Genomic DNA, 113,904 nt, shown 5'->3' with positions numbered 1-113,904 from the left:
ATGCGGTCACAACCGCGCACCACCGAATAGCTGTAGTGGTAGTAACCACCACCATTGGCACACGAACCCATCGACAGGACCCAGCGCGGCTCGGACATCTGGTCGTACACCTTGCGCAGTGCGGGGGCCATCTTGTTGCACAGTGTGCCTGCCACGATCATCAGGTCGGACTGACGAGGGCTGGCACGGAACACTTCCGCACCAAAACGACCGATGTCATACCGGGCCGCCGCAGCGTGCATCATCTCCACAGCACAGCAAGCCAGACCAAACGTCATCGGCCACAGAGAACCGGTCTTGGCCCAGTTCACCACGGAGTCGTAACTCGTGGTGATGAAGCCTTCCTTCATCACGCCTTCAATCATTGCATTGTCCTTGCTGAAGTCCGCTCATTCCCAATCCAGGGCACCCTTTTTCCATTCGTAGGCAAAACCCACGACCAGAATGGCCAGGAAAATCACGACCGCCACAAAACCGGCCACACCCACCTCGTGCAGCGTGACCGCCCACGGGAAAAGGAATGCGATTTCCAGGTCGAACAGAATGAAGAGAATGGCCACGAGGTAGTAGCGCACATCGAATTTCATGCGCGCATCCTCGAAGGCTTCAAAGCCACATTCGTAGGGGGAGTTCTTTGCGGCATCCGGGCGGTTGGGGCCCAGTATGTAGCCGAGTACAAGGGGGACAACGCCTACGGCGATGCCGACCAAGATGAACAAAAGGACGGGGAGGTACTGATCGAGGTTCATCTTGAGGATGTGCTCACCGCTGTGGCCTTGCCCGTCAGGACCCAAGCCGGGTCATGCAGGCAGGCCTTTGTTTTGGTGCCGTCGGCGAGACTCGAACTCGCACAGCTTTCGCCACTACCCCCTCAAGATAGCGTGTCTACCAATTTCACCACGACGGCTGATTTTTGCATCTGGATGGCATGAGGAACCTTGCGGCTTTGGCTTTCCAGACAATCCAGAATTCTACTCCGGAAAAACCCTGCTTCGGCCCTGCGGGCCGAAATTCAGTTCAATTATTTGGTCGGGATCTGCGCGGCGCCCGAAGCGGGAGCGGCAGGCGCTGCAGGCACCTCAGAAGCAGGTGCGCCGGCAGGCACGGCAGCGGCTGGCGTTTCCAGAACGCTGCCCGAACTGGCGGGACGAGCGTTGCCAAAGTAGGCCAACGCGAGCGTAGAAACAAAGAACACTGCAGCCAGCACGGCCGTGGTACGAGACAGGAAGTTGGCGCTGCCGCTGGCGCCAAAGAGGCTGCCCGAACTGCCGCTACCGAAAGCCGCCCCCATGTCGGCTCCCTTGCCATGCTGAATCAAGATCAGGCCGATCATGGCCAGGGCCGCCAACATCTGCACCGCCAAAATCACATTCACGATCACGTTCATTCTCTGTTCACTCCTGATTGAATTGTTTGACTCGCAACCGCCTCAACGGGCGGCCGCAATGATTTGTAGAAAGTCGGGCGCCTTCAGCGAAGCCCCACCGACCAGGCCACCGTCGATATCGGGCTGCACCAGTAACTGGGCTGCATTGGCCGCATTCATGCTGCCGCCGTACAGCAACCGGATGCGGTCCGCATGCTCGCTCGCAGCTGCCAGCTGGGTGCGCAGCACGGCATGCACGGCTTGCGCCTGCTCCGGCGACGCAGTGCGACCCGTGCCAATGGCCCACACAGGCTCATAAGCCACCACGATCTCGCTGATGCAATGACCGTTGAGGTGAATTACCGCTGCGAGTTGCCGCTTGACCACCGCCTCGGTCAGTCCCGCTTCACGCTCCTGCAGTGTTTCCCCCACACAGACCACCGGCGTCACACCGGCCGCCAGCGCGCGCTGGGCCTTCTCCGCCACGATCGCGTCCGTTTCACCATGGTACTGGCGGCGCTCAGAGTGCCCCACCAGCGCATAGCGCACACCAAAATCCTTCAGCATGGCCACCGATACCTCACCAGTGTAGGCACCCGCCTCGTGCGAAGACACATCCTGTGCTGCCACCGCAATGGCAGTACCAGCCGTCAACGCCTGCACCTGCGCCAGATAGGGCGCTGGCACTGCGACGGCCACATCACAAGCCACATCTGCAGCACCCGCAATCAAGGCCTTCAACAAAGCTTCGTTGGCAGCGAGGCTGCCATTCATCTTCCAGTTGCCTGCGATGAGTTTTTTCTTGTTGTTCATGATTACCACGTCAAAACAATCTTGCCAACGTGCTGGTTGGACTCCATCAGCGCATGGGCTTGTGCCGCATCCGCAGCAGCAAATGTGCTGTGGATGACCGGACGCACCTTGCCCGCTGCCAGCAAGGGCCAGACATGCTCACGCAGCGCCCGTGCAATCGCACCCTTGAAAGCCACGGGACGCGGACGCAGTGTGGACCCTGTGATGGTGAGCCGCTTGCGCAGCACCAACCCGGCATTGAAACCACTCTGCACACCCCCTTGCACGGCGATGACGACGATCCGGCCGTCCTCGGCCAGGCATTCGACCTCGCGGGCGACATAGTCACCTGCCACCATATCGAGCACCACATCAACACCACGCGCCTCGGTGATTCGTTTCGCCTCGGCCACAAAGTCCTGAGACTTGTAGTTGACGGCGTGGTGCGCGCCCAGCGCCAGGCAAGCTGCACACTTGTCATCGCTCCCAGCGGTGGCAATCACGGTAGCACCGAAGGCACGTGCCAGCTGAATAGCCGTCACGCCAATGCCACTCGTACCGCCTTGCACCAGGAAGGTTTCACCGGCTTGCAAACGCGCACGGTCAAAGACATTACTCCACACCGTGAAGAACGTCTCCGGAAGTGATGCAGCCTCTACGTCACTGAAGCCGGCAGGCACCGGCAGGCATTGCACCACCGGCGCCACACACCACTGGGCATAACCACCACCCGCCACCAAGGCGCAAACACGGTCACCCACACGAATGCCCGCCTCTGCCATCGCCAAAGCATCGCCCGACTCAACCACCCCCGCGACCTCCAGCCCCGGAAGATCCGAGGTGCCAGGGGGCGGCGCATAGTGGCCCATTCGCTGCAATACGTCAGGGCGGTTGATGCCACTGGCCGCCACGCGGATCAGCAACTCACCCGCACCCGCTACAGGAGCGGGGCGCTCACCCAGACGCAGCACCTCAGGCCCACCAAACGATGTGATCTCAACAGCATGCATAACGGGGTTTACCGAAGATGGATTCAGATGATTTAGGCCGCTAGCGCATGATTTATATGCACCAGCAGCTACCAAATCAATAGCAGATCAACAATTTAGCCGTTCACCTGAACAGACGCGCCATCTGCAGGCAGGGCCTGCTGCTGTTGCTGCTCTGCGGGATGACGGCCGCCATCACGACCGTGATCACGGCGGGGTTCGCGATCGCCACGTTCTGCAGGCGCTGGACGGTCGCTGCCACCGGCGGGACGATCTGCCAACACCTTCATGGACAGCTTGATGCGGCCCTTTTCGTCGGTTTCCATGACCTTGACCTTCACGATCTGGCCTTCAGTCAGGTAGTCGGACACTTTTTCGACGCGCTCATGAGCGATCTGGCTGATGTGCAGCAGACCATCCTTGCCAGGCAGCAGATTGATCAGCGCGCCAAAGTCGAGGATCTTGGTCACAGGGCCTTCGTAGATCTTGCCGATCTCGACTTCTGCCGTGATCTGCTCGATGCGCTTCTTGGCTTCGTCGGCCTTGGCAGCGTCTGTAGCGGCGATGGTGATGGTGCCGTCTTCCTCGATGTTGATCTGGCAGCCAGTTTCTTCGGTCAGCGCACGGATCACAGCGCCGCCCTTGCCGATCACGTCACGGATCTTCTCGGGGTTGATCTTCATGGTGTACAGCTTGGGCGCGAAGTTCGACACTTCGGTCTTGGCTTCACCCATGGCCTCCTGCATCTTGCCCAGGATGTGCATGCGCGCCTCCTTGGCCTGGGCCAGTGCCACTTGCATGATTTCCTTGGTGATGCCCTGGATCTTGATGTCCATCTGCAGGGCCGTGATACCGCCCGTGGTACCCGCCACCTTGAAGTCCATGTCACCCAGGTGATCTTCATCGCCCAGGATGTCGGTCAGCACGGCGAAACGGTTGGCGTCCTTGATCAGCCCCATCGCAATACCGGCCACGTGGGCCTTCATGGGCACGCCGGCATCCATCAGCGACAGGCAGCCGCCGCAGACCGAAGCCATCGACGAGGAACCGTTGGACTCAGTGATTTCCGACACCACACGCATGGTGTAGGGGAATTCTTCCTTGGTCGGCAGCACAGCGACCAGCGCGCGCTTGGCCAGACGGCCGTGGCCGATTTCGCGGCGCTTGGTCGAGCCCATGCGGCCCACTTCGCCGGTGGCGAAGGGAGGCATGTTGTAGTGCATCATGAAGCGGTCTTCGTACTCGCCAGCCAGCGCATCGATGCGCTGTGCATCACGCTCGGTGCCCAGCGTGGTAACAACCAGCGCCTGGGTTTCGCCACGCGTGAACAGGGCCGAGCCGTGGGCACGGGGCAGCACGCTGTTGCGGATCTCGATGGGGCGGACGGTGCGCGTATCGCGGCCGTCGATGCGGGGCTCGCCAGCCAGGATCTGGCTGCGCACGATGCCCGCTTCGATGTCGAACAGCATGCCTTCAACCTTGACGGCGTCGAACTCAACACCATCGACCTTCAACGCTGCCATCACGGCTGCATAGGCTTCGCGGCAGGCCTGCGTGCGGGCTTGCTTGTTGCGGATCTGGTAGGCAGCGCGCAGCTTGTCGTCGGCCAGTGCCACCACCTTGGCGATCAGGGCTTCGTCCTTGGCAGGCGCTTCCCATTGCCACACGGGCTTGCCCGCGTCGCGCACCAGTTCGTGAATGGCGTTGATGGCCACATTGCCTTGCTCGTGACCGAACACCACGGCACCCAGCATGATTTCTTCAGACAGCTGCTGGGCTTCGGATTCGACCATCAGCACTGCGGCTTCGGTACCCGCCACCACCAGATCCATCTGCGAGTTCTTGCGCGCAGTCTGTCCAGGGTTGAGCACGTACTCGCCGTTGATATAACCCACGCGTGCTGCACCAATGGGGCCGTTGAACGGAATGCCAGAGATGGCCAGGGCAGCACTGGTAGCGATCAACGCAGCGATGTCGGCATCCACTTCAGGGTTCAGCGACACCGTGTGGATCACCACGTGCACTTCGTTGAAGAAACCTTCGGGGAACAGCGGACGGATCGGGCGGTCGATCAGGCGGCTGGTCAGGGTTTCGTGCTCGCTGGGCTTGGCTTCGCGCTTGAAGAAGCTGCCAGGGATCTTGCCGGCCGCGTACGTCTTCTCGATGTAGTCCACCGTCAGGGGAAAGAAGTCCTGGCCGGGCTTGGCGGACTTGGAGGCGACCACAGTGGCCAGCACCACGGTGTCGTCAATATTCACCAGCACGGCGCCAGAGGCCTGGCGGGCGATTTCGCCGGTTTCCATGATGACGGTCTTGTCACCCCATTGGAAGGTCTTGGTGACTTTGTTGAAAATGCTCATGTTCAGCTCCTGTTTTAATAGCTGGTAGTGCCCTACCAGATTGTCTTGGAGAGCAATTCAGAACACGATGCCATTCCAGGGAAGTTCTGCGCCAGGCAGTAACAACAACTTCATTGGAATGACACAGCTTCGCTCTGTTTTGCGGCTCCGAAGTAAAAAACGCCTGAGCTAGCGGACTAACCCAGGCGTTTTGGCATGCAATGAAGATTACTTGCGCAGACCCAACTTGGCGATCAGCGCGGTGTAACGGTCAGCGTCCTTGGCCTTCAGGTAGTCCAGCAGCTTACGACGGCGGCTCACCATGCGCAGCAGGCCACGGCGACCATGGTGGTCCTTGGCGTGCGTCTTGAAGTGGGGAGTCAGTTCGTTGATGCGAGCGGTCAGCAGGGCCACTTGCACTTCTGGGCTACCAGTGTCATTGGCAGCACGGGCGTTCGCCTTGACGACTTCGGCCTTGATGGAGGATGCGATCATGTTTTTCCTTGAATGTGGCCTGCCGCAGGCGGAAGACCATGGTTTTTACTTGCGCCAGCAGCTGGAACGGCCGCAGGCGTGCGTTTTGCACCATGCAAAACTCGCGGATTATAACCCGAGGCCCCCAATTCGCCTCTGACCGGCCTATCGGCACATTGCCAGTCCGATATCGCCGGACCAGAACACGGGGGCTTGCTGCCGCCCTTCGCCGCCGGTGTAGCGTAGAGGATACGCCGCAGCACAGGCCTCATCGGCGTGAGCCCGCCTCGACGCATTGCAGCCCAAGCCCACCTTAAGATCACTCGGCGCCCCGGCATCCCAACATTCACTCCCCCGGACCACTCAACATGCCATTCCCCCCGGCCCTCCACCCCTCGACCAACGTGGCACTGCGCAAGGTTATCGCTCCCCTGCTTTTGTGGATGCTGGCCCTTGGCCTCGGGCTGCATACCGGGGCAAGCCACGCCACCACCAAAAATGCGACCCAAAGCGGCCATAGCGAAGTGAGCAAGAAAAAGAAATCCACCAAGGTGAAACAGGAGCGAAGCTCATCCGAGGAGAGCCGCTCGGAACGCGACCGCCGGCTGTATCGGGAGTGCAAGGGGCGCGCCAATGCGGGCGCCTGCCTCGGATACACCCACAAACCGTGACCCCACACACCACGCTGCCAAGCCTCAAGTCATCCGCATCCCTCAGAGACACCCCAGGGCGTGGCGCCGGCGGTGCGAAAAGGCCGTGGCTTGTTCAGGCGTTGGCCGCCGTGATGCCCCAGCGCGCGAGCGCAGCGTCGTCACTCACCCGGGCATCCACCCAGCGAGCGCCCTGGGGGGTTTGTTCCTTTTTCCAGAAAGGCGCCTGGGTCTTGAGGTAGTCCATCAAAAACTCGCAGGCCTGAAAACTCTGACCCCGGTGCGCGCTGGTCACCGCCACCAGCACGATCTGGTCCAGGGGCTGCAGCAGACCTACGCGGTGAATCACGCGGGCGCCAAAAATATCGAAGCGCCGAAAGGCCTCTTCCACCATGGCCTCGATGGATTTTTCGGTCATGCCGGGGTAGTGCTCCAACTCCATGGAGGACACCTGATCCCCCTCGTTGCGATCACGGACGGTGCCCACGAAGCTGCAGACAGCGCCCACACCCTTGTTCTCACGACGCAAGGTAGCGATTTCGGTGGACAGGTCAAAGTCCTCGGTCTGAATAGAAACGCGGGGCAAGGTCATGACAAAAGGCTCTCAGCAGGGAGTGTGGAGTTCAGACAGAAAGTCGCTTCAGGGCGAACGATGCAGCCGTGGCGCAGCCAGCAGGGCACGTTCTTCCTCCACCACCTTGTTCAACTGCGCCAGTGCGGGCGATGGGGGCAACTGCGCCAGCAATGCCTGCAGCCGCGTGACGTCGCCCACGGTCGGTGCCACCTTGATCTGAGCAATGGCAGCGGGCAGGTTGCCGCCCCGAACCAACGCCAGCACCTTGGCGGGCCATTCACTTTTATTGCGTGCCATAGATTGGTAATAACGTTTGTCTGTACGATTCGCCCGCACTGTACCCGCATGCGATCCGGTACGTGATCTTCCAAGCCCTTTCCACCCATGGCCACACAAACGATTCAGACCGATGTCTACAAGCTCTACCCATCCCCGCGCAATACGGTCCGCGATGTGTTCGAGCACCAGGTCTTCGTGCCCCACCCCTACGCCATCATTGACTTGGATGTGATGGAGCTGGCGGGCAAAACGACGCTGTTTGGCGCCTGCCGCCTGTCGGACATGAAAATGGGCCAAGTGGTGACTTTCGAGCTGGCCTCCGATCAAGCCAAGTTCGAACGGCTGTTCACCCCCGACTAAACCACCCCATGGATGACGACAACCAGATCCACGTGCCACCCTCCTTCATGGCGGTTTACACCGACACCCGAGGGCGCCTGACGGAAAAGGCGAACGGCGTGCGCGCCCGCTACGAACTGTGCGAAGACCTGGCAGGCCATCTGGTGGAGCACGCGCAGACGCTGTACCACGTGCAGGCGCCTTCCGAGACCGAGATCCTGCAGCGCATCCACGCGGGGCTGTGCACGGCCGAATCCGGCGTGGCGGTGGCCGAAGCGACATGGATCGTCACCCGGCTGGCCGAGTTGCTGGTGTGGCAATGCCCCGTGCTGGTTCCGCCGCAGCCTGAATCTGCAGCCGACGCGGCCCAGCCACCGCAGGCAGGCTGACCAACCTTGGGACACGGTGGGCACTTGGCTATACTGCGGCCCATGTCCACGCACACCCCCTTTGCCATGACCGCCGCACTTGCGGTGGCGTTGCAGTGCGTGGGCAAAACCAAAAAACCAGAGCTCATCTGACCGGAGCTGTGGTTCCGTCCGGATGAGCGACGGAACCACCTGGTAGAGAAATTTCCTTTTCTCGTTTCACTCCCCGGCATTCCGCGCGCGCCCCCTCCGGACGGTTCTTCCCCTGGTCGAACCCTGAAAGGATGCTTCGCATGTCTGCCACCGATACCGCTACCTCCCACCAGCCGCTGTTCAGCGGGCTCTGGATCGCCTTGGTCACACCGTTCAAGGACGGCGCCGTGGACCATCCGGCCCTTGCCGCCCTCACCACCCGGCTGCGTGCCGACGGCGTTGCGGGCTTCGTTGCCTGCGGCTCGACCGGTGAGGCCGCGGCCCTCGACAAGGCCGAGCAACTGCAGGTGCTGGAGACCGTGCTCAGCGCCGCCAAGGGTTTGCCCGTGGTGATGGGCGTGTCGGGCTACCACCAGGGCCAGGTGCTGGAGCAGGTGCAGGCCCTTGCACACTACCCGGTGGCAGGCCTGCTGGTGTCCGCCCCGCACTACATCCGCCCCTCGCAGGAGGGCCTGTTGCACTGGTTCCGCACTCTGGCCGACGCCAGCGCGGTGCCCCTGCTGATCTACGACATCCCGTACCGCACAGGCGCCACGCTCACCACCGAAACGCTGCTGGCGCTGGCGGCGCATCCGCGCATAGAGGCCATCAAGGACTGTGGCGGCAACACGGCCAAGACGCAGGCCCTGATCGCCGATGGCCGGCTGCAGGTGCTGACGGGCGAAGACGCGCAGATCTTCCATACGCTGGCCCTCGGCGGCGCAGGCGCCATCTCTGCCTGTGCACACTGGCAGACGCCGCTTTTTGTGGAGTTGATGGCATTGCTGCGTCAGGGTGACCTGCCCGCAGCCCGCCATTTGTGGCAGGCTTTGCAACCCTGGGTGGAAGCGTGTTTTGCAGAGCCCAACCCTGCCCCGCTCAAGGCCATGCTGGCGCATGCAGGGTGGATGCACAGTGAACTGCGCGCGCCGATGATGCCAGCCTCAAAGGCGCTGCAAGATCGTTTGAAGGCGCTTTGAGGTGACGTGCTGGCGCGCGCGGGAGCGCCCTGGCTAGCCGCCCGTCACCGGGGGGAAGAAAGCCACCTCGGCCCCATCGGCCAGGGTGGCGGACTCGTCGCTCAAGGTCTGGTTGAGTGCCATGCGCACGGCCCGGCCCCGCGCCAGGCTGCTGGCGTGGGCACCACCGCGTGCGATGAGCTCGTCGCGCAAGGCACCCAGCGTGGTGGCAGCGGTTTCGACCGCCTCGCTGCCGTGCCCAATGGCCTCACGGATCGAGGCGAAGTAACGCACAGAGACCTTCATCCCAGCAACTCCGAAAACGCGATAAACCGCACCATATCGCCTGGCGCAATCGTCTGGCCCGCCGGGTTGTCCACCACGCCATCACCCCAGGCGGCCGAAGTGAGCACACCCGAACTCTGGTTGTTGAACAGGTCCAGTCCGCCCGCCGCGTTGTGCCGCACGCGCAGAAATTCGCGGCGTTTATCGGCTTTGGGCCAGGTGAAATCGGCACGCACCGCCACGGTCTGAGGAGTCACGTCCTGCACGCCCTGCAGCCGCAGCACAAAGGGCCGCACCAGCAACGCAAAGGTCAGAAAGCTCGACACCGGGTTGCCGGGCAGGCCCATGAAGTGGGCAGCACCGCCTTCACGCGGGATCTGGCCATAGGCAAACGGCTTGCCGGGCTTCATCGCGATCTGCCACAGGTCCAGCGTGCCCAGAGTCTCCACAGCAGGCTTGATGTGGTCTTCCTCACCCACGCTCACGCCCCCGCTGGTCAGGATCAGGTCGTGCGCGCTGCTGGCCTGGCGCAGGGCGTCGATGGTGGCCTCGCGCCGGTCGGGCACGATGCCCAAGTCGGTCACCTCGCAGCCCAGGCGTAGCAGCATCGCACGCAGGAAAAATCGGTTGCTGTTGTAGATGGCACCGGGTCGCATCTGCTCGGGCGGGACTTCGCCGGGCATGACCAGTTCATCGCCCGTGGAAAACAGCGCCACGCGCGGGCGCCGCGCGACCTGCAGCTGGTGCTGACCGATGCTGGCCGCCAGGCCCAGTTCGGCCGGAGTGAGACGCGTGCCAGCCGACAGCACCACCGCACCCCGGGTGATGTCTTCGCCCGCGCTGCGGATCCACTGCCCGGCTTGCGGAACGGCGTTGATACGCACCGAGCCCAGGCCATCGGCCGCCGCAAGGGCTTCACAGTCTTCCTGCATCAGGATGGCATCGGCACCTGCAGGCACTGGCGCACCGGTGAAGATGCGCGCTGCCGTGCCGGGCTGCAGTGCGTCGCCCGCACTGCCCGCAGGAATGCGCTGGGACACCGGCAACACCACCCCTGCCGCCGCCACATCAGAGCAGCGCACGGCGTAACCATCCATCGAACTGTTGTCCTGGGGAGGCACTTGCAAAGCCGACACACAGCTTTGCGCCAGCACGCGGCCGTCGGCGTCAAAGGCGGTGACAGTGTCGGTGCCTGGCAGCGGCCGGGCGCGCGCCAGCAGGTCCGACAGCGCCTCGTCCAGCGGCTTGAGGGGCTTCATTGCGGGGCGCATGGCAGCGGCCCTCCATACAGTTCCCAGTTGTACTCAAAGCGGTGTTCGTACTGGATGAGCCAGTCCACCACCTGATCGGGCGCGTTCAGGTCCAGCAAGGGCAATTGTGTGGAGACCGGCAGGCTCTCGGGGGCATCAGTGGCCACAGCCACCACAAAGTCGTCTTCGGGGTAACGCACGGGCTTGGCCACTTGCCCTGGCTCGGGGGCTCGCCAGACTTCGATCTTGAGCAGGTCGCTGTCCTTGAAACCCTCCACCAGCACCCAGTCCACGCCCTGGTACAGCTCCGCCAGCAGGTGGTGCACGCTGAGGGTGGCGGGCTGCTCGAACTCGCGCACCAGCATCAGGCGCTTGTCCGATGCCGCAACCACCTCGAAAGCCCCCGCCTCGCGGTGGCGGTAGGTGTCCTTGCCCGGGTGGTCCACATCAAAACTGTGATGGGCATGCTTGACCACCGACACTCGCAGGCCCCGCAGCCGCAGCGCGGGGATCAACTGCTCGACCAGCGTGGTCTTGCCACTGCCGGAAAACCCGGCAAAACCGACAACCTTCATCCACTGCTCCTTGATTAGCTATGTTATTTATAGCTTTAAGTGCATACCAGACTAGCGCCCGGGGCAATATTGACCACAAAAGAGCCTGTCCTGGCCCGCCCGGCATCTGCCGGCCGCTCACGCGGACAGGCAGGTACCGACCGTTCACCCCAACGCTGCAGGGGAGCAATGGCGTTCGATGTAGGCCTTGACCAAGTCCACGTCGGCGGGCATCACCTGTACACGCTTGGGCAGGTCTTCGATGCCTGCAAACTTGGCAGGCCGCTCGGGCGCATGGCCCAGCGCTTCGACGATGGTTTCGGCAAACTTGATGGGCAGCGCCGTTTCCAGCACGATCATCGGTACGTTGGGGTCTTGGTGATGCTCCAGGGCCACCTTCACCCCGTCGGCGGTGTGGGTGTCAATGGTCACGCCATGGCGCTGATAGTTGTCGCGGATGGTGGCCAGGCGGTCGGCGTGGGTGCTCTTGCCACTTTCAAAACCGTATTTGGTGGCGGCATCGGCAAACAGCGGCTCTGCGCTCAAGTCAAAGCGGCCGTAGGTTTGCAATGCAGCGCCGAACAAGGCCTTGGTACGTTGGCCGTTGCGGCCCAGCAGGTCGAAAATGAAACGCTCGAAGTTGCTGGCTTTGCTGATATCCATCGAAGGGCTGGACGTCTCGTGCGTGTCGGCACTGCTGCGCACGCGGTACACGCCGGTGCGGAAGAACTCGTCGAGCACGTCGTTTTCATTGGTGGCCACCACCAGCTTGGCAATGGGCAGGCCCATCATGCGCGCCACATGGCCCGCACACACGTTGCCAAAGTTGCCCGATGGCACCGTGAAACTCACCTTCTGGTTGTTGGTCTCGGTGGCCTGGATGTAGCCCGCAAAGTAGTACACCACCTGTGCCAGCAGGCGCGCCCAATTGATGGAGTTGACGGTGCCGATCTTGTACTTGTGCTTGAAGGCATGGTCATTGGAGACGGCCTTGACGATGTCCTGGCAGTCGTCGAACACACCTTCGATGGCGATGTTGTGGATGTTCTCGTCCTGCAGGCTGAACATCTGCGCCTGCTGGAAGGCGCTCATGCGGCCGTGCGGGCTGGTCATGAAGACACGCACGCCCTCTTTGCCGCGCATCGCGTATTCGGCGGCGCTGCCGGTGTCGCCACTGGTCGCGCCCAGGATGTTGAGCTGCTCGCCGCGGCGTTTGAGCTCGTACTCGAACAGGTTGCCCAGCAGCTGCATGGCCATGTCCTTGAAGGCCAGCGTAGGACCGTTGGACAGGGCTTCGAGCCACAGACTGTTTTCGAGGTGGCGCAGGGGCACGATCTCGCCCGTGCCAAACACTTCGGCGGTGTAGGTCTTGGCGCAAATGGCCTTCAAATCGGCGGCAGGAATGTCGTCGATGTAGAGCGACAGGATCTGGAACGCCAGCTCGGCGTAGCCTTGCTCGTGGTAGACCTTGCGCAGGCGCGTGAGCATGGCGTCATCCACCTGCGGGTAATGCTCGGGCAGGTACAGGCCACCATCGGGCGCCAGGCCTTCGAGCAGGATGTCGCAGAACTGTTTGCGGTCTGCATGGCCGCGGGTGCTGAGGTACTTCATGAAGGATTCCCGTCGGTATCGGTGAAGGTGGTGAACTGGCTAAAAGCTGATGCCGTACACACGGATGTCAATGTAGAGACGCGAGGCGATCAGCAGGAAGAACCCGCCGATCAGGATGAGCCAGTGCAGTGCCCGGTCCTGGCGGTTGTCGGTGCGCTCCAGCAGCACAAAGTACAGCCACGCGGCCAGAAAGCTGCCCGCCCCGTTGAGCAGGGCCTGCGTGCGCGACATGGCCCCGAACAGGGCCAATGCGACCAGCAGGCCGAACCAGAACGCCAGATGCCAGCGCGGCAGATCGACATGCGCCATCTTGAGCAGCGCCGACAGCGTGAGGGCGGCAACCAGAGTGGGCATGGCGAGGCAGCATCATGGTGTGGCGTGGCCCATCATCAGTTGAGTTCTTCCTTACGAATGCGCGTGATGGGTGCCAGCACGGTCGGCAGCGCCTGCATTTGCGCAATGACGGCATCCATCGTGCCTTCGCGGGTGTCGTGGGTCAGGATGATCAGGTCGGTCTGCGTCGATCCCTCGCCGCCCACTTCGTCAGCCTCGCGCTGCAGCACGGCATCGATGCTCACGCCCGCCTCGGCCAGCAGGCCGGTGACCTTGGCCAGCACGCCAGCCTGGTCGGCGACGCGCAAGCGCAGGTAGTAGCTGGTGACCACTTCGCTCATCGGCAGCACGGGCAGCTGGTCCATGGCGCCCTGCAGCGTGTTGGCCTGGAAGGCCAGGTGCGGCACGCGGTGTTCAGGGTCGGCCGTGTGCAGGCGGGCGATGTCTACCAGGTCGGCGATCACTGCACTGGCGGTGGGCTCACTGCCTGCGCCCTTGCCGTAGTACAGCGTGGTGCCCACGGCATCGCCCTGCACCACCACGGCGTTCATCGCGCCTTCGACATTGGCGATCAGGCGCTTGGAGGGTACGAGGCTCGGGTGCACGCGCAGCTCGATGCCCTTTTCGGCGCGCTTGGTGATGCCCAGCAGCTTGATGCGGTAGCCCAGTTGTTCTGCGTATTTGATGTCGGCGGCGGAGAGCTTGGTGATGCCTTCCACATAAGCCTTGTCGAACTGCACCGGGATGCCGAAAGCGATGGCGCTCATCAATGTCGCCTTGTGCGCGGCATCCACGCCTTCAATGTCGAAGGTGGGGTCGGCCTCGGCGTAACCCAGGCGTTGCGCTTCTTTGAGCACCACGTCGAAGTCCAGGCCCTTGCTGCGCATCTCGGACAGGATGAAGTTGGTGGTGCCGTTGATGATGCCGGCGATCCACTGGATGCGGTTGGCCGTGAGGCCTTCGCGCAGCGCCTTGATGATGGGAATGCCACCAGCCACGGCGGCCTCGAAGGCCACCATCACACCCTTGGCCGATGCGGCCGCAAAAATCTCGGTGCCATGCACGGCCAGCAGCGCCTTGTTGGCGGTGACCACATGCTTGCCTGCAGCAATGGCTTCGAGCACCAGTGCACGTGCGATGCCGTAGCCGCCGATCAACTCGATCACGATATCGATGTCGGGGTTGGCGATGATGGCACGGGCGTCGTTGACGACCTGGATGCCGTCACCCACCACAGCCTTGGCGCGCGCTACGTCCAGGTCCGCCACCATGGTGATCTCGATGCCACGGCCAGCACGGCGGCTGATCTCGTCCTGGTTGCGCTGCAACACGTTGAACACGCCGCTGCCGACGGTGCCGATGCCCAGAAGGCCTACTTGGATGGGTTTCATAGCAATGGGAAGAGAAAGAAAAACAATGATTCGGGAGGGATGTAGAGGGCGCGGTGTCGACCAGCAGATCCCTCAACGCGTGACATAGGTCGGCAACTGCCAGGCGCCACCCGCAAAGCCACGGCACATGCCGTCGCCAGACTCGCCGCGCAGCACAAAACCCTGGCCGTCGAACTGCCACTCACGCACCCACCAGCAGTCGCCAATGCCCCGGCCCTTCATCGCCGAATGCACCGTGCCCGAGGCCGGATCGAAATCGCCGTCCACGTCCTGCAAGGGCTCTGGCTTGTAGGGCGGGCGGTCGTTGGCCACCCACAGCAAGCTGCTGAAGTTGTAAGCGCCCATGCCACAGGGCACGGACAGCAGCACCTTGCGCTCCGTGAGCCGGTAGACCTGCACATTTGCGGGGTTGAACGCATCGTCGCCGTTGCACTGGCCTTCGGTACTGGCGCGGCCCAGCGCAGCCACCAGCGGCTTGGCCAGTGCGGCATCCCCCTTGCGCGCAGGCATCGGGGTCACAGCCTTGATCAAGGGAGCAGACAAAGGGGGCAGCACGGAAGCCTCTGGCTTCGTGCCCTTGCGCACCAGGGCGCCCGGTGTGCCCACCCGGCCCTGGGCCTCGTCCATCTTGAGCAGAACTGCGGTGGCACCTGCCAGCGACAGCACCCAACGGTCCTTGCCAGCAGCCACCGTGGCTTCTTCATTCTTGAGCAACTCCTGCAGCAGGCGGGGCACCTGGGCCGCAGGCACGCTGGGGGTGTCGCCCTTGAGCCCCGGCAACGAGAGTGCACCCACCTTGAGGTGCAGCGACGCTGGAGAGGCCTTCTCGGTGGACACCTGCAGGTCCACCAGCACCGGCGTGTCAGGTCCCGCCTCGCGGGTCAGGCGCATGGAGACCGGCTCCGACTCGCCACTCTCCGACTGGTAACCCACGGCCCTGCAAGTGCGGGTGTTGTCGCACTGCAAGGCCCAGTCCTTGTGCTGGAAGCTCACAGGCTCTTTGCCCTTGTCGGCAGCCTGCATAGCAGCGCCGTGCAAGCCCGCCGCCACCAGCACACAGGCGGCAACATGCCGGGCCAGGTCAAGAACGGAGGGGCTGTGCATGAAGCGTATCGCCTTGTTGTCTGGGCAACGCGACGGATCAGGCTGCGACGGCCGCCGCAGCGGTCTGCTTGCGCTTTCGGTATTGCTCCAGGAAGCGCGCCACGCGGCCAATGGCATCGCGCAGGTCGTCTTCATGGGGCAGGAACACGATGCGGAAATGGTCCGGAGCAGGCCAGTTGAAACCCGTGCCCTGCACCAGCATGACCTTCGTCTCCTGCAGCAACTCCAGGAAGAACTGCTGGTCGTCCTCGATGGGATACACCGCCGGGTCTAGGCGCGGGAACATGTACAGCGCGGCCTGAGGTTTCACACAGGTCACGCCCGGGATGGCCGTGATCAGTTCATAGGCCAGATCACGCTGCTTGCGCAGGCGGCCGCCCTCACAGACCAGTTCGTTGATGCTCTGGTAACCACCCAGCGCCGTCTGCACGGCCCACTGGCCAGGAACGTTGGCACAAAGTCGCATGTTCGAGAGCATGTTCAGGCCCTCGATGTAGTCCTTGGCGGGCTTCTTGTCGCCCGAGACCACCAGCCAGCCAGCACGGTAACCGCAAGACCGGTAGCTTTTGGACAGCGAGTTGAAGGTGAGCGTAAGCACATCCTCGCTCAGCGAGCCGATGGCCGTGTGCTTGGCGCCGTCGTACAACACCTTGTCGTACACCTCGTCCGCAAAGATCACCAGGCCGTGTTCGCGGGCGATGGCCACGATGCCCTTGAGCAACTCGACCGAGTACAGCGCACCCGTGGGGTTGTTGGGATTGATGACCACGATGCCTTTGGTACGCGGCGTGATCTTGGCGCGGATGTCCTCCAGGTCGGGCATCCAGCCATTGGCCTCATCGCACAGGTAGTGCACCGGCGTGCCGCCCGACAGGCTGGCCGCAGCGGTCCACAGCGGGTAATCCGGCGATGGCAGCAACAACTCATCGCCCGTGTCCAGCAACGCATTGGTGGCCATAACGATCAGTTCGCTGGCGCCGTTGCCCAGGTAGATGTCATCCAGCGCCACGCCCTTGATGCCCTGCTTCTGGGTCTCATGCATCACGGCCTTGCGGGCGGCGAAGATGCCTTTGCTGTCCGAGTAGCCCGCCGAGTTGGGCAGGTTGCGGATCATGTCCTGCTGGATTTCTTCGGGGGCATCAAAGCCAAACACCGCCAGATTGCCGATGTTGAGCTTGATGATCTTGTGCCCATCCTCCTCCATTTGCTTGGACGCGTCCATGATCGGGCCCCGGATGTCGTAGCAAACATTGGCGAGCTTGGCGGATTTTTGGACGGTTTTCATGCGCTGACAGTAGTGCGGTGGGGTCAGGACGCCGCCGGAGCAGGCGCCCTCAGGCGAAACCTATAATTTGACCACAGAACCGTTGCCATCCCCTGGCGCCGGGCGCCGCTGCCACACCCCGCAGCACCTGAGGCCCACCACTTCCTGCCATGAAATTCCAGCCCGACCGCTCCAACGCTCAGACCATCAGCGGCTACGGCCCCGGCTGGATCGGCATCGACGCCGACAAGATCACCCACAGCGTCATCATCGGCTCTGGAGGCCTGCGCCAGCCCTGGCCCTGCTCCCGCTTTGAGGATCTGACCCCGGAGCATTTCGCCCAGTTGGCCGGGCTGGAAACCGAACTGGTCATTTTTGGCAGCGGGCTGCGCAATCGTTTTCCCCCGCCCGCATGGCTGGCTCCCCTGATAGCGCGGCGACTCGGGCTGGAGACCATGGACACCCAGGCAGCATGCCGCACCTACAACATCCTGGCGAGCGAAGGACGCAACGTGGTCGCAGCCCTGATTCTGGAAGTCTGAACGCGCGCTCACGGCCTGCCTCAAAGTCTGGCGCACCGGCAATGCCACTTATGCACGGCCGTGCCAAAGTGCTCGCCGCCCCACGCAGGACACACTGTCTTACATTTGGCCGGGAACCGATTTCAGGGTAAAATCACCGGTTGCGGTCAGGGGCACCACCAAGAGCAATAACACACCCACTCCCCCGGCTTACCAACGACTACATCCTGAGAGATTGAAGTGATATGGCGATCGTTGTCAACAAACCCCTCCCTGAATTTGAAGCCAACGCAACCGGTGGTATCAAGGTCTCCAACACCTCCCACCTTGGCCAAATTCTGGTTCTCTACTTCTATCCCAAGGACAACACGCCGGGCTGCACCACGGAGGCCATGCAGTTTCGCGACAAGTACAAGGATTTCGTGAAAGCTGGCGCAGCCGTGTTCGGTGTCTCGCGCGACAACATGAAGTCGCACGACGACTTCAAGGAAAAGCTGGAACTGCCGTTCGAGCTGATTGCCGACACCGAAGAAAAGATGTGCCACATGTTCGGCGTGGTCAAGAACAAGATCATGTACGGCAAGAAGGTCAAGGGCATCGAGCGCAGCACCTTCCTGATTGGCCCTGACGGCCTGCTGGTGCAGGAATGGCGCGGCCTCAAAGTGCCCGGCCATGTGGACGAAGTCCTCAAGACCGTCAAATCCCTCAAGGCCCTGAAGAAGGCCGCCTGAGCCCAGCACGGATTGCACAGGGTTCGATTGCGCCATTTCAGTCCATCGGCGGTCATTGGAGCATCCACGCGACACACCGGCCGTTTTGCCTCGGCAAGACACATGGAGTGGGCATAATGGATCAATGCCCCTGGTTACTGCACCGCTAGCACCCACCCAAAAAGCCGCCTTGGCCTCCAGGCGGCTTTTTGCTTTCTGACCCATCCGTTACCCCTTTACCGACCGAGGCCCTGCCACCATGCCCCTGCCCCCCGCCCCCAGCCGGCGCGCTGCACTCCTCGCGCCAGAAGCCTTTGAAGTCACGGCCCGCCCCCGCGTTGCCACCACCTCAGCCAACGAAGCCGTTGCCATGCCTCAGCGCGCCGCTGCAGCCCCAGCCCGCGCGGGACGCAAGGCAGACAGTGTGGCCTCGTCGCTGGCAGCGCCTGACACCGCTCCACTGCTACAGATCGAGACCCGAGCCCGTGCAACCGCCCCCTCTGCCGCTCCCGTGGCCCGCAGCACTGGCACGCGCAAGGCGCGCGGTACCGCCACTCCTCCTGCCGTCACCGCCAGCCCCGCGCCAGCCACCGCAACCACCACACGCAGCCGCAAGTCCGCATCGCACGGCCCGACCAAGCTCTTCGTGCTGGACACCAATGTGCTCCTGCATGACCCGACCAGCCTGTTCCGCTTTGAAGAGCACGACATCTTCCTGCCGATGATCGTGCTGGAAGAATTGGACGGCCACAAGAAGGGCATGACCGAAGTCGCGCGCAACGGCCGCCAAGCCAGCCGCACCCTGGATGCGCTGGCGGCCGCCCAGGGCGCCGACATGGCCAAGGGCCTCAAGCTCGACTCCACCGGCCAGCGCGCCGCAGGTGGCCACCTGTTCTTCCAGACCGTACCGCTGGATTACAGCCTGCCCACCAGCTTGCCCCCGGGCAAGGCCGACAACCAGATCCTGGGCGTGGTCGAAGCCCTGCGCAAGCTGCACGCCCCGCGCGAGGTGGTGCTGGTATCCAAGGACATCAACATGCGCGTCAAGGCGCGCGCCCTGGGCCTGAACGCCGAGGACTACCAGAACGACAAGACGCTGGAAGATGGCGACCTGCTGTACGCCGGTGTGCTGGCCCTGCCCCCCGACTTCTGGGCCAAGAGCGGCAAGAACGTAGAAAGCTGGCAGAGCGGCGCCCACACCTACTACCGCATCGGCGGGCCCATCGTGCCGCAGCTGATGATCAACCAGTTTGTGTACTTCGAGGCCCCCGGCGAGCCCAGCCTGTTTGCGCGCGTGAGCGAGATCCGTGAAAAGACTGCGGTGCTGCAGACGCTCAAGGACTATGGCTCCACCAAGAATGCTGTGTGGGGCGTGACCACGCGCAACCGCGAGCAGAACTACGCCATGAATCTGCTCATGGACCCCGAGATCGACTTCGTGACCCTGACCGGCACTGCAGGCACCGGCAAGACCCTGCTGGCCCTGGCCGCGGGCCTCACTCAGGTGTTGGACGACCGCCGCTACACCGAGATCATCATGACCCGCGCCACCGTGAGCGTGGGTGAGGACATCGGCTTCCTGCCCGGCACCGAAGAAGAGAAGATGGGCCCCTGGATGGGCGCGCTGGACGACAACCTGGAATTTTTGGCCAAGGGCGATGGCGGCAATGCGGGCGAATGGGGCCGCGCGGCCACCAACGAGCTGATCCGCAGCCGCATCAAGATCAAGAGCATGAACTTCATGCGAGGGCGCACCTTCCTGAACAAGTACGTGATCATCGACGAGGCGCAGAACCTGACGCCCAAGCAGATGAAGACACTGATCACCCGCGCAGGCCCCGGCACCAAGATCATCTGCATGGGCAACCTGGCGCAGATCGATACACCGTACCTGACCGAAGGCTCCTCTGGCCTGACGTATGCGGTGGACCGCTTCAAGGGCTGGCCACACAGCGGGCACATCACCCTGGCTCGGGGCGAACGCTCACGCCTGGCGGACTTCGCCAGCGAGGTGCTCTGAGTTGGCGGCAGGCTGGGTTGCAGCACTGAAGCTGGTGCCCTGGGGCGACGTCATCGAGGCGACACCCCAGATCCTGCAGGCGGCCAAGAAGCTGCTGGGCACCACCCAAAAAGGGAATGCCGAAGCGGCGACGGCTGCACTCGATGGCGCCGTTGGCGAGCCCGCCATTCCGGTGGCCTTGCAGCTTCAGCATCTGCGTGACCGCGTGGCGCAATTGGAGCGGGAGCAGCAAGAGTCCGCCATGCTGATCCAGTCCCTGGCCGAACAGCATGCCCAGGTGGTGCAGGCGGTGGAAGTGCTGCGCCGACGCCAACAATGGCTCACCGTGGCGGTGAGCATGCTGGCAGTGGCATGCACAGGTTTGCTGGTGTGGGTACTAACTCAATAGTGCAATAGCGATACCGCGCATGCCGGGAGCCTGGAACCACGGGCACTGTACGGCATGGCGCCAGAACTTGTTCGCTATAAATTCAATAGCTGCCAGCGCATATAAAACCGGCGCTAGCAGCTATTTTTATTAGAAATCGTCGCCTGAACCCATCGCCAGGTTCTCAAAGCGCGTCTGGTTCTTCTGGAAGAACAGCTTCACGGTTCCGGTGGGGCCGTTCCGCTGTTTGCCGATGATGACCTCGGCCACGTTGGGCTCCTTGGAGTCTTTGTTGTAGTAGTCGTCGCGGTAGATGAACATGATGATGTCCGCGTCCTGCTCGATGGCGCCCGATTCGCGTAGGTCGGACATCATGGGGCGCTTGTCGGTACGCTGCTCCACCGAGCGGTTGAGCTGAGACAGCGCGATCACCGGGCATTGCAGCTCCTTGGCCAGCATCTTGAGGCCCCGGGAAATTTCGCCCAGCTCCGTCGCCCGGTTGTCCGAGCCCGACGAACCCGAGCCGCTCATGAGCTGCAAGTAGTCCACCACGATCAGACCCAGCTTGCCGCACTGGCGCGCCAGACGGCGAGCGTTGGCACGCAGCTCGCTGGGCGTGAGGCCCGGGGTTTCGTCAATGTGCAGCGACACCGTGCGCAGCTTTTCGATGGCTTCGGTCAGGCGTGGCCATTCATCGTCGGTGAGCTTGCCGGTGCGCAGGTTGCCCTGGTTCACCCGGCCGATCGAGCCCACGATACGCACCGCCAATTGAGCAGCGCCCATTTCCATCGAGAAGATAGCGACCGGCAAGCCCTCGTTGAGCGCCACGTGCTCAGCAATGTTCACCGCGAACGAGGTTTTGCCCATGGACGGGCGGGCTGCCAGCACCACCATGTCGCCCGCCTGCAAGCCACTGGTCATGCGGTCCAGGTCGGCAAAGCCGGTGGGGACGCCCGTGACGTCCACAGGGTTGTCAGCCATCTCCTGCACGCGGTCGAGCAGGTCAATCACCAGCGTGTCGAGCGACTGGAAGCCCTGCTTGGTGCGCGAACCCTCTTCGCCAATGGCAAAGATCTTGGCCTCGGCTTCGTCCAGGATGCGTTCCACCGTTTTGCCTTGGGGGTTGAACGCGTTGGTCGAAATTTCGTCGCTGGCCGTGACCAGCTTGCGCAGGATGGCGCGTTCACGGACGATTTCGGCATAGCGCCGAATATTGCTGGCACTGGGTACGTATTGCGCCAGATTGTTCAGATAGGCCAGCCCGCCCATCTCCTGCGCCTTGCCCTGGTTCTGGAGGTGCTCGAACACCGTGATCACGTCGGCTGGCTTGCTGGCATTGATCAGCGCGCCAATGGCCGTGTAGATCATCTGGTGCTCGTGGCGATAGAAATGGCTTTCTACCAGCAGGTCGCCCACTCGGTCCCAGGCGTTGTTGTCCAGCAGCAGACCACCCAGCACACTGGACTCCGCCTCGATGGAGTGCGGTGGCACACGCAACTGGGCAATTTCACGGTCCGGCACGGGCGTGAATCCATCATCAAGGGGTGGGAAAACGGCAGACATGGAATCCTTGGAGCTAACCCGGCATGCTATCGCCCACGCGGCGTGTCGTCATGGCACAAGTCTGTGGATAAGGCGGGGGTAACCCGTGGGCAACCGTGTACAAACTACGGTCACACAAAGACAAAAGCCGCCCAAGGGCGGCTTTTTTGAGAGGTCCAGACGGACGATCAGGCGGTTTCGCCGTAGACCGACACGTTGACTTCCACGACCACGTCGGTATGCAGAGCCACGCTCACAGCGCTGTCGCTCACGACCTTGATCGGGCCGTTGGGCAGGCGGATTTGCGACTTGGCAACCTTGTAGCCTTGCTTGTTCAGCTCTTCAGCGATGTCGTGGTTGGTCACGGAACCAAACAGACGGCCGTCCACGCCAGCCTTTTGCGTCAGCTTGACGGTGGTGCCAGCCAGCTTTTCGCCTTGGGCTTGGGCTTCTGCCAGCTTGGCAGCAGCGGCCTTTTCGAGTTCAGCGCGCTTGGCTTCGAACTCTGCCTTGGCAGCTTCGGTGGCGCGACGTGCGCGGCCAGCGGGAATCAGAAAGTTGCGGGCGTAGCCGTCTTTGACCTTGACGATTTCACCGAGGTTGCCGAGGTTCACAACCTTGTCGAGCAGGATGATTTGCATGGGTTGTGCTCCTTAGATCTTGTGCTGGTCGCTGTAAGGCACCAGGGCCAGGAAGCGTGCGCGCTTGATGGCAGTGTTCAGCTGACGCTGGAAGATGGCGCGCGTGCCGGTCAGGCGTGCGGGGATGATCTTGCCGTTTTCGGCGATGAAATCGCGCAGCGTATCGACATCCTTGTAGTCGATTTCTTCAACACCGGTCACCGTGAAGCGGCAAAAGCGCTTGCGCTTGAACAGCAGGGACTGGGTGTTGCGCTTTGGGCGCTTGTCTTTGTTGAACTTCTTGAACGTGGCCATTGCGGACCCCTTGAAAATTAATTTTGTTGAATATCCTGGATGTGCAGCACTGCAGTCTTGCCATTGCGCGGTGTGGCCAGAAATCCATGAAAAGTCCAGAGACTTCCGATGTTTTGCCTTGCCAGTCGCTCAGCCATCGCTCCAAAGGCGGTGGCTTTCATGACGGCCTTGACTTCGCGGGGATGGCCTGCTTCAGTTTGCTGGGACTCGTGTTCGAGGCGCAGCGTGAGGGCAGGCAGTCCGGCGGGCGTGTATCGCAGGGGCTCAGCCTCTGCGATACAGGCGGTCAAGACGACGCGGTTCTCCACTCCAAAGAGAGAAGAGGATCAGCGCTCGCCGGCCGCTGCGTATTCAGCTTGGCTGGCCTTGCGGGCTTCTTCGCGCTCGACGGTCTTCATCATGGAGGAAGGACCGGTTTCAGCCTTCTTCTTTTGCACGGTCAGGTGGCGCAGCACGGCGTCGTTGAACTTGAAGGCGTGCTCCAGTTCAGCCATCACAGCCTGGTCGGCTTCGATATTCACGCACAGGTAGTGGGCCTTGGCCAGCTTGTTGATCAGGTACGCCAGTTGACGACGGCCCCAGTCTTCCACGCGGTGCACCTTGCCACCGCCAGCGGTGATCATGCCCTTGTAGCGCTCCAGCATGGCTGGAACTTGTTCGCTTTGATCCGGATGGATCAACAAAATGATTTCGTAATGACGCATGCAGACTCCTTTTGGGTGAGACCACCCACCGCGTCTAGAAGTGGTGTGGCAAGGGAAAGCCTGCGATTATAACCCGACCGCTTGCGCTTGTACACTCAGCACACCCGCTACAGCATCGTCCACACCCCATTTGTCCAGCCATGGAAGCTGCGGCCCTTGCAAAAACGGCGGTTGGGCCGACATGCCTTACAACCACTTGCGCCAACCCAGTGCCGTCATAACGACAAATCCCTGGCGCAGACCTTGATATTTCCCGGCAAGCCCCCAGATGCCGCGCGTACTGCTTTTTTACCTCTTCAAATCCTGACATGTCAGACCACAGCCAAACCAACCCCTCCCCAAGCGCCCCCGCCCCCGAAGAAGTCGAAGCCGCCATGGCCGCCCACGCCTCCGATGAGCTGGCACGCCTGCAGGGCGAGCTGGCCGAGCTGAAGGCCAAAAGTGCCGATCTGGCGGACCAGTTCCTGCGCGCCAAGGCCGAGGCGGAGAACGCGCGCCGCCGCGCTGAAGAGGAAGTGTCCAAGGCACGCAAGTTCGGCATCGAGAGTTTTGCCGAGAGCCTGCTGCCCGTGGCTGACAGCCTGGACGCGGCCCTGGCCATCAAGGAGGCCACGCCCCAGCAGCTGCGCGAAGGCGCCGACGCCACCTTGCGCCAGTTGACGTCTGCGCTGGAGCGCAACAAGGTGGTGGCCATCAACCCCGCCGCAGGCGCCAAGTTCGACCCCCACCAGCACCAGGCCATCAGCGTGGTGCCCGCGGAGCAAGAAGCCAATACGGTGGTGGCTGTGCTGCAAAAGGGCTACGTGATCGCGGAGCGCGTGTTGCGCCCGGCCTTGGTCACCGTGACCGCGCCCAAGTAAGCCTCAAAAAAATCGACCTGGAAGACTTGAAGCAAACCAAGTTATCCACAAGTTACTAGCCATCCAAACCATTCAAGCATTCGGAGAAAAATCATGGGAAGAATCATCGGCATTGACCTGGGCACCACCAACAGCTGCGTTTCCATCATGGAGGGCAACACGACCCGCGTGATTGAAAACAGCGAAGGTGCACGCACCACGCCCTCCATCGTGGCCTACCAGGAAGACGGCGAGATCCTCGTCGGCGCCTCGGCCAAGCGCCAGGCCGTGACCAACCCCAAGAACACCCTGTATGCCGTCAAACGCCTGATCGGCCGCAAGTTCACCGAAAAGGAAGTGCAAAAGGACATCGACCTGATGCCTTACAAGATCGTGGCTGCCGACAACGGCGACGCCTGGATCGAAGTGCGTGGCAACAAGCTGTCGGCCCAGCAGGTGTCCGCAGACATCCTGCGCAAGATGAAGAAAACGGCTGAAGACTACCTGGGCGAGCCCGTGACGGAAGCCGTCATCACCGTGCCCGCGTACTTCAACGACGCCCAGCGCCAGGCCACCAAGGACGCTGGCCGCATCGCTGGCCTTGATGTCAAGCGCATCATCAACGAGCCCACCGCTGCAGCCTTGGCCTTTGGCCTCGACAAGCAGGAAAAGGGCGACCGCAAGATTGCCGTGTATGACCTGGGTGGCGGCACGTTCGACGTGTCCATCATCGAAATCGCCGACGTGGATGGCGAAAAGCAGTTCGAAGTGCTGTCGACCAATGGTGACACCTTCCTGGGCGGCGAGGACTTCGACCAACGCATCATCGACTTCATCATCGGCGAGTTCAAGAAGGAACAAGGCGTGGACCTGTCCAAGGACGTCCTGGCCCTGCAACGCCTGAAGGAAGCCGCCGAAAAGGCCAAGATCGAGTTGTCGAATTCGGCAGCGACCGACATCAACCTGCCCTACATCACGGCCGACGCCTCGGGTCCCAAGCACCTGAACATCAAGCTGACCCGCTCCAAGCTGGAACAACTGGTGGAAGAGCTGATCGAGCGCACCATCGCTCCTTGCCGCATGGCGATCAAGGACGCGGGCGTGTCGGTGTCCGACATCCATGACGTGATTCTGGTCGGTGGCATGACCCGCATGCCCAAGGTGCAGGAGAAGGTCAAGGAATTCTTCGGCAAGGACCCCCGCAAGGATGTGAACCCTGACGAAGCCGTGGCCGTGGGCGCCGCCATCCAGGGCCAAGTGCTGTCGGGCGACCGCAAGGACGTGCTGCTGCTGGACGTGACCCCCCTGTCGCTGGGTATCGAAACCCTGGGCGGTGTGATGACCAAGATGATCACCAAGAACACGACCATCCCGACGAAATTCGCTCAGACCTTCTCGACGGCCGACGACAACCAGCCCGCCGTGACCATCAAGGTCTATCAGGGCGAGCGCGAAATGGCCACCGGCAACAAGCTGCTGGGCGAGTTCAACCTCGAAGGCATTCCACCCGCAGCCCGTGGTGTTCCGCAGATCGAAGTGTCGTTCGACATTGACGCCAACGGCATCTTGCACGTGGGCGCCAAGGACAAGGGCACCGGCAAGGAAAACAAGATCACCATCAAGGCCAACTCGGGCCTGTCGGAAGAAGAAATCCAGAAGATGGTGAAGGACGCCGAGCTGAACGCTGCGGACGACAAGAAGAAGCTGGAACTGGTGCAGGCCCGCAACCAGGGTGAAGCCGCTGTGCACAGCGTCAACAAGAGCCTGGCCGAACACGGCGACAAGCTCGACGCAGGTGAAAAGGACGCGATCGCTGCAGCCGTGAAGGCCCTCGAAGAAGCCCTCAAGGGTGAAGACAAGGCCGCGATTGACGAAAAGACGACCGCGCTGATGGCCGCCAGCCAGAAGCTGGGCGAGAAGATGTACGCCGAATCGCAGGCAGCGCAAGCCGCCCAGGCGGCCGGTGGTGCAGACGCCGCAGGCGCATCGGCCGGTGCAGCCAACAAGCCCGCAGACGACGACAACGTCGTTGATGCCGAGGTGAAGGAAGTCAAGAAGGGCTGAACGAGCCCCCGTTGACCCGAGCCGCCGCGCAATGCTCGTCAGGGGCTGCGCGGCGTTCCTGTTCCAACCGGGTTCTGAATCACTATGTCCAAACGAGACTTTTACGAAATCCTGGGTGTTCCGAAGAACGCCTCGGACGAAGAAATCAAAAAGGCCTATCGCAAGCTGGCGATGAAGCACCATCCTGACCGCAATCAGGGGGACGCAGCCAAGCCTGCCGAGGAAAAATTCAAAGAGGCCAAAGAGGCCTACGAGATGCTCTCGGACCCACAAAAGCGCGCGGCCTATGACCAGTATGGCCATGCGGGGGTAGACCCCAACATGCGCGGCCCTGGTGGCGCGGGAGCAGAAGGATTTGGCGGTTTTGCGGAAGCCTTCGGCGACATCTTTGGCGACATGTTCGGCCAACAAGGCGGGCGCGGGCGCGGCGCCGGTGGACGCCAGGTCTACCGTGGCAGTGACCTCAGCTATGCCATGGAGATCACGCTCGAAGAAGCAGCTCGCGGCAAAGACGCGCAGATTCGCATCCCGTCCTGGGACACCTGCGACACCTGCCATGGCAGCGGCGCCAAACCCGGCACCAGCGCCAAGACCTGCGGCACCTGTCAAGGCGCGGGCACTGTGCAAATGCGCCAGGGCTTCTTCAGCGTGCAACAGACCTGCCCCCACTGCCGTGGCACGGGCAAGATCATTCCTGAGCCTTGCACCACCTGCCATGGCCAGGGCAAGCTCAAGAAGCAGAAGACGCTGGAAGTGAAGATTCCTGCCGGCATCGACGATGGCATGCGCATCCGTTCCACCGGCAACGGCGAGCCGGGTACCAACGGCGGCCCGCCGGGCGACCTGTACATCGAGATCCGCCTGAAGAAACACGACATCTTCGAGCGCGACGGCGACGACCTGCACTGCCAGGTACCGGTGAGCTTCATCACAGCGGCGCTGGGTGGCGAGATCGAGGTGCCCACCCTGCAGGGCAAGGCGGCCATCGACATCCCCGAAGGCACCCAGGCCGGCAAGCAGTTCCGCCTGCGCGGCAAGGGCATCAAGGGTGTGCGCGCCAGCTACCCGGGTGACCTGTACTGCCACATTGCGGTCGAGACACCCGTCAAGCTCACCGAACACCAGCGCAAGCTGCTGCGCGAGCTGGAAGACTCCCTCAAGAAGGGCGGCGCACGCCATTCGCCCAGCGGCGAGAGCTGGACGGACCGGCTGAAGAACTTCTTCAGCTGATCACGCGCGGGTTTCCCGCCAAAAACCGCCTGCAGCCCCAAAGCCGCAGGCGGTTTTTTCTTGATGCAAGGCAAGAAACCCCCTGGCAACGTCCGCAGGCGCAATCCGACCAGTAGGATGGTCATCATCGATGATCACCCGGGAGTCTGGACACATGAACGTCAACATCACTTTCCTGGGGGGCTCCGGCACCGTCACCGGCTCCAAGTACATGGTGCGTTACAACGGCAAGAGCCTGCTGGTCGATTGCGGCCTGTTCCAGGGCTACAAGCAGTTGCGCCTGCGCAATTGGCAGCCCCTGCCCGTCACGCCTCAACAGATCGACGCCGTGGTGCTGACCCATGCCCACCTGGACCACAGCGGCTACCTGCCGCTGCTGGCGCGCGACGGCTACACCCACGCCATCCACTGCACCCCGGGCACACGTGACCTGTGCACCATCCTGCTGCCCGACAGCGGGCACCTGCAGGAGGAGGACGCGGCCTTCCTCAACCGCCACCAGCTCAGCAGCCACAGCCCCGCTCTGCCCCTGTATACCCGGCTCGACGCGCTGCACTGCCTCAAACAATTCCAGATCCATGCCTTCCACAAGGCGTTCGAGCCCCTGCCCGGCTGGCGCGTGACCTTTTCGCCCGCAGGCCACATCCTGGGCGCGGCCAGCGTGCTGCTGGAGGTGGGCGGCAGGCGAATCCTGTTCTCTGGCGACCTGGGCCGGCCGGACGACTTGCTGATGAATCCACCGGATGCCCCGCCCCAGGCGGACACCGTGCTCATCGAATCCACCTATGGCGACCGCGAGCACCCGCCCGAAGGTCTGCTCGACGAACTGGGCCCCGCACTGCAGCGCCTGGCCGCACGCGGGGGCATCGCCGTGGTGCCCGTCTTCGCCGTGGGCCGCGCGCAGGCCGTGCTGCACGCCATCGGGTTGCTGAAGGCGCAGGGTGTAGTGCCTGCATCGCTCAAGGTATTCCTCGATAGCCCCATGGCCGTGAGCACCACCGGACTGTTCCAGCACCACATGCAGGAACACCGCCTGAGCGGCCGCGAGGTGCAGGCGCTAGAGCATGGCGCCACCATGGTCCAGACACCCGAGCAATCCAAAGGACTGGCCAAACTGCATGGTCCCATGGTCATCCTGTCGGCCAGTGGCATGGCTACCGGGGGCCGCGTGCTGCACCACCTGGCACTGCACGCTGGCGATCACCGCAACATGATCATTCTGACCGGGCACCAGGCGCCGGGCACACGCGGCGCGCGGCTGGCTGAAGGCGAAAAGACCATCCGCATTCACGGCCAGGACGTGGCCGTGCGCGCCGAAGTGGTCAAGCTGTCTTCCGCATCGGCCCACGCCGACGGCAACCAGCTCATCGCCTGGCTGCGCAGCATGGGCCACGCGCCCGACCAGGTGTATGTGGTGCATGGCGAAATGGGCGCCGCCGACCTGCTGCGCCAGCGCATAGAACACGAATTGCGCTGGCGGGCCTCAGTGCCAGAGCACGGCAGCACCTGCGCGGCCTGAGCCTCGGTCTCTTTCTGCACTCCAGGAGAGCCGCTCTCGCGCAGAAGGGCATCGCAGCCATCGCGTATCGCGATGACAAATCATCAACAATGCGGAGAAAATATGAAACCTTCTCTTTTTGAGAAGTCAAAACCCCATGAAAAGCTCCGAGCGCAGTTTTGCGCGCCGTATTGACCTCACCTCGCTGCAATTGTTTGTGGCGGTGTGCGAGCTGGGCAGCATCGGCCGCGCCGCCGAGCGCGAATTCATTGCAGCATCGGCGGTCAGCAAGCGCCTGTCGGACCTGGAAACGGCTGTAGACACCGCCCTGCTCTACCGCCACAGCCGGGGTGTGACGCTCACGCCCGCTGGCGAGAGCCTGCTGCACCATGCGCGCACCGTGCTGTTTGGCCTGGAGCGCATGCAGGGCGAACTGAGTGAATATGCCGACGGCGTTCGCGGCCATGTCCGCATGCACGCCAACATCTCGGCCATCTTCCAGTTCCTGCCCGAAGACCTGGGCGCCTTCGCGCGCGAGCACAGCCAGATCAAGATCGACCTGCAGGAGCACCTCTCCAGCGATGTGCTGCACGCCGTGCAAGAGGGAGCCGCCGACCTGGGCATCTGCAACATCGGCATGGCGAACGGCGGCGGCGTCCTGGAGCTGCAGAGCCGCCCCTACCGCGCCGACAATTTGGTGCTGGTTGTGCCCCGAGCGCATGATTTATCTGCGCTGGATGCTATTAATTTTGAAGAAGTCCTGGACTGGGACATTGTGGGCCTGCACGCCAACAGCAGCATCAGCCTGGCCATGCGCGCAGCCGCTGCAGCAGCCGGGCGCCCCCTGCGCCAGCGCATCCAGGTGACGGGGCTGGACGCCATGTGCCGCATGATCGACAACGGCCTGGGCGTGGGCCTGCTGCCCGACCGGGCGTTTGCGCTGATGCGCGGCGTGGGCAACCTGCAAGCCATTCCGCTGACCGATGCCTGGGCCCACCGCGAACTGCGGGTGGTAGCCCGCGACTTTGATGCCCTGCCCATCACGGCGCGTTTGCTGGTGGAACACCTCTCACCCCGGGCAGAACCCGCCCCGGCGCACCCGGCCCCCGACACTAAAATCCAATCACCCACCTGAAAGCAGAAAGAAAGCCACGCCATGGGACGCACCCTGTACGACAAGATCTGGGACGAGCATGTCGTCCACACCGAAGAGGACGGCACCTCCATCCTCTACATCGACCGCCATCTGGTGCATGAAGTCACCAGCCCTCAGGCATTCGAAGGCCTGCGCGAGGCGGGCCGCAAGGTCTGGCGCATGAGTTCCATCGTGGCCACGGCCGACCACAACACGCCCACCACGGGCTGGGAAAACGGCTACGACGGCATCACCGATCCGATCAGCAAAGAACAGATCACCACGCTGAACGACAACATCGCACAGATCACACCCGCCGCGTTCTTCCCGTTCATGCACAAGCGCCAGGGCATCGTGCACGTGATCGGCCCTGAAAACGGTGCCACCCTGCCCGGCATGACCGTGGTCTGCGGCGACAGCCACACCAGCACGCACGGCGCGTTTGGCGCCCTGGCCCACGGCATCGGCACCTCCGAGGTCGAGCACGTGATGGCCACGCAGACCTTGCTGGCCAAAAAAGCCAAGAACATGCTGGTGCAGGTTGATGGCACCTTGGCCAAAGGCGTGACGCCCAAAGACGTGGTGCTGGCCATCATCGGCAAGATCGGCACGGCTGGCGGCACGGGCTACACCATTGAATTTGCAGGTTCTGTCTTCCGCGCGATGAGCATGGAAGGCCGCATGACCGTGTGCAATATGGCCATCGAAGGTGGTGCTCGCGCGGGTCTGGTGGCGGTGGACGACAAGACCATCGAATACGTCAAGGGCCGCCCCCTGTCGCCCACGGGCGTGGAATGGGACCAGGCCGTTGCGTACTGGAGGACGCTGCACTCCGACGCCGACGCAAAGTTCGACACCGTGGTCAAGCTTGATGCGGCCGACATCGTGCCGCAGGTCACCTGGGGCACCAGCCCCGAGATGGTGCTGGGCGTGAACGCCCGCGTGCCCGACCCGGACAAGGAAAAGGACGTCAACAAGCGTGGTGCCATCGAGCGCGCGCTGACGTACATGGGCCTGCAGCCCGGCAAGCCGATCAATGACATCACGATCGACAAGGTGTTCATCGGCAGCTGTACCAACAGCCGCATCGAAGACATGCGCGAAGCCGCCGCCGTGGTGAAGAACCTGGGTCGCAAGGTGGCCAGCAATGTGAAGCTGGCCATGGTGGTTCCCGGCTCGGGGCTGGTCAAGGAGCAGGCCGAGCGCGAGGGCCTGGACAAGATTTTTGTGGCCGCAGGCTTCGAGTGGCGCGAGCCCGGTTGCAGCATGTGCCTGGCCATGAACGCCGACCGGCTGGAGCCTGGAGAGCGCTGCGCCTCCACCAGCAACCGCAACTTTGAAGGCCGCCAGGGTGCTGGCGGCCGCACGCACCTGGTGAGCCCGGCCATGGCCGCAGCCGCTGCGGTGCACGGCCACTTTGTGGACATCCGCCAGTTCACCTGAGCTAATCATTCATCCCATCATCCGCCCGTTGTCCCCTCTACTGCCCCAACCGCCTGAAGGAGCCTTGTCATGAAAAAGACCGCCACCCTCATCGCCCTGTCTCTGGCCTTTGTGCTGGCTGGCTGCAACACCGTCAAGGGTGTGGGCCAGGACATTGGCAAAGCCGGTAGCGCCATCGAGCGGGCCGCCAAGTAACTGATACCGCCATGCAAAAATTCACCTTGCTCAAGGGCCTTGTGGCCCCCATGGACCGCGAGAACGTCGATACCGACGCCATCATCCCCAAGCAGTTCCTCAAGTCGATCAAGAAGACGGGCTTTGGCCCCAACCTGTTTGACGAATGGCGCTACCTGGACAAGGGCGAGCCGGGCATCCCCGAAAGCCAGCGCAAGCCCAACCCCGACTTTGTGCTGAACCAGCCACGTTACAAAGGCGCGAGCATCCTGATCGCGCGCAAGAACTTTGGCTGCGGCTCCAGCCGCGAACACGCGCCCTGGGCGCTGGACCAGTTCGGCTTTCGCGCCGTGATCGCGCCCAGCTTTGCCGACATCTTCTTCAACAACTGCTTCAAGAACGGCCTGCTGCCCATCGTGCTGCCTGAGGCCACCGTCGCCCAGCTGTTTGACGAAGTGGCGGCCTTCCCCGGCTACCAGCTCACCATCGACCTGGAGCGCCAGGTCATCGTGCGCCCCCAGGGCGAAGAGATCCCGTTCGACGTGCAGGCCTTCCGCAAGTACTGCCTGCTCAACGGTTTTGACGACATCGGCCTGACCCTGCGCCAGTCGGACAAGATCAAGGCCTTTGAAGCCCAGCGGCTTGCCACCAAGCCCTGGCTGGCACACACCATGGTGTCGTAACTCAAAAATTCAGCCCAATCGGCCGCAAGCGCTACATCCATATGCGCTAGCAGCTATCAAAAACAAAGCAAAATCAATGAAAATCGCAGTTCTGCCGGGTGACGGCATCGGTACCGAAATCGTGGCCGAGGCCGTCAAGGTCCTCAACGCACTCGACCTGAAGTTCGAAATGGAATCCGCCCTGGTCGGCGGCGCCGCCTACGAGGCCCACGGCCACCCGCTGCCCGAGTCCACCCTCAAGCTCGCCAAGGAAGCCGACGCCATTCTGTTCGGCGCCGTGGGCGACTGGAAATACGACAAGCTCGACAGGCCCCTGCGCCCCGAACAGGCCATCCTGGGCCTGCGCAAGAACCTGGGCCTGTTCGCCAACTTCCGCCCCGCCATCTGCTACGAGCAGCTGGTGGGTGCATCGAGCCTCAAGCCCGAGCTGATTGCCGGCCTCGATATCCTCATCATCCGCGAGTTGACGGGCGACATCTACTTTGGCCAGCCCCGCGGCCGTCGCACGGCAGTGGACGGCCACTTTCCCGGTGCCGAAGAAGCCTTCGACACCATGCGCTATAGCCGCCCCGAGATCGAGCGCATCGCCCACGTCGCGTTCCAGGCCGCCCGCAAGCGCAACAAGAAGGTCACCAGCGTGGACAAGGCCAACGTGCTCGAAACCTTCCAGTTCTGGAAGGATGTCATGACCGAGGTGGGCCAGCAGTACCCCGACGTGGAACTCCAGCACATGTACGTGGACAACGCGGCCATGCAACTGGTCAAGGCCCCCAAGGCGTTTGACGTGGTCGTGACCGGCAACATGTTCGGCGACATCCTGTCGGACGAAGCCTCCATGCTGACTGGCTCCATCGGCATGCTGCCCTCGGCCAGTCTGAACAGCAGCAACCAGGGCCTGTACGAGCCCAGCCACGGCAGCGCCCCCGACATCGCCGGCAAGGGCGTGGCCAACCCGCTGGCCACCATCCTCTCGGCAGCGATGATGCTGCGCTTCAGCCTGAACCAGGAAGCCGCCGCCCAGCGCATCGAAGCCGCCGTGCAGAAGGTGCTGGCCCAGGGCCTGCGCACGCCCGACATCTACAGCGAAGGCACCACCAAGGTCGGCACGGCGCAGATGGGCGACGCGGTGGTGAAGGCGCTGCAGGCGTAAATCACCCCAGCCGTCCGAGCTGCCCACAGCGGCGGCGCGCGGCATCCGCAAAAGGCGATCCTCTGTGATCGCCTTTTTTATGGGCGCGGACCGACTCGCACACCCATCCAGCCCGCCAGGGGCGCCGTCGCCGAGCGGACCATGGCGTTCCCGCAACGCTGCAAGCCCCGTGCAAGCCGCGATCCATTACAATCATGCCCATGTTTGCCGCCCGCCCGTTCGACCTGAACACCGCAACTGCCGCCCTGGCAGGCGTGGCTGTGCGCGCAATCACCACCAAAACCACGACCATTATTAAGGGCTGATCCAGCTCCGGTACCGTCGTGCGCCCTCTCCCGGCCAGACGAGCCGGGGCAAACAGTCTGGTCTGGCACTGTTTCTTAATCTGAAAGGGGCGTTGAAATGAGCAAGTTGGTAGGTTTGGTCGGCTGGCGCGGCATGGTCGGCTCGGTGTTGATGGACCGCATGGTCGAGGAAAAAGACTTCGACCTGATTGAGCCATTGTTCTTCTCCACATCCAATGCCGGCGGCAAAGCCCCTGCGCAGGCCAAGAACGAAACCACACTGCAAGACGCCTTCAACATCGACGCCTTGAAGCGCTGCGACATCATCATCACAGCCCAAGGCGGCGACTACACCACCGAAGTCTTCCCCAAGCTGCGCGCCGCAGGCTGGAACGGCCACTGGATTGACGCGGCATCCACCCTGCGCATGGAAAAAGACGCAGTCATCATCCTGGACCCCGTCAACATGCCCGTCATCAAGGACGCGCTGGCCAACGGCGGCAAGAACTGGGTAGGCGGCAACTGCACCGTGAGCTGCATGCTGATGGGCGTGGGCGCACTCTACAAGGCCGGCCTAGTCGAGTGGATGAGCACCCAGACTTACCAGGCAGCCTCGGGCGGCGGCGCGCAGCACATGCGCGAACTGCTCACGCAATACGGCACGCTCAACGCCGAAGTGAAGGCCCTGCTCGACGACCCCAAGAGCGCCATCCTGGAAATCGACCGCAAGGTCATCGCCAAGCAGCGCGCACTGACCGGTGCAGAAACCGCCAACTTTGGCGTGCCGCTGGGTGGCTCGCTGATCCCCTGGATCGACAAGGACCTGGGCAACGGCCAGTCCAAGGAAGAGTGGAAGGGCATGGCCGAAACCAACAAGATTTTGGGCCTGGGCGAAGGCTTTGACTCCGCAGCCATTCCAGTCGACGGATTCTGCGTGCGCGTGGGTGCCATGCGCTGCCACAGCCAGGCACTGACCTTCAAGCTCAAGAAGGACGTGCCCGTGGCCGACCTCGAAGCCATGATCGCCGCCGACAACGAGTGGGTGAAGGTGGTACCCAACACCCGCGAAGCCACCATCAAGGACCTGACACCCGTCGCCGTGACGGGCACCATGACCATCCCCGTGGGCCGCATCCGCAAGCTGGCCATGGGCCCTGAGTATGTCGGCGCCTTCACCATCGGCGACCAGCTCCTCTGGGGCGCCGCCGAGCCACTGCGTCGCATGCTGCGCATCTTGCTCAACGCCTGATCGTCTCACTTCACAAAGCGCGCGCAAGCCCCCTTGCGCGCGCTTTTTTACGCCTGAGACATCGACACACTCGGTTACGCGGCGTTGGCAATTGGCAACATCTGCACGCCCCAATTTGGGGCGCCGGGACCCCACTCAAAGCTTCGGAGCCACCTCAGCTTGTCAGTGCAAAACATTGATGCTATGGTGCTTTTTACATATTTTCACGCGCCGGGGCGGGGATCAGACCATGAGAACAAAAGCACCGCTCGTCCGAGCCGCAAAAAATCCTAATCAGTTGTTGGCAAACATGCATCGTTGGAAATTTTCTGTCCTGGCGGCTGCGGCCGTGGCTTGCGCTGGTTTCTACACCAGCGACGCGTCTGCGCTGGCACTGGGCCGCATCACCGTGCAGTCTGCCCTGGGCGAGCCGCTGCGCGCTGAAATCGACCTGCCACAGATCACTCCTGCCGAAGCGGACTCGCTGCGTGCCACGACGGCCACGCCTGAGGTCTTCCGTGCCCAGGGCATGGAATACACGCAGACCATGAACAACCTGCAGATTCAACTGCAGCGCCGCGCCGACGGCACCGCCGTGTTGCGCCTGTCAAGCGACCGGCCTGTGAACGAACCCTTCCTGGACTTGGTGCTGGATGCCAACTGGGGCTCAGGCCGCATCGTTCGCAGCTACACCATGCTGTTTGACCCGCCAAGCATGCGCCGCGCAGCGCCTGCCGTCACAGCAGCGCCCCAAATTTCTGCACCGGTGGCGCCCCAGGTCCCTGCGACGCGCCCCGCAGCCACAGCCCGTGCCAGCGAGGCAACCGCCGCTGCACCCGCACCCCGTGCGGCAGCCCCACGCCCCGCCCCCGCAGATGGCGTGACGGTACAGGCCGGCGATACCGCCGGCCGCATCGCGAACGCGTACAAGCCTGCAGGCGTTTCGCTCGACCAGATGCTGGTCGCCATGATGCGTACTAACCCGGACGCATTCATCCAGGGCAACGTCAACCGCCTGAGGGCAGGTGCCGTGCTGCAAATGCCCGACCAGGCCGCAGCGCAATCCACTACAGCCCCCGAAGCACGTCAGATTCTGGCCGCACAGGCCCGTGACTTCAACGACTTCCGCCGCAAACTCGCGGGTGCGGCCCCTTCGACCGAAGTGGCAGCTGCCCAGCGCTCCGCCTCTGGCACCGTACAGACGCGCGTAGAAGACAAAAAGCCCGCGACTGCAGCGCCCGACAAGCTCACTCTGTCCAAGGGGGCCGTCAAAGGCCAGAAGGCAGCCGAAGAGCAAGTCGCCAAGGACAAACAGGCCAGCGAAGCCGCCACGCGGATGGCAGAGTTGTCCAAGAACATCACCGACCTCAACAAGCTGAGCGCAGCCTCTGCAGCCGCGGGAGGCAGCCCTGCGCCCGCCGCAGCGGGTGCAGCCAGCGCACCTGCGGGGGTGGCCGTGCAGGCCCCAGCCGTCCCGGCAACACCGACCGCGCCGCCGGCGCCCGAAGCCCCGGCATCCGCCCCCGCAGCGGCCGCGAGCACCCCGCCAGACACCGCAGTGGCAGCAGAAGCGGCCGCCTCGGCACCCGCCACGGAAGCGTCGGCACCCGCACCGGCCCCCAAACCGGCGCCCACACCCAAACCTGCTCCGGCCCCCGTCGAGGAGCCCGGTTTCCTGTCCACCCTCATGGACGACCCACTGTTGCCTATTGGCGGCGGCATCCTGGTGGCGGGTCTGCTCGGATTTGGCGCTTACCGCCTGGTCCAGCGCCGTCGACAGAACGGTGGGGTGGACAGCTCCTTCCTGGAAAGTCGCATTCAACCTGACTCGTTTTTTGGTGCCAGCGGCGGCCAGCGTGTAGACACAGCCAACAGCGACATGACCACCGGCTCGTCCATGGCCTATTCACCCAGCCAACTGGACGCCGGCGGTGACGTGGACCCCGTGGCCGAAGCCGACGTTTATCTGGCCTACGGCCGCGATCTCCAGGCCGAAGAAATCCTGAAAGAAGCCGTGCGCCACAACCCGGGCCGCGTCTCAGTGCACGTCAAGCTGGGTGAAATCTACGCCAAGCGCCAGGACCGCAAAGCCCTTGAGGCCGTCGCAGGCGAAGTGTTCAAGCTGACCCAGGGCGAAGGGCCTGACTGGAACCGCATTGCCGAACTCGGGCGTGACCTGGAGCCCGAAAACCGCCTGTACCAACCTGGCGGCCGCCCCGGAATGGCCGAGGATGAATCGCCCTCCGTGCCACCGGGCGGGTTCCCCAGCACCTTCACTGGTGCAGGCAGCCCTGCCGCAGCCCTGCCCCCAGACTTGGACCTCGACCTGGATCTGGACCTGCCCGATGACGCGCTGACGGACGCCCCCCCCGCTGCAGCCGGTGGTTTTGCTGCGGCCGCTGCGGCTGCTGCGGCCAACAACCGCAGTGAAGCCAGCGAACCACAGACGCTGCGCCCCGAGTTGGATCTGCCCAGCATCCCCGACGAGCCCACGGCCGCGTGGAGCAGTCAGGAAACCGCTCCGAGTCCCATGATGGCGCCGCCTCCAGTGGCCAATCTGGACTTCCCCAGCAGCGACGACCTGACCATGGCGCCGTCCGGCCCCATGCCTCTCCATGGCGAGCCCCAAGACTCCGGCCCTATGGAGTTTGATCTGGGCGACCTGTCGCTGGACCTGAACGCCCCCTCCAAGCCCATGGCAGCTCCCGCCGCCAAGGCCCCGGCGGCTCCCGCACCGGAATTCACCGACGATGGATCGGCCGCAGCGCAGGACGACCCGCTGGCCACCAAGCTTGCGCTGGCCGAAGAGTTCAACGCCATCGGGGACACCGACGGCGCTCGTACGCTGATTGAAGAGGTGGTGGCAGAGTCCAGCGGCGCCCTCAAGACCCGCGCCCAGCGCATGCTGGCCGAACTGGGCTGATGCCGCTCAGCCCCTCCGCTGATTTAACCCCCAGCACGTCCCCAGGCCGCCCCGTGACCCGGGTGGCGCTGGGTGTCAGCTATAACGGCCAGGCCTACAGTGGCTGGCAGAGCCAGCTTTCTGGCAATACCGTGCAGGACAAACTCGAAGCGGCCCTGGGCCGCTTTGCTACGCATCCGGTCAGCACGCTCTGCGCAGGCCGCACGGATGCCGGTGTGCACGGGCTGATGCAGGTCGTGCACTTTGATACCCCCCTCAACCGCTCTGCCGCATCTTGGGTGCGGGGCACCAACACCTTCCTGCCGCCTGACATTGCGGTTCAGTGGGCTCAGGCCGTGCCTGAGCAATTCCACGCGCGCGCCAGTGCGGTGGCACGGCGGTATGCCTACGTGTTGCTGCAGTCGCCGGTACGGCCCAGCGTAGATGCCGGTCGGGTGGGCTGGGTGTTTCACCCGCTGGACCATGGCGCCATGCGGCAGGCAGCCGACTACCTGATCGGCGAACATGACTTCACCTCGTTCCGCGCGTCCGCCTGCCAGGCCAAGACCCCCGTCAAAACCTTGCATCGCATCGACATCGTGCGACGGGGCGCGAGTGCACCGCACCCAGAGCTAGGCTGGAGCCCCTGTTACTGGCGTTTTGAATTTGAAGCCAACGCCTTCTTGCACCACATGATCCGCAACATCATGGGCTGCCTGATCGCCATCGGCCAGGGCACGCAGCCTCCCGAATGGATGGCCGAGGTGCTGGCAGCCCGGTCCCGCAAGGTGGCCGCGCCGACATTCTCGCCAGACGGGTTGTACTTTCAAGGGCCCGTCTACGACGCCGCCTGGGGGCTACCCCAGCGCACGGCTGCGTATGATTGGCTTCCATGAACCAGGCCACCACACCGACCGCAACCACCCCAGCCGCCAGTCAACGCCTCCACGCCCCTTTCCAGGCATCTGCCAACGTACGCACCCGCATCAAGATCTGCGGGCTGACCCGCGAGGAAGACGTGGATGCAGCTGTGGCTGCGGGCGCCGATGCGGTGGGTTTTGTGCTCTACGCCCCCAGCCCACGGTCGGTCACCCCCCCACGGGCCGCGCAGTTGGCACGGCGCCTGCCGCCGTTTGTCACGCCCGTGCTGCTGTTCGTGAACGAATTCACTCCTAATGTGATAGCAGCCAGTGCAATGATTGCTGGCGCTACAGTGCAATTCCATGGTGATGAGACGCCACAGGACTGCATGGCGGCCACCCACCAGGGGGCACGCCCCTACCTGCGCGCAGCCCGAATTCCCCTCGGTGATGGAGCGGCGCAGTTTGACCTCGTAAAATACGCCCACGATTACTCTCACGCCCAAGCCATCCTGCTCGACGCCCATGTCGAGGGGTTTGGCGGCAGCGGCAAGGCATTCAATTGGTCACTCCTTCCACCAAGCGTCAGCTCTCACCTCGTTTTGTCTGGTGGACTCACGCCTGCAAACGTGACCGATGGCATTTTGCAAGTCCGCCCGCGGGGTCTCTCGCTGGCGGTTGATGTCAGTTCCGGCGTCGAAGCCGATGGTCCTGATGGCAAACCCGTCAAGGGCATCAAGGACGCCGTGAAGATCCAACGCTTCGTTGCCGCCGTGCGTGCGGCCGATGCACAACTTGCAAAGAACCCCCATGAATTCCTATCAGCAACCTGATGCTTCCGGCCATTTCGGCCCGTATGGTGGCAGCTTCGTCAGCGAAACCCTGACCCACGCCATCCAGGAACTGCGCGAGGCTTACGCGCGCTACCAGAACGACCCTGAATTTCTGGCTGAATTCCATTACGAACTCAAGCACTTCGTCGGTCGCCCCTCCCCCATCTACCATGCAGCGCGCACCAGCCGCGAGATGGGCGGCGCACAGATCTATCTCAAGCGCGAAGACCTGAACCACACAGGCGCGCACAAGATCAACAATGTGATCGGCCAAGCCATGCTGGCCAAGCGCATGGGCAAGCCCCGCGTGATTGCCGAGACGGGTGCAGGCCAGCACGGCGTGGCCACTGCCACCATCTGCGCGCGCTACGGGCTCGAATGCGTTGTTTACATGGGTGCCGAAGACGTGAAGCGCCAAAGCCCCAACGTGTACCGCATGAAACTGCTGGGCGCTACGGTGGTGCCCGTGGAGTCTGGCAGCAAGACCTTGAAGGACGCCCTGAACGACGCCATGCGCGACTGGGTGGCGAATGTGGACAACACCTTCTACATCATCGGCACGGTGGCGGGCCCGCACCCCTACCCCATGATGGTGCGCGACTTCCAGAGCGTAATCGGCAAGGAATGCATTGAGCAAATGCCCAGCATGCTGGCCGAGCAAAAGGTGCTGGGCGACCAACCCGATGCGGTTATCGCCTGCGTGGGTGGTGGCAGCAATGCCATGGGTATCTTTCACCCTTACATCCCTTTCGAGAAAACGCGCCTCATCGGCGTGGAGGCTGCGGGCGAAGGCCTGGAGTCGGGCAAACACTCGGCATCGCTGCAAAAGGGCAGCGCGGGTGTGCTGCACGGCAACCGCACTTTCATCCTGCAGGATGACAACGGCCAGATCACCGAAACCCATAGCATCAGCGCAGGCCTGGACTACCCCGGCGTGGGCCCGGAGCACGCCTGGTTGCAGGAAATCGGCCGCGCCGAATACGTCGGCATCACCGACCAGGAAGCGCTGGACGCCTTCCACTACCTCTGCCGCACCGAGGGCATCATCCCCGCACTCGAATCCAGTCATGCCGTGGCCTACGCCATGAAGCTGGCCAAAACCATGCGCCCAGACCAGTCGATCCTGGTCAACCTCTCGGGCCGGGGCGACAAGGACATTGGTACTGTGGCCGATCTCAGTGGCGCCGACTTTTACTGCCGACCCAGCTGCCAGGGGCAGTCCGTGAAGGGCGGCGAGCAACCCATCAAGTTGGTGAAATAAATGAGCCGTATCGCATCCACCTTTTCTGCCCTGCAAGCACAGGGCCGCAAGGCGCTGATTCCTTATGTGACCGCCGGTTTCCCGTTTGCCGACATCACCCCCGCGCTCATGCACGGCATGGTCGAGGCCGGTGCCGACGTGATCGAGCTGGGCGTGCCCTTTTCCGACCCCATGGCCGATGGCCCGGTGATCCAGAAGGCGGGTGAAAAAGCCCTCAGCCTGGGCATTGGCATGGTGCAGGTGCTCGACCATGTGCGTGAGTTCCGCAAGCGCAACAGCACCACGCCAGTGGTGTTGATGGGCTATGCCAACCCTGTGGAACGCTACGACCAGAAGCACGGCGAAGGTGCGTTTGTGCGCGACTCCGCCGCTGCGGGCGTGGACGGCGTGCTCATCGTGGACTACCCACCCGAAGAATGCGAAGCCTTTGCCGCCAGCCTGCGCGCGCACGGCATGGACCTGATCTTCCTGCTGGCCCCCACCAGCACGGATGAACGCATGGCCCAGGTGGCGCGTGTGGCCAGCGGCTATGTGTACTACGTGTCGCTCAAGGGCGTGACCGGCTCAGGCGCGCTGGACACGGCGGCCGTGGAGCAGATGCTGCCCCGTATTCGCCAGCACGTGACCATCCCGGTGGGTGTGGGCTTCGGCATCCGCGACGCCGCCACCGCCCAGGCCATCGGCAAGGTGGCCGATGCCGTGGTCATCGGTAGCCGCATCATCCAGTTGATTGAAGACCAGGAGCACGCCAAGGTGGTGCCCCTGACCATCGACTTCCTGCGCGGCATCCGCAAGGCCCTGGACGCCTAGTCGCATAATGCAGCCCGGCGCATCCTGCGGGGTGCGCCGACAGATTCACACCCGGCCTGCCCCGCAAACGCCTACGGGCTTTGTAGCAGGTCGCGCCACTGAAGAGGAGAACACCATGTCCTGGCTCGAAAAACTTCTGCCCGCCAAAATCCAGCAAACCGACCCCACCGAGCGCCGTCAGGTGCCCGAAGGCCTGTGGATCAAGTGCCCGAGCTGCGAGACGGTGCTCTACAAGGCCGACCTGGAGCACAACCAGAATGTGTGCCCCCACTGCAGCCACCACCACCGCATCGGCGCGCGCGCCCGACTGGACGCATTTCTGGATGCTGAAGGCCGCTACGAAATCGGCCAGGAAGTGCTGCCCGTAGACGCGCTCAAGTTCAAGGACAGCCGCAAGTACCCCGAGCGCCTGAAGGAGGCCCTGGAGAACACCGGCGAGACCGACGCCCTCATCGTGATGGGCGGCGCGGTCAAGAGCATCAACGTCGTCGCCGCCTGCTTCGAGTTCGACTTCATGGGCGGCTCCATGGGCTCCGTGGTGGGCGAGCGATTTGTGCGTGGTGTGGAAACCGCCATCGAGCAAAAGGTGCCCTTCATCTGCTTTACCGCCACCGGCGGCGCCCGCATGCAGGAAGGCCTGCTGTCGCTCATGCAGATGGCCAAGACCAACGCAGCACTGACCCGCCTGGCCAAGAAGGGCCTGCCCTACATCAGTGTGCTGACCGACCCCACCATGGGTGGCGTGAGCGCAGGTTTTGCCTTTGTGGGCGACATCGTGATTGCCGAGCCCAAGGCGCTGATCGGCTTTGCTGGCCCGCGCGTGATCGAATCCACCGTGCGCGTGACCCTGCCCGAGGGCTTCCAGCGTGCAGAGTTCCTGCAAACCAAGGGCGCGGTGGACTTCATCTGCGACCGCCGCGAACTGCGCAACACCGTGGCCAGCAGTTTAGCCATGCTGCAACGACTGCCTGCTGACGCGGTGATGTAAATACCCGCCCCCCCGAAAAGGGGACTGGGTGAGGCCTCACCACGCCATTGCTATATTTTCAATAGCAAACAGAGCATATTTGGCTAGCGCATCGGGCCTTTGGGATGCTTAACGCATCACACTGGCCTGCAAATGGCCCAGAACAATCATCACGACCTGCAGCGCCACCAGCGCCACCAATGGCGACAGGTCGAAGCCGCCCATCAGCGGAATGACGCGCCGAAAAGGACGCAACACAGGCTCACACAGACGCGCGATCACATCCGCCAGCGGTGAACGGCCACCCTGTACCCAGGACAGGACGGCATAGACAATCAGCAGGCCGATCAGCCCCGAAACCGCCACGCGCAGCAGCCCGAACAATGCCAACCAGGGCAACCACGCCCATGCCGATCCCGCACTGAGCAGCAAGGTCAACAACGCGTACTGCACCAGCTGCACCAGCATCGCAGCCACCAGACTGGACACATCCCAACGCCCCGCAGGGGGGATCACCCGTCGCAGCGGCATGATCAGCCAGTCGGTCAACGCAAACACCAACCCACCGACCGGGTTGGAGAACGGCACCCGCTGCCACTGCATGTACAGCCGCAAAAGGCAGGCTCCGGTCAGCAAGCCGCCAACAACATCGAGCAGGAAAGAGGCGATCTGATAGAGCATGGATGAGACAAAAACAGTGGTGTGCAGCAAAAGCCGACGGTGTCATGGGATGATAGCGGGCGAAGGCATCCACGCGCCCATGACCCCACCCCTCACCTTGTCGTCCCTGCCGCTTTTCCCCCTGGGCTCTGTCTTGTTCCCGGACGGAGTGCTAGCTCTGAGGGTGTTTGAGGTGCGCTACCTGGACATGGTGCGCAAGTGCCACCGAACAGGCGCCCCCTTCGGCGTGGTTGCACTCACCCAAGGCCAGGAAGTGCGCCAAGCCGGAGCGCCAGAAGAACGATTCAACGACATCGGTACCCTGGCCATCATCGAGCAATTGGAGACACCCCAGCCCGGACTGGTCACCCTGTTGTGCCGAGGTAGCCAGCGTTTTCGCATCACTCAACGCCATCACCTGCAGCACGGCCTTTGGATTGCTGACGTCGATCACGTCGAACAGGATCTGACAGTACCGGTTCCAGACGATCTCAAAAAGGCGTCAACTGCATTGGCGCAGGTCTTGCACACGCTGCAGGTACGCGACCCAGACATGCCCCACTTGGTCACCCCCACTGCAGCACAACTGAACGATTGCGGCTGGGTGGCAAACCGATGGTGCGAACTGCTGCCGGTGCCACTGGAGCTGAAACAGCGGCTGATGGAGCTGGACAACCCCCTGGTCCGCCTGGAACTGGTGGAGGATGTGCTGGAGCGGACGGGGATCGCGCAGTAGCGCGAGAGACACAGGCCGCAGCTTGAGTCAACGCACTGAGTATTCAGGTACCAGACTCTGTAGCCAGGCACGCAGCGACGAAGCTGCCGGGGCAACCCCTAAACTCTCAATATCGCTGCAGACCATCTCCGGGTTCAGGCGACCCGGTGAGCTGGTTTTGGCCACGTGCAGTTTGGGATGTGGTGTCGGAATAGTGGTTTCGCCATTGGCAAGAAGCTCTTCGTAGAGTTTCTCTCCGGGTCTGAGCCCTGTGAACACCACAGGAATTTCCTGCTCGTTTTTGCCGGATAACCGTATCAATATCTTCGCGAGATCAAGGATTTTGACGGGCTCTCCCATGTCCAGCACAAAAATCTGCCCTGATTGCCCCATCAAACCAGCCTGCAGAACCAGTTGGGCAGCTTCCGGAATCGTCATGAAGTAACGAACAATGTCCGGATGTGTGACTGTTACAGGACCGCCACGCGCGATCTGCGCAGAAAACAGCGGAACAACCGAGCCACTGGAACCCAACACGTTTCCAAAACGCACGGCCACAAAACGCGTGCTTTCGCATTCGCCAGCCACCGACTGCATGACCAGTTCAGCGAGCCGTTTACTCGCACCCATGACATTGGTCGGGTTGACCGCTTTATCGGTGGATATCAGCACAAAACGCGTAGCTCCGACAGCGCCAGCGACGCGAGCAGCATTCAACGTTCCCAACACATTGGTGCGCAGGGCTTCCACCTCGTTCAAAGACTCCATCAAGGGAACATGCTTGTAGGCGGCAGCATGAAATACCACCGTCGGTCGGTGGAGCTGAGCGATGGCAAGCAATCGCTCATACTCTCGGACGTTCGCGGTGTAGTAAAGCCCTTGCATTTGGGGATGAGCCCTGCGTAGCTCTTGCTCCAGTTGGTAGATGGCGTATTCGGACACGTCAACACACACAAGCCGCGCAACACCAAAGCGCGCAATCTGGCGGCACAATTCAGATCCAATCGAACCTCCTGCACCGGTGACCAGCACCGTCTCTCCGGCAATGAGATCAGACAGGCCCTTTTCATCCAGCGCCACAGGCGCTCTACCCAGCAAGTCCTCCAGCTCGATACGCCTAGGTTGACCATCTTCAGCGCGCAGCCACTCGTCTGGCCGCGGCATTGTCAAAAGGGGCAGACTCGCTTCGCTAGCACCCATGAGCACTTCTCGCCGGGCATCAGACCCTGCGGCCAAGACCACAAGGGCGGCTGCCGCTTGGGTGCGCGCAGCAATGTGAGAGAGGTCGCCCAAACCTCCCAGCACGCTCAGTCCCTGCAGGCTGCGGCCTTTTTCGGCGGCGATGGGACTGACGATACCCACCGGCGACCACAGCCGCGTCCCGCGCAACGCAGGCAGTGCCGCTGCTGTGTCTTGAACCGAGCCCACCAGCAGCAAGGGCTTGCCGGTAGGTGCACTTTGCCCACGGTTGACCAGCAACAGTCGGGCGCTGATGCGGGCACCGCCCAAAAGCAGCAACACCAACATGGGATGCAACAGCAGCACCGAGCGCGGGAAAGACCCGACTCGCAGCATCAGCACTGCAGACGCAGACAACAAACCGGCGAACACCACGCCATATACAAGGCGCGTGAGTTCGGCCACGCTGGTATAGCGCCAGATGTGGCGGTACACCCCCCATACCAGCAGACTCGTACCAAACCCGAGCAACGGCCATGGCAGGGTGTCAACCATCACGGCCTGGAATTCATCGGGTATATCCAAGTTGAATCGCAGCCAGAAGGTAAGCCACCAGCCGAATGCGACCAGTGCCAAGTCCAATACAAATGCCAGCAGATTGTTCTTATGCCAGCGCACGAGTATCCAAAGACGACGTTAAGACACGGCGCAAATGAGCAATTACCCGATCCTGCTGCGCTTCAGACAAATTGGATCCTGAAGGCAGGCATAAGCCAGTTTCAAACAACTGGCGAGAAACATCCACCCCATCAGCATGGGGGAAATAAGGAGCATTCCTGAACAACGGCTGCAGGTGCATGGGCTTCCACACGGGCCGCACTTCAATCGAATGTCGCTCCATCAACCGCATGAGAGCCCTACATTGAGCAGTGGCACCTTCGCCCTCGAGCGTGAAGCACGTGAGCCAACGGGTTGAGAGACAACCCTTCGGCTCTGGCATCCAACGAAGGAAGGGGATATCGGCCAGTGCTTGCTGGTATCGCTCGAAGACACGCCTACGCTGCCGAACGCGCTCATCCAGGACACGGAGCTGTCCACGTCCAATGCCCGCGAGTACGTTGCTCATGCGGTAATTAAAGCCCACCTCCTCATGCTCGTAGTGGGGTGCCACCTCGCGCGCCTGGGTAGAAAGCTTCCTGGCTCGGGCTATCAGCTTAGCGTCGTCAGACACTAGCATGCCACCGCCCGATGTGGTGATGATCTTGTTGCCATTGAACGAGTACACCGCCAGCTGGCCAAAGCTGCCGCTGGCGCGCCCCTTGTACCGGGCCCCCAAAGACTCCGCCGCATCTTCAAGCACGGGCACGTTGTAACGCTCGCAAATGGGCAGTAGCGCCTCCATATCAGCGCTCTGACCATACAGGTTGACAAGGATCACACAGCGAGGAAGACGGTTCTCCCGGCGTGCCGCTTCAAAAGCTCTCTCCAGTGCCCGTGGTGACATGTTCCAGGTGTCCGGCTCTGAGTCGATGAAGACCGGCAGTGCATTGCAATAGAGGATGGGATTACAGCTAGCAACGAAAGTCAACGAAGAACAGAAAACAGTGTCGCCCGGTTGTACGCCCAGCAACAAGAGGCCAAGGTGGATGGCCGCCGTACCGGAGCTCAGGGCTGCGGCATGACCCACGCCCACATGCGTAGCGAGTTCACGCTCAAACGCATCCACATGCGGGCCGAGGGGAGCAATCCAGTTAGTGCGGAAGGCCTCTTCGACAAAAACCGACTCTTCATCGCCTAGGTGTGGAGAAGACAACCAGATGCGCTGCGAAAGGTCGCGTGTGGTGATGAGGTCTACCAGTCGGCCGCTGTCATCGACAACAGGCACATGTGAAATGCCATGCTGCGCGATCAACGCTTGTATCTCCGATGGAGTGGCGGTGTCACGCACATAAATCGGGGTATCACGACCAGGCAGATCGGCCAGCAACGTAGTGACAGGTACAGATTGCAGCAATGCCCGACGCATATCGCCATCGGTGAAGGTGCGTATGAGACTGCCCGTTGAATCGACAGCGAGCAGTACACCCTGGGCGGTGTCGTTCAGAAGGATTGCAGCCTCCCCCCAAGACAGGTTGATAGGTACTTTGAGCGATTCGAAGACTTGCGGTGTCATGACTAGTAGGTGTTGACCTTGTCAAGGAGGTCGGGGGCGATGGGCAGTGTCGCAAGTAGTTCGACAATGCGCTCGCCAGCGTGACCGTCACCATAGCGATTGGCCGGTAGGCAGGGGCCATGCTCCAGGGCCTGAAGCAGCGCCGCGGCAATGAGCGCGCGATCAGCCGTGCAGTCGATGGTGTTTGTGTTGCGCTCGCGAGCGTGCTGTCGGTTACCTATATTGACTACCGGCGTACCCAACGAGGCCGCCTCGATGATGCCAGCCGAAGAATTGCCCATCAAGGCCATAGCATGCTTTGTAGCTGCCACGAACTGCGGACGTGGAAGGTGAGTAAGAAGCACTACCGGCAAGCCGACGACACCGCCCGCATCAGCCTCCAGCGCACGCAGTATCTCAGCGGAGCCAGCGTCGGCATTGGGCGCCAGCCATACAACGTGACTGGCGCGTCCGGGCAGCACATCAGCCAGAGCGCCGATCAGCGCCTGGACCTGGTCCTGTATGCTTGATATTTCTTGCACCACAGGGTGAAATAGCACCAGCACGAAACGAGCATCGATCGGCAAGCGCAAGGTGTTCAGCACCTCGTTACGAGGCCTGGCAGCGAGGTCGGTCAGGTTGTCGAGCGAAGGCGCGCCAGTAATCCACACATGTTCGGGTCGCTCTCCCAAACGTATAACACGCTCGCGTGACTCTTCTGTGGCAACGAAGTGCCAGTGGCTGAGTTTGGTAATAGCGTGGCGGATCGATTCGTCCACAGTCCCCGAACGCTCGCCGCCATGAAGGTGCACGATTGGAATGCCCAAGTGAATCGCAGCGATCGCCGCCGCCAGCATCTCTCCACGATCGCCAAGTACTAGCACGAGATCGGGCCTAGCGTCGGCTATAGCGCGGGTCAGGCCGATGACAGCCTCGCCCACACCCTTTGCCATGGACTGAGGCGTTCGGCCTTCCACGTCAATAGGCACACGGGCGACGATGGGAAAGCCGGCGGCCTCAATCTCTCGCACAGTAAAACCATAAGACTCGCTCAGGTGCATGCCGGTCACCACCAACTGCAGCGACAGCTCAGGATGCTCAGCTATACGCGATAAAGTGGATGCCATTAGGCCGAAATCGGCTCGAGTGCCAGAAACGTATAGAACTTTACGCATCGCTCAAGTGGGCTCCAAAAGATCCCAAGTGAGGGTGGTGTCACCGGCCACATCGGCAGCCAACCGACGCCCTAACATCAGGGTCAAGTACTCGGGCTGTATACCCGTGCCCGGGCGGCGCAGCACTAAGTCGCCGGCAGTCAATACATGACCCCGTAGTCGAGTTGCTACCAACACCACACTTCGACGAGCCACATCGCGTGTGTTGGCCTCGACCGGCGTGGGTCGCTTGATGCCGTCGCCAAGCATGGCTTCTACTAGACGGATACCGCGAACCATTGCGGCGAACTCCTGCGGGTCGGCTGACGCGCGGTGGTCGGGGCCTGGCAGCGACCTGTCCAGAGTCAGGTGTTTCTCGATCAGACACGCTCCGAGCGCGACGGCGGCCAGGGCAGCTTCCACGCCCTGACTGTGGTCGGAGTATCCAACAGGCAGACTAGTGGCCTGAGCCATGGTCTGTATCGCCCGTAGATTTAGTGTATCGGCTGGTGCAGGATAGGCGGACGTGCAATGTAACAAGCTCAGGTTGCTTGCATCAGGCGCACCGTGCCCGGCAGCCAAGCGGGCTTCACCTATCCACAGCACCGCCGTTTGCACCTCTTTCAGATTAGCCATTCCCGAGGACATGAGTAGCGGTAGGCCAGTGGCCGCCGCATGCTGCAGCAACGGCTTGTTGGTGATTTCGCCTGAAGGGATTTTCAGGCGCCTCACACCTAGGCGCACCAGCAGCTCTATTGCCTGCTCGGAGAACGGGGTGGAGAAAAACTCGATGCCGATTTGCCTGCAGTGCGCGGCCACCTGCGCGTGGCCGGCTTCGTCTAACTCCAGCGCCCTGATCATGTCGAACTGACTAGTGGCTCCAGTGTTGGTACGTTGATAATTCGCGGTGGCGGCGCTGCGAGTGACCACGTCCACTGCGCGGAAGGTCTGGAACTTAACTGCATCGGCACCAGCGGCGTAGGCGGCATCCGCAAGCTTCAGAGCAATTGCAACGTCGCCGTTGTGATTGACTCCGGCCTCTGCGATGATGAAGACTTTGCTACGTTTCATTACCGCTTCCCCGAGGCTTGCATATTAGCCACCCCCGTGCGCCCACTAGTGTAAAGCCATTCAGCGATGTCGAAATCTAGGCAGTCGTCGATATCAATGGAGCGCTCGCGTGGCATGACCAGCGGGCACATTTCGACGCTCCAGAAGCCCTCATGCACTGCATGCTCTAAAGTGTTGCGGCTCCAAACGTAAATAGCGCCATTCAAGCCCCAGACCTCGGGCACAGACTGTCTAGCGACGGCCTGAACTGATGCCATGGTCTTAGACAACCTCAGTCCCCCCCGGGACGTGGACTCGACGAGCGTGTAGTAGGGATTGTGAGAGGGCTGGGTAACGCTAACCACCAGACCTGCGCGTTCGCGCAGTGCTAAAGCCGCTTCGATATCTTGCGCGTTGCGCAAGGGCGAAGTGGGCTGCAGGTCGACAACAGTGGCGATCTTCGCACCGCCTGCCTCCAAATGAGCTACCAAATGCTCAATGGCGGGCAGCTTGCCCGCTGCGTCGGTCGCAAGTTCAGGTGGGCGGAGGTACGGCACCTGAGCGCCATGGTCACGTGCAACCTGCGCAATCTCCTCGTCATCGGTGGATACATACACATCCTCAATTAGCGGACAGGCCAGCGCCTGTCTGATACTGTGGGCGATCAGTGGCAATCCGGCAAAAGGCAGCACGTTCTTACGGGGCAGCCCCTTGCTGCCGCCGCGCGCGCAAATCGTGGATATGAGAGAGCCCCTGTTGCTCATACAGGAGCCTTCTGGGCGATGATGACCCACTCGGTATGAACTTTTTTGCGGTTTTCCAGGGTGCGCGAAACTTGTTCGATCTGCAGTACGTTCCAAGGCTTCAATAGCGTAGCCAGGTCGGTCTCGGATGCGAAGCGAACAACACCAGTCCCCACGAATGGCCCTTCACTACAGCGCCAGGCGTTGTGCCCATGTTGCTCGCCCATCCCGTCGCCCCATGTTCCGGCCGCCGGCGTACGTACATAGAGCCAGCCGCCCGGACGTGACACGCGGTGCATCTCCGCATATACGCGGCAAGCGCAGTCATGGCCCACGCAAGTGACAGCATCGTTGTCAATTACCGCGTCGAAGCGGTTGTCGGGCCAAGGCAGCGGGTCACACATGTCCCCAACACGCAGACGATCAGCTTCGCCGCGACTCCAACCGACAAGCTCGGTATCTAGGCGCTGACGAGCCTGCGCAGCACCGACTTCACTGCCTTCCAGGCCGTAAACACCGAACCCCTCGCGCGCAAGGTACCAGAGGTTTGCACCAGTGCCGAAGCCTATTTCTAGCAGCCTCACGTCGCTGCGCGGCTGGCGCGCATAAAAGCGTTGCGCGCAGAACCTGACCAGCTCTTCAGGGGGATAGCGGCCCCAGGCACGGTTACTAAATATCTCTTCCCAAAGGTCGGCACGGCTCATAAGGTTCTTTCAGTCAAGCAGGAGGCGAGCGGGTGGGCGGGTGTGATCGAAGCCCAGCCGGCCAGCCGCTGCCCAGTAGCGATTGTCGTCGTGGATGGCCTCCCCCACCAAGAAAGGCAAGGTGCGCCGGGAGAAGCCCAGTTTGTAGAACAGCAATTTATTATCCGGTGACGAATCCGCCCCCCCCCCAAGATACAGCGAATGCGCGCCCTGTGCTTGCCCCCAAGCCGCGGCCTGCGCCTGTAGCAGACTAGGGGTGCCAATCTCCTTGCCCTCCCGACTGCTGGCGCCCAGGTGGTATTCGAGTACGCCGCCTTTCTCCAACAGATATACCCCAGCCGACAACCAGCGGCCGTCGCGCTCGCACACCAGTAAGTGTGCACAGGGCAGCTGGGACAGTGCCTCGAAGTAAGAGTTGGGGAAAAAGTAGAACGGGGTGGCCTGCAGGTCTTGCATGGCGTCACGATAGAAAGTACTAAAGCGGGCCCAATCGACTGCCTTTCGGCTCCAGCAGGCCTGCACGCCCGCCTGCTGTGTGCGCCGAATCTTGCGCCGGGTGAGGCTGTTAAAACCGGAGGCTATATCAGGGACTGTAAGGTCTACCGAGACGGTCTGGCGGTTCACCTTTACCGCGCCGCCGAAGGCACGTGCCATTTGCGACAACTGGGGGTGGAAGCGGCAAAACTCGGCCAGCACACCTTCCTGTCGGCACCAGACCTGCCAGACCGACCAAGCCTGGTCTAGGAACGCCGTTGCGGTGGCTGGCGTGAGAGGCCCCCCGTAGCCATAAGGCGAAATCGCGCCCCATTCCCCCGCTTGGCCTGCCAGGGGCAGCAAATGCACCGTATGGATCCACTCACTGTCGCCACCATCGAGGCAGGCATGTACGCACTGCAGTTTAGGGTCTCTACGAGAATCGGCCCTTGCAAAGTCGGGGCTGAGCGAGGCTACACGCAACGCGGAAGGCAGACGCTCGAAGCGAGCCTGAGCCTCGGCGGTGGACAAGGTGACGATGCGCACTAAGAGCCCCCCCCCCCGCGAGACAGGCTGTGCGCCACTGCAAGCACTCGCGAGACGGCCTGACCAGGAGTGTGATGGGAGGCACTTGCCACAATCGGCGCTGCCTGGGACAGGCGCGCGCCGATCTCGGATAGCTGCAACTCGCGCTTCGCGATGCCCATGGCTAGGTAAGGGCTTAAGCTGTCAAGAATGGAACCGCGTACTTGGGTCACGTCGCAGCCCGCGAGGTTTGCTTCGACGCCCACCGTGGACACGGTCACCACCACCTCGTCGCAGGCGTGCAGGTAAGGATGCAGCAGGCCCTCGGAGACACGGATCCGGGGATGGGACGCACCGCGGATTGCATCGGCCGCTGCCTCGCTGGGATGGCGTCGTACCCAAAGGGCCAATGAGGGATCAGCGTGGACTGCATCAATCAACCGCTCCTCGACGTGACGCGGCCACGCTGGATCGCCACGCCCAGTTATGCCCGGGACACCCCGTGGCTCTGGAGAGGATGCGTAAAGCAGCACGCGCTGCGCGATCCAGCCAACGTCTAATCGAAGGGCTTGGCCCTGGGCGATGACCGCAGAGTTGTGGATGTGGTCGAAGGCAGGATTACCTGTCACGTGAATGTGACTCGCCGGCCGCCCCGCCGCCGCCAGGTCGGCTGACACCTGCGGATTGAGCACGCACAGGGCGTCGGCGTAATCCGGCCGGACCAGCCAGTCACGCTCCCAAAGGCCGAATAGATCAACAAGGCATAGGCTGGGTACGCCCAGGCGTCGGGCCGCCAGCAACGCAGCACGCTCGGCGCGCGGGGAGTTGGTGGTTAGCACGCATGCTGGCTGCCAGCGGCGGATGGCGCGTTCAAGTACGCGCACGGGCAGGAAGGATTGGCGACCGTATTGAGCATATTGGGCCTTAGCCACCTGCGGTCCGACGTCAGCTTCGAGCTCTGCGTAGGACAATCCCAGGTAAGCGATCGACTCCTTGCGCTGAGCCGCCTGCACCGACAAGGTCTGGATTAGTTGCTTGCCTCGCTTCAAGGCCTGGTCGTCTGAGGGGCCGATCAAGTCGACAAAGCCGTACGCAGGCAATCCAGCCTCGCGCACCAGATTCGCTGCCGTAGTGAGTGCGACGAAGACTACGCGGGCTAGCCCCCGCGCTTGCGCTTGCAGAGCAACCGGCAGCAAGGCCTTCACATGCCCGCCGCCATAGGCAACGAACAGCCACACAGGCGGCTGCACTGACGGCGACCTTACTCCGGGAATGCAGCACGCAGCTCGGGTCATACGGCTACGCCAGCACCCCATCCCTGTTGAACGATGCCAGCTTCCCAGATAGCCAAGGCCACCAGCGCACGCAACTCTCGGGTATGGTTAGTGTTGCCATCACGATGGCGTTGCAGCAGCCCTTTGACCCGCTGCGGCTGGAACAGGCGCGCAATCAGCTCGCTGCCTTGCAGGGTCTGCTCCAGCCAGGCGTAGCTCTCCTTGCGGAACCACTCCCCCACCGGCACCGTAAACATCTGCTTCCTGCGGCACGCCAAGTCTTCACCAATCAGCGGCGCTACGGCCGACTTGAACCAGTGTTTCTTGTCACCGCTGACCGACAACTTGGTCGCGCCCCTTGAGCGAAACGCGAATTCCATCACGCGCCAGTCGAGAAAGGGAGTACGCGCCTCGATGCTCACGGCCATGCCCATGCGGTCGGGCTTGACCAGGTTGTTGCCGCTGAGCAGCAGCTGCATGTCCAGGTACAGCGCCCGGTTGATACGGTCGAAGTGCTGCGCCTCGGCAAACCAGGGCTGGGCCGCAGCGGTGAAGCTGTCGACGCCCGCCAGCTGCGCGCGCACTTCGGGCCGGTATAGCGCAGCCTTGGCCTCGGGGCTGAAGAGTGAAATGCTGTCGAAGTAGCTGCGCTCGAACGCGGCCTGTGGCAGGGCCAATGCATCGGGCCGGGCGAAGAACTGCGCGTATTTGTCGTAGCCGGCAAACAGCTCGTCGCCGCCATCGCCGGTCAGCACCACCTTGACCTGCTTTGCTGCCAGCTCGCTCACGCGCAGGGTGGGCATAAAGGACGCATCGCCGTGCGGCTGATCCAGATGGCGCAGCACACGGGGCCACTGGGCCAACATATTCAGTTCGGCAACCTCCATAGTATGGTCACAACCAAAACGCAGGGCGGCCTGCAGAGCGAAGGCGGACTCATCGTAGCGCGGGTCTTCAAAGCCAATGCAGAAGGTCTTGACTGGCTGTCCCACATGCCGCGCCATCAGGCCGACAATGGTGCTCGAATCGACCCCGCCCGACAGAAAGGCACCAAAGGGCACGTCGGCACGCAGGCGGATGCGCGTCGCGTCGTCGAGCAGTGACATGAGCTCTTCGGACCAATCTCCAAATTCACAGTCTTGCTCATGCTGGTCTGCCAAGCTCCACCAGCGCTGCGTCTGCACATGTCGGCCGCGGGTGTACTTCTGCCAAGTGCCAGGCATGACATGGCGTACGCCCTCGTAAGCGGTCCAAGGCGCGGGGATGTAATTGAACGTCAAGTAGTGGTGGACCGCTTCCAGGCACATGCCGGGTTTTCTCCGCATGGCCGGCCACAGGGCCTTGAGCTCGGAGCCGAACAACAGGCGCTGGCCGTCGTCGTGCACGAACAGGGGCTTGACGCCGATGCGGTCACGCGCCAAATACAACGCGTCTTCGCGCGCATCGTCGATGGCAATGGCAAACATACCGTTCAGGCGACTCAGGCAGGAGATGCCCTCGCGCTCGTACAGGCGCAGGATGACTTCGGTGTCCGACTGCGTGCGCAGACGCACGCCCTGGGAGCGCAGCTCGGCGGCCAACTCCAAGTGATTGAAGATTTCGCCGTTTTGCACCACGGCAACCAAGCCGTCGTCGCTAACAAAGGGCTGGTGACCGCCGCCTAGATCGATGATGGACAGGCGCCGGTTGCCGATAGCTACACCCCGCTGGGGCTGGTGGTGGATGCCTTCGTCGTCCGGTCCGCGGTGCACCAGCGCTTGCGCCATACCGCGCAGGACTTCATCGTCCAGCGACTGTGGTATGCGATCCCAGTAGCCAAAAATACCGCACATGGTTCAGTTCGCGTCCAAGCCGCCCAGGCGCTTCAATGTCCACCAGCAGATCTTTAGGTCGAGCCAGAGCGAAGCTTCGCGTGCGTAGCACAGGTCGGCTTCCAGCCGCTGCACCTCTGTCGAATTGGACCGATACAGGGCCTGAGCCAGCCCTGTGATGCCGGGTCGCACGCTGCACCGCTGCACCCAGTCAGCATCGGTGTATAGGCTTCGCTGAGCGGGCATATCGGGGCGCGGGCCGACTATGCTCATCTCACCCGTAAGCACGTTAATTAGCTGAGGCAGTTCATCGATGCTGGTGCGGCGTATGAAGCGGCCAACGCGGGTGATGCGCGGATCATTTTCAGCGGTGAAATATGGACCCATCTGAGCCGCATTCTTCACCATGCTGCGAAATTTGTACATGCCGAACTCTTGGCCATTCAGACCCAGGCGGGTCTGCCGGAAAAGAACCGGAAAACCCGTTTCTAAAGCAATCGCCAGCGCAGCCGCCAACAGCAGCGGGCTTAGGACCAGCAGCGCCACCAAGGAAAGCACGATATCCACGCCGCGCTTCAATCCACTGCCTCTACAGTCCGCACGGACATGGACGTTGCAATAGAACGTATCGCACTGCTGATACGTAGCCTGTCTGCAACGACCTGCTCTGGCGTACGCGTTGACAAGGTCTGCTCAGACTGCCGTAGGGCTTCAACCTCGGCCTCAAAGGTGTGCACGGCAGCCCCCGATTCGTCTGGTCGATGAAAAGTGCGCGACAAAATCACGCCTCGTGAGCCTAAGCGAACATGCTCAGCCAACACATCACGGCCCGGAAGCAGCCCTTCGTCCAATCGTGCGATGCCGCCAAAACCAAAGCGCAATCCATACGCATGGGCCTTGTGTGCCACGACGTCCAGCAGCCCCTGCGCCAAGGGCTCAAACATGAACCGGCAACCCAGGGACTTATGCAAGTCGTTCAGCCCCACGAACACTTCACACAGCCCCGGGGTATCCGCCCAAGCATCCAGTGAATGCAGTGCACCCGCCGTCTCCAGCAACGCAACGATAGGAGCCCGCCCTGCCACGATACGGCTGAAGGCACGCAACTCGTCGGGGGTCTGGAACATGGGCAACATTACCGAGTCGGCACCTTGCGCCAGCACTGTGTCCAATTCCACGGCCGTGCCTTCGTGCAACGGGTTCACCCGCACCATCAACTGGGACCGCCGCAACTGAGCCTTGATACGACCTACATCCTCAGGTTGGTGCGTGCTGATGAACGTGTTACGTCCTGCCTGGCGCGCGGCCTTGCCATTCCTTTCAAGATCGACAAACAAGCGCATACCGGGCAGCGCATCGCAACGGCGCGCCAGATCTGGGTCATTGGTGATCTGTAGAAAATCCATCATGGTTGGGATCGGATTATGACCGCAGGGCTTGGCGCAATCCGGGGCCAACGAACCAACCAGACGCTACAACAAAGAGAGCAGCTACCGCAGATAGAAGAAACGCTTGAGCCTGTTTTGATCCAGGAATCGAAGAAGGTGTTGCTTCCGCAAGGCCAAGCCATTGCGTCACGGCCACCCAGGCCACCAGCATGAAAAAGGGCGACAGCAAGGCCCCCACCGGAACCCAGCGCCGCATGGCAGGCACGCCCAGCGCGCCCCAAGCCACCACCGCAGCACCAAGGAACCCCGCATTCAGAGCCCACATCAGCTGGTGCCCCGCCGTGTAACCCATGACTCCCGCAACGAGGACTATCGCCAGGGCGAGCGCATAGGCCAGCACTGCAAAACGCATGCGCCCTACGGTGGCCAAAATAGTCAAAGCCACCGCCAAAAGTGCTTGCGGCAACAAGCCCCAGGCACCCGCACTACCCCAGGCTGCAATCTGCACCAACGCTGAGGCTTGCATGTGCCCCCAGCCGAAGAGCAAACTGGAGATAGCGGGCGCCCCCACCAACAACGCTGCGGCTGCCGCGCAGGCCAATGTCCAGGCCAATATCAGGGCGCTGCGCACGGCAGATGCCATCGCTTCGTCGTTTGAATTCTCAGAGTCGGTTTGCCTGCCGTGGGCGTGGGCGATGGCGGGGAAAGCCAGCGACGCCACCAATTGGATCGCCAGAACCAACGGCAACTCCACCAGTTTCCATGCATAGTTGAAGGTAGCAAGAGCCCCCTCACCCGCGCCAGACGCGAAGGTACGCGCCACGAGGGGCAAGGTCAGTGGCAGACCGGCCCCCAAAACCGCCCATATCCAGATGCGCCAGCCGGGCAAAGGGCCAGGCGCGATGGAAGAAGAGGGCGGGGAGTTGCCATGGCGGTACAGCGGTCGCATGCGCCAGCCCTGCCACAGCAGCCTCATGAAGACCGCTACCAACAGAAAAACACCCAACGTTGGCACCGCCCCTTCGCCCGTCGCAGATCCACGCGTACTCCAAAAGACCAGGGCTGTGATCAACACACCATTGACCACCAGGTTCGCGCTATACATGCCCAGGAAGTCCCTCTCATGCTGCAGCCGCGTTGCCCACAGACCCGCCAGCATGGCGGCTGGTAAGGCAAGAGCGCTCCAGACAACCGCTTGACCGACTGAGCCCTCAAGGGAAAGAGATACTCCCGGCACCAGCAGAGCCCCCAATGAAGCATGGGTCGCCATCATCACACTTGCAAGCAGGATGCTTCCCCACAGCAGATACCTGGCCACCCGATGTTGTGTGGCATTCTGCTGCGCGGCTGACTCTCTCGCCCAATGCGGCAGCAGAATATAGGCCAACGCACCGCTGACGAATACGCCCGCAAGCCAATCCGGCAGGGTCACCATGACGATGACCACATCAGCCATGCCGGAGTTGCCAAAAGCAGCAGCCAGTGCGGTTTCGCGTACCACCCCCAACACACGGCTGGCGAGCAGCAGCAACAGTGAAAGCAGGCCAGCTTTAAGGAACATGCGGCAAATTATCCGGGGTCTGACGGGCGCAAACTCCACACGGCACGGCCAAAAAACTAAAATCACGGGTTTTGGCCCGAAACAATGCCTCTGAACGCCTCAATCTGCGGGCGGCCCTCCATGTCTGACAACAATACAACCCTCCCTCCCCAGGACGACAACCAGCTCATCGCCGAGCGCCGCGAAAAGCTCCGCGCTCTGCGCGAAGCACAGGCCAACGGCGGTAGCGTTGCTTTTCCCAACAACTTCAAGCCCGGCCACAAGGCTGCCCAGTTGCACCTGGAACACAGCGCTGCCACGAACGAGTCCCTGGAAGCCACGCCGGTGAATGTGTCCGTGGCCGGCCGCATGATGCTCAAGCGGGTGATGGGCAAGGCCAGCTTCGCCACAATCCAGGACGGCTCGTTGGGCGAAGTGGGTGGGCGTATACAGCTCTATGTGACCCGTGACGCTGTGGGCGAAGAGCTGTATGCGGCCTTCAAGCACTGGGATCTGGGCGACATCGTAGGAGCCGAAGGCTTGCTGATGAAGACCAAGACCGGCGAGCTGTCGGTCAAGGTGACCACCCTGCGCCTGCTGACCAAGAGCCTGCGCCCGCTGCCGGACAAGTTCCACGGCATGGCCGACCAGGAGCAGAAGTACCGCCAGCGCTATGTGGACCTGATCACCGATGAGCAGGCCCGCAAGCGCTTCGTGGCCCGCAGCAAGGCCGTGAGCGGCCTGCGCGAGTTCATGGTGAGCCACGGCTTCCTCGAAGTCGAAACGCCCATGCTGCACCCCATCCCGGGCGGTGCCAATGCCAAGCCGTTCGTGACGCACCACAATGCTTTGGAGCAGGAGATGTACCTGCGCATCGCGCCCGAGCTGTACCTGAAGCGCCTGATCGTGGGCGGCTTCGAGCGCGTGTTCGAGATCAACCGCAGCTACCGCAACGAAGGTATCTCGGTGCGCCACAACCCCGAGTTCACCATGATGGAGTTCTACGCGGCGTACTGGAACTACCTGGACCTGATGGACTTCACCGAGACGCTGATCCGTGAAGTGGCGCTCAAGGCCACGGGCTCGCTGCAGATGACCTACCAGGGCCGCGCGGTGGACCTGACCCAGCCGTTTGCCCGACTGACCATCCGTGAAGCCATCTTCCAGTACACCGAGGCCGGTGCCCATGTGGACGATGCCGCCTGGCTCATCAGCGCATTGAAGAAGCTGGGCATGACCGAAGAGAAGGACAAGCTCTCGACCCGCACGCTGGCCAGCCTGCAGGTGTTGTACTTTGAAGAAACGGTGGAAGACAAGCTGTGGCAGCCCACCTTCATCATGGAACACCCCACCGAAATTTCGCCCCTGGCACGTGCCAACGACACCCGCCCCGAGGTGACCGAGCGCTTTGAGCTGTACATCACCGGCCGCGAGTTCGGCAACGGCTTCAGCGAGCTGAACGACGCCGAAGACCAGGCCGCACGCTTCCATGCCCAGGTGGCCGCCAAAGACAGTGGCGACGATGAAGCCATGTTCTACGACCACGACTTCGTGCGCGCATTGGAGTACGGCATGCCACCCACAGGGGGTTGCGGTATTGGTATTGACCGCCTCATGATGCTGCTGACTGACAGCCCCAGCATTCGCGACGTGATTCTGTTCCCTGCGCTGCGCCGCGAGTCCTGAGGCCTGATTTGCGTCGGAGGGCGGTCTGCGACTGCCCCCTCTACCGGTCACCAGGCACCAGGCACCAGGCACCAAGGAGACATACCGTGCCCTTCAGTTCCAGCAACGCGCCCTACCCTGCCAACGAGCCCCTGCCTTCGGGCAATGCTTTTTCGGTACTGGTGGTCGAAGACCAGGGGTCCGTGCGCGCGGCGCTGGTGGCCGAACTGCGGCGGGCGGGGGTGTCAGACATCTTCGAGGCACCCAAGGGCCAGGCTGCGCTGCATCTGTTCAAGACCCACCGGCCCGATCTGGTGCTGCTGGACATCAAGCTGCCGGGCCAGGATGGCTACTGGGTGGCGCAGCAGATGCGTGAGAGCGAGGCGGGGGACTGGACGCCCATCATCTTCCTGTCGGGCCTGGACAACGAACTGGATGTGTGGCGCGGCATTGAGGTGGGGGGCGACGACTACCTGGTCAAACCCGTCAAGCCCATCGTGCTGATGGCCAAGCTGCGCGCCATGCGGCGGTTGCTGGACATGCGCCGACGGCTGGTGTCGATGTCGGCCGAGTTGCATGTCGCCAACCAGCGGCTCAACGAGATGGTGGAAATCGATGCGCTCACGGGCCTCGTCAACCGCCGCGGGTTTGACCGCATCCTGCACAACGAGATCCTGGCTGCGCGACGCGACGGCACGCCGCTCACGCTGATGCTGTGCGATCTGGACCACTTCAAGCTTTTCAACGACGCCAGCGGCCATGTGCAAGGAGACGCCTGCTTGAAAGAGGTGGGCCGACTGTTGCGCGAGGTCTGTGTGCGCCCCCGGGACGTGGCCTCGCGCTACGGGGGGGAAGAGTTCGCACTCATCCTGCCCAACACGCCCCGCTCCGGCGCCATGACCTTTGCACGCGCCCTCGGGCAGCTGCTCAAGGTGCGCGCCATTGCACACGCAGACTCCCCACTGGGCGACACACTGCCCCTGTCGGGTGGCATCACCACCTGCGTGCCCGACGACAGCACCAACGCCGAGAGCATGATCATGCGGGCCGACCAGGCGCTCTATGCCGCCAAGGCCCAGGGCCGCAACCGCTTCTTCAGTTTTGAAATGCAAATGGACACCGTGGAGCAATTGCGCAATTGAGTTTCTTCCACTTCTTCTCGTTCGACGCGACTGAACGCAACGCCCGTACCGCCGTCTCCCGCATGCAAGTTCTGAAAACCCGACTGCCCGAGTGGATGCAGGACTGGCTTGAGGTCATCATTCCTGGCTCGCAGATCCTGCTGATTCTGTTTGTCGCCTGGCTGTTGCAGCGCACACTGAGGCGCCTGGTGCGCCGTGCCAGCGCCCACTACCAGTTGCCCAATGAACTGCTGGTGCCCATCAACGGCCTGATCCGCTGGCTCATCATTGCCAGCGCCGCGCTACTGGTGCTGGAGCGCATGGGGGTGTCGGCCACGGTGCTCTGGACCGCCTTCACCGGTTTTGCCACCGTGGGTGCCGTCGCGTTCTTCGCGGCCTGGAGCGTGCTGTCTAACCTGTTTTGTGCGCTGCTGATCTTCACCGTGCGGCCCTTCAAGATCGGCGACTACATCGAGGTGCTGGACACCGCAGAGAAGCCTGGCGCCAAGGGGCGCGTGGTGGACATCAACCTGCTTTACACCACGCTGGAAGACCACGGCGCAGCCACCGGTCACACGGCTTGGCTGCAGATTCCGAATGCGCTGGTGTTCCAGCGCGTGGTGCGCAGGTTTCAAGGAGTGCCGCCGCCCCCTGCCCCGCCTGCGGCCACTGCGGATGCGGCAGCCAATGCCTCACCGGCCGCACCGACGCCTGTGACGCCAGGGCCCTTCAACACGCCCTAGCGGGTAACACACTCGGCACCGCAAGGGGGGGCGCCGAACCGGACACACCACCACCACACGCGGGTCAGGGCAACAGGTCCAGCGCCTGCAGGTAGGCAGGCTGGTACATCAGTTCATCCCAGGCCTGCGGCAGGGTTTCGGGCAGCAGCGCCAGGCGGCGGGATTCGCTATCCACACTGGGCTGCCAGCGCCCCTGGTTGCGGGCGTTGTCGAGGCCCGTGATGAGTTCGTCCACCGCCTTGCCATCGCCCACGCTCTGGTTGCACAGCAGCACCAAGTCGCAACCCGCTTCCAACGCCGCCACGGCGGCATCGGTGTAGCTGACCACCTGGCCGTCCAGGCGGCGGGCCCCTTCCATGCTGAGGTCGTCGCTGAAGATCGCGCCGTCAAAACGCATCTCGCGGCGCAGGATGTCTTGCAGCCAGCGCTGCGAGAAACCGGCGGGGCGGCTGTCCACCTTGGGGTAGATCACATGGGCCGGCATCACACTGGTGAGCGTGCTGCTGAGCCAGGGGTAAGGCGCCGCATCGTCGGCCAGGATGGCCTTGAGGCTGCGCTTGTCTACGGGTACCTCGGTGTGCGAGTCCGCCTTGACAAAGCCGTGGCCAGGGAAGTGTTTGCCGCAGTTGGCCATGCCCGCCTGCAGCAGGCCGTGCATGAGGCTCTTGGCCAGCAGCGCCACCACACGGGGGTCGCGGTGGAAGGACCGGTCTCCAATCACTCCGCTTTCGCCCCAATCCAGGTCGAGCACGGGCGTGAAGCTGAAGTCCACACCGCAGGCGCGCAATTCGGTACCCAGCACATAACCCGCCGCCGTGGCCGCATTGGTGGCGCGCAGGGCGCCGCTGCCGGGCACAGCCTTGGCGCCCTTGCCGTCATCCATCCACATCTCTCCCAGCGCGCGCATGGGCGGCAGGTGGGTGAAACCATCGGTGCGAAAGCGCTGCACGCGGCCGCCTTCGTGGTCCACACAGATCAGCAGGTCGTCGCGCACGGCCTTGATGCTGCTGGTGAGCTGCAGCAGCTGTGCGCGGTTTTCCCAGTTGCGGGCAAACAGGATGACACCACCCGTGAGTGGGTGCGCCAGGCGGCGGCGGTCATCGGCACTGAGGGTGGTGCCAGCGACGTCGAGGATCAGGGGTGCGTGTTCAGTCATGGGACGTTTCAAGGGTCAATTGCGACTCAATTGATAGCTATCAGCACATATGAATCATGCGCTTCAAGGTAATTTGGTTTGGATTTTTTCTACCACACAGAAGCTGGCGACGTAGTCGGTTTCGTCGGTCACGCTCAGGTGCGCCTGCAGCCCTTGGGCCTCAAACCATTCCTTGAGCGCGCCGTGCAGCACGATGACAGGCTGGCCGCTGCGTAGCTTGGCGACCTCGCAGTGGCGCCAGGTCATGGGCATGCGCATGCCCAGACCGATCGCCTTGCTGAAAGCCTCCTTGGCCGAGAACCGGGTGGCCAGGTAGCGCAAACCCCGGTCGGGCCTGCGCGCGCTGCGTTCACGCCAGGTGGCCAGTTCGCCCTCGGCCAGCACCTTTTCAGCAAAGCGGTCGCCGTGGCGCGCCAGACTGGCCGCGATGCGGCGCACGTCGCAGATGTCGGTGCCGATGCCGTAGATCATGAAATCTCAATCAAAATGGCTGGAAGCGCTAGTGAAACATGCCTCTGCAGCTATCAAATCAGGAGTTCCCAGCACCCACAAAGCCCTGGGCAATGCAGTCCAGGTACGCCTGCACGGTTGCGGCGTAGCCCAGCTCCAGCGCATCGGCAATCAGCGCATGACCAATCGAGACCTCCAGAACGCCCGGCACTTCGCGCACAAAAGCCGCAAGGTTGTCCCGGTTGAGGTCATGGCCAGCGTTGACGCCCAATCCGACGTCCAGCGCGGCCTGGGCGGCTGCGGCATAGCGTTTGAGCTCGGCCGCCTGATGTGCCGATCCCCAGGCGGCGGCATAGGGCTCGGTGTACAGCTCCACCCGGTCGGCTCCCACGGCCTTGGCCGCTGCCATTTGCTCGGGGACCGGGTCCATGAAGAGGCTCACGCGCACACCCAGGGCCTTGCATTCGGCCACCAGGGGCACCAGGCGCTCGGCATCTTGCGGAAAGCTCCAGCCGTGGTCGCTGGTGAACTGGTCCTCGCTGTCAGGCACAAAAGTCGCCTGTTGGGGGCGCACCTGGCGAATGAAATCCATCAGGTTCTGCGACGGGTTGCCCTCGATGTTGTATTCGCGGTCGGGCCATGCCTTCATCAGGGTTGCCAGCTCATGCACGTCCTGGCCGCGGATATGGCGTTCGTCGGGCCGGGGGTGCACCGTGATGCCCTGCGCACCCGCTTGCAGGCACAACTCGGCCGCGCGGGTGACGCTGGGAATGCCCAGGTGTCGCGTGTTGCGCACCAAGGCCACCTTGTTGACATTGACGGACAAGGCGGTGCGCTGTGGAGAGTGAGAGGATGGATTCATAGGGCCTGCAAATCAATCATGAGCTGGCGGGTGCGCAGCGTCGGGCTGCCGCAATGGTATTGCAGCAGGGCACGCAGCTGCGGCTTGAGTTCGGCCGCCACGGGGGCACATGCGCGCAAGGTGGCGGTGTAGCTGGCCACGTCGTCCAGGCCATGCTGCAGGGCCCGCCACTGGCTGCCCAGCAGGCCTGCGCGATCCGCTGCCGACGCGGCACGCAAGCCGCCTTCGGGCACCAGGGTGTAGCGGGTGCCCGGCTCCAGGGGGGCGAAGGTCATGGTCTGCACGTCCAGTCCCGGCAAGAGGCCGATCTCGCGCAGGAGCAGCAGCTCAAAACTGCGCAGCACCGCCTCGAGCGCATCGCCATGCTCGCTGGCCAGCACGCGCACCACCCCTGCATAGGCATCAAACAATGCCGGGTGCGGGTCTGCCCTCGCCAGCAGGCGCAGCAGCAGTTCATTGAGGTACATGCCCGACAGCAAGGCATCTCCCGTGGGCATCACATGCCCCCCCACCCATTCAGCGCCCTTGAGCGTGTGGATGTCCGCATGGCCATCGCCCGTGAGCGTGTAGGTCACCAGCAAGGGCTGCAGCGGCAGCAGCACCGGGCGGAAGTTGGAGCTGGGCTTCTTGGCCCCTTTGGCCACGAGTGCGGTCCGCCCTTGCTGGCGGCAGAAGACTTCCAGGATCAGGCTGGATTCGCTCCAGTCGTAGCTGTGCAGCACGAACGCAGGTTCATCAGAAATGCGCTTGGCTACGGCCACGGTGCTGCGGGGATGAATGGTACGGAGGGATCGCCCGTGACGCCTGCTGCGGGGTGTGTGCGCAGGAAGACGGGGAAGTCAGCTTTCGGGGTTATTCGTAGCCGAAGGAGCGGACCCGGGCTTCGTCATCGGCCCAGCCGGAGCGGACCTTGACCCACAGCTCCAGGAACACCTTGGCGTCCATGAGCTTTTCCAGCTCCTGGCGGGCCTCGGTGCCAATGCGCTTCAGGCGCTCGCCCTTGTCGCCAATGACCATCATCTTGTGGTTGTCACGCTCCACCACGATGGTGGCGGCAATCTTGACCAGGCGTTTGTGCTGCTTGCTCTTTTCCTCATCGAACTTGTCGATGACCACGGTCGAGGTGTAGGGCAGTTCGTCGCCCGTGAAGCGAAACAGCTTCTCGCGCACGGTTTCAGAGGCCAGGAATTTCTCGCTGCGGTCGGTCAGTTCATCCTCGCCATACCACCAGGCCTGCTCGGGCAGGTATTTGGCGCAGATGCCAAACAAACGCTCGATGTCGCCCTTGTTCTTGGCTGACATGGGCACGAACTCGGCAAACGGATGGCGCTCCTGCATGCTCTTGAGCCAGGGGGCCAGCTCGGCACGGCGGTGCACCATGTCCAGCTTGTTGGCCACCAGCAGCGTGGGAATGCCCGGCTTGAACAGCGAAAGCACCTTGGCATCCGCCAGCGTGAAGTTGCCGGCTTCCACCACAAAAAGGATCAGGTCCACGTCGCCAATCGCGCCCATCACAGTCTTGTTCAGCGACTTGTTGAGTGCGGTGGCGTGCCGGGTCTGGAAGCCAGGGGTGTCCACAAAAATGAACTGCGTCTGGTCCAGGGTGCGAATGCCCGTGATGCGGTGGCGCGTGGTCTGCGCCTTGCGCGAGGTGATGCTGATCTTTTGCCCCACCAGGGCATTGAGCAAGGTGGACTTGCCCACGTTGGGCTTGCCAACAATGGCGATCACACCACAGCGTTGGCCAGGCACAGCCGCCGGAGCCCCCGCAGCAGACAGCATGGCTTCCAGATCGTTTTGCACCGGGGCGCTTTCAGCACCCTGGTCAGGAGCTACATCTTTGGTAGCGTCATTCATAAATTCTTTGCTTTCAATGTGGCCAGCATGGCCGCGGCGGCGGCTTGCTCGCCTGCCCTGCGGGAACCGCCGATGCCACGCTCGGTCAGGCCCAGTTCGGGAATATCGCACTCGACGTCAAAGGTCTGGCGGTGGGCCGCACCCACCGTCGCGACCACCTTGTACTGCGGCAGCCTCATTTTGCGGCCCTGGAGCCACTCCTGCAACGCGGTTTTGGCGTCCTTGGATGCTGCCTGCATCTGCGGGTTGATCTCCACGCCCTGGAAAAGACGGTGCACCAGCGCTTCTGCGCTGGTGTAGCCAGCGTCCAGATACACCGCGCCGATCAAGGCCTCCAATGCGTCCGCAAGGATGGAAGGGCGCTGTTGCCCCCCTGATTTCGCCTCACCCTCTCCGAGGCGCAGTACCTCTGAGACTTTGAGCCGCACCGCCAACTGGTGCAACGTGTCCTGCTTGACCAGATTGGCCCGCACCCGCGACAAGTCCCCCTCGGGCAAGGCAGACAAACGCTGGTACAGCAGGCTGGCCACCGCCAGGTTCAAAACCGAGTCGCCGAGAAATTCAAGCCGCTCGTTATGGTCCGCAGAGAAACTGCGGTGTGTGGTGGCACGCTGGAGCAGCGAAGGATCGGTAAACACATGCTGCAGGCGATCCTGCAGAGCTAAAAGACCGGGCTGCACCTAGTTGGTCTGCGCATCAAAGCGGTAGACCAGATAGGCTGGGCCCGCCAGGGGAATCTCGCGCGAGTATTTGAACGACACCACCACCTTGTCGCCTCGCTTCGTTACCTCAAGGTCTGACCCCTTGATGGATTTGATGTCGTCAATGGCCGCAGCACGATCAAACGCAGCGCGCACCCCGGGCACCGTACTCTCCACCTTGGCCTTCTCAATGGCCTTCTTCGCAGAGGTGTACTCCAGAAAAATCGGCACCGACTGTCCGCCAATGGCAAATGCGGCCACAGCGATCAGCCCCACAAAAATCAGCCCGAAAAACGACAGCCCGCGTTGGCTTGAGCGGCTTGCAGTGCGATATGTCTTCATCAATGACCCCCTCAATGTTATTGGCAAGCGCCCGCACTCAATGGAACGAGCCGATGCGCTTGAGATTACCGAAATTCATCCAGACAAAAAAGGCCTTGCCCACGATGTTGCCCTCGGGCACAAACCCCCAGTAACGGGAATCGAGCGAGTTGTCGCGGTTGTCGCCCATCATGAAATAGTGCCCCTCCGGCACCTTGCAAGTGACACCTTCTACACTGTAGCGGCAGTTTTCGCGATAAGCAAAATTGCTGGCGCCTTGTACAAAAGCGGGCACGTCGGGATTGTTCAGCAACCGATGCGGCTGATCACCCAGTTTCTCTTCAAACTGCTTGAAGTAACGCATGGAGTCTTCTTCAAAGAAGTCGGGCAACGCCTTGGTGTCAATAGCTTTACCGTTGATGGTGAGGCGCTTGTTGATGTAGGCCACCTCATCGCCCGGCACCCCTACGACACGCTTGATGTAATCCATGCTGGGCTGTGGTGGATAACGGAACACCAGAACATCGCCGCGAACGGGCCTGGATCCCTCCGTCAACCGTGTGTTGATGACAGGCAGTCGAATGCCATAGGTGAATTTATTCACCAAAATCAGGTCGCCAACGAGCAGCGTTGGGATCATGGAGCCCGATGGAATCTTGAAAGGCTCGAAAAGAAACGAGCGCAAAAAAAACACCGCAGCGATGACTGGGAACAACCCCGCAGTCCAGTCCAGCCACCAGGGTTGCATGAGGATGCGGCCCTGGGCTTCCTGCACATCCACATCCACCTTCTGGATGCCCATGCGATCCAGCTCCGCACGCCGCTCAGTTGCTGCGTCCTCGATGGCCTGCGCCGCGCGGCGCCGCCGAGGCAGAAAATAAATGCGCTCTGCCAGCCAGTAGATGCCGGTGACGACCGTCGCCAGAAACAAAAGCAGTGCAAAGTTGCCCTCGATAGCTCCGGTATACCAGGCACCGATATAGCCCACGAAGGCCGCCAGCACCAGTGACGTCAAAATTTGCATGAATTGCATCAATCTTCCACCTGCAAAATGGCCAGGAATGCCTCTTGAGGCACCTCGACCGATCCGATCTGTTTCATGCGCTTTTTGCCAGCTTTCTGCTTCTCAAGAAGCTTGCGTTTGCGGGTGATATCGCCGCCATAACATTTGGCCAACACGTTTTTGCGCAGTGCCTTGATGGTCTCGCGCGCAATGATGTTGGCGCCAATGGCCGCCTGGATGGCCACGTCATACATCTGGCGGCTGATGATCTCGCGCATCTTGGCAACCACTGCCCGGCCGCGGTACTGCGACTGCGAGCGGTGCACGATGATGGACAAGGCATCCACCTTTTCTCCGTTGAGCAGGATATCAACCTTCACCACATCGGAGGCACGGTACTCCTTGAACTCGTAGTCCATGGAGGCGTAGCCGCGCGAGACCGATTTGAGTTTGTCAAAGAAGTCGAGCACGATTTCACCGAGCGGCATTTCGTAAGTGAGCATTACCTGGCGACCGTGGTACGCCATGTTCATCTGCACGCCACGCTTCTGATTGGCCAGCGTCATCACCGGGCCCACATAGTCCTGCGGCATGTACAGATGGACCGTCACGATAGGCTCGCGGATTTCCTCCAGACGACCCTGGTCAGGCATCTTGGAAGGGTTCTCGACCATGATCACTTCGCCGTCGGCCTTGACCACCTCATAGACCACACTGGGGGCCGTCGTGATGAGGTCCTGGTCGAATTCGCGCTCCAGCCGCTCTTGCACGATCTCCATGTGCAACAGTCCAAGAAAGCCGCAGCGGAAGCCAAAGCCCAGCGCCTGACTCACCTCGGGCTCATAGTGGAGCGAAGCATCGTTGAGCTTGAGCTTTTCCAGGGCGTCACGCAGCGAGTCGTACTCGCTGGCTTCGGTGGGGTAAAGACCTGCGAACACCTGGGGCTGGATCTCCTTGAAACCAGGCAGCGCGTCCGTAGCAGGCCCTGCATTGTTGGGGAGCTTCTTCTCGAGCGTGATGGTGTCACCCACCTTGGCGGCCTGCAGCTCCTTGATGCCGGCAATGATGTAGCCCACCTGCCCTGCATCGAGGGAATTGCGCGGCTCGTTGGCGGGCGTAAACACCCCCAGGTTGTCGGCGTTGTACACCGCGCCCGTGGCCATCATCTTGATGCGCTCGCCCTTGAGCAAGCGGCCATCGACCACACGCACCAGCATGACCACCCCGACGTAGCTGTCGAACCAGCTGTCGATGATCATCGCGCGCAGCGGGCCATCGGCATTGCCACGTGGTGCGGGCACCTTGGCAACAATCGCCTCCAGAATCTCATCGATTCCCATACCGGTTTTGGCAGAGCAAGGAATCGCGTCGGTGGCATCAATGCCGATCACATCTTCGATCTCGGCCTTGGCATTGTCTGGATCAGCGTTGGGCAGATCCATCTTGTTGAGCACCGGCACCACTTCCACACCCAGATCCAGAGCGGTGTAGCAGTTGGCCACAGTCTGCGCTTCGACCCCCTGCGATGCATCCACCACCAACAGCGCACCCTCGCATGCAGACAGCGAACGACTCACCTCATATGAGAAGTCCACATGCCCTGGCGTGTCGATCAGATTGAGGTTGTAGACCTGCCCATCCTGAGCCTTGTACTGCAGCGCAGCGGTCTGCGCCTTGATGGTTATCCCACGCTCTTTTTCGATATCCATCGAGTCCAGAACCTGGGCCTCCATCTCACGGTCTGCAAGACCTCCGCACCGCTGAATCAAGCGGTCGGCAAGCGTCGACTTGCCATGGTCGATGTGCGCAATGATGGAAAAATTTCTGATGTGATTCATCAACGGAAAGCGTCAAGTGATTGAATTAAAACAGTGCGCACAAGAAAAAAGGGCGCGTCGAATGGCGACGCGCCCTGAACCAACAATCATTGGCAACTGCGATAGTTGGAGCTTCATTGTAGGCAAAAAGGCCGCCTGAAAAAGCCCGCCCCTCGGCATCCAAGGGAAGTTGCCAGGGTGCAACAGGAATTTTATACACAGTTTATACACAGTCTGCACAAGAACAACGCTGGACAACTTGTGGGTGAGCTGTGGATCAACTGTGCATTGCTCAAAAACATCCCACATCGTGAACAGAGCGTCCGTCGATATGCAGATAAGCGTTGAACGCAAGTCTCTATTCTATCGAAACTGGTTGATGGACCTCTGAAAAGTTAGCAAAAGCTAACATCTAGACTGGTGTGGACGTCTCCTACCAACCCCTCAAAAAAACCAGGCACCGACAATGGCCCCCTTGAAAAGTAGGGAATGGCCCGACTCCGGGCCATCCTCGTTCTCGCTTGTGGCGCTTATCTGCCGGGCCGAATCAGCGCGTACTGAGCCCACTCGCCGCGGCGATACAGCACGTTGATGGACTTGCTCTTATCAGCCTTGGACAGCACGGATTCAAACTCTTTCACGCCCGCCACTTCGGTGTTGGCAACCGACAGGATGATGTCCCCTTCCCGAAGGCCAGCGCGTGCTGCCGCGTCCGTGGCGGTCGCCACGACCACCCCGCCCTTGAGCTTGAGTTCCTTCTTCTGGGCATCCGTCAGTTCCGTCACTGACAAACCGATCTGCTGCGCAGCGGCAGAGGCCTTGGGTTTCTCCTCGCGCTCGGCTACTTTGGTGGCGGGCTTGTCAGGTTCGATCTCCGCGATGGTGATGGCCAGATCGCGGGATGCACCGCGACGGAACACCGTCACCGAACTGCGATTGCCTGGTTTGGTGTTGCCCACAAGGCGCGGCAGGTCTGCCACCTTCTCGATGGGTTTGCCATCAAAGCGCGTGATGATGTCGCCCGCCTCCACACCCGCTTTGTCGGCAGGCGATCCTGCCTCCACGCCCGTCACCAGAGCGCCCTGCGACTTGCCCAGGCCAATCGACTCAGCAACATCCTTGGTGACTTGCCCGATCTGGACACCGATACGGCCACGCGTCACACGGCCCGAAGCACGCAGCTGCTCACTCACACGGATGGCTTCATCCATGGGGATGGCGAACGAGATACCCATGAATCCGCCAGAGCGGGAATAGATCTGGCTGTTGATACCCACCACCTCACCACGCATGTTGATGAGCGGCCCGCCAGAGTTTCCGGGGTTGATGGCCACATCCGTCTGGATGAAGGGCAGGTAGTCACCCGTATCGCGCTGCTTGGCGCTGACGATGCCCGCAGTGACCGTGTTTTCCAGCCCAAAGGGTGAACCGATCGCCATCACCCACTCGCCCACTCGGAGGCGACTCACATCCCCCACTTTCACAGCAGGCAATCCTGACACCTCGATCTTCACAACGGCCACGTCAGTGCGCTTGTCAGCCCCCACGATGCGCGCCTTGAACTCACGCTTGTCCGTCAAGGTCACAATGACCTCGTCAGCGCCTTCAACCACATGCGCGTTGGTCATCACAAACCCGTCAGAGGTCAGAATGAAACCCGATCCCACTCCACGTGGCTGCGCCTCTTCTTCCTGTTGAGGCCGTTGAGGCCGCTGTTGACGCGGAGCATTGGGGATGGGTACCCCAAACCGGCGAAAGAATTCCAGCATCTCTTCGTCCATGCCATTGGCGTTGGCTCGACTGGACGCTTTCTCGACGGTGCGGATGTTGACCACTGACGGCCCCACCTGATCCACCAGATCGGTGAAATCAGGCAAACCCCGAACCAGCGGTGCAGGTTGTGCCAACGCCGCATGGGGCGCTACCGAGACCGTGGCCAGACCACCCATCAGGCATGCCACTGCCACCGAACGCAACATACTTCCATCAAACTTCGGCATCTTCGACCTTTCTTGATTCTTGGCGAATGCTGTTCACGAATTGTGTGTGACTGTGAAGAGTGTGACGCCAAATGGTTCCCCGCATTCGTCACGCCCTCCATGCCCACACAAACCGCCAAATGACCGGATATGGCGGCCCGCAGTCGTCTGCAGCGCGGCTGTCAGCGCAGGCGCTCCAGCTGACCTACAAAAAGGCGTAGCGTCTGCAGAGGCACCTCTCCCACTGCGGTCAACCACGTGTCTGACGGCCCACGCTGGGCTACCAGCTGTGTGGCGCCCATGCTGGACACCTGGGGCTGCGTGGGATGGCGCTGCGGGTCGAAGGGCTCCAGAAACAACGACACCGAGGCCAGTCCATCGGAGTACAGGCACTGCAAGACACTGGAGGCATCCGGAGCGTCAGACACCGCCCGTCGGTGACAGCTGACAGGCACAAACCCGGCCACGGGCTGGCGCAAGGCCCAGCCTTCGGCCTTTGCCGTAGTTTTGACCACTGAGGGTGCTACTACCTTGTAACCCGACGTCGCGTCCATCAGACGCGTCAGTTGATCAACCTTCACCGGCGCATTGAGATCCAGCTCGGAAAAAGCCGCTTGCTCCAAGACCCGACCATCAGCCGCCAGCGTCTGCAGCTTCACCACCAACCCGGTTTCGCGCTCGCTCCAGAGCCGATAACCGAAACGCAGGGTATCCGTAGGCTGAAACCAGACCACGTCCGACACGAAGCCAGCCACCCGCTCCTGCCCCAGCAGGCGGGGCGTGTAAAACTGGGCGATCGATGTACCGCTGACCACAGGTACGCGCGGAAAGAGCCCAGATGCATCGCGACGGTCTGACCGCACAACGCGCGCCTGGGGCAGGAAGGTACGAACTTCGTCGTTACGGCGATAGACCGTGCGCGGAGTGCCACTGAGCGATTCAACCCGCTCCAATTGTTGCTGGCCATCGCATGCGTGCCAGATGCGTGAGCTGGACATGGCGCCGTTGGCCGACAACACCACAAAGGTTCCGGCATAGGCTCGGCTGCACGGTGCGCTGTGCATGCGCTCGATCCACTGCGCCATGTCGCGCTCGGCCACTGCAGTGGTAGTTGACTCAGAGGATGCGGCAGGAGCCCCCGCCACAGGCCCCACGAACAAGCCACACATCGCTGCGGCTATCAGCGAGCCAAGCCATCGAACCCGGGTATTTCCAAAGACCTTCGCAACTCCAGAGGGGTTCATCACACGATCTCAGCGCCAGACATACCGTTCACGATTCAGCGGCCAGGAGTCTCAAAAGTAGCGTTGCGCAAAAAGCCAGCAGGCATCTGCAGGGCCGAAGTACTGCCAAACTGCTTATGGGCCGCCAGCAACTCATCCAATCGAGGATCCCGGATCATCACTTGCTGGCCGTCCGCATCAGCAACAGCCACGACAGGCGCGCCTTGCGCCGTCGCGCGCTCGGGGGAAGACGCGGCCAGTTGAGCCCCCGCTCCGCCCGCACCCTGCAGCTGGGAAAATGAGGTCCAACCAATGGCGGCCACGGCGGCCAGCGACGCAAAGCCCGCAACCATCTTCCAACGGAAAACCGAAGCATTGGCAGCCACAGGCAGAGGGGTCGCTACGATGCCCAGTTGGGCTGGAACATGTGGACGCTGTGGCGGAGCCTCCTTGGCCAGCTCTTCGCGCAAGCGGGACAGAAACGCTGGATTTGCTGGCCGCGCCAAATCAGAAGAACGCAACGCATCGCCCACAAGGTGGTAAACCGCCCATGTGTCGCGTCCTTCGTCTTCCGCCGCCCAGGCCAGCGCATCGGCAAACGCATCGCCGTGCAGCTGACCATCCGCCAGAGCAGATAGCTGTTCGCTCCGTCCGCCGGTCAAGCTGACGTCCGCCGAGGCGGTGATACCTGTTTGTGCCTTGTTCATTCAATCACCTCACCACCGTTTGCCCGACTGGTTTTCGAGCAAGGGGCGCACTTTGGCCGAAATGGCTTCTCGCGCCCGAAAAATTCGAGATCGCACCGTACCAATGGGGCACCCCATCGCGGCAGCAATTTCTTCATAACTGAGCCCTTCAATCTCTCGCAGCGTGACAGCTTGGCGCAGATCATCGGGCAAGGCCTCCATGGCTGCATTCACGACCTGGGCGATTTCCTGTGCCGCAAGGACAGTTTCGGGGGTTTCGTCGCTGGTTAGTTCGTGTCCAAGGCGGGAAGTTTCATCCTCGTCCTCCGAACCCCTGAATGCATTTTCGGAAATGACCGGGTTGCGCTTCATGTCCATGAGCGCCTTCTTGGCTGTATTGACAGCAATCCGGTACAGCCAGGTGTAAAACTGGGCGTCGCCGCGAAACTGGTGCAGCGCCCGATAGGCGCGGATGAAGGTTTCCTGGGCAATGTCCTGCACCAGGTCCGTGTCGCGCACCATGCGCCCAATCAGCCGTTCGATGCGGCGTTGGTACTTGATGACCAGCAATTCATAGGCGCGCTGGTCGCCCGCTACCGTGCGCTCCACCAGTTGGAGGTCGCTGTCTTCGGAGGGGGAAGGCGGAATTACAGTCATGGATACTCAGTATTCACGCCCTGGGGCAGCTTGCCGGGCGGTTTCGTCAGCGTTGTCAGCGCCCGATCTGGCGCGCGAATATACCGCACGGCGCAAGTCCATCCAGCGCTCTGGCTGACTGGAACGCTCCAGCCACAACCACAGCGGCGGATGTCCGACGAGCAAGATGCGCACCCACAGATGCGCCTGCAGATCCAGAAGCACCTCCGGGGGCGCTGAAAGCGTCAGCGGCACACTGGTGGGCGGCGCCACTCGGTTCAGCGTCCAGGCTTGGCCGTCGAACTGCAAAACTCCACGGGCTTGGCTCCACCAAAAGTGCATGGCAGCCGCCATCGATGGCAGCCAGAAACACAGGGCCACTGCGATAGACAGATGCGCAGCACGGCTACCCAAAGCGATCCAGGCAACCAAAACGGCACCACCAGCAAGCACCCAGGCAGCCAACAGCACGCCCAGCGCCCGACTGCGACACAACGGATATTGGACAGGGGGAGGCCGTCTCGAAAGCCGCGTCACAAGGCAGCTCCCTTCGACGGGCGGATCAAGCGCCAATTCGATGACGGTCCGACACCACAGTCAATCACACATCGCCCGCAGGCCACGAGCGATACGTATTGCCATCGAATCCGAGATTGGTATATGCGCGCAATCAGACGCGTTTGAATACCAGCGTTCCGTTGGTGCCGCCAAAGCCAAAGTTGTTCTTGACGGCCACATCAATCTTCATGTCCCGCGCCGTATTGGCGCAGTAGTCGAGATCGCACTCCGGATCCTGGTTGAACAGGTTGATGGTAGGCGGCACTTTTTGTTCATGCAGTGCCAGCACAGTAAACACACTCTCAATCCCCCCCGCACCGCCGAGCAAGTGGCCCGTCATCGATTTGGTGGAGCTCACAACGGTCTTGTAGGCGTGGTCACCCAAGGCCGCCTTGATTGCGTTGGTTTCGTTGATGTCACCCAGGGGAGTGGACGTGCCGTGGGCGTTAAGGTAATCCACCTGATCGGCATTGATCCCGGCGTTGCGCAACGCGCTGAGCATGGCGCGCCGGGGCCCATCCATGTTGGGAGCGGTCATGTGACCTGCATCTGCGCTCATGCCGAAGCCGCTGAGTTCGGCATAAATCTTGGCGCCTCGCTCCTTGGCGTGTTCATACTCTTCGAGCACCATCACACCGGCGCCTTCGCCCAGCACAAAACCGTCGCGGTCCTTATCCCATGGGCGGGATGCCGTCTTGGGGTCGTCGTTGCGGGTGGACAGGGCCCGCATGGCGGCAAACCCGCCGATGCCCAGCGGAGATACCGTGGATTCGGTACCGCCAGCCACGACCACGTCCGCATCGCCGTATTCGATCATACGACCTGCCTCGCCGATACAGTGCAAGCCTGTTGTGCAGGCAGTCACCACGGCAAGGTTGGGCCCCTTGAAGCCAAAGCGCATGGACACATGCCCTGCCACCATGTTGATGATGGACGCAGGTACAAAAAATGGGGTGATACGCCGTGGCCCGCGGCTGACCAGCTCGGCGTGGGTGTTTTCGATCAGCGGGAGGCCGCCAATGCCGGAGCCGATCACGCAGGCAATGCGTGTGGCGAACTCCTCACTGAGCGCTTCGCCCGTGGGAAGCCCTGCGTCCTGGACGGCCTGCGCTGCAGCAGCGATGCCATAGTGGATGAAGGTATCCATCGCGCGCGCATCCTTGGCGCTGATGTACGACTCCAGGTCAAGACCTTTGACCTCTCCCGCAATCTTGCAGGCGAAGTTCGATGCATCGAACTTGGTGATGAGATCAATGCCGGACTGGCCGGCAAGGAGATTGGCCCAGGACTCGGCCACCGTGTTACCCACGGGGCTGACGCAACCCAGGCCGGTCACGACAACGCGACGACGGCTCATGCGTATAAAACCTTCTGCTGATCGCTTGAGTCAGGCGCAGGGCGCCGCTCAGGCCTTCTGGTGGGTGTTGGCGTAGTCGATGGCGTTTTGCACCGTGGTGATCTTCTCGGCGTCTTCGTCCGGGATCTCGATGCCGAATTCGTCTTCCAGAGCCATCACCAGTTCCACCGTGTCGAGCGAGTCGGCACCGAGGTCTGCCACGAAGGCCTTTTCATTGGTGACTTGAGACTCTTCCACACCGAGTTGTTCGGCAATGATTTTTTTGACGCGTGCTTCGATATCGCTCATGGTTTCCCTCTGGGGGTTGTGAATGAATCCGCGATTCTAGCCGCTTAAGGAGAAGCCCCTAAACGACCCGCCGTCCGGATGAACCGGCGTTAACTTTCAATAACTACATGTACATGCCGCCATTGACATGCAACTCCTGCCCCGTCACATAGCCAGCCTCGCGCGAGGCAAGGTACGCCACTGCGTGCGCGATGTCGGCCGGCTTGCCCATGTGACCCAGCGGGATCTGCGCATTGAGCGCTTTTTGCTGCTCTTCGGGCAACACGGAGGTCATGTCGGTCTCGATGAAACCGGGTGCCACGCAGTTCACGGTGATACTGCGGCTGCCCAGCTCACGGGCCAGTGCGCGCGTCATGCCCGCCACACCCGCCTTGGCCGCAGCGTAATTGGCCTGGCCTGGATTGCCCGACGCACCCACCACGCTGGTGATGCTGATGATGCGCCCAAAGCGCTGCTTCATCATCGGCCGGATCGCGGCGCGGCTCGTGCGGAATACCGCCTTGAGATTGGTGTCCAGCACGGCATCCCAGTCGTCGTCCTTCATGCGCATGGCCAGAGTGTCGCGCGTAATGCCCGCGTTGTTCACCAGCACATGCAGGCCGCCTTGCTGCTTGACGATGGCGTCCATCAGGGCCTCGACCGCAGCCACATCGTTCACGTTCAGATTGGCACCGCGGCAACCAGGGTAAGCCGACAGCGCTTGGCTGATGCGCACAGCGCCTTCATCCGTGGTGGCTGTACCCACCACCTGGTAGCCGCGCACCGCCAACTCCAGGGCAATGGCAGCACCGATGCCGCGCGATGCACCGGTCACCAGCGCCACTTGCGCTGCCTGCACTGCTGTCTGGGTCGATTCCGTCATGCCAACAACTCCCGGGTTTCAGCCAGTGTGGCCGAGTCAAACAATGCTGCGCCGACCAGTTCAGGGTCGATGCGTTTGGTGAGGCCTGCCAGCACCTTGCCAGGGCCACATTCAATGATGTGCGTCACACCACGGCCTTTCAGCGCGTGCACGCATTCCACCCAGCGCACGGGGCCAAAGGCCTGGCGGTAGAGCGCTTCGCGAATGGCATCAGCGTCTTGCTGCACCACCACGTCCACGTTGTTGACCACCGGAATCTGAGGGGTAGCAAGCGCAACCTCCGCCAGCGCCATACGCAGCTTTTCAGCCGCAGGCTTCATCAGGCTGGAATGGAAAGGCGCCGACACTGGCAGGGGCAATGCGCGCTTGGCGCCCGCCGCCTTGAGCACCTCGCAGGCCTTGTCCACACCCGCCTTGGTACCGGCGATCACGGTCTGGATCGGGTCGTTGAAATTGACAGCCTCCACCACCTCAGCCGTATCTGGCCCGAACGATGCCAAAGCCTCGGCACAACCAGCGATGACCTTGGAAGCCTCCATGCCCAGAATGGCTGCCATGGCGCCGGTGCCGACAGGCACCGCCTCTTGCATGGCCGCCGCACGCAGCCGCACCAGCGGGGCCGCCTGCGCGAGCGTCAACACACCAGCCGCCACCAGGGCAGAGTATTCACCCAGCGAATGCCCGGCAACGGCCACCGGGGCTGCGCCGCCTTCTGCGCGCCACACCCGCCATGCCGCCACGCCAGCGACCAGCATCACCGGCTGGGTGTTGGTGGTCAGGGCCAAAGCCTCCTTGGGGCCTTCCTTGATCAGCAGGCCGACATCCTCACCCAGAGCATCCGAGGCTTCCTGCAGGGTCTGCGCCACCACCGGGTGGTCACCCCAACCATCGAGCATGCCAACCGATTGCGAGCCTTGCCCCGGAAAGACAAATGCAAAAGACTTCATGAAAAATCCAGAAATATGATGAAACTGACCGGTAGCGCAGGTACTTATTGCGCCAGCAGCTACAACTTCAGGAGCACAGCACCCCAGGTGAAACCACCACCCACACCTTCGAGCAGCAGGGTTTCGCCTTTCTTGACCTGACCGGTGCGCACCCCATGGTCCAAAGCCAGCGGAATGGAGGCTGCCGAGGTGTTGCCGTGTTGGTCCACCGTGACCACCACCTTGTCCATGGACATCTTCAGTTTGCGGGCGGTGCTCTGCATGATGCGGATGTTGGCCTGGTGCGGGATCAGCCAATCGATATCGGCCTCGGTCAGCCCGGCCTTGGCCAGGGCCGCGTGGGCCGCCTTTTCCAGCACACCCACTGCCAGCTTGAAGACCGCCTGTCCGTCCATTTTGAGGACCGGGTCCCCAAGCACCTTGCCGCCGGACACATTGCCGGGCACACACAAAATATCGACATGCTTGCCGTCGGCGTGCAGGTCGCTCGACAGAATGCCAGGCGTGTCAGAGGCCTCCAGCACCACAGCGCCCGCACCATCACCGAACAACACACAGGTGGTGCGGTCGTTGAAGTCCAGGATGCGGCTGAAAACCTCTGCACCAACCACCAGCGCGCGATTGGCAGCACCTGTCTGGATCATGGCGTCCGCCACCGACAGGGCATAGACAAAACCGCTGCACACAGCTTGCACATCAAACGCAGGGCATCCATTGGCACCCAGCTTGTTCTGCAAGATACAAGCAACGGACGGGAACACCATGTCCGGCGTGGACGTGGCCACGATGATCAGATCGATATCGGTGGGCTGCAGGCCGGCGGCCTGCAGGGCATTGCGCGCTGCCTCCAACCCCAAGTCGCTGGCGGTCACATCCGGGGCCGCAAAGTGGCGCGCCCGGATGCCGGTGCGCTCCACAATCCATTCATCGGAGGTTTCGATACCGCGCTGGCCCAGTTCGGCAACCAGATCAGCGTTGGTCAACCGGCGGGGAGGCAGGTAGCTGCCGGTGCCGGTAATGCGGGAATAACGTCTCATTATTTTGCGGTCGCCGCAACGCCAGGCTGGGGCTGGGCATCTGCAGGCGCCAGCAGGGGCGCCGCGTGCGCAATCCGGGTCCGGACACGGTCGAGCAGGTTGTTGCGGGCTGCATCATACGCCCGGTTCAACGCCTGCTCGAAAGCCATGGCGTCTGCCGATCCGTGGCTCTTGAACACCAGCCCGCGCAGGCCGAGCAGCGCCGCGCCGTTGTAACGGCGGTAATCCATGCGCTTCATCAATGCTTTTAAGATCGGATAGGCGACGATAGCGGCCATTTTGGTAAAAATGTGGCGCGAAAATTCGGTTTTAAGTGCTCCGATGATCATCGAGGCCACACCTTCGCTGGCCTTGAGCGCCACATTGCCCACAAAACCATCACAGACCACGATATCCACCGTCCCCTTGAAGATATCGTTGCCCTCGACATTGCCATAGAAGTTCAAATCACCGGAATTAGCCGCAGATCGCAGCAATTCACCCGCCTTTTTGATCACCTCACTGCCTTTGATGACCTCTTCTCCAATGTTCAGCAAACCCACCGTGGGCTCGCCACCCTCCTGAAGGACGGATACCAGGGCAGAGCCCATCACGGCGAACTGCAGCAGGTGCTCGGCCGAGCAATCGACGTTGGCCCCCAGGTCCAGCACCGTCGTGGCACCACCGGTGGCGTTGGGCAGCTGGGTAGCGATGGCAGGACGGTCGATACCGTCCAAAGTCTTGAGCAGATAGCGGGCAATGGCCATCAAGGCACCGGTATTGCCCGCAGACACGGCCGCCGAAGCCGTGCCATCCTTGACTTGCTGGATGGCCACGCGCATCGAAGAATCTTTCTTCTTGCGCAAGGCCACTTCCACCGGGTCATCCATAGCGACCACTTCGGCGGCGGGAACGATGGTGGCTCGGTCGTGGGAGAACGATTGCAGGCTGTCCGCCAGGCCAACGAGCAGCAGACGGGCATCCGGGTGGTGGTCGAGAAACTGGCGGCACGCCGCGAGCGTGACGCGGGGGCCATGGTCGCCCCCCATGCAGTCAACAGCCAGTGTGATCATGGGCGACTTGTCCGGCCGGCCCAAAGGGCCGAGAAATGAATACGACGGTCAAAACAAAGGCCCGCGCTACAGGGCGTGTAGCAACGGGCCTTTGGATGGAGTGAAGGTCAGGCTTCAGACTTGTTCTTCAGCACCTGACGGCCACGGTAGAAGCCGTTGGGGCTGATGTGGTGACGCAGGTGCGTTTCACCGGTAGTGGGTTCCACGGCAATGCCTGGCACATTCAGGGCATTGTGCGAGCGGTGCATACCGCGCTTGGAAGGGGACTTTTTGTTTTGCTGAACGGCCATGATGGCTCCTGATCTGGAATAGGTTGGTAAAAACGCGATCAGCCCAAAAAGACACGATGGGGTTCGCGTGAAGCCCACGATTATAACCCAAATGATTTTTGGGTCGATGAATCAGTCTTTGGCGTCTTTGCGCAAGGCTGCCAGCGCGGCAAACGGGTTGGGTTTTTCGGCGTTGGCTTCTTCAAAATCGTCATCCGAAGACGCCAGCGGCACCGAGGTCGGGCACTCGTCGTGTTTGGGCACCACGGGCAACGCCATCAACAGTTCGTCTTCGATGAGTTCGTGCAGATCAAACTCGCGGCTCAGGGCCAGCAGGTCCTCTTCGCTCTCATCGTCCAGGGCCTCGGCCGTGGCTTCGTCCGCCACAAAGCGGAACTCACGATCCACCTCCAGGGGCACATCGACCGGCGTCAGGCAGCGCTGGCACTCCATGGGGAAGCTGGCGCGCACTTTGATATGCAGCCAGACCTGCCCCATGCCTCCCAGGGCAGTGCGCACTTCGCCCGTCGCATCCCAGTCCACCAACAGGTCGGGGTGCAGGCCTTTGGCCTCTTGCGCCAGGCGTTCGTACTTCAGCAGCGAGTCGTGTCCCGCCAGCCGACCGCCCGCCTGTGCGAAGGCTTTCACGTCGAGGCGCTGTGCGGAGAATTCCTTGGTCATGGCGGCAGTGTAAGAGAATCGGCGCATGCATCAATCCCCCTCCCCGCAACGCCCTCTGGTATTGGGCTCGACCTCGCGCTACCGGCGCGAATTGCTGGAACGGCTGAATCTGCCTTTCGAAGTGACCGCCCCCCATGTCGATGAGACCCCCCTGCCCGGCGAGGCGCCCCGCGCCCTGGCCTTGCGCCTGGCTCTGGCCAAAGCACAAGCTGTGGCGCGGCAGCACCCCGAAGCCGTGGTGATCGGATCCGACCAGGTGGCCGACCTGGCCGGGGAGCCGCTGGGCAAACCGGGCCAGCACGATCGCGCGGTGCAGCAGTTGCGCCAGATGCGCGGCCAGACGGTGGTGTTCCAGACCGCCCTGGCGGTGGTGTGCGCGGCCACCGGCTTTGAACAGGTGGACCTCGCCCCCGTAGAGGTGAAGTTCCGCGACCTGTCGGATGAAGAAATCGAGCGCTACCTGCGCGCCGAACAGCCCTACGACTGCGCAGGCAGCGCCAAGAGCGAAGGCCTTGGTATTGCCCTGCTGGACGCCATCCACAGCGACGACCCCACGGCACTCGTCGGGCTGCCACTGATCCGCACATGCCGCATGCTGCGCGCAGCAGGGCTGGTGCTGCCATGAACGTAAGAACCGGCACGCTGTACCTGGTACCCGCCCCCCTCGACTTTGGCTGCGACACCCAGGCCCCACTGCAGGATGCCCTGCCCTCGGCCACCCTGCAGACAGCCGCCCGCCTGACCCACTGGGTGTGCGAAAACGCCAAGAGCACGCGCGCCTATCTCAAGCGCATTGACGCGCTGCACCCCCTGGCCCTCTCTCTGCAGCAACAGCAGATCACCGAGTTGCCGCGTGAAGTGCACAAAAAAGGCGACCACGGCGACAAAGGCTCAGCGCCGTTCGACGCCCGCCCGTTGCTGGCTGCGGCCCTGAACGGGCACGACATCGGCCTGGTCAGCGAAGCGGGCATGCCCGCAGTGGCCGACCCTGGCTCGTCGGTGGTGCGGGCTGCGCACGACCTGGGCCTGCGCGTGGTGCCGTTGGTAGGGCCGGTGTCGCTGCTGCTGGCCCTGGCCGCCAGTGGCCTCAATGGACAAAACTTCGCCTTCGTCGGCTACCTGCCACAAGACGGACAAGAGCGCACACAGCGCATCAAGGAGCTGGAAGGCATCGCGCTGCGCACGGGCCAGACCCAGTTGTTCATCGAGACCCCGTACCGCAACCCGGCCCTGTGGCAGGCACTGGTTCAGACCCTGCAGCCGCACACCCGGCTGGCGCTGGCCAGCGGCCTGACCCTGCCCGACGCGCGGGTGCAAAGCCAGCTGGTGCGCCAGTGGAAGCAGCAGCCCGCACCGCCGGACAACCGCACCCCCGTGGTGTTTGCGCTGGGGCGTTGAGACAGCGACGGGGTAACACGCTACGGGCGAGGCGCCTGGAATGCTACATATTCAGGAGCATTCCAGGCATATTCCACTAGCGCAACCGCCCCAAAACACCCCCAAAACCCTTAGACCGCTGCACAACGGCCCCACACCGGCACGGCGGCACAGCGAAATTGGGCCCAACAAAAAGCCCCGGCAGATCCCTCTGCCGGGGCTCCGAATAGACATCTGCCGTCAATGCAAGGGCTTGCGCGGATGATCACGCCCCCTGCCGACTCCGAGGCGAATATCAGCGCAACTGTGGCCCCGATATGGCCAGTGACTTGACGGCGCCCATGCCCACCGCCGCGCCAAACCGCTTGGCCAGGCGCTCGGCCACGTTGTCGCGGCGGGTGTAGTCGATGATGTCTTCGGCCTTGACCACTTCGCGCGCGACATAGTCCAGGTTGCCCAGCTTGTCCGCCAGGCCCATTTCCACGGCCTGCTGGCCCGTCCAGAACAATCCGCTGAAGGTATCGGGCGTGGTCTTGAGACGGTCACCGCGCCCTGCTTTCACCACGGCAATGAACTGTTGGTGGATCTGGTCGAGCATGGTCTGCGCGTAGGCGCGCTGCTTCTCGGTCTGCGGACTGAAGGGGTCCAGAAAACCCTTGTTCTCGCCTGCAGTGAGCAAGCGGCGCTCCACGCCCACCTTCTCCATCACACCGGTGAACCCAAAACCGTCCATCAGCACACCAATGCTGCCCACGATGCTGGCCTTGTCCACGTAGATATCGTCGGCGGCGGCTGCAATGTAGTAGGCAGCCGAGGCGCAGGTTTCTTCGACCACGGCGTAGATCGGCTTGTTGTGCTTGGCTTTCAGGCGCACGATCTCGTCGTTGATGATGCCGGCCTGCACCGGGCTGCCACCGGGCGAGTTGATGAGCAGCACCAGCGCTTGCGAGCCCTCATCTTCCAGCGCGCTGCGCATGGCGGCCACCACAAACTCGGCACTGGCCTCGGCGCCACTGGCGATCTCGCCCTTGATGTCCACCACGGCGGTGTGCGGCGTGCTTTTGCTGGTGCTGGGCGACGCCTGTCGCAGGGCCACGAACGCAACAGCAGCAAACAACACCAGCCATGTCAGGCGGAAAAAAATCTTCCAGCGGCGGGCGCTGCGTTGTTCGTTGAGGGCGGCAAAGGCCAGCTTTTCCAGCGTGGCGCGTTCCCACCCGGGTTCACGCGATGAATCGCTCACAGGGGCTCCTGAATTAGTAGCTGCTTGCGCCCACAGATCGGGGGCGGAATTGCTTTTGGGGTCAAAGCCCGACGAGGCGGGCTGCTGGGGGTCAGTCATGTCATGGGTCCTGGGCACTGCACCGCTGCGGCCCGCGCTTTGCGGTGGCCCACATCGGGCGGCAGCACATCAGGGTAATTCATCTGGATTTTCTAGAACTCTACAGGCTGCAGGTTGTAGGCAGTATGCCAGCGCACCACACCATCGCTCTCCGACAGGGCAATTTTGACCAGCCCACCGCGGCAGGGACCTCCCGCGCACTGGCCGGTATGGGGCAAGTAGGCCGCCCCGTGGGTGGCACACAACAGCCAATTGCCTGTGTCATCAAAAAAGCGGTTGGGCTGGTAGTCCATCTCCATCGCCACATGGGTGCAGCGGTTGAGGTAAGCGTGCGGGAGGCCTCGGTAGCGAATCGCAAAGGCCCTGCACGTCTGGCCTGCGTACTGCACATCAAACGGCACGGCCAAGCCTCCATCGACAAGGTCGGCACTGTTGCACAGCGCGATAGGCTGATCAGTGGAGAGTATGGTCATGGGCTCGTCCCGCTCCGATACCCGCGTCAAGCGTTGTGCAGCAGCCAGTCGTGCAGCTCGCGCACCGAATGCACAACCGCCAGCGGCTGGAGGGCATGAAAGGCGTCGGGCTCGTGTGCGCCATAGCTCACCCCTACGCTCGCGCAGCCCGCGTTGACCGCCATCTGCAGGTCATGGGTGGTGTCGCCAATCATCAGCAGGCGCTCAGGCGCCACGTCAAATTCGGCCATCAGCTCCTGCAGCATCAGGGGGTGCGGCTTGCCAGCGGTCTGGTCGGCGGTGCGGGAGCCGTCGAACACGCCGCGCAAATCCACCGAATGCAGCGCCTCGTCCAGCCCGCGCCGGCTTTTGCCTGTGGCCACGGCCAGCAGGTGCCCACGTTCACGCAGATCGTTCAACAGCGGCAACACGCCGTCGAACAGGCTCAGGTCGTCCTGGTGCTGGATGTAGTGGAAGCGGTAGCGGTTGCCCAGCTCGGTGTACTTTTCGGGCGGCACGTCGGGGGCGGCATGGGCCAGCGCCTGCATCAGGCCCATGCCAATCACATAGGCGGCCTCCTTGTCTGTGGGTACCGTGCCGCCCACGTCGCGCACCGCTGCCTGGATGCAGCGCACGATGATGGCGGTGGAGTCGAACAGGGTTCCATCCCAGTCAAAGGCAATGAGGTCGAAGCGGCGCGGACGGAAGTTTTTGGCAGACATGGAGGGGGTTCTTCGCGCAGGATCGTCAGGCAGGGGACACAAAATCGGCCAGCTCAGGGGGTAGCTCGGCAATCAGTTGCACACGCTCGCCCGAGGCGGGGTGGTTGAACTGTAACCGCCATGCGTGCAGGAACATGCGCTTCATCGAGAGCTTCTGCAGGCGCTTGTTGAGGTCAAAGTCACCGTATTTATCGTCACCCACGATGGCGTGGCCCTGGCTGGCCAGGTGCACACGGATCTGATGGGTGCGGCCGGTCTTGATGGTCACCTCCAGCAGGGACATCGCCGGCAGGCCTTGAGCGGCGCGCGCGGGCACGGTGCTGCGCACCTTGACCAGCGTGATGGAGCGCATGCCATCCGGGTCATCGGCCGTGGTCACACGCACGCGGCGCTCGCCGTCGGCCTGCAGGTACTTGTGCAGTGGCAGGTCGATGACCTTTTTGTTGGCAGGCCAGGTGCCCGTGACGAGTGCCAGATAGGTCTTGCCTGTCTCGCGCTCACGGAACTGGTCTTGCAGGTGAGTGAGCGCTGACCGCTTCTTGGCCACCAGCAGGATGCCCGAGGTCTCGCGGTCCAGACGGTGCACCAGTTCCAGGAACTTGGACGCCGGCCGCGCCTGGCGCAATTGCTCAATCACGCCAAAACTCACGCCGCTGCCGCCGTGCACCGCCACGCCCGCAGGCTTGTCCAGGGCAATCAGGTGCTCGTCTTCGAGCAGGATGGGAAATTCGCGCGCAGGCGCCGGACGCTCGGCCTTCTCGGCCACCTTGTCGGAGATGCGCACGGGCGGCAGGCGCACCACATCTCCTGCTTCCACGCGGGTGTCGGCGCTCACGCGGCCTTTGTTGATGCGGACCTCACCGCTGCGGATGATGCGGTAGACATGCGTTTTTGGCACGCCTTTCAAGTGGCGTATCAAAAAGTTATCGAGCCGCTGGCCAGCGGAGTCAGCATCCACTTCCACCAGGCGGGCTGCGGGAAGCCCCGCAGGGGCTGTGGGCGGTTTGGCCCCTATAATGTGTTTCACCTGCGCGTTGTTATGTAAGTGGTTGATTTGTCTGGAGTTTAGTCCACACAGCCCTTGCCCCTCACGCAGGCAGGTCGATGCCACCGGGCGTCGTGCGCGCAGATTGCAGGCCAGATGCCTGTGGTGGCCAGCACGCCGTGCGGCGGGCTGACAGATTGAAACACTGATACGGAATCCCCCAAGCTGGCAGATGTTCCCTACCCGGGCGCAGCCTGTCAGCGGATCAAAGCGAGCATGTGGTTGTTGATGAGCTGGATGGTGACCTTGTGGCGGTGGCTGATGCCCCCGGCTGCACGCTCCAATTCAGCCCCAACGCCCAGCCAGCAAGCGCAATCAGCTACTCTTTTGCTAGCAAAACTGCGCTCCTACCACTCGCCCCCATCCACGCGCCCCTGCCTCACGATGCTGCGCTAGAGCGCGGCAGATCATTGGCATTCCCGGCAATTCCCTTCGTTTCGATGCGTCAGTCCAGGCATTCACAGCTCCTGTAGAGCTTGTTGTATTGGTTTGGAAACTGTGGGCGGCAGCCCGCGCAGCCCTCCCTGTGGGTCAGGTGGGCTGCACCGCTGCTGTTCGCGAAACACTGAAGGAATCGCATCATGAAGCGGATGCTCATCAACGCCACGCAGCCCGAAGAACGGCGCCTGGCCATCGTCGACGGACAAAAGCTCCTCGACTACGAAATCGAAATCGAAGGGCGCGAACAGCGCAAGGGCAACATCTATAAGGCCGTCGTCACCCGCGTCGAGCCTTCGCTGGAAGCCTGTTTTGTGGACTACGGCGAAGACCGCCACGGTTTCCTGCCGTTCAAGGAAATCTCGCGCAGCTACTTCACCCCCGGTGTCTCGCCCAGCCATGCGCGCATCAATGAAGTGATCAAGGAAGGCCAGGAACTGCTGGTCCAGGTCGAAAAAGAAGAACGCGGCAACAAGGGCGCGGCCCTGACCACCTTCGTCTCGCTGGCCGGCCGCTATGTGGTGCTGATGCCCAACAACCCCCGTGGCGGTGGCGTTTCACGCCGCATTGAGGGCGAGGACCGCGCCGAGCTCAAGGAGGCGATGGACCAGCTGGAATACCCGAACGGCATGTCCATCATCGCGCGCACCGCCGGCATTGGCCGCACCGCGCCCGAGCTGCAGTGGGACCTGAACTACCTGCTCAAGCTGTGGAACGCTATCGACGGCGCCGCCAAGGGTGGCAAGGGCGCCTTCCTGATCTATCAGGAATCGAGCCTGGTGATCCGCGCGATCCGCGACTACTTCAACAATGACATCGGTGACATCCTCATCGATACCGACGACATCTACGAACAGGCACAGCAGTTCATGGCGCACGTCATGCCCGAGCATGCTGCCCGCGTGAAGCGCTACCGCGACGACGCCGCCCTGTTCAGCCGCTTCCAGATCGAGCACCAGATCGAATCGGCCTACGCCCGCACCGTGCAGCTGCCCTCGGGTGGCGCCATCGTGATCGACCACACCGAAGCGCTGGTCAGCGTGGACGTGAACTCGGCCCGCGCCATCAAGGGTGGCGACATCGAGGAAACCGCCACCCGCACCAACCTGGAAGCCGCCGACGAAGTGGCGCGCCAGATGCGCCTGCGCGACCTGGGCGGCCTGATCGTGATCGACTTCATCGACATGGAGGAGAGCAAGAACCGCCGCGAAGTGGAAAACCGCCTGCGCGACGCGCTGCGCCAGGACCGCGCCCGCGTGCAGTTCGGCACCATCAGCAAGTTCGGCCTGATGGAAATGAGCCGCCAGCGCCTGAAGCCCGCCTTGAGCGAAGGCTCGTCCATCCCCTGCCCACGCTGCGGCGGCTCGGGCCACATCCGCGACACCGAGTCCTCGGCGCTGCAGATCCTGCGCATCATCCAGGAAGAGTCGATGAAGGACAACACGGCTGCCGTGCACTGCCAGGTGCCGGTGGAAGTGGCCTCTTTCCTGCTGAACGAGAAGCGCACCGAGATCGCCAAGATCGAACTCAAGCAGCGCGTGGCCGTGCTGATGGTGCCCAACAAGACGCTGGAAACCCCCAACTACCGCCTGGAACGCCTCAAGCACGACGACCCGCGCCTGGACCACATCGAAGCCAGCTACAAGCTCGCCGAAGAAGTGGAAGACCCCACCGCCGTGACGCGCCGCTCGCAAGAGCCCACCAACAAGCAGACCCCGGTGATCAAGGGCGTGCTGCCTGACGCACCCGCCCCCGTGGCAGAGCCCCGCCCCGAAGGCGCCGCACGCCCACCCCGTGGTGGCCAACGCCCTGCAGCCGCTGCCACCCCTGCACCGGCACCAGTAGCCGCTCCAGCACCCGCCCCAGCCGCACCGCAAGAGCAAGGCTTCTTCGCCTGGCTCAAGAGCCTGTTTGGCTTTGGCAGCGCACCGGCAGCCCCCACCCCGGTCACAACGGCATCGCCCGCAGCCGCACCTGCCGCTGCCGAAACCACCAGCCGTGGCGAACCGCGCCGTGAAGGCCGCAACGGTGAAAACCGTGGCCGCCGTGGCGGCCGCGATGGCAACCGGGACGGTCAGCGCGAAGGCGCACCACGTGATGGCAACCGCGAAGGCAGCTCTGGCGAAGGCCGTGGCCGCCGTGGCGAACGCTCGGCCGAAGGCCGCGCTCCCCGCGATGCAGACAGCCGTCCACCCCGCGACGCAGAGCGCCGTCCCGAAGGCGAAGGCCGTGAAGGGGGCCGCAACGGACGTGGCGAAGGCCGTGAAGGGGGCCGTGGCCGCCGCGACAGCGAGCCGCGCAACCTGAACGCTGGCGTGAATGGTGACAACACCAATGCTGCAACCACTCCGGTGGAAGGCCCCAACGCAGGCAACACCGGTGGCGCAGAAGGCCAGCCGGCGCAGCAACCCCGTGGCGAGCGCGGTCCGCGCCGCGAACGGGGTGATCGCGGTGGCAACCGTGGTGAACGCGGTGAACGCGCTCCCCGCGCGGTCGAGGCCCAGGAGGCAGGCGCCACGGCCGCCGCTGGTGACTTTGCGGACACCGCTCCACTGGCATCGCTGCCGGACCTGGACCTGAGCGGCAATGACGCACCCGCCAACGGCAATGGCGCCACCGAAGAGCAGCGCCGCGAGCGCCGCTCCCGCGACCGCTATGGCCGTGACCGCCGCGAACGTGGCGAGCGTGGCCCGCGCGACAACAACGGCAACGCCGAAGCAGCTGCGCCAGCGATGCTGGACTTTGACCCCACCCAGGCCGAGCCCGCACCGGCACAGGACGAGGCGCCGCGCCGCAGCTACTTCAGCAACGCGCCCGCCGCCGAGCCCGTGGCACCGGTGGCAACCCCTGTCGCAGCTCCTGTGGCAGCCCCAGCCGCTTCAGCCACTGAGCCAGCCGCAGCGCCCGCGGCAGCTGTTGCAGCGCCCGTTGCAAACCCTGCAGCCGCCCCGGTGGCCGCACCAGCGCCTGTCGCAGTACCCGCACCGGCGGTAGCCGCCCAGGCACCCGTAGCAACAGCTGCGCAAGCCAAGGGACTGCCCCGCGTTCAGGCGTTCACGCTGCCCATCGATGAACTGCAGCAAGTGGCTGCCGCATCAGGCCTGCAGTGGGTGAACTCTGACGCGGACAAGATCGCTGCCGTGCAGGCCGCCATCGCTGCCGAGCCCAAGCCCATCCGCGTGCCCCGCGAGCGCCCCCCTGCGGTGGTGCTGGACGAAGGTCCGCTGGTACTGGTGGAAACCCGCCGCGACCTGTCGGCCATGGCGCTGCCGTTTGAGCAGCCCCCCGCAGCCTGATGCGCTGCAATGGCTGCTGCCCCAGGGCTGCAGCCTGCACCAAGAAGGCGGCTCAGGTCGCCTTCTTTTTTTGGGCAACTGAGCAAGCAACGTGCTGGGCGCCAATACCCGCAAGCGACAGAAGACGGTCGTCCAGCAGGTACCATTTCAGGCCGCTGGTGCTGCCGGCAACCCGCGCTTTCCAGGCCACACTTCACCCCCGAGATCCACGGACCCTTCGCCCCCATGCTGTTCCTGCTGTCTCCCGCCAAATCGCTCGACTACGACACACCCGTTCCCGAAGGCCTGCCGCACACCACGCCCCAGTTTGTGCCGCAGTCCACGGCCCTGATCGAAGTCCTGCGGGAGCAGTCGCCGCAGCAGATCGCGTCGCTGATGGAACTGAGCGACACGCTCGCGGCGCTGAACGTGGCGCGCTACCAGGCTTGGCGCCCCCGCTTCACGGCCCACAACTCGCGCCAGGCGGTGCTGGCCTTCAATGGCGACGTGTACGAGGGGCTGCAAGCCCGCAGCCTGAGCGCTGACGACCTGCACTGGGCCCAGAGCCATGTCGCCATCCTCAGCGGCCTGTATGGTGTGCTGCGGCCGCTGGACCGCATGCAGCCCTATCGCCTGGAGATGGGCACGCGCCTGGCCACCGAGGCAGGCAGCAACCTGTACCAGTTCTGGGGCCGCCAGATTGCCGAGCACCTGAACACCCGGCTGCGCGCCGACACCATGCCAGTGGTGATCAACCTCGCCTCGCAGGAATACTTCAAGGCCGTGGACCGCAAGGCACTCAAGGCCCGCGTGATCGAATGCGTGTTCGAGGACTGGAAGGGCGGCAACTACAAGATCATCAGCTTCTTTGCCAAGCGCGCACGCGGCCTGATGGCGCGCTATGCCATCACCCACCGCCTTGCCACGCCCCAGCAGCTCGAAGGGTTTGACCTGGACGGCTATGCCTTTGCCCCGGCATCATCCGAGCCCGAGCGCCTGGTCTTCCGGCGCAAGACCCCGGCCTCCGCATAAATCCGCCCACCACCCTGCTCTTGTTGAAGGACCGCCATGGCATCGCGTTCTGACCAGCACCCGGACAGCACCACCACCCAGCACGCCAGCGCAGCGCGGCAGGCCATCACCCCCGAGTTGCGCCGCTGGATCATCGAGCAGGCCCAGGCGGGCTACGCCGCACCCGTGGTGCTGCAGTCCATGCGTGACGCAGGCTGGGACGAAGACGTGGCGGCGGATGCGCTGGAGATCACGCTGCAGGAGCACCTGAACGACCTGGCTGTGCAGCAGGGCCTGCCCTCGGCCGTGCGGGTGCCCGAGCCCCGGCTGGATGAATCCCCCGCCCAGGTGGACTGCGGAGACCGCACCGTGAATGTGCTGCTGGCCATGGCACAGCCGCGCATCGTGGTGTTTGGCAACCTGCTGTCGCCCGAGGAGTGTGATGCCCTGATAGCCGCTGCAGAGCCCCGCATGGCACGCTCGCTCACCGTGGCCACCAAGACCGGGGGCGAAGAGATCAATGCCGACCGCACCAGCGACGGCATGTTCTTCCAGCGCGGGCAAAGCCCCCTGATCCAGCGCATCGAGGAGCGCATTGCACGCCTGCTCCAGTGGCCCATCGAAAACGGCGAAGGCCTGCAGGTGCTGCACTACCGCCCCGGCGCCGAATACAAGCCCCACTACGACTACTTCGACCCCGCCGAGCCCGGCACGCCCAGCATCATCCAGCGCGGCGGCCAGCGCGTGGGCACGCTGGTGATGTACCTGAACACGCCTGACAAAGGCGGCGGCACCACCTTCCCCGACGTGCACCTGGAGGTGGCGCCGCAGCGTGGCAACGCGGTGTTCTTCAGCTACGAGCGCCCGCACCCGTCCACCCGCACCCTGCATGGCGGCGCCCCCGTGATCGCCGGGGACAAATGGATCGCCACCAAATGGCTGCGTGAGCGGGAATTTCAGTAAAAACCCCGGCATGCGCTAGTCGAACATGCGCCAGCAGCTATAAAAATAGTAGCAATAGCACAGACCCCCTTGGAACCCACACACCCGAAAGACCAGGCCATGAACACGCCAGAACAATCCCAACTCGGCAAGGCATCGGCCTATGTGGACCAGTACGACGCCTCGCTGCTGTTCCCCATCCCGCGCGCGGGCAAGCGGGCCGAGATCGGTATTAGCGGCGCGGCGCCCTTCTTCGGGGCCGACCTGTGGACGGCGTTCGAGTTGTCCTGGCTGAATGCGCGTGGCAAGCCGCAGGTGGCGCTGGCGCACATCACCGTGCCCTGCGAGACACCCAACATCGTCGAGAGCAAGTCGTTCAAGCTGTATCTCAACAGCTTCAACAACACGCGTTTTGCCGATGCGGCCGAGGTGCAGGCCCGCATCCGCGCCGACATCAGCGAAGCCGTATGGCGTGGCGCCGACCACCCCGCCACCGTGGGCGTGAAGCTCATCGCGCCCGAGCTGTTCGACCAGGAGCCCGTGCATGAGCTGGACGGCCTGAGCCTGGACCGGCTGGACGTGGAATGCACGCGCTACCAGCCCGCGCCCGACCTGCTGACGGCTACATTCAACGAAGCGCCCGTGACCGAAACCCTGACCAGCAACCTGCTCAAGAGCAACTGCCTGGTGACCGGCCAGCCCGACTGGGGCAGCGTGCAGATCAGCTACAGCGGCCCGCAGATCAATCAGGAAGGGCTGCTGCAGTACCTGGTGAGCTTTCGCAACCACAACGAGTTCCATGAGCAGTGTGTGGAGCGCATCTTCGTGGACGTGTGGATACGCTGCAAACCCATCAAACTCACGGTGTATGCACGCTACACGCGCCGGGGCGGGCTGGACATCAACCCCCTGCGCACCAGCCACCCGCAGGCCCTGCCGCGCAACGTGCGCACTGCCCGGCAGTAGGCCTGCCCCCGCCACCCGTCAACCGACCGCATCCGTCAGTTGCGCGCGTCGATCCAGTCGCACCGCAGGGTGTGGCGCAAGTGCGCGCGGGTGCGCCAGGCAACGTACAGGCTGGGGACAAAAATGCCGATCAGGCAGACCGGCGCGGCGCAGGGCTCGCCAAAAGCGCAGATGGGAAACCAGCCCACCCAGCCCAGCATCCAGACCGTCAGCACCAGGTCCCACAGGTGGTATTCGAGCGGGTGGTCGGCCTTGTGCGCCACATGCCACTGCTTGATGCGCTGCAGCTCGTCGAGGGTCATGGTGATCTCCCGGAAAACGGGAAAATCACTGTAAGTTACGAGTAAGAATTCGTCAAGGTGCGAGTGTTCCTTGGCGGTTCGTTGCAATGCCGCTCAACCCAGCCGGAACACATCCACCGAGCGGCCCAGCGACACCGCGCTTTCCTTGAGGCCCTGGGCGGCGGCGGCCGACTCCTCCACCAGCGCGGCGTTCTGCTGCGTCACGGTGTCGAGCTGCGTCACCGCCTCGTTGACCTGGGCAATGCCCTGCGACTGCTCCTTGGTGGCGCTGCTGATCTGCTGGACCAGCGTGCTCACGCGCTCCACGGCGTGCACGACGCCCTCGATGGTGGTGCCCGCATGGTCCATCTGCTGCGCGCCACTGGCGATCTGGTTCACCGTGACGCCGATCAGGCCGCTGATCTCCTTGGCCGAGCTGGCGCTGCGTTGCGCCAGGGCTCGCACCTCGCCCGCCACCACCGCAAAGCCCCGGCCCTGCTCGCCTGCACGGGCTGCCTCCACGGCGGCGTTGAGCGCCAGCAGGTTGGTCTGGAAGGCAATGCCCTCGATCACGCCCACGATCTCGCTGATCTTGGTGGACGACAGCTTCATCTGCTGCATGGCCGCGCCCACCTCCTGCACCGCCTGGCCGCCACGTGTGGCGATGTCGCTGCTCTGTGCGCTCTCGTGCGACACCTTGGCCGCTGTCTCCGACGTCTGCAGCACCGTGCTGGCCAGTTGCTCCATCGCAGCGGCAGTCTCTTCCAGGCTGCTTGCCTGCGACTCGGTGCGGGCTGACAGGTCCATGCCGCCGCGTGCGATTTCGTCGGCCGATTCGATGAAGTTGCGCACCTCGGTGCGCACGTCGCCCACCACGGCGCGCAGGTTGACCTGGGTCTGCTGCAGGCGCTGCATCAGCGCGCCCAGGGGCTGGGGGTAGTCGGCGCCCACCGACGTGGCAAGGTTGCAGGCCGAGATGTCGGACGCGAAGCGGGTGGCATCGTGCACGCCCTGCAGCACGGTGGCCTGAAGGCGCCACAGCGTCCACCCCGCCCCCAGCAACAGCAGCACCAGGCGGGCCACCCAGGCGGTGGTGCCTTGCAGCCCCATCACGTCGGGCACCAAGGCCAGCAGCACCGTCATCAGCAGCAGGATCGCCATGCGGGGCAGCAACGCCATCTGCGCCAGGCGCTGTTGCCAGCCACGCACGCCCCGGTAGCGCACGTTGCCCGAGTCCAGGTAGAAGCTGCTTGCGCCCGAAGCCGCCTCGCTGCGCATCTGTGCATACAGGGCCTCGGCGGCCACCATCTCGGCCGCGCTGGGCTTGGTGCGCACCGACATATAGGCGCGTGGCTTGCCGCCCTCCATGATGGGGGTGACGTTGGCTCGCACCCAGTAGTGGTCGCCGTTCTTGCGGCGGTTCTTGACCAAGCCCGTCCAGGGCTCGCCCCGGCCAATGGTGCGCCACATGTCCTTGTAGGCCTCGGCCGGCATGTCGGGGTGGCGAATGATGTTGTGGGGCTGGCCAATGAGTTCGTCGTAGCTGTAACCGCTGACGCGCACGAACGCCGGGTTGCAGTGCGTGATCTCACCCTTGGTGTTGGTGCTGGACACCAGCAGCTCATCACCGGGGTAGTCAAAATTCTGCTGGGTCACTGGCAGATTGATGCGCATTCGAGGCTCCTGAAGGGCCTGCGGCAGGGGCAGGCGGCGCGGCTTTTTGTGGCGTGTTATGTGTAACCGCTTGATACGAATCAAGTCTAACTGCTCCCTCCCCTGCTTTGCCCCAAAAAGGTGCCTCCTCGCACCCCTCAAAGCGCAAACACTGAAAGCCTGCTCACCGCCTTTTGGAAATCCTCCGCCTCAATCAAAAAAGCTGCCCGGTTTCCATGGTCGCCTCTGTCTGACGCCCGCGCCGACGCCCCTCTGCGGCCGCAGTGGCACGCGGCTCGAGCGCAGGCTCTTCCCCCCGCCGCGCCAGTATGCTGGCCCGCACGCCGAGCAGCCGCAGGCGCTTGTCCAGCGGCACGCGCTTGAGGCATTGCCCGGCCAGCTGCCGGATGGTCGCCCCGTCGGCGGTGTAGCTGTTGGCGGTGTGGTCACGCGTCGCGATCTTGAAGTCGTCGTAGCGCAGCTTGATACCGATGGTGCGCGCCACATAGCCCTTGCGCTGCAGATCTTCGGCCAGCCGCATGCACAGGTCGGTAAAAATGGCGCCCAGCTCGGCCCGGTCACGCACCGCATGCAGGTCGCGGTCGAAGGTGGTCTCGCGGCTCATGCTCACTGGCTCGCTCTCGGTCACCACCGGACTGTCGTCTCGGCCCCAGGCCACGCGGTGCATCCAGGCGCCGGTGGATTTGCCAAAGTGGCCCATCAGCCACTGCTCATCCTGCGCGGCAAGCTGCCCGATGGTTTCAATGCCCAGCCGCGCCAGCTTCTCGCCCGCCTTGGGACCGATGCCGTTGATCTTGCGCACGTTCAAGGGCCAGATCTTGCTCTGCAGGTCTTCCTCGTAAACGATGGAGATACCGTTGGGCTTGTTGAACTCGCTGGCCATCTTGGCCAGCAGCCGGTTGGGCGCCACGCCGATCGAGCAGGTCAGCCCGGTCCTATCAAAGATGCTTTTCTGGATGAGCCTCGCCAGCACCCGCCCGCCTTCGCGCTGGCCGCCGGGCACGTCGGTGAAGTCGATGTACACCTCGTCCACCCCCCGGTCCTGCATCACCGGTGCGATCTCGGTGATGGTGCTCTTGAACAGGCGCGAAAAGCGTCGCACCTCGTCAAAATCCACCGGCAGCACGATGGCCTGCGGGCACAGCTTGGCGGCCTTCATCATGCCCATGGCCGAGCCCACGCCGAACTGCCGCGCCGGGTAGGTGGCCGTGGTGATCACACCCCGGCCCACGTAGTCCTTGAGCAGCGGAAAGTCTTCCACCGGTATGAAGCGCCGCTCGCGCTCCTCGGTGCCGTCTGGCCCGCGCAGCAGCAGCTCGTCCACCTTGCGCCGCCCGCCACCGATCACCACAGGCAAGCCTTTGAGTTGCGGGTAGCGCAGCAACTCGACGGACGCAAAGAACGCGTCCATGTCCAGGTGCGCGATGCGGCGCAGCTTGCCGGTAGGGGCAGCCTGCGCAGGAGGAGGTGTCTCAGGAGAATCGGGCTCGATGGCGGTCACACCCGATATTGTGCGGGGCGGCGCCCTCCTACCGCAGGCGGATGATTAGCGATTGCGCCGCGCGCTGCGTTCCCCGGCCCCGATGGCCCCCAGCATCAGCACCACACCCGCCATCTGCCAACCGCCCAAAGTGTGCTGAAAGTACAACCAGTCCACCACGATGGCGACCGTGGGGTAAGCAAACTGCAGTACCGCCACCCGGGCCGTCGCCAGGCGGGCCATGCCTGCGTACATCAAGGTATACGCCAAGCCGGTGTGGATCAGCCCCAACCCACCCAGCCATGCCCAGGAGACTCCCCAGGCAGGCCAACCGTGTCCCACGGGGGCCACCCACAGCACGGCCGCACCCAGCGCACATTGCCACCACGCGAGGGTCCCCAGCGGCAGCACCCCCAAGCGTTTGGCGACCACGGTGACGGTGGCTGTGCACAGCGCACCGATCAGGCACAGGCCCACGCCCACCCAGTAGCCTGGCGCGTGGCTACCGCGCGATGGAGCCACCCCCTCCGCAACCCCCGTGGCCAGGACCAACCCCACCATGGCGACCAGCACCGACACCACGCGCTGCCGGGGCACGGACTCTTTCAACCACCAAGCCCCCAGCAGCAACACCCACAGCGGTTGCACATGGAACAGCACCACCGCCACCCCGGTGGGCACCTGCTGGATCGCGGTGAAAAACAGCCACCAGCTCGCCAACATGAGCCCACTGAGCAGCAACACCCACGGCAAAGCAGCCCAGCCCACCCAGAGCCCCCGCCGAAGTCCCGACCATGACCGGTTGCGCCAGGCCATCCACAACGTGAGCCCAATGAGGCCAAACGCGCACCGGAACCACGTCACTGTCAACGGCGCCGCCTGCGCCTCGTGCACAAACACGCCGATGGTGCCCAGCAGCGCGTTGCCCAGCACGAAGGCGACCCAGCCATCCAGCCGGCGGGCATCCGGCAGCACGTGGGCAACGGCCACAGGTGAAGCGGACGCTGGAACCACGGGTGCGGATGTGCCGGAAACGGTAGAGGAAGACTGCTGCATGCCCGCAGTGTGGCTGCCAGCCTTTGCAATCCAAAGCGCATAATTTATAAACCAACCATTCGATCATCGAATACATCATCACTGGGATAATCCATGAGCTACCGCGATTTGCAATTCGATTGGCTTCAGTGCCTGGTGGCTGTGGTGGATGCAGGCTCGCTCTCCGGCGCGGCGGCCGAGGTGCACCGGTCCCAGTCGGCGGTCAGCATGCAGCTAAAGAAGCTCGAAGACGCTGTAGGCCACCGACTGCTGGAGCGCGATGCCCGCAAGCAGCACCTCACGCCCGAGGGTGAAACCCTGCTGGGCTATGCGCGCCGCATTCTGGAACTGCACGCAGAAGCGCACGACGCACTGAACGGCGACGCCCTCACAGGCCGGGTGCGGCTGGGGGTGCCGGATGACTACGCAGCGCGCTACCTCACGCCTGTGCTCAAGCGCTTTGCACCCCGTCACAGTGCGGTGGAGATTGAGCTGGACTGCGAGCAGTCCACCGCACTCATCCCGCGTGTGGCCAATGGCGACCTGGACCTGGCCCTGATCTCGCGCGACCACGCACGCCGGGGCACGCTGCTGTTCCATGAGCCCATGGTGTGGGTGGGGTCGGCGCAGTTCGAGTTGTGGAGGCGTGACCCGCTGCCGATTGCGGTGTACGAATCGGCCAGCCTGGCGCGGCGCGGCGCCATCCACGCGCTGGCGCAGCAGGGGCGCCGCTACAAGGTGGTCTATCACAGCTCCAGCCTGGCCGGGCAAATTGCAGCGGTGGAAAGTGGCCTGGCCGTGGCCGCCCTCACCCACTGCAGCGTGCCACCGCAGCTGCAGGTGCTCGGCGCCGAGCAAGGCCTGGGGCCACTGGCCCCTATGGAGGTGGCCGTGTACCGCAGCCGCGCATCGCGCGGCTCCAAGGCGGTGGACAGCCTGCAGAACCTGCTGGTGCAGACCCTGCGGCAGTCGGGCGGCGCCCGCGTGACCGGCTGAGCGCCTAAGGGCCTGAGTACGAGATGGGGCCTATTTTCTGGAGAGTGCTGCGCTGCGAATGCCCTGCAGCGTGCCCGTGGGCGTGATCGCCTCGGGATCGATCAGGCAGTGCAGCACGCTGGGCAGGCCACTGGCGCGGGCACGGGCCAGCGCGGGGGCAAAGTCTTCGGTGCGCTCCACCCGCTCGCCATGGCCGCCAAAGGCCTGGGCGTAGGCCTTGAAGTCGGGGTTCTTGAGCTGCGTGGCGCTGATGCGGCCGGGGTACTCGCGCTCCTGGTGCATGCGGATGGTGCCGTACATGGCGTTGTCCAGCAGCACCACGATGATGGGCAGGCCGTACTGCACGGCGGTCGCAAATTCTTGCCCGTGCATGAGGAAGTCGCCATCGCCCGCAAAGATCACCACCTCGCGCTGTGGCCACAGGCGCTTGCCGCCCACGCCTGCGGGCAGACCGTAGCCCATCGACCCGCTGGTGGGCGCCAGCTGGCTCGCGTAGGTGGTGAAGGGCCAGAAGCGGTGAATCCACGTGGCAAAGTTGCCTGCACCGTTGCAGAAGATGGTGTCGGCGGGCAGCACGTCTTTGAGGTGCTGCATCACCTGGCCCATTTGCAGGTTGCCAGGGATGCGGATGGGCGCCGTGTCGCTCCAGGCCAGGTACTCGGCATGGGCCGCTTCAGCGTGCGCCTTCCAGGGCACTGCCGCCGTGGGTCGCACAGAATTCAACGCAGAAGTGAAAGCCTGCGGCGTGGCGTGGATGGCCTGGGTAGGGCGATACAGCTTGCCTAGCTCGTCCGCATCGGCATGCACATGCACCAGGGGCTGCGCGGGCGTTGGGATGTTGAACAACTCGTAGCCCTGCGATGGCACCTCCGACAAGCGACCGCCCACCACCAGCACCAGGTCCGACGCCTTGAGGCGCGCCAGCAGCTTGGGGTTGACGCCCAGGCCCAGGTCACCGCCGTAGCAGGCATGTGTGGCCGGGAACAGCATCTGGCGGCGGAACGAGCAGTACACCGGAATGGACCACGCTTCGGCAAACGCGGTGAACTCGCGCACCGCGTGCTCAGACCAGCGGCTGCCGCCCAGGATAGCCACGGGATTTTTGGCGGCTTGCAGGCGCTGCGCCAGCTCGGCCATCTGCGCAGTGCCAGGGTGGGTCTCCGTAACCTGGTAGGGCAGCGCATCGGCCACGGTGGCGGCCTCGGTCAGCATGTCTTCGGGCAGCGCCACCACCACGGGGCCAGGGCGGCCCGAGGTGGCGACATGGAATGCGCGCGAGATCAGCTCCGACACGCGCGCCGGGTCGTCAATCTGCACCACCCACTTGGCCATGGTGCCGAACACCGCGCTGTAGTCCAGCTCTTGAAACGCCTCACGCCCCATCGCTCCGCGCGCCACCTGGCCTACGAACAGGATCATGGGGGTCGAATCCTGGTGCGCAATGTGCACACCGGCCGATGCATTGGTGGCACCGGGCCCGCGCGTCACAAAGCAGATGCCGGGCTGGCCTGTGAGCTTGCCCTGCGCCTCGGCCATCATGGCCGCCCCGCCCTCCTGGCGGCATACCGTCACGCCGATGTCGGCATCGTGCAGGGCATCGAGCACGGCCAGGTAGCTTTCGCCGGGCACGCAAAAGAGCTGCTTCACACCATGGGTGATGAGCTGCTGCACCAAGATCTGGCCGCCGGTGCGGGGGGTGAGGGAGGTCGTGTTCATATCAACGGTATCGGATCAGAAATTCAGAACAGGGCCTGGCAGGCGCGCTGGATGCGCGCGCAGGCTTCTTGCAAATCAGCGGTAGAGGCTGCGTAAGAGATGCGGAAGTATGGCGCCAACCCCAGCACACCACCGGGCACAACCGCGACATGGTGCTCGCGCAGCAGGTACGCACAAAAGTCGGCATCGGTGCGCAGCAGCATGCCGCCCGGCGTGGTGCGACCCAGCACACCTTCGCAGCTGGCAAAGGTGTAGAACGCGCCCTCGGGCAAACGGCAGCGCAGGCCGGGCGAAGCATTGAGTGCGGCCACCACCAGATCGCGCCGTTCCTGGAACGCTTGGCAGCGCTCGCGCACCACGTCTTGCGGCCCCGTGAGCGCCGCCACGGCCGCCGCCTGGCTGATGGACGAGGGGCAGGACGTGGCCTGGCTCTGCACCACGGCCATGGCGGCAATCAGCGCCTTGGGCCCTGCGCCATAGCCGACGCGCCAGCCGGTCATGGCATAGGCTTTGGAGACACCGTTCACCGTCAGCGTGCGATCGCGCAGTGACGGCAACACAGCAGCGGGCGTGGCAAAAGCGCGGCCGTCGTACAGGATGTGTTCGTAGATGTCGTCCGCCAGCAGCCACACCTGCGGGTGGCGCTCCACCACTTCCAGCAGGGGCAGCAGCTGCTCGGCACTGTAGGCGGCCCCGCTGGGGTTGGAGGGCGAGTTGATGAACACCCAGCGCGTACGCGGCGTGATGGCGGCCTCCAGCTGCTCGGGCGTGATACGAAAGCCGTTGGCCTCGGTGCAGGGCACGACCACGGGTACACCGCCTGCAATCAGCACCATGTCGGCGTATGACGTCCAGTACGGCGCGGGCAGGATCACCTCGTCGCCAGGGTTCACCGAGGCCATCAGCGCGTTGTAGAGGATCTGCTTGGCACCCGCGCCTGCGGTGATCTCGTTGAGCTGAAAGTCCAGCCCGTTGTCGTGCTTGAACTTGTGCTGGATGGCGGCTTTCAGCTCGGCCGTGCCGTCCAGCACCGTGTAGTGCGTCTCCCCCCGCGCCATGGCCTGCTGCGCGGCCTCCAGGATGTGGGCCGGCGTATCGAAGTCGGGCTCGCCCAGGCCCAGCACGATCACGGGCTGGCCCTGGCGCTTGAGCTGGTTGGCCTCTTGCGTCAGGCGCACGATTTCCGAGACGCCGATGGCGCCGAGGCGGTCGGCCGCGCGGAAGGCCGTGGCGGGGATGGCAGCATTCATTGCTGGTAAGTCTCCAGGGGCTTGTCGTTGGGGGTGGTGAACAGCTGGCGCAGCGTGGTACCCAGCGGCAGGTTCAGGCTCATGTTCTTGGGCGGAATGGGGTTCACAAACCACTTGGTGTAGATCTTTTCCATCTCACCGCTTTGCATCAGCTTGGTCAGCACACCATCCACCGCAGCCTTGAAGGTCGGGTCGTCCTTGCGGAACAGCAGTGCAATGGGCTCGGCGCCCAAGGGCTCGCCCACGATGCGGTAGGCCGAGGGGTCTTTGGAGTTGGCGATCATCCCGGCCAGCAGGTTGTCGTCGAGCACAAAGGCATCGGCACGGCCGGTCTCCAGCAGCAAGAAGCTCTCGTGGTGGTCCTTGCCCAGCACGGTCTTGATCGGGGCGCCGCCCAGCGCGCGTTCTTGCTTGCGCAGCAGTTGCACGGCGGTGGTGCCGGTGGATGCGGCAATGGTGCGGCCTGCGAGCTGGCTGATGGACTTCAGGTCCGAATCCTTGCGCACTGCCATGCGCACTTCGCTCACATAGGTGGTCAGCGCAAAGGCCACCTGCTGCTGGCGCGCGGTGTTGTTGGTGGTGGGGCCGCAGCCGATATCCAACGTGCCGTTTTGCACCAGGGGCAGCGTGTTCTGCGCCGTCACGGCCATGTATTCGAGCTTGGCGTCGGGCGCGATCTCCTTGAGCACGCGCTCGCACAGCTCGACGTGGTAGCCCACGTATTTTTCGTTGGCGCCCAGCGCGTAGGCCATGGGCGGCGAGGTCTCGCGCACGCCCAGCACGGCCTTGCCGCTGGTCTTGATCTTCTCCAGCGTGGGCTGGGTGACCGTCTGCGCCTGTGCGGTGGCGGTGACCATGCAGGCCAGGGCCAGGCCTGCAGCGATCGCCGTAAAGGTCTTGCGGGAAATTGCCATGTCGTTGTCTCCGTGTGTGTTGTGGTTGGCAGGTGGATGAATTGGTGAGAGAGAAATCGGGCGGCCGGGTGACGCTCAAATCACGTTCTTTTCGAGCAGCGGCGCGTTGCGCGCAATGCGTTCAATGGACAGTGGCGAGAGGTCTAGGCTTTGGTAGCTGCCCGTGAGCAACAGCTCGGCCACGCCCCGGCCCACAGCCGGGCACTGCTGCAGCCCATGGCCCGAAAAGCCGTTGGCAAACACCAGGTTGTCGCACGCCGGGTGCAGGCCCACGATGGCGTTGTGGTCGAAGGTGTTCATCTCGTAGTAGCCCGCCCAGGCGCCCTGCATGCGCAGCGCCTCGAAGCCGGGGATGCGCTCGGCCAGCGTGGGCCAGATGTGCTCTTCGAACGCGGCGTACTCGGGCTCCAGCGGGGCAAAGTCGGCGTCGTTGTCCGCATCCGGCGCAAAGCCGCAGATAAAGCCTTGGCCCTCGGGCCGCAGCCAGATTCCGCTGGTGTCGATCAGCAGCGGGCAGCCCGGCAGCGTGGCGGGGCTGGCCAGGTTGAACACCGTCCGGCGCTTGCCCACCACGGGCAGATCGATGCCCGCCCAGCCTGCAATCGCTGCAGCCCAAGGGCCACCGGCATTCACGGCATAGCGGCATAGCAGCACGGTGCCGCTTTGCAGGCGCACCGCGTTCACGTGCAGCACGCCATCGCTGGCCGCCGTATCCAGCCCCACGGCCTCATCGGCCACGTAGCGCACACCTTGGCTTTGCGCTTTTTTTCGCAAGGCCGTGAGCAGCAGGTAGCCATCGAACCAGCCTTCGCCCGACAGGCCCAGTGAGCCCAGCACCACATCCTGCAACGCCAGCCACGGAAAGCGCTCGGCCAGTTGCTGCGGACTCAGCAGCGCCACATCGGCGCCATGCTGCTTCTGCAGTGCATGGTTTTCGCGCAGCGTGGCCTCGCCCGCCTGGGTGGCCAGGTACAGATAGCCGCCTTCGTGCAGACCAATGTCGGGCACATCGCCGTTGCACGCCAACAGCGTGCCGACGTTGCGCAAGAAGCCGATGCCAAACGCCGAGATCTGGATGTTGATGTCGGTAGAAAACTGCTGGCGGATCGAGCTGGCCGACAGCGCGGACGATGCACGCGCGTACGTCGGATCGCGCTCGACCACCACCACCTCGCAGCCCGGTTGCTGCAGCGTGAGGAAGTACGCAATGGCACTGCCGATGACACCACCGCCAATGATGACGATGGGGTGTGAAGCCTTAGCGATGGACATGAACGGGGCCAGCAGCGCGTGGCTTACACGTCAAACGTCACGCCCTGCGCCAGCGGCAAAGCGGTGGAGTAGTTGATGGTGTTCGTCGCCCGGCGCATGTAGGCCTTCCAGCTGTCCGATCCCGCCTCGCGGCCACCGCCGGTTTCCTTCTCGCCGCCAAACGCTCCGCCAATCTCGGCGCCGCTGGGGCCGATGTTGACATTGGCGATGCCACAGTCCGAACCGGCGGCTGACATGAACTGCTCGGCCTCGCGCACATTGAGCGTGAAGATGGACGACGACAGGCCCGCGCCCACGGCGTTGTTCATGGCAATGGCTTCGTCGATGCTGCTGTACCGCACAACGTACAGGATGGGCGCAAAGGTTTCGTGCAGCGCGGGGCCTTCGTGCTTTTGCAGCTCCACCAGCGCGGGGCGCACGTAGTACGCATCCGCACCGCCAACGCCCTCCACACGGCCGCCGCCGTGCACCGTAGCGCCCAGTGCGCGGCTTTGCTCCAGCGCCTTTTGCATGCCGTCAAAGGCCATGCGGTCGATCAGCGGGCCCACCAGCGTGCCAGCGGTGCGCGGGTTGCCCACCTGCACGTTGGCGTACACCTTGGCGAGCTGGGGCACCAGCTGGTCGTAAATGCTTTCGTGCACAAACAGGCGGCGCAGCGTGGTGCAGCGCTGGCCCGCCGTACCCATGGCGGCAAATGCAATGCCACGCAGGGCCAGGTTCAGGTCGGCCGTGGGCGCCACGATGGCCGCGTTGTTGCCGCCCAGCTCCAGGATGCCGCGCGCAAACCGCGCTGCCAGGCGCGGGCCCACGGCGCGGCCCATGGCGGTGGAACCGGTGGCCGACAGCACGGGCACGCGGGCGTCGTCCACCAGCACCTCGCCAATGTCGCGCTGGCCCACGATCAGCTCCAGCAGGCCTTCGGGTGCGTCGGCGCCAAAGCGTGCAATGGCACGCTGTGCGATGGCGTGCGTGGCCAGGGCGGTGAGTGGCGTCTTTTCCGAAGGCTTCCACACCACCGAATCACCGCACACCAGTGCCAGCGCGGCGTTCCACGACCACACGGCCACCGGGAAGTTGAAGGCAGAGATGACGCCGCACACACCCAGCGGGTGCCAGGTTTCCATCATGCGGTGGCCGGGGCGCTCGGTGGCAATCGTCAGGCCGTACAGCTGGCGCGACAGGCCCACGGCAAAGTCGCAGATGTCGATCATCTCCTGCACCTCGCCCAGGCCTTCGGACGGGATCTTGCCCGCCTCGATGGTCACCAGCAGGCCCAGGTCCGCCTTGGCGGCGCGCAGCTCTTCCCCCAGCAGGCGCACCAACTCGCCCCGGCGCGGTGCGGGCACATTGCGCCAAGCCTGGAAAGCCACATGCGCGCGACCGATGGCGGCCGTGGCATCGGCCGCGCTTTGCTGCGGCACCTGGGCCAGCACCTCGCCCGTGATGGGCGAGCGTGCAGCCAGTGTGCCGCCCGTGTAGGCGGCGCGGGGCACGCCCAGGCGTTGCAGCAGTTGATCGACTTCGGACACAAGGGGTGTGGCGGCAGGGGTTGCAGACATGGCGAGGCTCGCAAAAGTGAATGGGGGGCGGATAGAAGGAAGCGGCGTGGGAGAAAGCACGTGATCAATGCGCCAATATCCGCCAATCGTGCCGTGCTGGATAGCAAAAAAATGGAACTACTTGATCACAAATCAGCATGAAGTGCCTGAAAATTGCAGAGCTACCAGCGCTTGATGCACTAGCGCTACAGCCGAAAACCATGCACAACGTGACAGAGCCGCTCATTCCCCCTGCGCATGATCCACGCCATCACCCCACATGACTCTGCTGCGCCGCACCTTCCTGCCCTCCACCGCCGACCTGCTGGCCTTTGAGGCCGCCGCCCGCCACCAGAGCGTGTCGCGCGCGGCCGAGGAGCTGCACCTCACGCAGAGCGCGGTGTCGCGCCAGATCCGCCAGTTGGAAGAGCAGATCGGCACCGCACTCTTTCACCGCGTACGCCAGCGTGTGGTGCTGACCGACGCGGGCCGCGTCTACGCGGCCGACGTGCAAAACGTGCTGCAACAGCTGTCGGCCAGCACACAAAAGGCCATGGCGTTTTCCAGCACCGATGGCCTGCTCAACCTGGCCGTGCTGCCCACGCTGGGCACGCGCTGGCTCATACCGCGCCTGGGCGGCTTCATGGCGCTGCACCCTGAGGCCCTGGTCAACTTCTCGGCCCGCACCGAGCCGTTTGACTTTGCGGGCACACCGTTCGACGCGGCCATCCACTTCGGCACCCCGCACTGGGCGGGCGCTGTGTGCGAATACCTGATGCACGAAGAAACCGTGCCCGTGTGCAGCCCTACCTACCGCGACCGCCACGGCATCCACACCCCGCAGGATTTGACCCGCGTGGTGCTGCTGCAGCAAAGCACCCGCCCCACGCAATGGGCTGAATGGTTTGAGCTGGTGGGCGCCCCCACGGCCCTGGCCCTGCGAGGCCCCCAGTCCGAGCACTTCGCCATGATCGCGCAGGCTGCGGTCTCGCACCTGGGAGCGGCCCTGCTGCCGCGCTTTTTGATTGAGCAGGAGCTGGCGGCAGGGAGCCTGGTGGAGCTGTCAAACCAGGTGCTGACCAGCACCGATGCGTATTACTTGGTGTACCCAGAGGCGCGGGCGCAGACGCCGCTGGTGAAGGCGTTCAGGGATTGGGTGGTGGGGGAATGCGCGGGGCAGAAGCACGAGTGAGGACGTAGGTTGCCGATTACTTTGCATCGCGAAAAAACAGGCGAAAGGCACCTCTAGCGATTTTTGAATAAGCGCTACCAGCTATCAAAATTGAAGTAGGTGCATCTGTACGCCAGCTATCGACCAAGAGCGGTCGCTGATGGAATCAATCAGCAGACATTCGACACCTCAGTTACCGGAAAAGGGCTAGCGGCCCAAGGACGCCAGCAAGCACAAAGATGACCAAGAACGTCGCCGCGTACCAGCGCGCGAACGATTGCACCGCTGCAGGTTGCTTGCGACCTGAAAAGCGATTTATTGAAAGTCTTCCGTGCTCGGGATGGAACCAGGATGCGCAACAAATACTGGCCCACAGAATGACGAGAAGTGGCACTGCGATAAGCATGAGCGTCGGAAGCGCCACTCGCCCAGGAACTACAAGAAGAAATACGAAGGCAAAAATTGCCGATATAACGAAAAGTAACCCGGCAATAAGAGCTCGACGAAACGGATGGAGTCGTACGCTGAGATTCGTGAAGAAGTTCGGGATCATAGGGATTTGAATTCGCGGCCTAACGTAATGTAGACCGCACCAAGCCGCAGGCCATATCTGGCGCCTGCGGTCTAAATCGGTACGCGAAAAGCGCCGCAAGGGGCTTGTAGGCTAGCTGCGCGGTACGTTTTTGTATACAAATACAGTACTAAATTTGACCATGAAACCCGCCGCCCCTCCTGTGTTGCGCGCCGCACGTTTGCTGGATCAAGTCCGTGAGCGAATTCGTTACAAACACTATAGCCTGCGCACGGGGCTAGGCCACGCCATGGGGCTGGTCATCGTCAGATGACGGGTTTGTAGCGGTGAACTGGCCGACTGCTTTGGGTCCAAAACTGCCCGCCCTACTCCCCCGCCACCCCAATCGCTAACCCCTGCGCCCCACCCCCCAGGCTCTGCGCCGGCCGTCTCAACGTGGCATCAAACGGATTGATCTTCGGCCCGATCGCGGCCGCCTCGCGTTTGAGCAACTCCACGACGGTCGGCAGACGGTCATCGTTCAAGCGCGCGGAGATAGTGCCCACGCTCAATGCAGCGACGGCGCGACCTTCGCGGTCCAGTATGGGTACGGCCACACCGGCCATGCCTTCCAACAACCCGGTATTGCGCCCCGCATAACCCAGCTGGCGCACACGCTCGATTTCGGTGCGCAGATAGACCTCGTCAAACACGCCGTACTCGCGCACACGCGACAGGTTGAAGCGGATGACCTCTTCGCGCTCGGCCTCAGGCAAGAAGGCCAGGATGGCCAGCGCGCCCTGCCCCACGCCCAGGGCCACGCGGCCGCCGATGTCGCCGGTGAAGGAGCGGATGGGAAACGGGCCCTCGCTGCGGTCCAGACACACGGCATCGAACCCGCTGCGCACCAAGAGAAAGATGCTGTCACCCAGGCTGGCGCACAGGCGCAGCAGCGCGGGGCGGCACAGGCTGCGCAGGTCGCCGGGGTTGCCCGCTTTGGCAGCCAGGGCGAAGAAGTCCATGCTCAGGCGGTAGAGCTTGCTGCGCTCGTCCTGCTCGACCATGCCCTCTGCCACCAGCGATTGCAGCAAACGGTGCGTGGTGCCTTGCGTGAGGCCCACGGCACGCGCCAATTGGGTGACTCGCCCGCCCTCGGCCTGCACGGCCGACAGGGCCCGGATGACGGCAAACACCCGGGGTACGCCGCCGGTGGCGGTGGATGCGGCTTCCATACCTCGCTCCTGTGGAATTCGTTGATCAAACTGAAGGCATCATATTTCATTGAACGGAATAAATTCAATAAAAATTCTGATTAATGGAATACCCGAAGCATTCTGGTTTGTTTATTGCAATAGATTCAATTGAATCGAGCGGCTGTTCCAGCCTTTGTGCGGCACTTGCACCACCCCGGTGCAAGCACACCGAAGGCCCGCAGCCCATCCATGCAACTCCACAGCAGGTGACACGCACAGCCCCCCAGGCAAACCGTGCGATGCCACCACCGGAAAGGCTTTCGCCATGTCGTTTCTCAAGCTCACGGATGTGACCAAGTTCTATGGCAGCACCTGCGCGGTGCAGTCCATGAACCTCACGGTGCAAAAGGGTGAATTTGTGTCGTTGCTGGGCCCGTCGGGCTGCGGCAAGACGACCACGCTGCAGATGGTGGCGGGGTTCGAGCCGGTGACCAGCGGGCGCATCGAGCTCGATGGCAAGGACATCACCCACGCCAAGGCCAACACGCGCGGGCTGGGCATTGTGTTCCAGAGCTATGCGCTGTTCCCGCACATGACGGTGGCGGCCAACGTGAGCTTTGGGCTGGAGATGCGCAAGGTGCCCAAGGCCGAACGCGCCGAGCGCGTGGCCCAGGCCCTGGCGCTGGTGCATCTGGAGCAGCACGCCACGCGCTACCCGCGCGAGCTGTCGGGCGGCCAGCGCCAGCGGGTGGCACTGGCACGTGCGCTGGTGATCGAGCCGCCCGTGCTGCTGCTGGACGAGCCCCTGTCCAACCTCGACGCCAAGCTGCGTGAGGAGATGCAGTTTGAGCTGCGGCAGATTCAGCGCAAGGTGGGCACCACCACCATCATGGTCACGCACGACCAGAGCGAGGCCATGTCCATCAGCGACCGCGTGGTGGTGATGGAGGCCGGCCGCGCCACGCAGATCGACCACCCGCACCGCGTGTACGAGCACCCGCGCACGCGCTTCATCTCCACCTTTGTGGGCAAGGCCAACCTGCTGCCCGGCCAGGTAACGCATGCCAATGGCACGCACACGCAGGTGAAGGTGGGCGCCCTCACGATGGAGGTGGACGGTGCCCGCTACCGCCCCGGCGCCGCCGTGCTGCTGAGCGTGCGGCCTGAAAAAGTGCAACTGGTGCCCGCCGTGCAGGGCCGGATGGATGGCCAGGTGTGCGAGCGGTTCTTCCTGGGCAGCCAGTGGCTGTACCGTGTGGGCACCCCCGTGGGCGACCTGATGGTGCTGGCGCCCAACGACGGCCGCGCTGCGCTGGCCGAGGGCGAGCGCACTGGCGTGGACTGGCCCGACCACTGCATGCGCCTGCTGCCCGCCGATGAAACTGCCCTGGCCGAGCTGGAGGCCGAAGACACCGCCGCCGAGGTGGCGCCATGAGCCTGGCCACCACCTTGCTGCACAAAAAGGCTGCGCCCTGGTGGCTGTCCGGCCCGGCGCTGGTGCTGTTCACGGTGCTGCTGCTGGTGCCGCTGGCACTCACGGCCGTGCTGTCGTTCAACGCGTTCGACCCGGCCACCGGGGTGAAGGCGGGTGAGTTCACGCTGGAGCATTACGCCCATGTGTTCACCGATTCGTATTACCACACCATCTTCTGGCGCACGTTCTGGATCGCGGGGCTGGTCACTCTGATCTGCGTGCTGATTGGCGCACCCGAGGCCTACATCCTGAGCCGCATGGGCAACCCGTGGCGCTCCATCCTGCTGCTGGTGGTGCTCGCGCCGCTGCTGGTGTCGGTGGTGGTGCGAGCTTTCGGCTGGAGCATGCTGCTGGGCCCCGAGGGGCTGGTGAATGGCGCGCTGCAACTCGTTGGCATCGGCCCGGTGAAGATGCTCTACACCGAGATCGCGGTGGTCATCGCCCTGGTGCATGTGATGCTGCCCTTCATGGTGATCCCCGTGTGGACCTCGCTGCAGAAGCTGGACCCCGGTGTCGAAAACGCCGCGCTGTCGCTGCAGGCCTCGCCCTTCACCACGCTGCGGCGCATTGTGTTGCCGCAGGTGCTGCCTGGCATCCTGTCCGGCAGCCTCATCGTATTCGGCCTGGCGGCCAGCTCGTTTGCCATCCCCGGCCTGCTGGGCGGGCGGCGGCTGAAGATGGTGGCCACGGTGGTGTACGACGAGTACCTGCACGAGCTGAACTGGCCCCTGGGCGCCGCCATTGCGCTGACGCTGCTGGTGGCCAACCTCGTGGTCATGCTGAGCTACAACCGCTTGGTTGAAGGCCGCTACAAGAAAGCGCTGGGCTGAAACTATGCAGAAGAACGGACCTTTAGCCCTCGCGTTCAACGCGCTGGTCATCACCTTCATGCTCGCCCCCTTGCTGGTGGTGTGCATCGTGGCGTTCACGCCGCACAACACGCTGACGCTGCCCACCACCGAGTTCTCGCTGCGCTGGTTCAAGGCGGTGTTCGAACATTCGGACTTTGTGCAGTCGTTCTGGAACAGTCTGTGGCTGGCGCTGGCATCGGCCACGCTGGCCACGGTGCTGGCCGTGCCTGCGGGCATTGCCATCACGCGCTACGAATTTGCGGGGCGCGGCTTTTTGAATGGCTTGTTCCTCTCGCCACTGATCATTCCGCACCTGGTGCTGGGCGTGGCCCTGCTGCGCCTGTTTGCGCTGCTGGGCGGCACAGGCAGCTTTGGCTGGCTGGTGTTTGCGCACGCGCTCATCGTCACGCCCTACACGCTGCGGCTGGTGGTGGCGGCGCTGGTGGGCTTTGACCGCAGTGCCGAGCACGCGGCCCTGTCGCTGGGCGCGAGCCAGGCCACGGTGTTCACGCGCATCACGCTGCCGATGATCCTGCCCGGCGTGACGGGCGGGTGGATGCTGGCCTTCATCAACAGCTTTGACGAAGTGACCATGTCGATCTTTGTCACCTCGCCCAGCACGGTGACGCTGCCGGTGCGCATGTACATGTACGCCACCGAGTCGATTGACCCGCTGATGGCTGCGGTGTCGGCACTGATGGTGGCCCTGACGGCCTGCGCGATGGTGATTCTCGACCGGGTGTACGGCCTGGACCGCGTGCTCGTAGGGCGCAAATAAATGGGCACGACTTCCATGACTGTGAACACAGCCCTGCTCCACCGCGTGGCCGAAAAAGACCGCGCGCCCGTGCCCTTCGTGCTCGATGGCGAACCCGCCGCTGCGCTCGAAGGCGACACGGTGCTGACCGCCATCCTCACCCACCGCGCCCAGTTGCGCCGCAACGAGTTCAGCCACGAGCCGCGTGCAGGCTTTTGCCTGATGGGCGCGTGCCAGGACTGCTGGGTGATGACGGCTACCGGCGAACGCCTACGGTCTTGCGCCACCTTCATCCAGACGGGCATGCAGCTGACTACGGGAGGGGCCGAATGACCACCCCCACCTTGCAACCCGTGATCGTGGGCGCAGGCCCTGCGGGCATCCGTGCGGCGCAAACCCTGGTGGCGCATGGCGTGCGGCCCGTGGTGATTGACGAGGCCGCACGCGGCGGCGGGCAGATCTACCGCCGCCCGCCCGCCCACTTTGCCCGCAGCCCAGAAACGCTGTACGGCACCGAAGCATCACGCGCCATGGCGCTGCACAGCACCTTTGATGGGCTGAGCGCGCACATCGACTACCAACCCGACAGCCTAGTGTGGAACGCCCAAGGCGGCATGCTCGATGTGCTGCATGGCCCTACGCAAACCACGCGCACGGTGCCCTACGGCCAGCTCATCGTGGCCAGCGGCGCCACCGACCGCGTGCTGCCCATGCCAGGCTGGACGCTGCCCGGCGTGTACACGCTGGGGGGAGCGCAGGTGGCGCTCAAGTTCCAGGGCTGCACCATCGGCCGCAACGTGGTGCTGATGGGCACCGGGCCGCTGCTGTATCTGGTGGCGTACCAATATGCCAAGGCAGGCGCCAAGGCGGGCGTGAAGGTGGCTGCAGTGCTGGACACCGCCCGCTTTGCCGACCAGCTGGCCGCCCTGCCCGGCATGCTGACGCAGCCCGCCGTGCTGGCCAAAGGGATGTACTACGTGGGCGGGCTGCGCGCGCACGGCGTGGCGGTGCACACCGGCGTGCGGCCTGTTCGCGTGGAGGGCGAAACACGGGTCAATGCCGTGGTGTGGACCGACGGCCAGAACGAGCACACCGTGCAGTGCGATGCCGTGGGCTTTGGCTACGCACTGCGGTCCGAAACCCAACTGGCAGACCTGCTGGGCTGCCGCTTTGCCTGGGCCCCGATGCACCACGCCCACCTGCCTGAGCGCGACACAGCAGGCCGCACCAGCGTGGCCGGCGTGTACCTGGCGGGGGATGGCGCGGGCATCATGGGCGCCGATGCGGCCGAATGGGCGGGTGAGCGCGCTGCGCTGGCGCTGCTGGCAGACCATGGCGTGAAGGTGGACACTGCACGCGCGGCGGAGCTGGAACGCAAGCTCACGGGCTTGATGCCATTCCGCCAAGGGCTGGAGCGCGCCTTCCCCTTCCCCACCAACTGGGCGGCCCACGCGCCCGACGCGCTGGTGGTGTGCCGCTGCGAGAACATCACGGCCGGTGAGCTGCGCGCCTGTGCCCGCGATGCGGGCGCAGACGAGATGAACCGTCTTAAAGCCCTGACCCGCGTGGGCATGGGCCGCTGCCAGGGCCGCATGTGCGGTGTGGCCGCTGCAGAAATCCTGGCCCAGGCCACAGGCAAGCCGATTGACACGGTAGGACGGCTGCGCGGACAGGCGCCGATCAAGCCCATCCCCATCCACCTGCAAGCCCAGGCGGAGGCACGCGCATGACCGCAACCCCAACGATTGACACCGACGTCGCCATTGTGGGCGGCGGCATCATGGGCGCATCGGCCGCGCTGGCACTGCGCCGCAAAGGTGTGGCGGTGGTGCTGCTGGAGCGCGACCTGTGCGGCTCGCGCTCCAGCGGCGTGAACTATGGCGGCGTGCGCCGCCAGGGCCGGCCTGTGAGCCAACTGCCCCTGGCGCAGCGCGCCCACCAGGTGTGGGCCAACCTGCCCACGCTGATTGGCACCGATGGCGAATACCAGCGCAGCGGGCACTTCAAGATCGGGCGCAGCGAGGCGGACATGGCTTCGCTGGAAGCCTATGCCCACTTGAGCCGCGACTTTGACCTGGGCATCCAGCTCATCTCGGGCACCACGCTGCGCGAGCGCTGCCCTTGGCTGGGCGGGCGTGCCGTGGGTGGCTCGCTGTGCCCCGACGACGGCCAGGCCAACCCGCGCCTGGTGTCGCCCGCGTTTGCGCTGGCGGCCAAGCGCGCGGGCGCGCAGATTCTGGAGCGCACACCAATGACCTCGGTGGAGCACGACGGGCAGCTGTTCACCGTGCGCTCCGGCACCACCGTG

At 63.1% G+C, this 113,904-nt stretch carries 113 protein-coding genes, 1 tRNA gene and 1 pseudogene (2 of these 115 cut by a window edge); 43 read left to right on the top strand and 72 right to left on the bottom strand.

Translation table 11 applies throughout. The annotated features are described in order from the left end of the window. The 8 genes from C8C95_RS16990 to rpsO form a co-directional block, all read right to left on the bottom strand. Positions 1–365: the 5' portion of an NADH-quinone oxidoreductase subunit B gene (locus C8C95_RS16990; protein WP_007849129.1), read on the bottom strand. The gene continues 115 nt to the left of window position 1, outside the view; only the first 365 of its 480 coding nucleotides appear in the window; it begins with the start codon at positions 363–365; its stop codon lies beyond the left edge, outside the window. Positions 366–389: 24 nt separating this feature from the next. After that, positions 390–749, bottom strand: coding sequence for an NADH-quinone oxidoreductase subunit A (locus C8C95_RS16985; RefSeq protein ID WP_056061547.1), 360 nt, complete (start codon positions 747–749; stop codon positions 390–392). Between the two features lie 73 nt (positions 750–822). After that, positions 823–907, bottom strand: a tRNA-Leu gene (locus C8C95_RS16980). Positions 908–1,021: 114 nt separating this feature from the next. Next, on the bottom strand, positions 1,022–1,387 hold the full coding sequence (gene secG, locus C8C95_RS16975; protein WP_056061544.1) for a preprotein translocase subunit SecG: 366 nt from the start codon (positions 1,385–1,387) through the stop codon (positions 1,022–1,024). A gap of 42 nt (positions 1,388–1,429) precedes the next feature. Continuing rightward, positions 1,430–2,179, bottom strand: a complete 750-nt coding sequence (gene tpiA / locus C8C95_RS16970) for a triose-phosphate isomerase (RefSeq protein ID WP_116749349.1) — start codon at positions 2,177–2,179, stop codon at positions 1,430–1,432. Between the two features lie 2 nt (positions 2,180–2,181). Next, complete coding sequence (locus C8C95_RS16965; protein WP_116749348.1) at positions 2,182–3,168, bottom strand: NAD(P)H-quinone oxidoreductase; 987 nt, start codon at positions 3,166–3,168, stop codon at positions 2,182–2,184. A 95-nt stretch (positions 3,169–3,263) separates the two neighbouring features. Further along, entirely contained in the window at positions 3,264–5,507 is a 2,244-nt protein-coding gene (gene pnp, locus C8C95_RS16960) for a polyribonucleotide nucleotidyltransferase (RefSeq protein ID WP_116749347.1), read from the bottom strand. A gap of 207 nt (positions 5,508–5,714) precedes the next feature. Then, a complete protein-coding gene (rpsO, locus tag C8C95_RS16955; RefSeq protein ID WP_005793232.1) occupies positions 5,715–5,981 on the bottom strand; it encodes a 30S ribosomal protein S15 in 267 nt (88 codons plus the stop codon). A 347-nt stretch (positions 5,982–6,328) separates the two neighbouring features. Between rpsO and C8C95_RS16950 the strand changes: the two genes are divergently transcribed. After that, a complete protein-coding gene (locus tag C8C95_RS16950) occupies positions 6,329–6,631 on the top strand; it encodes a hypothetical protein (protein ID WP_108497204.1) in 303 nt (100 codons plus the stop codon). 94 nt (positions 6,632–6,725) lie between these two features. On the opposite strand, the gene C8C95_RS16945 is transcribed toward C8C95_RS16950, so the two are convergent. Both C8C95_RS16945 and C8C95_RS16940 read right to left on the bottom strand, forming a co-directional pair. Then, entirely contained in the window at positions 6,726–7,202 is a 477-nt protein-coding gene (locus tag C8C95_RS16945) for a molybdenum cofactor biosynthesis protein MoaE (protein ID WP_116749346.1), read from the bottom strand. Positions 7,203–7,250: 48 nt separating this feature from the next. After that, positions 7,251–7,481 carry a hypothetical protein gene (locus tag C8C95_RS16940; protein WP_056061531.1) on the bottom strand — a complete coding sequence of 77 codons (231 nt, stop codon included), beginning with the start codon at positions 7,479–7,481 and terminating at the stop codon, positions 7,251–7,253. 87 nt (positions 7,482–7,568) lie between these two features. Between C8C95_RS16940 and C8C95_RS16935 the strand changes: the two genes are divergently transcribed. From C8C95_RS16935 to dapA, 3 genes are all read left to right on the top strand, one after another. Further along, entirely contained in the window at positions 7,569–7,823 is a 255-nt protein-coding gene (locus C8C95_RS16935) for a hypothetical protein (protein ID WP_116749345.1), read from the top strand. Positions 7,824–7,831: 8 nt separating this feature from the next. Further along, on the top strand, positions 7,832–8,191 hold the full coding sequence (locus tag C8C95_RS16930; RefSeq protein ID WP_116749344.1) for a hypothetical protein: 360 nt from the start codon (positions 7,832–7,834) through the stop codon (positions 8,189–8,191). Positions 8,192–8,463: 272 nt separating this feature from the next. Beyond that, positions 8,464–9,342 carry a 4-hydroxy-tetrahydrodipicolinate synthase gene (gene dapA / locus C8C95_RS16925; protein ID WP_116749343.1) on the top strand — a complete coding sequence of 293 codons (879 nt, stop codon included), beginning with the start codon at positions 8,464–8,466 and terminating at the stop codon, positions 9,340–9,342. Positions 9,343–9,375: 33 nt separating this feature from the next. Here the strand turns inward: dapA and moaD are convergent, their stop codons facing one another. From moaD to C8C95_RS16885, 8 genes are all read right to left on the bottom strand, one after another. After that, positions 9,376–9,627, bottom strand: coding sequence for a molybdopterin converting factor subunit 1 (gene moaD, locus C8C95_RS16920; RefSeq protein ID WP_056061518.1), 252 nt, complete (start codon positions 9,625–9,627; stop codon positions 9,376–9,378). Next, a complete protein-coding gene (gene glp / locus C8C95_RS16915) occupies positions 9,624–10,877 on the bottom strand; it encodes a gephyrin-like molybdotransferase Glp (protein WP_116749342.1) in 1,254 nt (417 codons plus the stop codon). Before glp ends, moaD begins: the two co-directional genes overlap by 4 nt. After that, complete coding sequence (gene mobB / locus C8C95_RS16910; protein WP_116749341.1) at positions 10,862–11,431, bottom strand: molybdopterin-guanine dinucleotide biosynthesis protein B; 570 nt, start codon at positions 11,429–11,431, stop codon at positions 10,862–10,864. The genes glp and mobB overlap by 16 nt, the downstream gene beginning before the upstream one ends. A 144-nt stretch (positions 11,432–11,575) precedes the next feature. Next, entirely contained in the window at positions 11,576–13,021 is a 1,446-nt protein-coding gene (thrC, locus tag C8C95_RS16905) for a threonine synthase (protein WP_116749340.1), read from the bottom strand. Positions 13,022–13,060: 39 nt separating this feature from the next. Beyond that, on the bottom strand, positions 13,061–13,375 hold the full coding sequence (locus tag C8C95_RS16900; RefSeq protein WP_116749339.1) for a response regulator: 315 nt from the start codon (positions 13,373–13,375) through the stop codon (positions 13,061–13,063). A 35-nt stretch (positions 13,376–13,410) separates the two neighbouring features. Next, positions 13,411–14,745, bottom strand: a complete 1,335-nt coding sequence (locus C8C95_RS16895; RefSeq protein WP_056061503.1) for a homoserine dehydrogenase — start codon at positions 14,743–14,745, stop codon at positions 13,411–13,413. 72 nt (positions 14,746–14,817) lie between these two features. Beyond that, positions 14,818–15,849 (bottom strand): DUF1176 domain-containing protein, encoded by a 1,032-nt coding sequence (locus C8C95_RS16890; RefSeq protein WP_116749338.1) that lies wholly within the window; start codon positions 15,847–15,849, stop codon positions 14,818–14,820. A gap of 37 nt (positions 15,850–15,886) precedes the next feature. Further along, a complete protein-coding gene (locus tag C8C95_RS16885; protein WP_116749337.1) occupies positions 15,887–17,134 on the bottom strand; it encodes a pyridoxal phosphate-dependent aminotransferase in 1,248 nt (415 codons plus the stop codon). A gap of 149 nt (positions 17,135–17,283) precedes the next feature. Between C8C95_RS16885 and C8C95_RS16880 the strand changes: the two genes are divergently transcribed. The 4 genes from C8C95_RS16880 to C8C95_RS16865 all read left to right on the top strand — a co-directional run bounded on the left by C8C95_RS16880 (position 17,284) and on the right by C8C95_RS16865 (position 20,752). Further along, positions 17,284–17,655 (top strand): Mth938-like domain-containing protein, encoded by a 372-nt coding sequence (locus tag C8C95_RS16880; RefSeq protein WP_116749336.1) that lies wholly within the window; start codon positions 17,284–17,286, stop codon positions 17,653–17,655. Between the two features lie 224 nt (positions 17,656–17,879). Next, complete coding sequence (locus C8C95_RS16875; RefSeq protein ID WP_015013251.1) at positions 17,880–18,365, top strand: peroxiredoxin; 486 nt, start codon at positions 17,880–17,882, stop codon at positions 18,363–18,365. A gap of 238 nt (positions 18,366–18,603) precedes the next feature. Beyond that, a complete protein-coding gene (locus tag C8C95_RS16870; RefSeq protein ID WP_116749335.1) occupies positions 18,604–20,364 on the top strand; it encodes a PhoH family protein in 1,761 nt (586 codons plus the stop codon). Position 20,365: 1 nt separating this feature from the next. Next, the gene (locus C8C95_RS16865) at positions 20,366–20,752 is read left to right on the top strand and encodes a hypothetical protein (RefSeq protein ID WP_116749334.1); all 387 of its coding nucleotides are present in this window, start codon (positions 20,366–20,368) and stop codon (positions 20,750–20,752) included. Positions 20,753–20,881: 129 nt separating this feature from the next. On the opposite strand, the gene dnaB is transcribed toward C8C95_RS16865, so the two are convergent. The 5 genes from dnaB to rpsF all read right to left on the bottom strand — a co-directional run bounded on the left by dnaB (position 20,882) and on the right by rpsF (position 23,912). Next, complete coding sequence (gene dnaB, locus C8C95_RS16860) at positions 20,882–22,294, bottom strand: replicative DNA helicase (RefSeq protein ID WP_056061481.1); 1,413 nt, start codon at positions 22,292–22,294, stop codon at positions 20,882–20,884. A gap of 167 nt (positions 22,295–22,461) precedes the next feature. Then, positions 22,462–22,914 carry a 50S ribosomal protein L9 gene (gene rplI / locus C8C95_RS16855; RefSeq protein ID WP_015013247.1) on the bottom strand — a complete coding sequence of 151 codons (453 nt, stop codon included), beginning with the start codon at positions 22,912–22,914 and terminating at the stop codon, positions 22,462–22,464. A 12-nt stretch (positions 22,915–22,926) separates the two neighbouring features. Further along, positions 22,927–23,208, bottom strand: coding sequence for a 30S ribosomal protein S18 (gene rpsR, locus C8C95_RS16850; protein ID WP_005795932.1), 282 nt, complete (start codon positions 23,206–23,208; stop codon positions 22,927–22,929). 17 nt (positions 23,209–23,225) lie between these two features. Further along, a complete protein-coding gene (gene priB, locus C8C95_RS16845) occupies positions 23,226–23,516 on the bottom strand; it encodes a primosomal replication protein N (RefSeq protein ID WP_116749333.1) in 291 nt (96 codons plus the stop codon). A gap of 18 nt (positions 23,517–23,534) precedes the next feature. Continuing rightward, on the bottom strand, positions 23,535–23,912 hold the full coding sequence (rpsF, locus tag C8C95_RS16840) for a 30S ribosomal protein S6 (protein WP_015013245.1): 378 nt from the start codon (positions 23,910–23,912) through the stop codon (positions 23,535–23,537). 308 nt (positions 23,913–24,220) lie between these two features. Here rpsF and grpE point away from each other — a divergent pair, with 308 nt between their 5' ends. From grpE to accD, 16 genes are all read left to right on the top strand, one after another. After that, a complete protein-coding gene (grpE, locus tag C8C95_RS16835; protein WP_056747651.1) occupies positions 24,221–24,772 on the top strand; it encodes a nucleotide exchange factor GrpE in 552 nt (183 codons plus the stop codon). A 93-nt stretch (positions 24,773–24,865) separates the two neighbouring features. Further along, positions 24,866–26,815, top strand: coding sequence for a molecular chaperone DnaK (dnaK, locus tag C8C95_RS16830; RefSeq protein WP_056061472.1), 1,950 nt, complete (start codon positions 24,866–24,868; stop codon positions 26,813–26,815). A gap of 84 nt (positions 26,816–26,899) precedes the next feature. After that, the gene (dnaJ, locus tag C8C95_RS16825; RefSeq protein ID WP_056061470.1) at positions 26,900–28,045 is read left to right on the top strand and encodes a molecular chaperone DnaJ; all 1,146 of its coding nucleotides are present in this window, start codon (positions 26,900–26,902) and stop codon (positions 28,043–28,045) included. A gap of 154 nt (positions 28,046–28,199) precedes the next feature. After that, positions 28,200–29,564 (top strand): MBL fold metallo-hydrolase, encoded by a 1,365-nt coding sequence (locus tag C8C95_RS16820; protein WP_116749332.1) that lies wholly within the window; start codon positions 28,200–28,202, stop codon positions 29,562–29,564. Between the two features lie 136 nt (positions 29,565–29,700). Next, positions 29,701–30,678: a LysR family transcriptional regulator gene (locus C8C95_RS16815; RefSeq protein ID WP_116749331.1), complete on the top strand. Its 978-nt coding sequence runs from the start codon at positions 29,701–29,703 to the stop codon at positions 30,676–30,678. 21 nt (positions 30,679–30,699) lie between these two features. Beyond that, positions 30,700–32,121, top strand: coding sequence for a 3-isopropylmalate dehydratase large subunit (leuC, locus tag C8C95_RS16810; protein ID WP_116749330.1), 1,422 nt, complete (start codon positions 30,700–30,702; stop codon positions 32,119–32,121). Between the two features lie 69 nt (positions 32,122–32,190). Next, complete coding sequence (locus tag C8C95_RS16805) at positions 32,191–32,316, top strand: entericidin A/B family lipoprotein (protein WP_005795904.1); 126 nt, start codon at positions 32,191–32,193, stop codon at positions 32,314–32,316. Between the two features lie 11 nt (positions 32,317–32,327). Beyond that, entirely contained in the window at positions 32,328–32,978 is a 651-nt protein-coding gene (gene leuD, locus C8C95_RS16800) for a 3-isopropylmalate dehydratase small subunit (protein WP_116749329.1), read from the top strand. 76 nt (positions 32,979–33,054) lie between these two features. Then, a complete protein-coding gene (gene leuB / locus C8C95_RS16795; protein ID WP_116749328.1) occupies positions 33,055–34,128 on the top strand; it encodes a 3-isopropylmalate dehydrogenase in 1,074 nt (357 codons plus the stop codon). A 402-nt stretch (positions 34,129–34,530) separates the two neighbouring features. Next, positions 34,531–35,661, top strand: a complete 1,131-nt coding sequence (asd, locus tag C8C95_RS16790) for an aspartate-semialdehyde dehydrogenase (protein ID WP_056061454.1) — start codon at positions 34,531–34,533, stop codon at positions 35,659–35,661. Positions 35,662–35,950: 289 nt separating this feature from the next. After that, on the top strand, positions 35,951–38,563 hold the full coding sequence (locus C8C95_RS16785; RefSeq protein WP_116749327.1) for a FimV/HubP family polar landmark protein: 2,613 nt from the start codon (positions 35,951–35,953) through the stop codon (positions 38,561–38,563). After that, complete coding sequence (gene truA, locus C8C95_RS16780; protein ID WP_207780613.1) at positions 38,563–39,438, top strand: tRNA pseudouridine(38-40) synthase TruA; 876 nt, start codon at positions 38,563–38,565, stop codon at positions 39,436–39,438. Before C8C95_RS16785 ends, truA begins: the two co-directional genes overlap by 1 nt. After that, a complete protein-coding gene (locus tag C8C95_RS16775) occupies positions 39,435–40,235 on the top strand; it encodes a phosphoribosylanthranilate isomerase (protein WP_116749325.1) in 801 nt (266 codons plus the stop codon). Before truA ends, C8C95_RS16775 begins: the two co-directional genes overlap by 4 nt. Further along, positions 40,213–41,496 (top strand): tryptophan synthase subunit beta, encoded by a 1,284-nt coding sequence (gene trpB / locus C8C95_RS16770; RefSeq protein ID WP_056061441.1) that lies wholly within the window; start codon positions 40,213–40,215, stop codon positions 41,494–41,496. Before C8C95_RS16775 ends, trpB begins: the two co-directional genes overlap by 23 nt. Further along, positions 41,497–42,306, top strand: a complete 810-nt coding sequence (trpA, locus tag C8C95_RS16765) for a tryptophan synthase subunit alpha (RefSeq protein ID WP_056747631.1) — start codon at positions 41,497–41,499, stop codon at positions 42,304–42,306. A 115-nt stretch (positions 42,307–42,421) separates the two neighbouring features. Then, positions 42,422–43,294 carry an acetyl-CoA carboxylase, carboxyltransferase subunit beta gene (gene accD, locus C8C95_RS16760; protein ID WP_015013229.1) on the top strand — a complete coding sequence of 291 codons (873 nt, stop codon included), beginning with the start codon at positions 42,422–42,424 and terminating at the stop codon, positions 43,292–43,294. Between the two features lie 108 nt (positions 43,295–43,402). On the opposite strand, the gene C8C95_RS16755 is transcribed toward accD, so the two are convergent. Next, the gene (locus C8C95_RS16755; protein WP_116750331.1) at positions 43,403–43,954 is read right to left on the bottom strand and encodes a YggT family protein; all 552 of its coding nucleotides are present in this window, start codon (positions 43,952–43,954) and stop codon (positions 43,403–43,405) included. Positions 43,955–44,033: 79 nt separating this feature from the next. Here C8C95_RS16755 and C8C95_RS16750 point away from each other — a divergent pair, with 79 nt between their 5' ends. Next, a complete protein-coding gene (locus C8C95_RS16750) occupies positions 44,034–44,669 on the top strand; it encodes an LON peptidase substrate-binding domain-containing protein (protein WP_116750330.1) in 636 nt (211 codons plus the stop codon). Positions 44,670–44,696: 27 nt separating this feature from the next. Here the strand turns inward: C8C95_RS16750 and C8C95_RS16745 are convergent, their stop codons facing one another. Genes C8C95_RS16745 through C8C95_RS16690 form a run of 12 tightly spaced genes read right to left on the bottom strand, consistent with a single transcriptional unit; the run spans position 44,697 to position 58,663 of the window. Beyond that, on the bottom strand, positions 44,697–46,505 hold the full coding sequence (locus C8C95_RS16745) for a nucleoside-diphosphate sugar epimerase/dehydratase (protein WP_243415713.1): 1,809 nt from the start codon (positions 46,503–46,505) through the stop codon (positions 44,697–44,699). After that, positions 46,492–48,000, bottom strand: coding sequence for a DegT/DnrJ/EryC1/StrS family aminotransferase (locus C8C95_RS16740; protein ID WP_116749324.1), 1,509 nt, complete (start codon positions 47,998–48,000; stop codon positions 46,492–46,494). The genes C8C95_RS16745 and C8C95_RS16740 overlap by 14 nt, the downstream gene beginning before the upstream one ends. A gap of 2 nt (positions 48,001–48,002) precedes the next feature. Next, a complete protein-coding gene (gene neuC / locus C8C95_RS16735; protein WP_116749323.1) occupies positions 48,003–49,154 on the bottom strand; it encodes a UDP-N-acetylglucosamine 2-epimerase in 1,152 nt (383 codons plus the stop codon). A 3-nt stretch (positions 49,155–49,157) separates the two neighbouring features. Continuing rightward, positions 49,158–50,204 carry an N-acetylneuraminate synthase gene (gene neuB / locus C8C95_RS16730; protein WP_116749322.1) on the bottom strand — a complete coding sequence of 349 codons (1,047 nt, stop codon included), beginning with the start codon at positions 50,202–50,204 and terminating at the stop codon, positions 49,158–49,160. Next, positions 50,204–50,947, bottom strand: a complete 744-nt coding sequence (locus C8C95_RS16725) for an acylneuraminate cytidylyltransferase family protein (protein ID WP_116749321.1) — start codon at positions 50,945–50,947, stop codon at positions 50,204–50,206. Before C8C95_RS16725 ends, neuB begins: the two co-directional genes overlap by 1 nt. Further along, positions 50,944–51,630: a class I SAM-dependent methyltransferase gene (locus C8C95_RS16720; protein ID WP_116749320.1), complete on the bottom strand. Its 687-nt coding sequence runs from the start codon at positions 51,628–51,630 to the stop codon at positions 50,944–50,946. The genes C8C95_RS16725 and C8C95_RS16720 overlap by 4 nt, the downstream gene beginning before the upstream one ends. A 9-nt stretch (positions 51,631–51,639) precedes the next feature. After that, positions 51,640–52,635: a GNAT family N-acetyltransferase gene (locus tag C8C95_RS16715; RefSeq protein ID WP_165836554.1), complete on the bottom strand. Its 996-nt coding sequence runs from the start codon at positions 52,633–52,635 to the stop codon at positions 51,640–51,642. Positions 52,636–52,649: 14 nt separating this feature from the next. Then, positions 52,650–53,867: a hypothetical protein gene (locus C8C95_RS16710; protein WP_116749318.1), complete on the bottom strand. Its 1,218-nt coding sequence runs from the start codon at positions 53,865–53,867 to the stop codon at positions 52,650–52,652. Between the two features lie 53 nt (positions 53,868–53,920). Next, positions 53,921–55,735, bottom strand: a complete 1,815-nt coding sequence (gene asnB, locus C8C95_RS16705) for an asparagine synthase (glutamine-hydrolyzing) (protein WP_116749317.1) — start codon at positions 55,733–55,735, stop codon at positions 53,921–53,923. Between the two features lie 3 nt (positions 55,736–55,738). Beyond that, positions 55,739–56,281, bottom strand: coding sequence for a sugar transferase (locus C8C95_RS16700; RefSeq protein WP_165836553.1), 543 nt, complete (start codon positions 56,279–56,281; stop codon positions 55,739–55,741). A gap of 8 nt (positions 56,282–56,289) precedes the next feature. Next, complete coding sequence (locus C8C95_RS16695; protein ID WP_116749315.1) at positions 56,290–57,123, bottom strand: aldolase/citrate lyase family protein; 834 nt, start codon at positions 57,121–57,123, stop codon at positions 56,290–56,292. 13 nt (positions 57,124–57,136) lie between these two features. After that, entirely contained in the window at positions 57,137–58,663 is a 1,527-nt protein-coding gene (locus C8C95_RS16690) for a lipid II flippase MurJ (RefSeq protein ID WP_116749314.1), read from the bottom strand. A gap of 120 nt (positions 58,664–58,783) precedes the next feature. On the opposite strand from C8C95_RS16690, the gene lysS reads away from it, so the two are divergent. The 3 genes from lysS (at position 58,784) to C8C95_RS16675 (ending at position 62,171) form a co-directional block, all read left to right on the top strand. Continuing rightward, the gene (gene lysS, locus C8C95_RS16685; protein WP_116749313.1) at positions 58,784–60,328 is read left to right on the top strand and encodes a lysine--tRNA ligase; all 1,545 of its coding nucleotides are present in this window, start codon (positions 58,784–58,786) and stop codon (positions 60,326–60,328) included. Between the two features lie 86 nt (positions 60,329–60,414). After that, a complete protein-coding gene (locus C8C95_RS16680) occupies positions 60,415–61,449 on the top strand; it encodes a diguanylate cyclase (protein WP_116749312.1) in 1,035 nt (344 codons plus the stop codon). 62 nt (positions 61,450–61,511) lie between these two features. Further along, on the top strand, positions 61,512–62,171 hold the full coding sequence (locus C8C95_RS16675) for a mechanosensitive ion channel family protein (RefSeq protein WP_116750328.1): 660 nt from the start codon (positions 61,512–61,514) through the stop codon (positions 62,169–62,171). Positions 62,172–62,235: 64 nt separating this feature from the next. Here C8C95_RS16675 and nagZ read toward each other — a convergent pair whose 3' ends face one another. From nagZ to C8C95_RS16565, 22 genes are all read right to left on the bottom strand, one after another. Continuing rightward, a complete protein-coding gene (gene nagZ / locus C8C95_RS16670) occupies positions 62,236–63,327 on the bottom strand; it encodes a beta-N-acetylhexosaminidase (protein ID WP_056061394.1) in 1,092 nt (363 codons plus the stop codon). A 63-nt stretch (positions 63,328–63,390) separates the two neighbouring features. Then, a complete protein-coding gene (gene acpS / locus C8C95_RS16665; RefSeq protein WP_116749311.1) occupies positions 63,391–63,798 on the bottom strand; it encodes a holo-ACP synthase in 408 nt (135 codons plus the stop codon). A 58-nt stretch (positions 63,799–63,856) separates the two neighbouring features. Further along, on the bottom strand, positions 63,857–64,639 hold the full coding sequence (locus C8C95_RS16660; protein WP_116749310.1) for a pyridoxine 5'-phosphate synthase: 783 nt from the start codon (positions 64,637–64,639) through the stop codon (positions 63,857–63,859). Then, positions 64,636–65,400, bottom strand: a complete 765-nt coding sequence (recO, locus tag C8C95_RS16655) for a DNA repair protein RecO (protein ID WP_116749309.1) — start codon at positions 65,398–65,400, stop codon at positions 64,636–64,638. Before recO ends, C8C95_RS16660 begins: the two co-directional genes overlap by 4 nt. A 91-nt stretch (positions 65,401–65,491) precedes the next feature. Further along, positions 65,492–66,496, bottom strand: coding sequence for a GTPase Era (era, locus tag C8C95_RS16650; protein WP_116749308.1), 1,005 nt, complete (start codon positions 66,494–66,496; stop codon positions 65,492–65,494). Further along, complete coding sequence (rnc, locus tag C8C95_RS16645) at positions 66,493–67,176, bottom strand: ribonuclease III (protein WP_116749307.1); 684 nt, start codon at positions 67,174–67,176, stop codon at positions 66,493–66,495. Before rnc ends, era begins: the two co-directional genes overlap by 4 nt. Further along, complete coding sequence (locus C8C95_RS16640) at positions 67,177–67,539, bottom strand: DUF4845 domain-containing protein (RefSeq protein ID WP_116749306.1); 363 nt, start codon at positions 67,537–67,539, stop codon at positions 67,177–67,179. Positions 67,540–67,576: 37 nt separating this feature from the next. Then, entirely contained in the window at positions 67,577–68,551 is a 975-nt protein-coding gene (gene lepB, locus C8C95_RS16635; RefSeq protein ID WP_116749305.1) for a signal peptidase I, read from the bottom strand. Further along, positions 68,551–70,359, bottom strand: a complete 1,809-nt coding sequence (gene lepA, locus C8C95_RS16630; protein ID WP_056061364.1) for a translation elongation factor 4 — start codon at positions 70,357–70,359, stop codon at positions 68,551–68,553. Before lepA ends, lepB begins: the two co-directional genes overlap by 1 nt. 509 nt (positions 70,360–70,868) lie before the next feature. Further along, positions 70,869–72,338, bottom strand: a complete 1,470-nt coding sequence (locus C8C95_RS16625) for a Do family serine endopeptidase (RefSeq protein WP_116749304.1) — start codon at positions 72,336–72,338, stop codon at positions 70,869–70,871. Positions 72,339–72,499: 161 nt separating this feature from the next. Then, on the bottom strand, positions 72,500–73,417 hold the full coding sequence (locus C8C95_RS16620; protein WP_243415711.1) for a MucB/RseB C-terminal domain-containing protein: 918 nt from the start codon (positions 73,415–73,417) through the stop codon (positions 72,500–72,502). 179 nt (positions 73,418–73,596) lie between these two features. After that, positions 73,597–74,247 (bottom strand): sigma-E factor negative regulatory protein, encoded by a 651-nt coding sequence (locus tag C8C95_RS16615; protein ID WP_116749302.1) that lies wholly within the window; start codon positions 74,245–74,247, stop codon positions 73,597–73,599. 9 nt (positions 74,248–74,256) lie between these two features. After that, positions 74,257–74,883, bottom strand: a complete 627-nt coding sequence (rpoE, locus tag C8C95_RS16610; protein ID WP_116749301.1) for an RNA polymerase sigma factor RpoE — start codon at positions 74,881–74,883, stop codon at positions 74,257–74,259. A gap of 6 nt (positions 74,884–74,889) precedes the next feature. Continuing rightward, a complete protein-coding gene (locus C8C95_RS16605; protein WP_243415710.1) occupies positions 74,890–75,333 on the bottom strand; it encodes a hypothetical protein in 444 nt (147 codons plus the stop codon). 199 nt (positions 75,334–75,532) lie between these two features. Further along, entirely contained in the window at positions 75,533–76,777 is a 1,245-nt protein-coding gene (gene fabF / locus C8C95_RS16600) for a beta-ketoacyl-ACP synthase II (protein WP_116749300.1), read from the bottom strand. A gap of 48 nt (positions 76,778–76,825) precedes the next feature. Then, positions 76,826–77,065 carry an acyl carrier protein gene (acpP, locus tag C8C95_RS16595; protein ID WP_003058049.1) on the bottom strand — a complete coding sequence of 80 codons (240 nt, stop codon included), beginning with the start codon at positions 77,063–77,065 and terminating at the stop codon, positions 76,826–76,828. Between the two features lie 103 nt (positions 77,066–77,168). Further along, a complete protein-coding gene (gene fabG / locus C8C95_RS16590) occupies positions 77,169–77,927 on the bottom strand; it encodes a 3-oxoacyl-ACP reductase FabG (protein WP_116749299.1) in 759 nt (252 codons plus the stop codon). Then, the gene (gene fabD / locus C8C95_RS16585) at positions 77,924–78,874 is read right to left on the bottom strand and encodes an ACP S-malonyltransferase (protein WP_116749298.1); all 951 of its coding nucleotides are present in this window, start codon (positions 78,872–78,874) and stop codon (positions 77,924–77,926) included. The genes fabG and fabD overlap by 4 nt, the downstream gene beginning before the upstream one ends. A gap of 59 nt (positions 78,875–78,933) precedes the next feature. After that, positions 78,934–79,911, bottom strand: coding sequence for a beta-ketoacyl-ACP synthase III (locus C8C95_RS16580; protein WP_116749297.1), 978 nt, complete (start codon positions 79,909–79,911; stop codon positions 78,934–78,936). Further along, positions 79,911–80,963: a phosphate acyltransferase PlsX gene (plsX, locus tag C8C95_RS16575; protein ID WP_116750326.1), complete on the bottom strand. Its 1,053-nt coding sequence runs from the start codon at positions 80,961–80,963 to the stop codon at positions 79,911–79,913. Before plsX ends, C8C95_RS16580 begins: the two co-directional genes overlap by 1 nt. A 107-nt stretch (positions 80,964–81,070) precedes the next feature. Next, on the bottom strand, positions 81,071–81,253 hold the full coding sequence (gene rpmF / locus C8C95_RS16570) for a 50S ribosomal protein L32 (RefSeq protein WP_005794249.1): 183 nt from the start codon (positions 81,251–81,253) through the stop codon (positions 81,071–81,073). A gap of 111 nt (positions 81,254–81,364) precedes the next feature. After that, on the bottom strand, positions 81,365–81,913 hold the full coding sequence (locus tag C8C95_RS16565) for a YceD family protein (protein WP_116749296.1): 549 nt from the start codon (positions 81,911–81,913) through the stop codon (positions 81,365–81,367). Between the two features lie 25 nt (positions 81,914–81,938). Here C8C95_RS16565 and C8C95_RS16560 point away from each other — a divergent pair, with 25 nt between their 5' ends. Together C8C95_RS16560 and C8C95_RS16555 are read left to right on the top strand one after the other, a co-directional pair. Beyond that, positions 81,939–82,538: a Maf family nucleotide pyrophosphatase gene (locus C8C95_RS16560; protein ID WP_116749295.1), complete on the top strand. Its 600-nt coding sequence runs from the start codon at positions 81,939–81,941 to the stop codon at positions 82,536–82,538. After that, a complete protein-coding gene (locus tag C8C95_RS16555; RefSeq protein WP_116749294.1) occupies positions 82,535–83,311 on the top strand; it encodes an SAM-dependent methyltransferase in 777 nt (258 codons plus the stop codon). Before C8C95_RS16560 ends, C8C95_RS16555 begins: the two co-directional genes overlap by 4 nt. Positions 83,312–83,585: 274 nt before the next feature. On the opposite strand, the gene C8C95_RS16550 is transcribed toward C8C95_RS16555, so the two are convergent. The 4 genes from C8C95_RS16550 to C8C95_RS16535 form a co-directional block, all read right to left on the bottom strand. Further along, complete coding sequence (locus C8C95_RS16550) at positions 83,586–84,632, bottom strand: S49 family peptidase (RefSeq protein ID WP_108497129.1); 1,047 nt, start codon at positions 84,630–84,632, stop codon at positions 83,586–83,588. A gap of 92 nt (positions 84,633–84,724) precedes the next feature. After that, the gene (locus C8C95_RS16545; RefSeq protein ID WP_116749293.1) at positions 84,725–85,105 is read right to left on the bottom strand and encodes a Rieske 2Fe-2S domain-containing protein; all 381 of its coding nucleotides are present in this window, start codon (positions 85,103–85,105) and stop codon (positions 84,725–84,727) included. Positions 85,106–85,131: 26 nt separating this feature from the next. After that, positions 85,132–85,806 carry an HAD-IA family hydrolase gene (locus C8C95_RS16540; protein WP_056747573.1) on the bottom strand — a complete coding sequence of 225 codons (675 nt, stop codon included), beginning with the start codon at positions 85,804–85,806 and terminating at the stop codon, positions 85,132–85,134. Positions 85,807–85,831: 25 nt separating this feature from the next. Continuing rightward, entirely contained in the window at positions 85,832–86,833 is a 1,002-nt protein-coding gene (locus tag C8C95_RS16535; RefSeq protein WP_116749292.1) for an RluA family pseudouridine synthase, read from the bottom strand. 599 nt (positions 86,834–87,432) lie between these two features. On the opposite strand from C8C95_RS16535, the gene C8C95_RS16530 reads away from it, so the two are divergent. From C8C95_RS16530 to queF, 4 genes are all read left to right on the top strand, one after another. Beyond that, complete coding sequence (locus C8C95_RS16530; protein WP_116749291.1) at positions 87,433–90,585, top strand: Rne/Rng family ribonuclease; 3,153 nt, start codon at positions 87,433–87,435, stop codon at positions 90,583–90,585. A 225-nt stretch (positions 90,586–90,810) separates the two neighbouring features. After that, the gene (yaaA, locus tag C8C95_RS16525; protein ID WP_116749290.1) at positions 90,811–91,596 is read left to right on the top strand and encodes a peroxide stress protein YaaA; all 786 of its coding nucleotides are present in this window, start codon (positions 90,811–90,813) and stop codon (positions 91,594–91,596) included. A gap of 36 nt (positions 91,597–91,632) precedes the next feature. Then, the gene (locus tag C8C95_RS16520; RefSeq protein ID WP_116749289.1) at positions 91,633–92,538 is read left to right on the top strand and encodes a 2OG-Fe(II) oxygenase; all 906 of its coding nucleotides are present in this window, start codon (positions 91,633–91,635) and stop codon (positions 92,536–92,538) included. 99 nt (positions 92,539–92,637) lie between these two features. Continuing rightward, positions 92,638–93,483, top strand: a complete 846-nt coding sequence (queF, locus tag C8C95_RS16515) for an NADPH-dependent 7-cyano-7-deazaguanine reductase QueF (RefSeq protein WP_116749288.1) — start codon at positions 92,638–92,640, stop codon at positions 93,481–93,483. A 35-nt stretch (positions 93,484–93,518) separates the two neighbouring features. Here queF and C8C95_RS16510 read toward each other — a convergent pair whose 3' ends face one another. The 4 genes from C8C95_RS16510 to C8C95_RS16495 form a co-directional block, all read right to left on the bottom strand. After that, positions 93,519–93,785, bottom strand: a complete 267-nt coding sequence (locus tag C8C95_RS16510) for a hypothetical protein (protein WP_056061307.1) — start codon at positions 93,783–93,785, stop codon at positions 93,519–93,521. Positions 93,786–93,878: 93 nt separating this feature from the next. Further along, on the bottom strand, positions 93,879–95,438 hold the full coding sequence (locus tag C8C95_RS16505) for a PAS domain-containing methyl-accepting chemotaxis protein (protein ID WP_116749287.1): 1,560 nt from the start codon (positions 95,436–95,438) through the stop codon (positions 93,879–93,881). A gap of 193 nt (positions 95,439–95,631) precedes the next feature. Beyond that, a complete protein-coding gene (locus tag C8C95_RS16500; RefSeq protein ID WP_116750325.1) occupies positions 95,632–96,849 on the bottom strand; it encodes a DNA polymerase IV in 1,218 nt (405 codons plus the stop codon). Positions 96,850–96,984: 135 nt separating this feature from the next. After that, positions 96,985–97,932 carry a DMT family transporter gene (locus C8C95_RS16495; protein WP_243415709.1) on the bottom strand — a complete coding sequence of 316 codons (948 nt, stop codon included), beginning with the start codon at positions 97,930–97,932 and terminating at the stop codon, positions 96,985–96,987. A 135-nt stretch (positions 97,933–98,067) separates the two neighbouring features. Between C8C95_RS16495 and C8C95_RS16490 the strand changes: the two genes are divergently transcribed. Continuing rightward, positions 98,068–98,949 carry a LysR substrate-binding domain-containing protein gene (locus tag C8C95_RS16490; protein ID WP_116749285.1) on the top strand — a complete coding sequence of 294 codons (882 nt, stop codon included), beginning with the start codon at positions 98,068–98,070 and terminating at the stop codon, positions 98,947–98,949. Between the two features lie 30 nt (positions 98,950–98,979). Here C8C95_RS16490 and C8C95_RS16485 read toward each other — a convergent pair whose 3' ends face one another. From C8C95_RS16485 to C8C95_RS16465, 5 genes are all read right to left on the bottom strand, one after another. After that, positions 98,980–100,665 carry a thiamine pyrophosphate-binding protein gene (locus tag C8C95_RS16485; protein WP_116749284.1) on the bottom strand — a complete coding sequence of 562 codons (1,686 nt, stop codon included), beginning with the start codon at positions 100,663–100,665 and terminating at the stop codon, positions 98,980–98,982. A gap of 23 nt (positions 100,666–100,688) precedes the next feature. Continuing rightward, entirely contained in the window at positions 100,689–101,915 is a 1,227-nt protein-coding gene (locus tag C8C95_RS16480) for a pyridoxal phosphate-dependent aminotransferase (protein ID WP_116749283.1), read from the bottom strand. After that, entirely contained in the window at positions 101,912–102,772 is an 861-nt protein-coding gene (locus tag C8C95_RS16475; RefSeq protein WP_243415780.1) for an amino acid ABC transporter substrate-binding protein, read from the bottom strand. The genes C8C95_RS16480 and C8C95_RS16475 overlap by 4 nt, the downstream gene beginning before the upstream one ends. A 132-nt stretch (positions 102,773–102,904) precedes the next feature. Continuing rightward, positions 102,905–104,101: an FAD-binding oxidoreductase gene (locus C8C95_RS16470; RefSeq protein ID WP_116749281.1), complete on the bottom strand. Its 1,197-nt coding sequence runs from the start codon at positions 104,099–104,101 to the stop codon at positions 102,905–102,907. Between the two features lie 23 nt (positions 104,102–104,124). Then, on the bottom strand, positions 104,125–105,660 hold the full coding sequence (locus tag C8C95_RS16465) for an aldehyde dehydrogenase family protein (RefSeq protein WP_116749280.1): 1,536 nt from the start codon (positions 105,658–105,660) through the stop codon (positions 104,125–104,127). Between the two features lie 259 nt (positions 105,661–105,919). Here C8C95_RS16465 and C8C95_RS16460 point away from each other — a divergent pair, with 259 nt between their 5' ends. Together C8C95_RS16460 and C8C95_RS23865 are read left to right on the top strand one after the other, a co-directional pair. Then, positions 105,920–106,831, top strand: coding sequence for a LysR family transcriptional regulator (locus C8C95_RS16460; RefSeq protein ID WP_207780612.1), 912 nt, complete (start codon positions 105,920–105,922; stop codon positions 106,829–106,831). A gap of 692 nt (positions 106,832–107,523) precedes the next feature. After that, a pseudogene (locus tag C8C95_RS23865) lies at positions 107,524–107,616 on the top strand (integrase); the annotation flags it as partial. Between the two features lie 91 nt (positions 107,617–107,707). On the opposite strand, the gene C8C95_RS16450 reads toward C8C95_RS23865, so the two are convergent. Continuing rightward, positions 107,708–108,553 (bottom strand): IclR family transcriptional regulator, encoded by an 846-nt coding sequence (locus C8C95_RS16450; protein WP_116749279.1) that lies wholly within the window; start codon positions 108,551–108,553, stop codon positions 107,708–107,710. Between the two features lie 286 nt (positions 108,554–108,839). Between C8C95_RS16450 and C8C95_RS16445 the strand changes: the two genes are divergently transcribed. The 6 genes in view from C8C95_RS16445 to C8C95_RS16420 are tightly spaced (at most 15 nt apart) and all read left to right on the top strand, a layout consistent with a single transcriptional unit that may run on beyond the window. Beyond that, positions 108,840–109,949 (top strand): ABC transporter ATP-binding protein, encoded by a 1,110-nt coding sequence (locus tag C8C95_RS16445; protein WP_116749278.1) that lies wholly within the window; start codon positions 108,840–108,842, stop codon positions 109,947–109,949. Further along, positions 109,946–110,818 (top strand): ABC transporter permease, encoded by an 873-nt coding sequence (locus C8C95_RS16440; protein WP_056061263.1) that lies wholly within the window; start codon positions 109,946–109,948, stop codon positions 110,816–110,818. Before C8C95_RS16445 ends, C8C95_RS16440 begins: the two co-directional genes overlap by 4 nt. Positions 110,819–110,822: 4 nt before the next feature. After that, positions 110,823–111,617, top strand: a complete 795-nt coding sequence (locus C8C95_RS16435; protein WP_056061258.1) for an ABC transporter permease — start codon at positions 110,823–110,825, stop codon at positions 111,615–111,617. 15 nt (positions 111,618–111,632) lie between these two features. Then, entirely contained in the window at positions 111,633–111,929 is a 297-nt protein-coding gene (locus C8C95_RS16430; RefSeq protein WP_243415708.1) for a (2Fe-2S)-binding protein, read from the top strand. Beyond that, positions 111,926–113,326, top strand: a complete 1,401-nt coding sequence (locus C8C95_RS16425; RefSeq protein WP_116749276.1) for an NAD(P)/FAD-dependent oxidoreductase — start codon at positions 111,926–111,928, stop codon at positions 113,324–113,326. Before C8C95_RS16430 ends, C8C95_RS16425 begins: the two co-directional genes overlap by 4 nt. Then, positions 113,323–113,904: the 5' portion of an FAD-dependent oxidoreductase gene (locus C8C95_RS16420; protein ID WP_116749275.1), read on the top strand. 576 nt of this gene lie beyond the right edge of the window; 582 of the gene's 1,158 nt are visible here — the first part of the coding sequence; the start codon lies at positions 113,323–113,325; the stop codon falls past the right edge of the window. Before C8C95_RS16425 ends, C8C95_RS16420 begins: the two co-directional genes overlap by 4 nt.

The sequence above is a fragment of the Acidovorax sp. 99 genome (assembly GCF_003096455.1).
Lineage (GTDB): Bacteria > Pseudomonadota > Gammaproteobacteria > Burkholderiales > Burkholderiaceae_C > Acidovorax > Acidovorax delafieldii.
This window is presented reverse-complemented; position numbering and strand designations above follow the sequence as displayed.

Excerpts from the sequence above, each read along its gene's own strand:
- C8C95_RS16985 (WP_056061547.1), bottom strand. The coding sequence starts at position 749 with ATGAACCTCGATCAGTACCTCCCCGTCCTTTTGTTCATCTTGGTCGGC.
- secG (WP_056061544.1), bottom strand. The coding sequence starts at position 1,387 with ATGAACGTGATCGTGAATGTGATTTTGGCGGTGCAGATGTTGGCGGCC.
- tpiA (WP_116749349.1), bottom strand. The coding sequence starts at position 2,179 with ATGAACAACAAGAAAAAACTCATCGCAGGCAACTGGAAGATGAATGGC.
- C8C95_RS16965 (WP_116749348.1), bottom strand. The coding sequence starts at position 3,168 with ATGCATGCTGTTGAGATCACATCGTTTGGTGGGCCTGAGGTGCTGCGT.
- pnp (WP_116749347.1), bottom strand. The coding sequence starts at position 5,507 with ATGAGCATTTTCAACAAAGTCACCAAGACCTTCCAATGGGGTGACAAG.
- rpsO (WP_005793232.1), bottom strand. The coding sequence starts at position 5,981 with ATGATCGCATCCTCCATCAAGGCCGAAGTCGTCAAGGCGAACGCCCGT.
- C8C95_RS16950 (WP_108497204.1), top strand. The coding sequence starts at position 6,329 with ATGCCATTCCCCCCGGCCCTCCACCCCTCGACCAACGTGGCACTGCGC.
- C8C95_RS16945 (WP_116749346.1), bottom strand. The coding sequence starts at position 7,202 with ATGACCTTGCCCCGCGTTTCTATTCAGACCGAGGACTTTGACCTGTCC.
- C8C95_RS16940 (WP_056061531.1), bottom strand. The coding sequence starts at position 7,481 with ATGGCACGCAATAAAAGTGAATGGCCCGCCAAGGTGCTGGCGTTGGTT.
- C8C95_RS16935 (WP_116749345.1), top strand. The coding sequence starts at position 7,569 with ATGGCCACACAAACGATTCAGACCGATGTCTACAAGCTCTACCCATCC.
- C8C95_RS16930 (WP_116749344.1), top strand. The coding sequence starts at position 7,832 with ATGGATGACGACAACCAGATCCACGTGCCACCCTCCTTCATGGCGGTT.
- dapA (WP_116749343.1), top strand. The coding sequence starts at position 8,464 with ATGTCTGCCACCGATACCGCTACCTCCCACCAGCCGCTGTTCAGCGGG.
- moaD (WP_056061518.1), bottom strand. The coding sequence starts at position 9,627 with ATGAAGGTCTCTGTGCGTTACTTCGCCTCGATCCGTGAGGCCATTGGG.
- glp (WP_116749342.1), bottom strand. The coding sequence starts at position 10,877 with ATGCGCCCCGCAATGAAGCCCCTCAAGCCGCTGGACGAGGCGCTGTCG.
- mobB (WP_116749341.1), bottom strand. The coding sequence starts at position 11,431 with ATGAAGGTTGTCGGTTTTGCCGGGTTTTCCGGCAGTGGCAAGACCACG.
- thrC (WP_116749340.1), bottom strand. The coding sequence starts at position 13,021 with ATGAAGTACCTCAGCACCCGCGGCCATGCAGACCGCAAACAGTTCTGC.
- C8C95_RS16900 (WP_116749339.1), bottom strand. The coding sequence starts at position 13,375 with ATGCCCACTCTGGTTGCCGCCCTCACGCTGTCGGCGCTGCTCAAGATG.
- C8C95_RS16895 (WP_056061503.1), bottom strand. The coding sequence starts at position 14,745 with ATGAAACCCATCCAAGTAGGCCTTCTGGGCATCGGCACCGTCGGCAGC.
- C8C95_RS16890 (WP_116749338.1), bottom strand. The coding sequence starts at position 15,849 with ATGCACAGCCCCTCCGTTCTTGACCTGGCCCGGCATGTTGCCGCCTGT.
- C8C95_RS16885 (WP_116749337.1), bottom strand. The coding sequence starts at position 17,134 with ATGAAAACCGTCCAAAAATCCGCCAAGCTCGCCAATGTTTGCTACGAC.
- C8C95_RS16880 (WP_116749336.1), top strand. The coding sequence starts at position 17,284 with ATGAAATTCCAGCCCGACCGCTCCAACGCTCAGACCATCAGCGGCTAC.
- C8C95_RS16875 (WP_015013251.1), top strand. The coding sequence starts at position 17,880 with ATGGCGATCGTTGTCAACAAACCCCTCCCTGAATTTGAAGCCAACGCA.
- C8C95_RS16870 (WP_116749335.1), top strand. The coding sequence starts at position 18,604 with ATGCCCCTGCCCCCCGCCCCCAGCCGGCGCGCTGCACTCCTCGCGCCA.
- dnaB (WP_056061481.1), bottom strand. The coding sequence starts at position 22,294 with ATGTCTGCCGTTTTCCCACCCCTTGATGATGGATTCACGCCCGTGCCG.
- rplI (WP_015013247.1), bottom strand. The coding sequence starts at position 22,914 with ATGCAAATCATCCTGCTCGACAAGGTTGTGAACCTCGGCAACCTCGGT.
- rpsR (WP_005795932.1), bottom strand. The coding sequence starts at position 23,208 with ATGGCCACGTTCAAGAAGTTCAACAAAGACAAGCGCCCAAAGCGCAAC.
- rpsF (WP_015013245.1), bottom strand. The coding sequence starts at position 23,912 with ATGCGTCATTACGAAATCATTTTGTTGATCCATCCGGATCAAAGCGAA.
- grpE (WP_056747651.1), top strand. The coding sequence starts at position 24,221 with ATGTCAGACCACAGCCAAACCAACCCCTCCCCAAGCGCCCCCGCCCCC.
- dnaK (WP_056061472.1), top strand. The coding sequence starts at position 24,866 with ATGGGAAGAATCATCGGCATTGACCTGGGCACCACCAACAGCTGCGTT.
- dnaJ (WP_056061470.1), top strand. The coding sequence starts at position 26,900 with ATGTCCAAACGAGACTTTTACGAAATCCTGGGTGTTCCGAAGAACGCC.
- C8C95_RS16820 (WP_116749332.1), top strand. The coding sequence starts at position 28,200 with ATGAACGTCAACATCACTTTCCTGGGGGGCTCCGGCACCGTCACCGGC.
- C8C95_RS16815 (WP_116749331.1), top strand. The coding sequence starts at position 29,701 with ATGAAAAGCTCCGAGCGCAGTTTTGCGCGCCGTATTGACCTCACCTCG.
- leuC (WP_116749330.1), top strand. The coding sequence starts at position 30,700 with ATGGGACGCACCCTGTACGACAAGATCTGGGACGAGCATGTCGTCCAC.
- C8C95_RS16805 (WP_005795904.1), top strand. The coding sequence starts at position 32,191 with ATGAAAAAGACCGCCACCCTCATCGCCCTGTCTCTGGCCTTTGTGCTG.
- leuD (WP_116749329.1), top strand. The coding sequence starts at position 32,328 with ATGCAAAAATTCACCTTGCTCAAGGGCCTTGTGGCCCCCATGGACCGC.
- leuB (WP_116749328.1), top strand. The coding sequence starts at position 33,055 with ATGAAAATCGCAGTTCTGCCGGGTGACGGCATCGGTACCGAAATCGTG.
- asd (WP_056061454.1), top strand. The coding sequence starts at position 34,531 with ATGAGCAAGTTGGTAGGTTTGGTCGGCTGGCGCGGCATGGTCGGCTCG.
- C8C95_RS16785 (WP_116749327.1), top strand. The coding sequence starts at position 35,951 with ATGCATCGTTGGAAATTTTCTGTCCTGGCGGCTGCGGCCGTGGCTTGC.
- truA (WP_207780613.1), top strand. The coding sequence starts at position 38,563 with ATGCCGCTCAGCCCCTCCGCTGATTTAACCCCCAGCACGTCCCCAGGC.
- C8C95_RS16775 (WP_116749325.1), top strand. The coding sequence starts at position 39,435 with ATGAACCAGGCCACCACACCGACCGCAACCACCCCAGCCGCCAGTCAA.
- trpB (WP_056061441.1), top strand. The coding sequence starts at position 40,213 with ATGAATTCCTATCAGCAACCTGATGCTTCCGGCCATTTCGGCCCGTAT.
- trpA (WP_056747631.1), top strand. The coding sequence starts at position 41,497 with ATGAGCCGTATCGCATCCACCTTTTCTGCCCTGCAAGCACAGGGCCGC.
- accD (WP_015013229.1), top strand. The coding sequence starts at position 42,422 with ATGTCCTGGCTCGAAAAACTTCTGCCCGCCAAAATCCAGCAAACCGAC.
- C8C95_RS16755 (WP_116750331.1), bottom strand. The coding sequence starts at position 43,954 with ATGCTCTATCAGATCGCCTCTTTCCTGCTCGATGTTGTTGGCGGCTTG.
- C8C95_RS16750 (WP_116750330.1), top strand. The coding sequence starts at position 44,034 with ATGACCCCACCCCTCACCTTGTCGTCCCTGCCGCTTTTCCCCCTGGGC.
- C8C95_RS16740 (WP_116749324.1), bottom strand. The coding sequence starts at position 48,000 with ATGACACCGCAAGTCTTCGAATCGCTCAAAGTACCTATCAACCTGTCT.
- neuC (WP_116749323.1), bottom strand. The coding sequence starts at position 49,154 with ATGCGTAAAGTTCTATACGTTTCTGGCACTCGAGCCGATTTCGGCCTA.
- neuB (WP_116749322.1), bottom strand. The coding sequence starts at position 50,204 with ATGAAACGTAGCAAAGTCTTCATCATCGCAGAGGCCGGAGTCAATCAC.
- C8C95_RS16725 (WP_116749321.1), bottom strand. The coding sequence starts at position 50,947 with ATGAGCAACAGGGGCTCTCTCATATCCACGATTTGCGCGCGCGGCGGC.
- C8C95_RS16720 (WP_116749320.1), bottom strand. The coding sequence starts at position 51,630 with ATGAGCCGTGCCGACCTTTGGGAAGAGATATTTAGTAACCGTGCCTGG.
- asnB (WP_116749317.1), bottom strand. The coding sequence starts at position 55,735 with ATGTGCGGTATTTTTGGCTACTGGGATCGCATACCACAGTCGCTGGAC.
- C8C95_RS16695 (WP_116749315.1), bottom strand. The coding sequence starts at position 57,123 with ATGATGGATTTTCTACAGATCACCAATGACCCAGATCTGGCGCGCCGT.
- C8C95_RS16690 (WP_116749314.1), bottom strand. The coding sequence starts at position 58,663 with ATGTTCCTTAAAGCTGGCCTGCTTTCACTGTTGCTGCTGCTCGCCAGC.
- lysS (WP_116749313.1), top strand. The coding sequence starts at position 58,784 with ATGTCTGACAACAATACAACCCTCCCTCCCCAGGACGACAACCAGCTC.
- C8C95_RS16675 (WP_116750328.1), top strand. The coding sequence starts at position 61,512 with ATGCAAGTTCTGAAAACCCGACTGCCCGAGTGGATGCAGGACTGGCTT.
- nagZ (WP_056061394.1), bottom strand. The coding sequence starts at position 63,327 with ATGACTGAACACGCACCCCTGATCCTCGACGTCGCTGGCACCACCCTC.
- acpS (WP_116749311.1), bottom strand. The coding sequence starts at position 63,798 with ATGATCTACGGCATCGGCACCGACATCTGCGACGTGCGCCGCATCGCG.
- C8C95_RS16660 (WP_116749310.1), bottom strand. The coding sequence starts at position 64,639 with ATGAATCCATCCTCTCACTCTCCACAGCGCACCGCCTTGTCCGTCAAT.
- era (WP_116749308.1), bottom strand. The coding sequence starts at position 66,496 with ATGAATGACGCTACCAAAGATGTAGCTCCTGACCAGGGTGCTGAAAGC.
- C8C95_RS16640 (WP_116749306.1), bottom strand. The coding sequence starts at position 67,539 with ATGAAGACATATCGCACTGCAAGCCGCTCAAGCCAACGCGGGCTGTCG.
- lepB (WP_116749305.1), bottom strand. The coding sequence starts at position 68,551 with ATGCAATTCATGCAAATTTTGACGTCACTGGTGCTGGCGGCCTTCGTG.
- lepA (WP_056061364.1), bottom strand. The coding sequence starts at position 70,359 with ATGAATCACATCAGAAATTTTTCCATCATTGCGCACATCGACCATGGC.
- C8C95_RS16625 (WP_116749304.1), bottom strand. The coding sequence starts at position 72,338 with ATGCCGAAGTTTGATGGAAGTATGTTGCGTTCGGTGGCAGTGGCATGC.
- C8C95_RS16615 (WP_116749302.1), bottom strand. The coding sequence starts at position 74,247 with ATGAACAAGGCACAAACAGGTATCACCGCCTCGGCGGACGTCAGCTTG.
- rpoE (WP_116749301.1), bottom strand. The coding sequence starts at position 74,883 with ATGACTGTAATTCCGCCTTCCCCCTCCGAAGACAGCGACCTCCAACTG.
- fabF (WP_116749300.1), bottom strand. The coding sequence starts at position 76,777 with ATGAGCCGTCGTCGCGTTGTCGTGACCGGCCTGGGTTGCGTCAGCCCC.
- acpP (WP_003058049.1), bottom strand. The coding sequence starts at position 77,065 with ATGAGCGATATCGAAGCACGCGTCAAAAAAATCATTGCCGAACAACTC.
- fabG (WP_116749299.1), bottom strand. The coding sequence starts at position 77,927 with ATGACGGAATCGACCCAGACAGCAGTGCAGGCAGCGCAAGTGGCGCTG.
- fabD (WP_116749298.1), bottom strand. The coding sequence starts at position 78,874 with ATGAAGTCTTTTGCATTTGTCTTTCCGGGGCAAGGCTCGCAATCGGTT.
- C8C95_RS16580 (WP_116749297.1), bottom strand. The coding sequence starts at position 79,911 with ATGAGACGTTATTCCCGCATTACCGGCACCGGCAGCTACCTGCCTCCC.
- plsX (WP_116750326.1), bottom strand. The coding sequence starts at position 80,963 with ATGATCACACTGGCTGTTGACTGCATGGGGGGCGACCATGGCCCCCGC.
- rpmF (WP_005794249.1), bottom strand. The coding sequence starts at position 81,253 with ATGGCCGTTCAGCAAAACAAAAAGTCCCCTTCCAAGCGCGGTATGCAC.
- C8C95_RS16565 (WP_116749296.1), bottom strand. The coding sequence starts at position 81,913 with ATGACCAAGGAATTCTCCGCACAGCGCCTCGACGTGAAAGCCTTCGCA.
- C8C95_RS16560 (WP_116749295.1), top strand. The coding sequence starts at position 81,939 with ATGCATCAATCCCCCTCCCCGCAACGCCCTCTGGTATTGGGCTCGACC.
- C8C95_RS16555 (WP_116749294.1), top strand. The coding sequence starts at position 82,535 with ATGAACGTAAGAACCGGCACGCTGTACCTGGTACCCGCCCCCCTCGAC.
- C8C95_RS16550 (WP_108497129.1), bottom strand. The coding sequence starts at position 84,632 with ATGACTGACCCCCAGCAGCCCGCCTCGTCGGGCTTTGACCCCAAAAGC.
- C8C95_RS16545 (WP_116749293.1), bottom strand. The coding sequence starts at position 85,105 with ATGACCATACTCTCCACTGATCAGCCTATCGCGCTGTGCAACAGTGCC.
- C8C95_RS16540 (WP_056747573.1), bottom strand. The coding sequence starts at position 85,806 with ATGTCTGCCAAAAACTTCCGTCCGCGCCGCTTCGACCTCATTGCCTTT.
- C8C95_RS16530 (WP_116749291.1), top strand. The coding sequence starts at position 87,433 with ATGAAGCGGATGCTCATCAACGCCACGCAGCCCGAAGAACGGCGCCTG.
- yaaA (WP_116749290.1), top strand. The coding sequence starts at position 90,811 with ATGCTGTTCCTGCTGTCTCCCGCCAAATCGCTCGACTACGACACACCC.
- C8C95_RS16520 (WP_116749289.1), top strand. The coding sequence starts at position 91,633 with ATGGCATCGCGTTCTGACCAGCACCCGGACAGCACCACCACCCAGCAC.
- queF (WP_116749288.1), top strand. The coding sequence starts at position 92,638 with ATGAACACGCCAGAACAATCCCAACTCGGCAAGGCATCGGCCTATGTG.
- C8C95_RS16510 (WP_056061307.1), bottom strand. The coding sequence starts at position 93,785 with ATGACCCTCGACGAGCTGCAGCGCATCAAGCAGTGGCATGTGGCGCAC.
- C8C95_RS16505 (WP_116749287.1), bottom strand. The coding sequence starts at position 95,438 with ATGCGCATCAATCTGCCAGTGACCCAGCAGAATTTTGACTACCCCGGT.
- C8C95_RS16500 (WP_116750325.1), bottom strand. The coding sequence starts at position 96,849 with ATGGACGCGTTCTTTGCGTCCGTCGAGTTGCTGCGCTACCCGCAACTC.
- C8C95_RS16490 (WP_116749285.1), top strand. The coding sequence starts at position 98,068 with ATGAGCTACCGCGATTTGCAATTCGATTGGCTTCAGTGCCTGGTGGCT.
- C8C95_RS16485 (WP_116749284.1), bottom strand. The coding sequence starts at position 100,665 with ATGAACACGACCTCCCTCACCCCCCGCACCGGCGGCCAGATCTTGGTG.
- C8C95_RS16480 (WP_116749283.1), bottom strand. The coding sequence starts at position 101,915 with ATGAATGCTGCCATCCCCGCCACGGCCTTCCGCGCGGCCGACCGCCTC.
- C8C95_RS16475 (WP_243415780.1), bottom strand. The coding sequence starts at position 102,772 with ATGGTCACCGCCACCGCACAGGCGCAGACGGTCACCCAGCCCACGCTG.
- C8C95_RS16470 (WP_116749281.1), bottom strand. The coding sequence starts at position 104,101 with ATGTCCATCGCTAAGGCTTCACACCCCATCGTCATCATTGGCGGTGGT.
- C8C95_RS16465 (WP_116749280.1), bottom strand. The coding sequence starts at position 105,660 with ATGTCTGCAACCCCTGCCGCCACACCCCTTGTGTCCGAAGTCGATCAA.
- C8C95_RS16460 (WP_207780612.1), top strand. The coding sequence starts at position 105,920 with ATGACTCTGCTGCGCCGCACCTTCCTGCCCTCCACCGCCGACCTGCTG.
- C8C95_RS16450 (WP_116749279.1), bottom strand. The coding sequence starts at position 108,553 with ATGGAAGCCGCATCCACCGCCACCGGCGGCGTACCCCGGGTGTTTGCC.
- C8C95_RS16445 (WP_116749278.1), top strand. The coding sequence starts at position 108,840 with ATGTCGTTTCTCAAGCTCACGGATGTGACCAAGTTCTATGGCAGCACC.
- C8C95_RS16440 (WP_056061263.1), top strand. The coding sequence starts at position 109,946 with ATGAGCCTGGCCACCACCTTGCTGCACAAAAAGGCTGCGCCCTGGTGG.
- C8C95_RS16435 (WP_056061258.1), top strand. The coding sequence starts at position 110,823 with ATGCAGAAGAACGGACCTTTAGCCCTCGCGTTCAACGCGCTGGTCATC.
- C8C95_RS16430 (WP_243415708.1), top strand. The coding sequence starts at position 111,633 with ATGACTGTGAACACAGCCCTGCTCCACCGCGTGGCCGAAAAAGACCGC.
- C8C95_RS16425 (WP_116749276.1), top strand. The coding sequence starts at position 111,926 with ATGACCACCCCCACCTTGCAACCCGTGATCGTGGGCGCAGGCCCTGCG.